Origin of the sequence: Pseudomonas sp. FSL L8-0168, from assembly GCF_037976155.1 — a bacterium.
Classification (GTDB): domain Bacteria; phylum Pseudomonadota; class Gammaproteobacteria; order Pseudomonadales; family Pseudomonadaceae; genus Aquipseudomonas; species Aquipseudomonas paracarnis.
On the sequence record NZ_CP150262.1, the window covers coordinates 1751451 to 1866359 of the forward strand.

Below are 114909 nucleotides of genomic sequence, written 5' to 3' on the forward strand. Positions count from 1 at the left end.
TTTCCCTGCCGCAGCGCAACCACCATGACGTTTGAATTTTCCTCACTGCCGTGTTCGATCCTATTGCTCGCCGGTGGTCGCGGCCAACGCATGGGCGGCCAGGACAAAGGGCTGCTGGAATGGCAAGGCCAGCCCTTGATCGCCCACCTGCACCAGTTGGCCCGGCCGCTCACCGATGACCTGATCATCTCGTGCAACCGCAACCATGAACGCTACGCGCCCTATGCCGACCAGCAGGTGAGTGACGACAACCCGGACTTCCCCGGCCCGCTGGCCGGTATCCGTGCCGGACTCTTCGCCGCACGCCATGCGCATCTGCTGATATTGCCTTGCGATGTGCCGCAGGTCGATGCGCGACTGCTGGCCGACCTGCGTGGGACCGCACGACGCAACCCGCAGATACCGGTGATGGTGCGCCAGGGTGAATGCTGGGAACCCTTGCTGTGCATCATTCCCACAAGCCTGAAAAACCAGGTGGAAGAGGCATGGCAAGCGGGTGAGCGCAGCCCGCGCAAGCTCTGGCTGCAACTGGGCGCGGTGGCCGTGGAATGCCCGGCCGATGACCCACGCCTGGCCAATCTTAATACGCCCGAGCTGTTGCACCCCGGGGCTGGCATGTCAGAATGAACCCTGCACAAGGAACTTTGCCGGCGTCCCGTACGTCACAAGGTCAGCAATTTAAAAGTATTCTCTCGGAGACAAACTCATGACTCAACGGACCATCGCCGCTCTCATGCTTGCACTGGGCCTCGCCACCCTCGCCGGTTGCGCCTCGCCAACAGTGATCACCCTGAATGACGGTCGCGAAATCCAGGCCGTCGACACCCCGAAATACGATGAAGATTCGGGCTTCTACGAATTCGAACAACTGGACGGCAAGCACACCCGTATCAACAAAGATCAGGTTCGCACCGTTAAAGACCTGTAAGCCTTAACGCTTGCACACAAGGCCCGCCTAGCGCGGGCCTTGTTGTTCCTGGGGTTTACCAGTCCAGGGTGATCTGGCTGCGGAAGCTGCGTTGTTCACCGCTCACCGGGTCGATAAAGCGCACGCCCTGGGCCAGCAGCTTAAGTGGCTTGGCGTAATCGTCCTCGGCATCCTTGATTACTTCGGGGTAAAACGGGTCATTACAGATGCTTGCCCCCAGCGCCGTCATATGCACGCGCAGCTGGTGCTTCTTACCGGTCACCGGGAACAGGCCGTAGCGCCATAGATCAGCGTTTTTCTCGCGCACTTCTACCGCCGTCTCGGTGTTGCTGGCCCCCGGCCCTTCCTGCATGCGAAAGAAAGGCTCGCCATCCACCAAACGGCTTTTGTGCACCAACGGGAAGCTGAGGTGCGGCAAGGCCGGTGCGATGGCTTCGTAGAATTTGTCGATACGTCGTGTGGGAAACAATTGCTGATAGGCCGAACGGCTGTGCGGGTTGGCGGAGAACAGCACCAACCCCGCCGTATGCCGGTCGATGCGGTGCAGAGGCACCAGGGCGGGATTGTCCAGGCGCCGGATCAAGCGTCGCAACAAGGTGTGTTCGACGTACTCGCCAGCGGGTGTCACTGGCAGGAAATGCGGTTTGTCCGCCACCACCAGGTGTTCATCGGCGTACAGGATGTTTTCCTGCACCGGAATCACTTTCTCGTTGAGCACTTCGCGAAAGTAATAGATGCACAGGCCTTCCTTGTAGCCCAGGCCCAGGCTGATCGGGTTGCCATTGACATCCAGCACCCGGCCGCGGGCAATGCGGTCCAGCCACTGTTCGCGGCCAATGGCCGGGAAGTGTGCGCACAGGCAATCGAGCACTGTCACCCAGGAGCCCGGCGGCAAGTACAGGGTGCTGGCTTGGTGCTGGGAGGGGGAAAAAACCAAAGTGGACATGCCGACGCTCAAAGCCTGGAAAACAGGCGGGCATTATCGCCCATGGCGCGCGATTGCCTAGGGCCTATCTCAGGCCTTGGCCAGTTGAGCCCGCAGCACCGGCGAGGCGCTCGCCGCCTCGGTGAATTCCTTGAGCCAGCGCAGCACGTCCACCGCTTCCCAACGGCCTGGGTCATACAGCGCGTAGAGCAAGCCCTGATAACCCACCACATCCAGCTGCTTGTGATAACCGGCGCGCTGGAACAGCGCCTCGATTTCCGCGAAGCAGGTGTTGAAATGCACTTTGTTAAACGGCGTCTTGCCTTCCGTGACCAAGCCATCGAGGCGCAGTTCGTTCACCGCGTCACGCACCACATCGGCGGACATGCGATTGACGCTGCTTTTAAGTTGTTCAACATTCACCACGGGCGTTCCCTCTATTCAATCGCTGTACGAATATACAGTAACTGAATATTTGAAAAGCCGCCATCGCATAAAGCTCAGCGCAGGAAGGCAACCACCTGCTCGGTGTCGAACGGCCAGTCCAGTTCCGCCCCGGTGTCCGTGCGGCGAAGCACCGGAATCCGCAGGCCGTAGACGTCTGTCAGGTCCTGCGGATCGGTGATATCCACCAACTCCACCAACAGCCCGTGTTCGACGAGCGGCATGACTTCGGCTTCGGCGATCTCACACAAATGGCAACCCAGGGTGCCGAACAGCTGGCATTCAGGAAGCATGATGAAAGGACTCGGTCACAAAACGAATCTCCATTCTAAGCCCAACAAGCCCCTTGTAGGAGCGAGCTTGCTCGCTCCTACGGTGCAAAAAGCCTGACGCAGATCACCATGGCCTATAACTGATTCAGCGATTCTCGCGGCTTTTTGCCGCTCACCCTGCAACGGAGATGCCTGTGTTCGCCAACCTGCTGATTATCCTGGCTTCATCCCTGGTGGTGATTGCGTTGTTTCGCCGGCTGCAGTTGCCTCCCGTGCTGGGCTACCTGTGCGTGGGCCTGGCAGTGGGGCCCACCGCGCTGGACTGGGTCAATGACAACGAAGACCTGCCGGACCTGGCCGAGATGGGCGTGGTGTTCCTGCTGTTTTCCCTGGGGCTTGAGTTTTCCCTGTCGAAAATGTTGGCGCTGCGCAGCGTGGTATTTGGCCTGGGCAGCCTGCAGGTGCTGGGGTGCGGGGCATTGCTGGGCGTTTTGTTGATGAGCTTAGGCCTCGCGCCTGGCATCGCGTTATTGCTGGGCGCAGGGCTGGCGTTATCGTCCACGGCCATTGTCAGCAAGGAATTGACCAGCCTCGGGGAAATCTTCAGCAGTCATGGCCAGAACGCGATAGGCGTGTTGCTGTTCCAGGATGTCGTGGCGGTGTTGCTGCTGACACTGGTGCCGGTGTTTGCCGGCAGCAGCGACCAAGCCTGGTACTGGGCGCTGCCGTTGACGCTGGCTAAGACCGTGGTGCTGTTCGTGGGCCTGTTGTTCGCCAGCCGCTGGTTGCTGCCGCGCCTGTTCCGTGAAGTCGCCGCGTCTCATTCGGCGGAGCTGTTTGTGTTGCTGGCGCTGGTGATTGTCTTGCTCACCGCCTGGCTCACCCACCTGCTGGGCCTGTCCCCTGCCCTCGGCGCGTTCCTGGCCGGCATGCTGCTGGGCGAGAGCCATTACCGACACCAGATCGAAGCCGATATCCGCCTGTTTCGCGACATCCTGCTGGGGCTGTTTTTTGTCAGCATCGGCATGCTCATCGATCTGCAGTTGTTCGTCAGCCACAGCCTGTTGATCCTCGGCCTGACGCTCACGTTGATGCTGGTCAAAGGCATGGTCGTCGCGGCGCTGGTCAAGTGGCGTGGCAGCGACACCGAAACGGCCTGGCGCAGCGGCCTGGCACTGGCCCAGGGCGGCGAATTCTGTTTTGCGCTGATGGCGCAAATGCAGCAGAGCCGGTTGATTCCCGATGAGTTCAACGGCCTGCTACTGGCTGCCACCTTCTGCTCAATGCTGCTGACACCACTGCTGTTACGTGCGGCACCGGCCATCGCCCTGCGCCTGCATCGCAAGCCCAACCAGCAAGTGCAACTGGAACACATCACCGCGCTCAACGCCCAACTGCATAGGCACGTGGTGATTTGCGGGTATGGCCGGGTAGGCCAGTCCATCGGGCGCTTTATGCGCCGCGAACAACAGGCGTTTATCGCCCTGGATGATGACCCCGAACGGGTGCAGGAAGCCGCCACCGAGGACAGCAGCGTGCATTACGGCGACTGCCGCCGTGGCGCTTTGCTCAGCGCCGTCGGCCTGGAACGGTCGCGGTTGGTGGTGATCGCGGTGGACAACAGCGATGTCGCGCTGGTGGTGCTCAAGGAGGCACGGCAGATCAACCCTGACGTGCCGATTTTGGTGCGCACCCGCGATGACAGCCAGTTGGCTGAGCTCAAGGCCGCGGGCGCCAGCGAAGTGGTGCCCGAGCTGTTGGAGTCGAGCCTGATGCTCGCCTCCCATGCCCTGATCCTGCTGGGTCTGCCGGACCAACAGGTGCAGGCGCGAGTGAACGAAGTACGGCGCAACCACTATCGCCTGCTGCACGGTTTCTACCCACCGGAACACACTGACGAAGACGCGCCGATCAGTCCTGACTGACCGCGCCGATTTTGTGAATCGACAGGTCTGCGCCGTAATACTCCTGCTCCTGGCTCAAGCGCAGCCCTTGCACACGCTTGATCACACCGTACACCAGCAAGCCGCCGCCAAACGCCACGGCCACGCCCAACCCGGTGCCGATCAACTGGCTGATCAGGCTCACGCCGCCCAGCCCACCGAGGGCGGCCTGCCCGAAAATACCGCAGGCAATGCCGCCCCACACACCGCACAAGCCATGCAATGGCCACACGCCCAGCACGTCATCGATCTTCCAGCGCGACTGGGCAGCGATAAAACACCATACGAACAAGCCACCAGCCCCCACGCCCGTGACCAGCGCGCCCACCGGGTGCATCAGGTCGGAACCGGCGCAGATTGCCACCAACCCGGCCAAAGGACCGTTGTGCAGAAACCCAGGATCGTTACGGCCAATTACCAGAGCAGCCACGGTGCCACCGACCATGGCCATCAGCGAATTGACGGCCACCAGGCCACTGACGCCATTGAGGGTTTGGGCGCTCATCACGTTAAAGCCGAACCAGCCCACGATCAAAATCCACGAGCCCAGCGCCAGGAAAGGAATGCTCGACGGCGCAAACGCCACCAGACGCCCTTCACGATAACGCCCATTGCGCGGGCCCAGCAGCAACACCGCCGCCAGCGCCAGCCAGCCGCCCATGGCGTGAACCACCACGGAACCGGCAAAGTCGTGGAAGCTGGCACCAAAGGTTGCGAGCAGCCAGGCTTGCAGGCCAAGGTTGCCGTTCCACACCAGACCTTCGAAGAACGGGTAGATAAACGCCACGATCAACGCGGTGGCACACAGCTGCGGCGCAAACTTGGCACGCTCGGCAATCCCACCGGAAATGATCGCCGGAATCGCCGCGGCAAACGTCAGCAGGAAGAAAAACTTCACCAGGCCGTAGCCATGATCGGCGCTGATCACGGCGGCCGGTTGCAGGAAGCTCACACCGTAGGAGATCCAATAGCCTATAAAGAAATAGGCCAGCGTTGAAATCGCAAAATCACTGAGGATTTTCGACAAGGCGTTGACCTGGTTCTTCTGGCGCACCGTGCCAACCTCAAGGAAGGCAAAGCCGGCGTGCATGGCCAGCACCATGACCGCGCCAATCAGAATGAACAAGGTGTTGGAACTGTGGACGAGGGTGTCCACCGCGCTTTGCAAGTTTTCCATGGAGGTTGGCAGGCCTGCATCAAGGCAAAAAGCACCAAAGCGGTTCAAGCCAGGGTTTCGCGCACTAAATTGGCACCGCCGGCCTCGCCCTTCTTCAGAGGGCGTGAACCGCTTTAGCGCAGCGATCAACACAACAGGCCGTTGCCGACAGGGTTTTTCCGCGAAGTTAAGTGATTTAGGGTAAGGTTTTTCAAGGTTTTCACCTCGACCGCCCGGATTCAGCGCAGGCTCCAGGGCCTGCGCACCAAGGCAAAGCAAAAGCTGTACCACACAATTGCAGTGAACCTTCAGCGAACGCCGCGACTCGAAACCACACGTACAGATCAGCTACCCACGGAGATAACCATGGCCGGTAAAACAGCAAAGACTGCTCAAGAGATACTGATGGAGGATTTTCAAACCCTGGTCAGCGATACCGAAAAGCTGCTGGACGACACTGCCGTGCTGGCCGGTGACCAGGCTGACGAGCTGCGCACCAAGATCCACGAGAGCCTGCTCAAGGCCCGCCAGACCCTGCAACTGACCGAAGACTCATTGCGCGAGCGCGGCCAGGCGGCGATCACTGCCACTGAAGACTACGTGCAAGCCAACCCATGGCAGTCAGTCGGCATTGCTGCCGGCGTAGGTTTTTTGATCGGTCTAATGGCTACAAGGCGCTAACCATGTCTATCGGCGAATCCAGCTCATCCACGAGCGCACATTCCTCAGCAAGCGGTTCAACTTCCCGACGCCTGGGCGCAGCTGTGCTGGGCTTGCTGCACAGTCATGTCGAGTTGTTCGGCATTGAATTACAAGAGCAAAAGGCCCGTACCGTCAGCCTGTTGCTGTTTGCCGGCCTGGCATTGGTGTTTGCCCTGCTGTTGCTGGTGGGCTTGTCGACGCTGGTGATGATCCTGGTGTGGGACACGGGCTATCGCCTGACCGGCATCATCTGCCTCTGCGTGTTCTATAGCCTGGCCGCTGCGTTCTGCGGCGTGCGCTTGAAGGCGGCGGTATTCGATGAGTCCACGCCCTTCCATGCCACGCTCGAAGAACTGGCCAATGACCGGGAGCGCCTGCTGCCATGAGCATGACTGAGATCCCGCAAAATACGTCACGCCGGGAAATGCGCAAAGCCTTGATCCGCCTGCGCATGGAAATGCACCGCCAGGAAATCCGGCATGAGTCCCAACAACTCATGGCCCCCCTGCACAAAATGCGCAATATGCGCCACAACTGGCAGGACAGCCTGGGCATCAAGCACGCGCCGTTGTGGGGCGTGGCGGCGGTCACGCTGATGGGCTTCTTTACCGGCAAGGGCGCCAAGGGCGGCAGTATCAGCAGCATCACGCGCCTGGTGCGGCTGGGTGCCGGGTTGATCCCACTGATCAAGTTGGCCATGCAAGGCGCTTCGCGCAAAAGCTGACCTTCGAAAGCCAATGACCGCAACGACCAGACAACTGCTGGTCATTGCGGTTTTTTGCGCTGCCTGTTAATTGATACTGACGCGGCCGACCGCTGGATTCGCTTGCCCCATAAAGGCCGAACCGGGAAGCTGGCGCTGTCATTCACCCTACGGAGAGCCTCTGCCTTGGATTGGCCCACCCTGTTGACCCGCGAACGTCTTGGAAAACCCCTGCACAGCCCTGAAGAACTGGGCCGCAGTCCCTTTCACAAAGATCACGACCGCATTATTTTCTCTGGCGCGTTCCGGCGCCTGGGGCGCAAGACCCAAGTACACCCGGTGACGAGCAACGACCATATCCACACACGCTTGACCCACTCGCTGGAAGTCAGCTGCGTGGGGCGCTCCCTGGGCATGCGCGTAGGCGAAACCCTGCGCGGCGCCCTGCCCGACTGGTGCGACCCGAGCGACCTGGGCATGGTGGTGCAATCGGCCTGCCTGGCCCATGACATCGGCAACCCACCGTTCGGGCACTCTGGCGAAGACGCCATTCGCCACTGGTTCCAACAGGCCGCCGGGCGCGGCTGGCTGGATGACATGAGCAGCGCCGAACGCAATGACTTCCTTAACTTCGAAGGCAATGCCCAGGGTTTTCGGGTGCTCACCCAACTTGAATACCATCAGTTCGACGGCGGTACGCGGCTGACCTACGCCACCTTGGGCACTTACCTTAAATACCCCTGGACCGCCCGCCACGCCGACTCGCTGGGCTACAAGAAACACAAGTTTGGCTGTTACCAGAGCGAGCTGCCGATTCTTGAGCAAATCGCCCACAAGCTGGGGTTGCCTCAGTTGGAGGAACAACGTTGGGCGCGTCACCCGCTCGTGTATCTGATGGAGGCCGCCGACGACATCTGCTATGCGTTGATCGACCTGGAAGACGGCCTGGAAATGGAGTTGCTGGAGTACGCCGAAGTCGAGTCATTGCTGCTGGACCTGGTCGGCGATGATCTGCCACAAACCTATCGCCAACTGGGGCCAATGGACTCGCGCCGCCGCAAGCTGGCGATCCTGCGCGGCAAAGCCATCGAGCACCTGACCAACGCAGCGGCGCAGGCGTTCGTCGAACAACAGGACGCCCTGTTGGCCGGCACGCTGCCGGGGGATCTGGTGGAGCACATGCACGGCCCGGCAAAGCGCTGCGTGCTGGATGCCAAGGACATGGCGCGCAAGAAAATCTTCCAGGACAAGCGCAAGACGTTGCATGAAATCGGGGCCTACACCACCCTGGAAATCCTGCTGAACGCCTTCTGCGGCGCGGCCCTTGAACAACATGGCGGGCGCACCCCGTCGTTCAAGAACCGGCGCATTCTCGACCTGCTAGGCAATAGCGCGCCAGACCCCGCCTGGTCACTGCACGCCTCGTTCCTGCGGATGATCGACTTCATCGCCGGTATGACCGACAGCTACGCCACCGAAATGGCACGAGAAATGACCGGGCGCTCCGGCCCCCAATAACGACTTCATCAGGCAACCTGTTCCCTGAAGCGAATTGCCCTACGACGGGAACAGAGCGGCCTGATCGAATTCGTACAGACACTCGAAGAATAATCACGCGCGCTCCCAACGGACCAGCCGAGTCATTCCTACTGCCCCCATCGACGCTTGCCTTACTGTGTGCTCTTTATGCCCAGCTATTCTCTCCGTATTCTTTTGGTGGAGGATCACCCCTTTCAACTCCTGGCCACCCAATGCCTGCTCAGAAGTTTCGGCTTCGACCAACTGACCGCGGTGGAAAACGCCGAGCAGGCCATACGCGCGATGAGCCAGTCCGAACACCCTTTCGACCTGATGTTATGCGACCAATGCCTGCCAGACCTGCCTGGGCTTGAACTGGTGGAAATCGCCAGCCGCCGACGCTTCATCAGCAGTGCCATCCTGTTGAGCGGCTTACCTACGCCAGAACTGGTCAACCTGACGACACAAGCCGCGCAACGAAATCTCCCCCTCCTTGGCTATTTGCCAAAACCTTTGAACAAAGATGATCTTGAAATATTAATCGGCTTAACTTTCGACCCCCTCATGTAGGATTTTAAACATTCCTTTCAACGAAAATAGATACGAGGCCCGCCGTAAATTCCCCAGCCTTGCGTCTTGTCATGATCGACCTCGAAACGCTCACATGCCTTGTCACGATTACCTAACAACTTGTAGGTCTATACCTTTTTAAATGTAGGAACTTTCCTGTTCTGCATCTACTCCTTGCGAGCTTCATACTGCGGACTCACCTTCTGAGCTAATGTGCCCGCTTTATCTGCACCTGCATGGAATGTGACTATGAACTCAGTTTTTATTATCGACGACCATCCCGTTATCCGGCTTGCCATTCGAATGTTGCTGGAACATGAAGGTTACAAAGTGGTCGGCGAAACAGATAACGGGTGCGATGCCATACAGATGGTGCGTGAATGCCTTCCAGACTTGGTGATTCTCGACATCAGCATCCCGAAACTTGATGGCCTTGAGGTGCTCTGCCGGTTCAACGCCATGAACACCTCGATGAAAACCCTGGTCCTCACGGCTCAATGTCCGACGTTGTTTGCCACGCGGTGCATGCGCTCGGGGGCAGAGGGCTATGTGTGCAAGGAGGGTGACCTGAGCGAGTTGCTGAGCGCCATCCGCGCGGTGCTATCCGGCTACAACTACTTCCCCAGCCAGGCCTTGAATGGCCCCGGAACGGAAGGCATGGATGCTCAGGAGCTGGAACTGTTCAAGACCGTCAACGACCGGGAGCTGATGGTGCTGCAACTGTTTGCACAAGGTCGCACTAACAAGGAAATCGCCAAAGGTATGTTCCTGAGTAACAAGACCGTCAGTACTTATAAGAAAAGATTAATGCAAAAACTCCAAGCCAAATCCTTGGTCGACCTCATCGAGTTGGCAAAACGAAACGCGCTAGTGTGAGAAAGCGGATGCCCAGGCGTATAAAGGACTATCTGATTATATTAAGTGCCGGTTTGTACTTCAGCACAACTGTGCTGGCAGAGCACCAAACCAGCCCGGAACGCTTCACCCTCTTGAGTCGTGCGGGAGCTGTACAACTGGACACTCATTTTGACAAGGCCCAGCGCCAGTGGCTGCATAACAAACGTGAACTAACGCTGGGTACATCCAGTCCTGACTACCCACCCTTTGACCTCACGTCCAGCGGACATGATTATGAAGGCCTTACCGCCGATTACGCGGGATTGCTGGCCAAGGCACTCTCCCTGCCCATCACTGTGATGCGCTACCCGTCCCGGGCGGCTGCCATTCGCGCCCTGGAAGCCGGGGAAATCGACTTGTTGGGCTCCTCCAACGGCTTTGAGGCTGCAACGCCGAATCTGATCCTCTCCGAACCCTATGCGGTAGACCAGCCAGTCCTGGTCACACGCGAGGGAGAAACCCGCAGCCTCAGTGAAGGCCTCGACGGACTGCGCCTGAGCCTTGTCTATCACTACCTGCCGCTTAATGAGGTGGAAAAGCTGTACCCCAAGGCGATCATCCGCGCCTACCCCTCTTATCAGAATGCCTTGAATGCAGTGGCCTTCGACCAGGCGGATGTGTTTCTCGGTGACACCATTTCCACCCATTACATGATCAACAAGGGCTACCTCAAAAACATTCGCATGGCCAACTTCGGCAAGCATGAAGCTTATGGCTTCAGCTTTGCCACGCGTCAGGACAACCGGATGCTCTTGAGCATTGTCGATTCAGCGCTGGCTTCGGTGCCCATCAATGAACGGGAGAGCATCGCCAAGCGTTGGAGCGCCGGCAGCGATATCCTGCTGACCGACAAGAAACTGCAACTGACCCAGCGCGAAGAGCGTTGGCTCAAAGACCACCCGGTGGTGACGGTCATCGTCAACGAAACCTTCGCGCCACTGACATTTTTCGATGCGGACGGCAACTTTCGCGGGATCACCGCGGACCTGCTGGAATTGATCCGCCTGCGCACCGGCCTGCGTTTTTCGGTACAACGTGGGCGCGACGTCAACGCGATGATCGACCAGGTCGCGACCCAGAAAGTCGATATGATCGGGGCCATCGTTCCCAGCAACGAGCGAGACCCACAACTTAATTTCAGCCGCCCTTACCTCGAAAACTCCTATGTGCTGTTGACGCGCAAAGAGCCAGGAGCGCCGTCGAACATGGAGCAAATGGCCGGAAAGCGCCTGGCGATAACCCAGGGTAACCCCCTGGCCGCAACCTTGACCAAGGACTTTCCTGAGATTCACCTGGTGGAAACCAGTGATACATTCAGAGCATCCGAGCTGCTCGCACAGGGACAAGTAGATGGGGCCGTGAACACCCTGGTGATCGCCAACTACTTCCTGTCTTCCCAGGTTTTCCAGGACCGCCTGCAAATCAGCGCCAGCATCGGCACCACCCCCGCAACATTCACCCTGGCCACCTCGCGCCAAGCCACGGAGTTGAGCTCGATCCTCGACAAGGCCCTGCTCAGCATTGCCCCGGATGAAATGGGCGTGATCAACAGCCGCTGGCGGGGCTACACCGCCGCGTCCGACAGTTACTGGCGAAACTATCATCAGTTGATCGCGCGCATCATCATCGGCACCGGCCTGTTGCTGTTGATTTCCTTGGCCTGGAACGCCTACATGCGGCGCCAGATCAAGCATCGAAAAATGGCCGAACGCGCCCTCAACGATCAGTTCGAGTTCATGCGCGCGCTGGTCAATGAGACGCCGCATCCGATCTACGTGCGCGACCGCAATGGCCTGCTGCAGACCTGCAACGACAGCTACCTGCAGGTGTTCGACGTCAAGCGTGAAGACGTGATCGGCAAAAGCGTGACCCAGATGAGCATGGCCCTGGAGTCGGAGGCGGCCCAGTACCATGCTGACTATCTGCGCGTGGTGGCCGAGGGCAACCCGCTGATCCTCGATCGCAGCCTGCATATCCACGACAGGAAACTGACCATCTACCACTGGATCCTGCCTTACCGCGACTCCACGGGTGAAGTCCAAGGCATCATCGGTGGCTGGATCGATATCAGTGACCGACGCCAGCTATTCGATGAACTGCGCGCCGCCAAGGAGCGTGCCGACGAGGCCAATCGCGCCAAGAGCACGTTCCTGGCCACCATGAGCCACGAGATTCGCACCCCGATGAACGCCGTGATCGGCATGCTCGAACTGACGCTCAAGCGCGCCGATCAAGGGCATCTTGACCGTCCGGCAATCGAAGTGGCGTACAACTCGGCCAGAGACCTGCTGGAACTGATCGGTGACATCCTCGACATCGCGCGTATCGAGTCGGGCCGCCTCAGCCTGGCGCCGGAGCGCGTGAACCTGCGGGAGGTCATTGAATCAGTGGTGCGCGTGTTCGACGGTCTTGCACGGCAAAAAACCCTCAGCCTGCTGCTGGAGTTCAAGCCCGACCTTAACGATATCGAGGTGCTGATAGACCCGCTGCGCTTCAAGCAGGTGCTCTCGAACCTTGTGAGCAACGCGATCAAGTTCACCGAACAGGGACAGGTCAAGATTAAGGTTGAACTGCAGCCTACCCAGGCACCGGAGCAGATCGAGCTGAAACTGGTGGTGGAAGACACCGGCATCGGCATCAGTCGGGAGGACCAACTACGCCTGTTCGAACCCTTTGCGCAAGCAGACAATTCCGGGCAACTGGCCCGTAGTGGTGCGGGCCTGGGGCTGGTGATCTGCCGCAGCCTGTGCGCGATGATGGGCGGCCAACTGAGCCTGAGCAGCGTGCCCATGGTGGGCACCCAGGTGCACGTCAACCTGAGCATGCCCCGCTTGCAAGCGGTCCAGCCGGTAGGTGACCAAACGCCGCAAAAGCCGGCTACCGCACTGATGCTTAATGTACTGGTGGTCGACGATCACCCGGCGAACCGCCTGCTGATGTGCCAGCAGCTGGGCTACCTGGGCCATAAATTCACCGCTGCCGAGCACGGTGCGGCGGGGTTCCAGGCCTGGCGTAAAGAGCATTTCGACTTAGTGATTGCCGACTGCAATATGCCCATCATGAATGGCTATGAACTGAGTCGCTCAATCCGTGAGTATGAGCAGCGCGAGCAATTGGTGCCCTGCGTGGTACTGGGCTTTACCGCCAACGCCCAGCCAGAGGAAAGGCAACGGTGCGTGCAAGCCGGCATGGATGACTGCCTGTTCAAGCCCATCAGCCTTACCGTGCTGGAGCGCCAACTGACACACATTGTCCCTAAAGCCGTGCACCCACGGCTGGACCTCGAATGCCTGGAAGCGCTGACCGGCGGTGATCCCCACTTGAGTCGACGCTTGCTGGAGGAACTGCTGAGCAGCAGCCTTCACGACCGCCAGCTGCTTATCGAACTGCTGGATCGACACGCGCCCCTCTCAGACATCATTGAGCAAGCTCACAAGATCAAAGGCGCGGCCCGTATCGTGCAAGCCCACTCATTGGCGGGGCAATGCGAAGCCTTGGAACAAACCTGCTCTCGCAATGAGGAGTGGGCGGTGATCGAAAGCGGCATCAAGGCACTGGAACAACTCATGCTGGAATTGGAAAAGATGTTGCAGGTTCAGCTGGATGAGCTGCCAGGCCAATAAGTGCAACAGCCGGTAGCCCAAGGAACGAGCAAACGCGCTCCTTGCGCTACCGGCATAAACACCCGCCGCTTCAGCAGTCGGTCAATCGCAGGAAAATCGCCGCCAAGCGCTCGATCCCCACCTGGTCCTGGGGGGTAAACCGGGCCAAGGACGGGCTGTCGAGGTCAAGGACGCCAATCAATTGACCGTCCTTGACCAAGGGCACCACCAATTCACTGTTCGAAGCGCTGTCGCAGGCAATATGGCCTGGGAATGCGTGCACATCTTCCACGCGCTGGGTTTGCCGCGTTGCCGCAGCCGCACCACACACGCCACGACCGAACGGAATGCGCACACAGGCGATTTGCCCCTGAAATGGCCCAAGCACCAGCTCTTCATTGCGATTAAGGTAAAAACCCGCCCAGTTCAAGTCATCCAGCTGGTTGAACAGGAACGCGGAAAACTGCGCACTGTTGGCAATAAAATCGCGTTCATCAGCCAACAGCGACTCCAGTTGCGCGCACAGCATGGCATAGCCATCAAGGCCGCTGCCGGCCTGTTGTAGATCGATCATGGTTGACGTTCCAGCAATTTGAGACCTACCCAGTAACGGGCGAATTGATAGGCACACCGACCATTGCGGTTGCCGCGCCCAGTGGCCCAGCGTACCGCGAGGACATCAAGCTGTTCATCGCGCTGCCACTGCAAGCCGGCCTTGCTGGCCAGCTCACCGATCCAGTGCTCCACCACATCCAGGAAATGCTCCTGGCTAAACGGGTAAAAAGACAACCACAAACCAAAACGATCCGACAAGGCAATCTTGTCTTCAACCGCCTCGCTCGGGTGCAACTCGCCATCCACGCGTTTCCAGTTGTCATTGTCGCTCTGGTTTTCCGGCACCAGATGGCGACGGTTGGACGTGGCATACAGCAGCACGTTTTCCGGCGCCTGCTCCAGGGAGCCATCCAGCACGCTCTTGAGCACCCGATAGTCACCTTCGCCGGCCTCGAACGACAGGTCATCGCAAAACAAAATAAAGCGTTGTGGTAGCTTGATCAGTTGCTCGACCACCCGCGGCAGGTCCGCCAGGTGGTCACGCTCGATCTCGATCAAGCGCAGGCCCGCGTTGGCGTGCTGGGCGAGCAAGGCACGGACCATGGAAGACTTGCCGGTGCCACGCGAACCCCACAACAGCGCATGGTTGGCGGGCAAACCGTCGAGGAACTGTTGGGTGTTGCGCGCCAGTTGTTCACGTTGCTTGTCGACACCTATCAGGTCCGACAAGCGCATGTCCAGGCTGACCTCCAGCGGCAACAGGAAGCCATTGCGGCCTTCGCGCTGCCAACGGGCGGCGAGGCATTGGTTCCAGTCGATCGCTTGGCGCGGTGCGGGTAACAACGGTTCCAGGCGAGCCAGCACCGCATCGGCACGCTCAAGAAAGGCATTCAATCGAGAATCCACAGCTATTCCTCTGGCAAGTTCTTGCAAAAGATGGCGTATTGGCAACCCTGCGGCACACTGCATGGGCTGCATCAAACAAACGATTCATGCCGGGCAAGCCAAAGCTTGTGGATGTTCAGCTATGCTTGCCGGGCGAAGGGAAACGCTAAGTGGTTCAACACTCGATGGATATCAAGTTCGCCCACCGCTTGTCTTATAAACAAGCCAGATTGACTGTGCTGGTCGGTTTCGTGTTGGGAACCTTGCTCAGCCTGATCCAAATCGGCATTGATTATGCCAGCGAAGACGCATCCATCAACCGTGAAATACGCTCACTGATTGAAATCAGCCATAACCCGGCGTCACGCATCGCCTACAACATCGATGCCGAACTCGCCCAGGAACTGACCCTGGGCCTGCTGCACTCCCCTGCCATCATCCGCGCGCAGTTGATCGACAACAATGGCGTGGTGCTGGCCGACGTCAACCGCCCGCGCAAAGAAAGCAACTATCGGCCCGTCAGCGATTTTCTGTTTGGGGCCAATCGCCAGTTTGAAGACCGGCTGTTTCTCAGCCATATGCCCAACGACTCCCTGGGTGTGCTACGCCTGGACGTCGATACCTATGCCTTTGGCAGCCGTTTCCTGCATCGCGCCGAGATCACCCTGCTCAACGGCTTCGCCCGCAGCCTGCTGCTCACCGGGATTTTGCTGGGCCTGTTCTATGTGATGCTCACCCAACCGCTGGTGCGCATTATTCGCGAACTGAGCACACGCAAACAGGCGCGACTGGATTGCCCCGCGGGGCATGAACACGATGAAATCGGCGTGCTGGTCAATGTCGCTAACCAGCAATTTGAAAACATGGAAACCGAGATCCAGCAACGGCGCCACGCCGAAGACCGCCTCACGGAGTACCTGGGGCAGCTGGAAAATATCGTTTCGGCGCGCACCCTTGAACTCAAGGCCAGCAACCTACGCTTGAGCCAGTCCAACGATGAGCTGGAAGCAGCGAAAATGACGGCGTTGGGCATGGCCCAGGCGCGGGCGGCATTCCTGGCCAATATGAGCCATGAAATCCGCACGCCACTCAATGGGCTGCTGGGCATGATTGCCCTGTCACTGGACAGCCCGCTGACTGCCGAACAGCGCCAGCAACTGTCCATTGCCCATGACTCAGGTAAAGTGCTGGTGGAGTTGCTCAACGATATCCTCGATCTGTCCAAATTCGACGCTGGGCAACTGGAGCTGGAGCATATTCCGTTCGACCTGGGCTCCCTGGTGGAGGACACCGCCAACCTGCTGTCGCAAAACGCGGCGCCGAGTGTTGAGTTGACCTGCCTGATCGACCCGCGATTTCCCGCCCAGGTGATCGGCGACCCAACCCGTGTGCGGCAAATCGTCAGCAACTTGCTCTCCAATGCCTTGAAGTTCACCCGCTTTGGCCGCGTCGACGTGCGCCTGCGCGCCTCGGCAGGCAGGGTCAGCATCGAAGTGTGCGATACCGGCATTGGTATCGCTCAGGAAGCCCAAGTGAAAATTTTCCAACCATTCACCCAGGCCGGCGCTGGCATCACCCGCCAGTTTGGTGGAACGGGATTGGGCCTGGCGTTGACCCATAACCTGTGCGAAGCCATGCAAGGTCGTTTGAGTATCAGCTCGGAGGTGGGCTTTGGCAGCCAGTTCTGCGCCGACCTCCCGCTGCCCGCGCATCTGCCTGCCACACGCTATGCACCGCTCACCGGCGAGGTGATCGCCATCACCAACGCCGGCGGCGGGCTGACGGAGCTGCTCACCACCCTGCTACCCTCTTGGGGGCTGACGCCGCGCTGCTACTCCCAGGACGATGATCTGAGCGGGCTGGCGCCCGACCTGTTGATCACCGACTGCCCTGAATGCCTGTTCCGCTTGCGCCCGGGCATCAGCGCGCCGATTCTGCTGGTCACCGCCTACGGCAACTTTTTGCCCAGCGCTGAAGTCGCGGCCCTGGCGCCGCTGCAGCAACAAGCCCGCCCGTTGAGCCGCAATGCGCTGTACCAGATCCTGCAACGCAACCTGCGCAGCGACGCGCAACTGGTCCTCGATCCGGTGCAGATAGAAGCCGCACCGCTTGCGCACCGCGCGCGCATCCTGCTGGTGGAGGACAACGCGGTCAACCAACTGGTGGCCAAGGGCATGCTCAGCAAGCTCGGGTGCGAGGTGATCGTCGCGGCCCACGGTGGCGAAGCCCTCAAGCTGCTGGAGGATCAGCGCTTCGATATGGTGTTGATGGACTGCAACATGCCCGTGATGGATGGCTATGAGGCCAGCCGACAGATTCGTCGCAGCGGGCGGTGGCCGGACTTGCCCATCGTGGCCTTGACCGCCAACGCGATGGCCGAAGAACGCGAGCGTTGCCGGGCCGCGGGAATGAACGATTACCTGGCCAAGCCGTTTCGCCGGGAAGAACTCAACGCCTTGCTGGAGCTGTGGGTACCGAAGACCATCAGCCTCTGAGGGCTACCCGCAATGCTTAGGTCATTTGAGCAGGGCTTCGATCTCCTGGGTCAAGTCCTGGGGCTTGGTGGTTGGCGCAAAGCGCTTGACCTGCTGGCCATCACGGCCGATGAGGAACTTGGTGAAGTTCCACTTGATGTTCTTGGAACCCAGTAGTCCCGGGGCCTGTTTTTTCAACTGCACGAACAGCGGGTGGGCATCGCTGCCATTGACGTCGATTTTCTTGAACAGCGGAAAACTGACGCCGAAATTCAGCTCGCAGAACTCGGATATCGCGCCTTCGTTGCCCGGTTCCTGCTTGCCGAACTGGTTGCAGGGAAAGCCGAGCACCACCAGGCCTTGGTCCTTGTATTGCTGCCAAAGCTGCTCAAGGCCCTTGTACTGCGGGGTGAAGCCGCATTTGCTGGCGGTGTTGACCACCAAAATGGCCTTGCCGGCAAAATCGGCCAAGGTCTTTTGCTCACCCTTTATGGTGGTGCAAGGGATGCTCAGCAGGGAGTCGCTCATGGCAATGCCTCAGTCAGGAAAAAAGAGCCTTATTTTAGGAGCGAGCTTGCTCGCGAAAAACCATCAGGCGCCGCGTTCATTCAGGAAGCCCGCGTTATTGTTGACGTTTTTCGCGAGCACGCTCGCTCCTGCAGGGACCATGCAAGCCTAGCGCGGCACCAGCTCCAGGCATACCGAGTTGATGCAGTAGCGCAGGCCCGTCGGCGGCGGACCATCCGGGAACACATGCCCCAGGTGTGCGTCACACTTGGCGCAGGTGACTTCGGTACGAATCATGCCGTGGCTGACATCGCGGATCTCGACCATCGCGCTGTCGGCAATCGGCTCATAGAAGCTGGGCCAGCCACAGCCGGAATCAAACTTGGCCTTGGAATCGAACAGCGGCTCGTTGCAGCAGATGCAGTGGTAGACGCCGTCGGTCTTGGTGGCGTTGTACTTGCCGCTGAACGGTCGCTCGGTACCCTTGAGACGGCACACGTTGTACTGCTCCGGATCGAGCATCGCCTTCCATTCATCTACAGTTTTCTGCAACTTTTCCATCGGTACACCTCGGCAACTGAAAAACCCTGATCTGTGTCTTTTCCATGGATCAGACGGCACGTATGATTGCGCCTCTTCAAAACGCCAGTCTGGCACCCGCGCCATCGGCATTCAAACGTATTTATGGGTGCGGGCCGTGCAGGCTTCACCCTACGGTAGTGCCTACGCCGTCGGGATCGTTCATTTTCAGGATCACATCGCCATGCAGGTCAGCAAATCGAACAAGCTCGCCAACGTCTGCTATGACATTCGCGGCCCGGTGCTCAAGCACGCCAAACGCCTGGAAGAGGAAGGCCATCGCATCCTCAAGCTGAACATTGGCAACCCGGCGCCGTTTGGTTTCGAAGCGCCGGACGAAATCCTCCAGGATGTGATCCGCAACCTGCCGACCGCCCAGGGCTACAGCGACTCCAAAGGCCTGTTCAGCGCGCGCAAGGCGGTGATGCAGTACTACCAGCAGAAGCAGGTCGAAGGTGTCGGCATCGAGGACATCTACCTGGGCAACGGCGTGTCCGAGCTGATCGTGATGTCCATGCAGGCATTGCTCAACAACGGCGATGAAGTCCTGGTGCCAGCCCCGGATTACCCGCTGTGGACCGCCGCCGTGACCTTGGCGGGCGGGCACCCGGTGCATTACCTGTGTGATGAGGGCGCCGACTGGTTCCCGGACCTGGCCGACATCAAGGCCAAGATCACTCCCAACACCAAGGCTCTGGTGATCATCAACCCGAACAACCCCACCGGCGCCGTGTACTCCAGGGAAGTATTGCTGGGCATGCTGGAACTGGCGCGTCAGCACAACCTGGTGGTGTTCTCCGACGAGATCTACGACAAGATCCTCTATGATGACGCCGTGCATATCTGCACCGCCTCCCTGGCCCCGGACCTGCTGTGCCTGACCTTCAATGGCCTGTCCAAGTCCTACCGCGTGGCGGGTTTCCGCTCCGGCTGGATCGCCATCTCCGGGCCCAAGCACAATGCGCAAAGCTATATAGAAGGCATCGACATGCTGGCCAACATGCGCCTGTGCGCCAACGTACCGAGCCAGCACGCGATCCAGACCGCCCTCGGCGGCTACCAGAGCATCAATGACCTGGTCTTGCCTCAAGGCCGCCTGCTGGAGCAGCGTAACCGCACCTGGGAGTTGCTCAACGCTATCCCCGGCGTGAGCTGTGTGAAGCCCATGGGTGCGCTCTATGCGTTCCCGCGGATCGACCCGAAAGTCTGCCCGATCCTCAACGATGAGAAGTTCGTGCTCGACCTGCTGCTGTCGGAAAAACTGCTGGTCGTGCAAGGTACCGCCTTCAACTGGCCGTGGCCGGATCACTTCCGCGTAGTGACCTTGCCACGCGTGGATGATCTGGAAATGGCCATTGGTCGCATCGGCAACTTCCTGAAGTCCTATCGCCAGTAAGGCCATTGACGCTGTACGACTCACTTGGGGTCGTACAGCGATTATCTGGCAACACTTCTGCGTCACTTACTTGCGGTTGTACTTCATTTGGCCCCTGCCGAGGACGTACCCCTTATAATCACGGGGCGGCGAGGTAGTATCGGGTTGATAAGGGCTGACGATACAGGTCGGAAAATCCCTTCAAGGCCCTACGCCCGAGGCGTAGGACACAGTTTGAAATAGTCCCCCGGTTGAATCACCCCATGCCGCACCTTATATACCCCGCAGTGAGCGACATATTAAGCATGAGGAGAATTCTACAACCATGATGCGCATCCTGCTGTTCTTGGCCACTAACCTGGCGGTCGTACTGATTGCCAGCGTCACCCTGAGCCTTTTTGGCTTCAACGGGTTCATGGCGGCCAATGGGGTTGATCTGAACCTCAATCAGCTGCTGATTTTCTGTGCGGTCTTTGGTTTTGCCGGTTCGCTGTTTTCGCTGTTCATCTCCAAGTGGATGGCGAAGATGAGCACCAGCACCCAGATCATCACTCAACCCCGCACTCGCCATGAACAATGGCTGATGCAAACCGTGGAACAGTTGTCTCAAGAAGCCGGCATCAAAATGCCCGAAGTGGGGATCTTTCCGGCTTATGAGGCCAACGCCTTTGCGACCGGCTGGAACAAGAACGACGCGCTGGTGGCCGTGAGCCAGGGCCTGCTGGAGCGGTTTTCGCCCGATGAAGTCAAGGCGGTGCTGGCCCACGAGATCGGTCACGTGGCCAACGGCGACATGGTCACCCTGGCGCTGGTACAGGGCGTGGTGAACACCTTCGTGATGTTCTTCGCGCGGATCATCGGCAACTTCGTCGACAAGGTCATCTTCAAGAACGAAGAAGGCCGCGGCATTGCCTACTTCGTGGCGACCATTTTCGCCGAGTTGGTCCTGGGCTTCCTGGCCAGCGCCATCGTGATGTGGTTCTCGCGCAAACGCGAGTTCCGCGCCGACGAAGCCGGCGCACGCCTGGCGGGCACCAGCGCAATGATCGGCGCGCTGCAACGCTTGCGCTCTGAACAGGGCCTGCCGGTGCATATGCCCGACAGCCTGACCGCCTTCGGCATTAACGGCGGCATCAAGCAGGGCCTGGCTCGCCTGTTCATGAGCCACCCGCCGCTGGAAGAGCGGATTGACGCATTGCGTCGCCGCGGCTGATAGCCGGATGACTCGACAAGGGGCGATCTAATCGCCCCTTTTTTGTGCCTGCTGATTTCCCCGCTCGCGCCTACAAAAGGAAAAGGCCTTTTAGAGCCTGGTCAGCCGATAAGCACGCTCTTCAAGGCGAGTCACTCCGTCCTGCACGAACTTCCAGCTCTCCCCCAGGATGTCTCGCTCCTCCAGCCGCTCCAACGCCCAATGCGGTGCTAGCAGCACCTGCACTTCCTCGTCCGAGACAGCAAAGGGTGGGCCGGCTTTCTGCGCCTGGTCGTAATCGAGGGTAACCAGCAACCCCTGGCAGCCTGACGGCAGCAAGGCATTCAGGTGTTCGGCGTATTGCGCACGCATCAGCGGAGGCAATGCAATCAACGCGGCGCGATCATATACGCCGCGGCAACCGACCAGCGCCTGCGCATCCAGGCTGAAGAAATCGCCACACCACAGTTCGATCTGGCCCGCCTGGTAGACCTTGAAGACGCCCTTATGACTGACGTGCGGCACCAGCCCCTGCTCGCTGAAGAACGCCTCAACCGCCTGCTCCGACAGCTCCACGCCCATTACCGGGTACCCCTGGCTCTCGAGCCATACCAAGTCCAGGCTTTTGCCACACAACGGCACCAGCACCTTTGCCCCCTCGGGCAACCCCAACACGGGCCAGTGCCGTTGCAAGTAGGGATTGACCTCGCGCTGATGGAAACCGATCTGATTGCTCGCCCAGCGGTCCTGCCAAAATTCAGGCTGCATGAATCACTCCGAAAATTCGATCAAAAGGCGCTAAAGCTTATATTAGATTTAGATCAATGATCTGATTGAAGATGGCGTTATCTTAACCCTCAGGACCCGCTCATGCTCCCCAGCCTGTTTATCTCCCACGGTTCGCCCATGCTGGCCTTGCAACCCGGCGCCAGTGGCCCCGCGCTACAGCGCCTGGCTGCCGAGCTACCCCGCCCCAAAGCCATTGTGGTGGTGTCGGCGCATTGGGAAAGCCCGGAACTGCTGGTCAGCGGCGGTGCTGCACCCGAAACCTGGCACGACTTTGGCGGCTTTGCGCGCGAGTTGTTTGCGGTGCAATACCCCGCGCCGGGTGACCCACAGCTGGCCAGTGAGATCGTCGAGCTGCTGCACGCCGACGGTCTGGCTGCACGTATTGACGAGCAACGTCCCTTCGACCACGGCACCTGGGTCCCGCTGTCGCTGATGTATCCGGCAGCAGACCTTCCAGTGGTGCAAGTTTCCTTGCCCAGCCGCCTGGGCCCCGCCCTGCAAACCCAGGTCGGGCATGCGCTCGCCAGCCTGCGCGAACAGGGCGTGCTGTTGATCGGCTCCGGCAGCATCACTCATAACCTGGGCGAACTGGATTGGCGCGCCGGGCCGGAAACGATCACCCCGTGGGCGCGGGAGTTTCGCGACTGGGTGGTCGACAAACTGGCGACCAATGACGACGCCGCCTTGCATGACTATCGGCGCCAGGCGCCACATGCCGTGCGCAACCATCCCAGCGATGAGCATTTGCTGCCGCTGTACTTTGCGCGGGGTGCCGGGGGTGATTTCAGTGTGGCGCATCAGGGCTTCACTCTGGGCGCCCTTGGCATGGATATCTATCGTTTTGGCTGACACCGCCACATCTGTGGGAGCTGGCTTGCCTGCGATAGCGGTGTATCAGTCACACACTGGCTTGCTGACTCACCGTTATCGCAGGCAAGCCAGCTCCCACAGTTGATCGCCTCGGAGACTAAAACATGAGGCAAAAAAAATCCCCGAACCAGTCGGGGATTTTTTATGTGCGATCAATCAGCCCAAGGGCAGATCAATCTTCGCGGTAGCGACGCAGCTTGAGCTGCTTACCGGCAACGCGAGTGTCTTTGAGCTTGGCCAGCAGTTTTTCCAGGCCGTCTTCCGGCAGCTCCACCAGGGAGAAGCTGTCACGCACCTGGATGCGACCGATGGCTTCACGTGCCAGGCCACCCTCGTTGAGGATAGCACCCAGCAGGTTCTTGGCCGCGATACCATCACGCGCACCCAGCGCGGTACGGCAACGAGCACGGCCTTCAGCCAAAGGCACTGGAGCGCGACGCTCGCGATCACCACGGTCTGGACGGTCGCCGGAACGCTCTGGACGATCACCGCGTGGCGCGCTGTTCGGAACCAGTGGACGTTCTTTTTCGATGGCTGCCAGGGTCAGGGCCTGACCATTGGTAGCTTTGCGCAGCAGAGCTGCAGCCAGGGCACGCGGGGTGCAACCGATATCGGCAGTCAGGCGGTCCAGCAGGTCGCCGTGGGTCGATTCAGCGTCTGCCACCAGTGGCGCCAGGCTGTTGGTCAGTTTCTTGATGCGCGCATCGAGAACGGCCTGGGCATCCGGCAGGCGGACTTCGGCAACTTTCTGGCCGGTAACACGCTCGATCACTTGCAGCATGCGGCGCTCACGTGGAGTCACCAGCAGCAATGCACGGCCTTCGCGACCGGCACGGCCGGTACGGCCGATACGGTGAACGTAGGACTCTGGATCGTAAGGCATGTCAACGTTGAACACGTGGGTGATACGTGGAACGTCGAGGCCACGGGCAGCAACGTCGGTCGCTACAACGATGTCCAGACGGCCATCCTTGAGGGAGTCGATCACGCGCTCACGCTGGTTCTGGGCAATGTCACCGTTCAGCGCAGCGGCTTTGTAGCCTTTGGCTTCCAGGGCGCTGGCCAGGTCCAGGGTCGCTTGCTTGGTGCGCACGAACATGATCAGCGCGTCGAAGTCTTCGACTTCCAGCAGGCTCAATACAGCCGAGGTCTTCTGGTCAGCGTGAACCAACAGGTGAGCCTGTTCGATCGCGGTAACGGTCTGGGTCTTGGTCTGGATCTTCACGTGCTCCGGATCGCGCAGGTGGCGTTCGGCAATGGCACGGATGGACTGCGGCAGGGTAGCCGAGAACAGTACGGTCTGACGGGTCGCTGGCAGCGCCTTGAAGATGACTTCCAGGTCATCCATGAAGCCCAGCTTCAACATTTCGTCAGCTTCGTCCAGAACCAGGTGGTTCACGGTCGACAGGACTTTTTCGTCACGACGCAGGTGGTCGCACAGACGGCCCGGAGTGGCGACAACGATCTGTGCGCCATTACGGATTGCCTTGAGTTGTGGGCCCATAGGCGCGCCGCCGTAAACGGCCACAACAGTTACACCCGGCATTTGCTTGGCGTAGGTTTCAAAGGCGGTTGCTACTTGCAGCGCCAACTCACGGGTTGGCGCCAGGATCAGGGCTTGCGGCTCGCGCTTGGCAGGATCGATGCAGTGCAGAATAGGCAGGGCGAACGCGGCAGTTTTGCCGGTACCGGTTTGCGCCTGGCCAATCATGTCCTTACCGGCCATGATGATCGGGATCGATTGCTGCTGAATCGCCGAAGGTTCTTCGTAGCCGGTCGCTGCGACGGCTGCAAGAATATTCGGGTTAAGATTAAAAGCGGCGAAGCCGCCGGTTTCCTGGGTCATGGGTCTGCCTCTAAGTGCATCCGCAAAGACCCATGCTCCAAAGCTGCGCATGCCGTGTTGAGACTCAAGAGTCGCCCTGGCTGCTTTGTCGGCGGGGATTTGCGAAAACGAATGAATGAAAAAGATTCGTCAAGGAAGAGTCCGCTGTGCGGACGTGCAGCCGAAGCTGACTTCGGGGAATTGCGCTACCTAAACGCGGCCCGGTTAAAGGCCGGCGCGCACTATACCGGAAATAGCTGAAAAAGGGAGCTTTTTTTATCGCCAGGCACCGATAAACCGCACTGCATCACGCGCTTTGCAGATCCGTGCGCCAGGGTCTATTTTTCAAAGGCCCGGCCCTGTTGGTCATCGAGCTTAAACGGTTCACCCACCCGCTGAGACCCTTTGGTCTGAAACCTTACCCGCGCCCCGAGGGCACACCCCATGAATCAAGCCAGCAGTAGCCGTGTCAGCCGCGCACTTGAGGGTCATGTTCTATTGCTGGGCCTGGACCGTGTGGCCAAGCGCAACGCCTTCGACCTGGATTTGCTCAATGCGCTGAGCCTGGCCTATGGCGAATTTGATCGAAACGATGACGCACGGGTGGCCGTGGTGTTTGCCCATGGCGACCACTTCACGGCCGGGCTGGACCTGGCCAATGTCAGCAGCGTGATGGCGGGTGGCTGGCAACCGCCGCTGGGAGGGTGCGACCCGTGGGGGGTATTTGCAGGCCCGCGCGTGAGCAAGCCGGTGATCGTCGCCGCCCAGGGTTATTGCCTGACGATCGGTATCGAATTGATGCTGGCGGCGGATATCAACCTCTGCGCCAGCAATACCCGCTTTGCCCAGATGGAGGTGCAACGCGGGATCTTCCCGTTTGGCGGCGCGACATTGCGCTTTCATCAGATTGCCGGCTGGGGCAATGCGATGCGCTGGCTGCTCACCGGCGACGAGTTCGACGCCCATGAAGCCCTGCGCCTGGGGTTGGTGCAGGAAGTGATGGCCAGTGAAGACCTGTTGCCCCGCGCCATCGAGTTGGCCAACCGCATTGCGCGCCAGGCACCGCTGGGTGTACAGGCCACGTTGATGTCGGCACGGCTGGCGCGTATGGAGGGTGAGGCTGTGGCAGCCGCCGCGCTGCCGCCCATGGTGGATAAACTGCTCAACAGTGAAGATGCCAAGGAGGGTGTTCGGGCGATGGTCGAGAAGCGGCCGGGGGTGTTCAAGGGGATTTGAACGAACTGAATTAGCGGTCGGCAGTGAGGGCCTCTTCGCGGGCAAGCCCGCTCCCACAGTTGAATTGCATGCTCTGTTGAAATGCAATCCCCTGTGGGAGCGGGCCTGCCCGCGAAAGCGTCCGAACTGGCAACTAAGTTGCCGGCCGAATCGCCTTGATCAACGGCTGCAACGAGTACCCCAAGCGCGGCGCCAAAGCTTCGGCGCGGGCTGACAGCGCCTCCAGGTCCAGCACCTGATCCAGCTCCGAAGGCACCAACAGAATCACATTGCCCTCCTTCACCGGCAGCTCCCAGTAATGCCGGTGGTACAACCCACGCAACAACGCCGCCCCCAACGGCTTGCCATCATCGGTGGCCCATTGGTTGATCACCAGCCAGCCGCCGGGGTTGAGTTTCTTCTGACAGTTTTCCAGGAAGGTCCAGGCCAGATGCCCCACGCCCGGGCCGACATCGGTGTAGAGGTCGACGAAAATCAGATCGGCCGATTCGGCACTGTCGAGCAATTGCAACGCGTCGCCAATGCGGATGTACAAGCGCGGGTCGTCATCCAGCCCCAGATATTCGATGGCCAGCCGCGGCACATCAGGGCGCAGCTCAATGGCTTCGACATCTTCCAGCGCCAGGAACTTGAGGCACGCCTGCGTCAATGTGCCCGCGCCCAGGCCGAGAAACAATGCACTCTCCGGCTGTTCATGGCACAACGCGCCGATCAGCATGGCGCGGGTGTAGTCGTACTCCAGCCAGCTCGGGTCAGCAGTGAACACACAGCTTTGCTCGATGGCGTCGCCAAATTCGAGAAAGCGGTAATCAGCCACTTCAAGCACACGGATCATGCCGAATTCATCATGGACTTCGGCCAGCAGGTGCTCGACACGCTCCTCGCTCATCACTACTCCTAAAAGGGTCTGCTGCACGGCAAAGGCGCGATTGTCGGCCAAGCGGCAGCAACAGGTCACGCACTAATTGCTGCTAACATTGACGCCCGAACATCCACCCGCAAACGAGTTCATGATGAGCCAACCCTGGAGCCCCGATAGCTGGCGAGCCCTGCCGATCCAGCAGCAACCCCAATACCCGGACGCTGCACACTTGCTGCAAGTGGAGCAGAGCCTGGCGAGCTACCCGCCCCTGGTGTTTGCCGGGGAAGCTCGCGAATTGCGCCGTCAGTTTGCCGAAGTGACCCAAGGTCGTGCGTTCCTGCTGCAAGGCGGTGATTGCGCCGAGAGCTTTGCCGAGTTTTCCGCCGCGAAGATTCGCGACACCTTCAAGGTGCTGCTGCAGATGGCCATTGTCATGACCTTCGCTGCCGGTTGCCCGGTGGTGAAAGTCGGGCGCATGGCCGGCCAGTTCGCCAAGCCACGCTCGGCCAACGATGAAACCATCGACGGCATCACCCTCCCCGCCTACCGGGGCGATATCGTCAACGGCATCGGCTTCGACGAAAAAAGCCGCGTGCCAGATCCGGACCGCCTGTTGCAGTCCTACCACCAGTCCACCGCCACCCTCAACCTGCTGCGCGCCTTTGCCCAGGGCGGTTTCGCTGACCTGCACCAGGTGCACAAGTGGAACCTGGATTTCATCGCCAACTCCGCGCTCGCCGAGAAGTACAGCCAACTGGCCGACCGCATCGACGAAACCCTGGCCTTCATGCGCGCTTGTGGCATGGACAGCTCGCCGCAATTGCGCGAAACCAGCTTCTTCACCGCCCACGAAGCATTGCTGCTCAACTATGAACAGGCCTTCGTGCGCCGCGATAGCCTGACCAACGACTACTACGACTGCTCGGCGCATATGTTGTGGATCGGCGACCGCACCCGTCAGTTGGACGGCGCCCATGTCGAGTTCCTGCGCGGAGTGAACAACCCGATCGGCGTGAAAGTCGGACCTAGCATGAACCCGGACGACCTGACCCGCCTGATCGACATCCTCAACCCAGATAACGACCCTGGCCGCCTCAACCTCATCGCCCGTATGGGGGCAGGCAAGGTCGGCGACCATTTGCCCAACCTGATCCGCGCCGTGCAGCGCGAGGGCAAGCAAGTGCTGTGGAGCTGCGACCCGATGCACGGCAATACCATCAAGGCCAGCAGCGGCTACAAGACCCGCGACTTTGCGCAGATCCTTGGCGAAGTGAAGGATTTCTTCCAAGTGCACCAGGCAGAAGGCACCTATGCTGGTGGGATCCATATCGAGATGACCGGGCAGAACGTCACCGAATGCATCGGCGGCGCACGGCCGATCACCGAAGATGGCTTGTCGGACCGTTATCACACCCATTGCGACCCACGGATGAATGCCGATCAATCGCTGGAGTTGGCGTTTCTGATTGCAGAGACCTTGAAACAGGTAAAGCGCTGACGTTTTAGCGACGGGGATGACGCCATCGCGGGCAAGCCCGGCTCCCACATTTGAACGCGTTTCTCTGTGGGAGCCGGGCTTGCCCGCGATAGTTTAAAGGTTGGTATCCCGGTTCAGCATCGCTGCCCTTAACCGAGCAGCACTGGGCCGCTGGCAATTGAGCTGGACCTGTTCCAGCCCTAGCCAGTCGGCCATTTTGCGCAGGTTCAGCGCCAGCGCCAGCATGCCTTCCTCATCCAGCCCCGGCTCTTCCTCATGCACGGCATGCACGGCCAGGCGCCCATGAGCACGCTCGGCTCGCAGGTCGACGCGCGCGGCAATGCGTTCGTTGTGGAGAAACGGCAACACGTAGTAGCCATACACGCGCTTTTCTTGCGGGGTGTAGATCTCCAGCCGATAGCGAAAGTCGAACAGGCGCTCGGTGCGGCTGCGCTCCCATATCAGCGAATCGAACGGCGACAACAATGCACTGGCCGGCACTGTGCGAGGCAGTTTGGGCGCCGCCAGGCAATACGCTGGTTGTTTCCAGCCCCGCACCTGGCACGCCAGCAGTTGCCCATCCTCAACCAGCTCGGCCAAGCGGTTGCGGCTGTCGGCGGGGTCGAGGCGGAAATAATCGCGCAGGTCTTTTTCGGTGGCGACACCCAATGCAGTCGCACTGTGCAACAGCAAGCCACGCTGCGCTTCACCTTCACTCATGGAGACCCTGAGCACCTCTGCGGGAATAACACGCTCGGGCAGATCATAAAGCCGCTCAAACCCTCGACGACCGGCAACCGTGACCAGGCCAGCGGCGAACAGCCATTCCAGCGCGTGCTTTTCATCACTCCAATCCCACCAGGGTCCGGCACGCTCCTCGCGGGTCGACAAGCTACCCGCCCCCAAGGCGCCCTGCTGTTCGACGGTGCGCAACACGCGTTGGATCGTCGCCTGCTGTTCACGGCCAAAACGTGCCATTTGCGCATAAATCCCCCGCCCTTGCCGGGCGCGCTCCATGCGCCAACCCATCATCGGATACAGCGCCATGGGCAGCAGCGATGCCTCATGCCCCCAGTATTCGAACAGTGAGCGTCGCCGCCCCTGGCTCCAGGCGGCCTGCTCAAGGATCGACGGGGAATAAGAACCAAGGCGGGAAAACACCGGCAGATAGTGAGAACGCACCAGCGCATTGACCGAGTCGATCTGTAAAACGCCCAGGCGTTCGATCAAGCGGTTGAGGTGCGCAGCCTTTATCTGTGCAGGCGCCTGGCGCCCGGAAAATCCCTGGGCAGCCAGCGCCATGCGTCGAGCTTGCTTGAGTGAAAAACACAGGTCGGCGGGCATGGCAATCTCCATAGAAGCTCGCCCCCTACCCTACTGCATCCGCGCTTATTTTCGCAGCGGGTCTTCCCAGAAATGCCGATGGCTTTCCTGCGCGACGTCGGCGCGATTGAGCCCGATGTCCTTGAGGGCGTCATCGCTCAGGGTCGCCAGCATCTGACGCTCCTGATGCAACAGCTGCCAACGCGCGAATGTGTGAAACAGCCCGGCAAACGGCCATTTATCCGTCGATATGAAACCTTTTTGACCTTTCATCTTCTCGCCCTCCAGTGGGGATGACGACAGTGTGTGCCCGGCATTATGATCAATCCAACGAATGTTTCTTATGCATTACATCTCGGAGATTGATCAATTGTCCGCCTATCCCAGCATCGACACTGATGTGCTGCGCACCTTCGTCGCCATTGCCGACCAGGGCGGTTTCACCCGCGCCGGCGAGCAGGTCAACCGCACTCAATCGGCGGTGAGCATGCAGATGAAGCGCCTGGAAGAAGACGTGTTGCAGCGCAAACTGTTCGAGCGCGATGGCCGCCAGGTACGGCTCACGCCCGAAGGCCAGGTGCTGTTGGGTTATGCGCGGCGCATCCTGAAATTGCACAGCGAAGTGTTCAATACCCTGCGCGAGCCGCATATGGTGGGGTTGGTGCGTATCGGCACGCCGGATGACTACGTGATGCGCTTTCTGCCAGGCATCCTCAAGCAATTTTCCAAAGCCTACCCACTGATCCAGATCGAAATGCACTGCGAAGCATCGACCGTATTGATGCAACGGCGGGACCTGGCGTTGACCGTAATCAGCCGCGAGCCCGGCAATGATCTGGGTGAGTTATTGCGTACCGAGCGCATGGTGTGGGCAGCATCACCGTGCTTTTGTGTGGAGGAGCACGATGCCCTGCCCCTGGCGGTGTCCGGCGACGAGTGCCTGTACACCCATTGGGCACGGGCCGCACTGGAGGCGGCCGGGCGAGATTATCGCCTGGCCTATCACAGCTCTAACGGAGCAGCGATCCTGGCAGTGGTCAGTGCAGGCCTGGCGGCGATGGTCAGCATGGAAAGCCTGGTCACCGACGACCTGCGAGTGCTCGGCAGCGACGAAGGCTTCCCGCCTTTACCGTCGATGAACCTGCGCTTGCTGCGTAACCCGCAGATGACCTCGCCGATCACCGAATGCCTGGCGGACTACATCGTCGAAGGCTTCAAACTTTAAAGGTCAGCATCAGCGCGCACACCACCAAGAAGCCACAGAAGAGGCCGCGCAACAGACGTTCTGGCAAGGCATGCGCCACTTTCACGCCCCAACTGATACTCAGCAGGCCCCCCACCGCCAGTGGCAGGCCGATCATCCAGTCCACCTCGTGGTGCCAGGCATAGGTGACCAGGGTCACACCGGTGCTGGGCAACGCCAAGGCCAACGACAAGCCTTGGGCGACCACTTGAGTAGTGCCGAAGACACTGGTGAGTACCGGCGTGGCGACCACCGCGCCGCCGACCCCGAACAGCCCGCCCATGGAACCGGATGCCGCGCCCAAGACGCCAAGCCAGGGCCAGGAATAACGCATTTGTGCGGTGGGCGGCGCATTGCGAGTGAACATGCGCAGCAGGTTGTAGGCAGACAACGCCACCAAGAACGCAATAAAACCGATGCGCATGGCGCCCGCATCCAGGCCCACCGCCCAGATCGATCCCAGCCAGGCAAAGCAAAAGCCGGTCACACCCAGGGGTAAAGCGTGACGCAACTCGATGCGGTTACGCTGATGATAGCGCCACAGCGCGAGCATCACATTCGGCACGACCATCACCAAGGCGGTACCTTGGGCAATCTGCTGATCCAGGCCGAACAACACGCCCAGCACCGGGATGGCAATCAGCCCACCACCAATGCCAAACAGCCCACCTACAGTGCCCAACGCCGCACCCAATGCCAGGTACATCACTAAATCCCACACCGCTCGGTACTCCGCAATTTCATGCTTGGCATGCTACGCAGTCGACCCTGGCGCGGAAACGCACAGCAACGCACAATGGCTGTGCCAATCTCGCATAAGCGTTGAGCTATGAACCCCAACACCCTGACCGACCAACTGAGCCTGTTTCTCGACGTAATGGAAGCCGGCAGTTTTTCCGCCGCCGCGCGCCTCCATCCGCTGACACCTTCAGCCGTGGCCCGGCGCATCGACAGCCTGGAAAGCTCCGTGGGTAGCCGCCTGTTCCAACGCAGCACCCATGCGGTGGTGCCCACCTCCGCAGGCCTGGCCTTTGCCGAGCGGGCGCGACGGATTGTCAGCGAGTTGCAGCTGGCACGGGCAGAGGCGGTCTCGCTGAGCCATGCGCCGGAGGGGTTGATCCGGGTCGATGCGCCCGCAGCATTCGGCCGCCGGCACCTGGCGCCGGTCATTGCGGACTTTTTGAGCCTGTATCCAGGCCTGGACGTGCACCTGCACTTGATCGACAGCTTTGTCGATATGCAGGGCGCGCATCTGGGCAAGGTCGACCTGGTTCTGCGCGCAGGGCATATTGTCGACACCCGACTGGTCGCTACGCCGCTGGCGAGTATCGTGCGTATCGCCTGTGCCAGCCCCGCGTACCTGAAAAGCCGTGGCACGCCGGCCCATCCTCGAGAGCTGAGCGAACATGACGGCCTGGACTGGGACGGGCTGGCGCCAATGTTCGCCTGGCGCTTCGAACTGGACGGGCGCCGCACAACCTATCGCCCGCGACGCATCCGCATGAGTGCCAACAACGCCGAAGCCCTGCTCTCGGGCGCACTGGCCGGGCTGGGCATCGCTCACTTGCCGACCTGGTTGGCCAGTGAATACCTGGTGCGCGGCGAACTGTTGCCGCTGTTTTGTGAAGACGGTTTGCCCAGCCCAGAAACCGCCGGCATTTATGCGCTGCGCCTGGAGCAACAGCCCAATGCACGCAGCCGATTGTTGCTTGAATACCTCAAATCCCGTTTCAGCCCGGTGCCGCCCTGGGATCTGGCATTGCAAAGTGGCTTGGTCTGACGCCTACGGCAAGAATTACCTGGCGCATTAAAGATTTGCCCGCTAGATTCCAGCCCAGACATGCTTTTTCGAGACGCCACCATGAGCAAAAACCCTGATCCTTGCGAATCGCTGTTGCTGGACAACCAGCTGTGCTTCGCCCTGCACTCCACCTCACTGCTAATGACCAAGGTCTATAAGCCCCTGCTCCAGGCCATCGGCCTGACCTACCCGCAGTACCTGGCCATGATGGTGCTGTGGGAAGAGGATGAGTTGACCGTCAGTGAAATCAGCAGCCGCCTGCTGACGGACCCAGGCTCCATGACGCCACTGCTCAAGCGCCTGGAAGCCGAGGGCCTGCTCAGCCGCACGCGCAGCCGCGAAGACGAGCGGGTGGTGGTGGTGAAACTGACCGACGCCGGGCGCGCCTTGCAGGAGAAGGCCAAGGATGTTCCGCAATGCATCCTGGGCGCCAGCGGGATGGCGCTGGAGCAATTGCGCAATCTGCAAGGCGACCTGATCGCGTTGCGCGCCAATCTGCAAACCAGCATCTGACACGCTAGGCCCCAGCACTAAACATACTCAAAAGTGGGAGCTGGCTTGCCTGCGATTGCGATTCATCAGTCAACCATGCAGTGACTGATACACCGTCATCGCAGGCAAGCCAGCTCCCACTTTTTGTTCTGCGACACCCTTAAATTCTTCAACGCTGAAAAATTAACTTGCGCACTAAACATTAGCGCTATACATTCACCTCACCAACTACTTAGCGCACAAATGTTTAGCGCTAACCACACAGAGGAACGCCCCATGCAAACGCTCTATACCGCAGTAGCCACCGCCACTGGCGGCCGTGATGGTCGCGCCGTTTCCAGCGACAATATCCTCGACGTCAAACTGTCGACTCCAAAGGAGTTGGGCGGCGCCGGTGGCCAGGCCACTAACCCAGAGCAATTGTTTGCTGCCGGCTACTCCGCTTGCTTTATCGGCGCACTGAAGTTCGTGGCCAGCCAGACCAAACGCAAAATCCCGGATGACGCCTCGATCACCGCCCACGTGGGCATCGGCCAGATCCCGGGCGGCTTCGGCCTGGATATCGACCTGCATATCAGCCTGCCGGGCCTGGCCCAAGATGAGGCGCAAAGCCTGGTCGACGCTGCGCACCAAGTGTGCCCGTACTCCAATGCCACCCGTGGCAACGTTGAGGTGCGCTTGCATGTAACGGTCTGAAAAACAGACGCCCATGAAAAAGCCCGACTCAAGGTCGGGCTTTTTTCGTATAGCCGGGGCCAGAATTACTTCTTGGCGCGGCCTTTGTACGAACCACCTTCACGGGTGTCGATCTCGATCAGGTCGTCGATTTCGATGAAATCGGCCACTTGCAGTTCGGTACCGTTGCTCAGTTTGGCAGGCTTCATCACCTTGCCGGAAGTGTCGCCGCGAGCGGAGCCTTCGGTGTAAGCAACCTTACGCACGATGGTCGTCGGCAGCTCTACGGAAACCAGGCGCTCTTCGAAGAAGATAGCTTCGCAGACGTCTTCCATGCCTTCTTCAATGAACGGCAGAACGGCTTCGATATCTTCAGCGTTCAGCTCGTACATGGTGTAGTCAGTGGTGTCCATGAACGTGTAGGTGTCGCCGCTGATGAAGGACAGGGTCGCTTCTTTGCGGTCGAGGATCACGTCGTCCAGTTTGTCATCGGCGCTGTAGACGATTTCGGTCTTGTAACCGGTCAGCAGGTTCTTCAGCTTGGTCTTCATGATTGCGCTGTTACGACCAGACTTGGTGAACTCAGCTTTCTGAACCAGCCAAGGGTCGTTTTCGAGACGGATCACTGTACCGGGTTTCAGTTCTTTACCAGTTTTCATTGCGTATATCCGAAATTTGGATGGGATTGACAAAAATCAAGGTGGCGTATCATATCCAACTTTCATAAAACTGTACCAGCGCCGTCGCAAGATCGGCCTGCAAGCCTTGTTCCAGACACCAGTTCTCAGCGTGCTGGCTGACCTCGGGCCAATGTTCCAGCAGCATTTTCCAGGACTGTGCCATATCGCCATCAGCGTTCCAGGCTTGCCAGAGCGTGACGACGGCAGCTTTGGCGGCCGGTGAAAGTGCGGCTGTGTACAGTTCCAGGAAGGCATCGAGCTTGTCCAGGTGGATGTCTTCGTCCTGGCGGTAGATGTGCCACAGCAATGGCCTCCCCGCCCACTGGGCACGCACGAACGAGTCTTCGCCACGTACGGCGTTAAATTCGCAGCACCATAGCAATCGGTCATATTGCTCCTGACGTACGAATGCAATGACCTGTACGGTCAGCGCACCACGTACTTGGATGTCTCCCGCCGACAAGCTGTTCACCCCCAGCCAGCGTTGCACGTCCCCCAGAATGCGCCCTTCCGGTACCAGCAAGTGCGTCCCCCGTCCATCGGCCGCCAATACGTCCAGCCAGCCGGCCAACCCGTCATTCTCATAGGCAAACAGCGACATCAAACGCGCGCCGGCCGTCGGAGCAACGCCCAGGCTTTGCAGGAACCGTTGTTGCGCGGCCGCGTCCTGCTGAAACGCCCGGCGTCGCTCCAACAAGCCGGCTTCGCGCAACAGGCCGCCAGTACCAGGGCGAAACCCGGGGAAGAAAAAGTACTTCTGCACGCCCTTGTACTTCACCGAAGGCAAGCGATGGCAGCCCACCACCCAGTCTTCAGCGCTGAGGTAATCCAGGTTCATCCACAACGGCGCACGTTCACACTCGGCCATGCGGTCCATGTACTCGGGCGGTAGCTGGCACGCGAACGCAGCAATCACCACATCCGCCGGGTGTGCGCCTGGCCATTCGGCCGGCCAGTGGCGCACTTGGACGCCCTCTTGCCATTGCTGGCCCACCTGCACATCAATGTCCGGGCACATGCGTTCGAAGGCGCGCAGGTCATCGACCCACAAGCGCACGTCACAGCCATGCTCCACCACCAACTGCCGGGCCAGGCGCCAGGTCACGCCGATGTCGCCGTAGTTGTCGACGACACTGCAAAAAATATCCCAGCGGGCTTTCATTCCGGGCTCCATCGATCAAAGGTTCGATTGTCCGCATAAATGCGTGGATGCAGAAGGCTTGATCGCGATTATTCTGCACGGAGGCTGTGCGACAATCACCGTCATGCCGTCAATGCCTGCCAGGAGGCCCTTATGTCTGACCGTCCGTTATCGCTGTTCAAGCTCTGCATCGCGATTGCCGCCGGCGTGTGGCTAGGGTTTATCGCCATTGCGCTGACCGCCTGGCTGGCGTCTCGCTACCTGTTCCCCCAGAGCCTGGCGCCGGTGGCACAGGCGGTTCAGCAATTGGGCAAACCGGCCATGGTTGAGCCGCAGCCACCGAACCGTCTGTTCGAACAGTACCAACAGAACCTGCAAAAACAGGAACAACGACAGGCCCTGGACCAGGCCCGAAGCAACGCGCGTAACCTGTCCAACCCCAAATGCCAGTTCTGGCTGCAACAAGACCAGAACGCCCCCAATGAAAAGACGCGGGCCAATGTCCTGCAATTCTGCGATTGATGCCAGATACCGCCATGAATAAACACGCCGTGCTCCAGCTGATCCTGGAAAAGCTCACCGTCGACATCGACGTCGTCCAACGCGCCGCGCAGACCGCCTACGAAACCGCGACCCACGAAGAAAACATTGCCGAAAACAAATACGACACCCTCGGCCTGGAGGCTTCGTACCTGGCCACCGGGCAGGCCCGACGAGTGGAGGAGATCAAGCAATCGCTGGTGCTGTGCCAGCAACTGCAGCTACGTGCGTACGATGATCAACGCGGGATAGAGATAGGCACGCTGGTGGGCCTGGAAGACGAGGACGGTCGCCAGCAATGGCTGTTCCTGGCGCCGGATGCGGCGGGTTTGAAAGTGGATGTGGTGGGGCAACCGGTGACGGTCATCACGCCACGCTCGCCCCTGGGCAAAGGCCTGCTGGGCAAGCGTATCGATGAAGAGGTAGAGATTCTGGTGGCCGGCGCTCGGCAGCACTTTACGGTGACCGAGGCCCGATAACCTACCCCCCTGTAGGAGCGAGCTTGCTCGCTTCTACAGGGTAATCGCGGTCAGTGGACGGGCAATTCAACGCCGTCAAACAACTCTTCCAGCTCTTGCTTGTTGTGGCACTGGATCGCCTTGGCCATCACTTCACGGGTCAGGTGCGGTGCGAACTTCTCGATGAAGTCGCACATGAAGCCGCGCAGGAAGGTACCGCGACGGAAACCGATCTTGGTCACGCTGGACTCGAACAATTCGCTGGCATCCAGCACCACCAGGTCTTTGTCGAGGTTGGTGTCGACCGCCATCTTGGCGACGATCCCGACGCCCAGGCCCAGGCGCACATAGGTCTTGATCACGTCGGCATCGGCAGCAGTGAACACCACCTTGGGCGTGAGGCCGCGATGGCTGAACGCTTCGTCGAGCTTGGAACGGCCGGTAAAGCCGAACACGTAGGTCACGATCGGGTATTCAGCCAAGGCTTCCAGGGTGAGCTTCGGCAGCTTGGCCAAAGGGTGCCCCTGAGGCACAACCACGCAGCGGTTCCAACGGTAGCAGGGCATCATTACCAGGTCGCCGAACAATTCCAGGGCCTCGGTGGCGATGGCAAAATCGACGGTGCCGTCAGCGGCCATCTCGGCAATCTGCATCGGCGAACCCTGGTGCATGTGCAGGGCTACGTCCGGGTATTGCTTGATGAAATCACGGATCACCGGCGGCAATGCATAGCGCGCCTGGGTGTGAGTGGTGGCGATCGACAAGGTGCCTTTCTTCTCGTTGGAGAATTCCTGGGCGATCTGCTTGATGCTTTCGACTTTACGCAGGATCTCGCCGGCGGTGGTGATGATGCGCTCGCCAGCTGGAGTGACGCGGGTCAGGTGTTTGCCACTGCGTGCGAAGACTTCGACGCCCAACTCGTCTTCGAGCAGGCGGATCTGCTTGCTGATACCAGGTTGCGAGGTATAGAGGCTTTGAGCGGTAGCGGAAACGTTGAGGTCGTGGTGCGCCACTTCCCAGATGTAGCGCAGTTGTTGAAGCTTCATATGAATCCCTCAAAGCAGATAGACGCCACGGGTATCAGCGACGGTATATAACTATATTAAAGGTTTGACGGATAAATCTAGAACTTTTTATCGTTTTTGCCGATCAACTATCGTCACTGCGCCGACGCTGCAGCGACGGCACCAGGTAAACCGGCACGGGGGACAACTGCAACACCCGTGCGGCGGTACGTCCAAGGGGGACGGCCACACCGGTTGCCTGGCTATGACTGCCGACGATCAGCAAGTCGACAGACAGTTTTCGCAACTGGTCGAGAATCACCTCGCAAGGATCCCCCTGGATCACCTTGACCGAGCGAATCCATTGCAGGTCCTGCTCCCCTTCCCCCCACTCCTCGCGGAAGCTGTCCAGCACGCGTTGTTCAATCGTCGCCATCACCGTGCTCAACCCCTTGCTTTGCCATTCGCTCAGGGCGGTTTCATCAAGGTAGCTCTGCAACACCGATTCGGCGAACAAGCCAATGGGCTCGACCACGTGGATCACATACAGGTCAGCCTTGAACGTTCGCGCCAGCGCCAGCGCATGTTGCATCACGTAGGGCGCATACAGACCGAGGTCCGTGGCAAACAGCATGGAACGAATCATAAAACCTCCTGGGCTGCCAGGATGGCGGGAATTGAATGAGCTTAGCAGCTAGCGCTCGGTCTGGATTCTCAACTCATTGCTGATGCCATGGGGCACGTGCCCGGTGGCCACTACCTCCCTGGCTTTCTCGCAATGGCCGGCCTGGTCATCGAAAAACACATCGGCGGCAAAGGCTTCCAGAAACGCGGATTTTTCCAGGCCACCGAGGAACAGCGATTCGTCCAGGCGGATATCCCACTCGCGCAACGTGCGGATCACGCGCTCATGGGACGGTGCCGAACGTGCGGTGACCAACGCGGTACGAATCGGGCAGGCCTCATCGGCAAACTCGCGTTGCAACAGGTTCAGTGCCGCCAGGAAGCCCTTGAACGGACCGCCGTGCAAAGGCTGGCGCGCCGACTCTCGCTCGCTGGCCTGGAAGGCTGCCAGCCCACCGGCCTGGTAGACGCGCTCGGACTCATCGGAGAACAGCACGGCATCGCCGTCGAATGCGATGCGCAGCTCTTCGCTGGAAGCGCGGCGCGGGCCGCCCGACAGAATCGTCGCGGCCGCAAACCCGGCATCGAGGGCGCTGCGCACATCTTCAGCATGGGTGGAGAGAAACAGATGACAACCGAAGGCGGCCAAATAGGGATAGGGACTACGCCCGCCTACGAACGCGGCGCGGGAAATATCCAGGCCGTAATGCTGGATCGAGTTGAACACCCGCAGCCCGGTATCGGCACTGTTGCGCGACACCAACACCACCTCGACCCGCGCACGCCCCAGGCTGGCATTCAGGCTCAGCAGCTTCTTGACCAGCGGGAAGGCATCGCCAGGCTCGAGGGTTTCTTCCTCGTGCTCGATCTGGTATTTGCGGTAAGCCTCGACCCCTTCAGCCAGATAAACCTTGTGGCTGTCACTCAGGTCGAACAGCGCTCGTGAGGAAATCGCCAGCACCAGTTTGTCAGCCAATCCCTTCACCATGGTGGTTCCCCCCAATCAGCGGTTGTGCCGATCAATAAAACTCAAGGCCTGATAGAGCGCCTGCATGCGTGGCAGTTCGCAACCGGCCGCTTTGGCAGCGGCCAAGGGACGGGCATAGATGGCCGCCAGTTCCAACGGTCGCTTGTGCAGGTGGTCGTGGTACATGCTGGGCAGGTAGTCGTCCATGGTTTCTGTCATGGCGAACATCTGCCCAGCGTAACTGGCAGGAATTTCATGCCCGCAGGCATGAGCGCCCTGCACCACCTCGGCCATCAGCGCCTGGATCAACTCGCGGCTGGACTCATCGGCCATCATGGCCGTGGTGCCCGTGCCCAGCAACACAGAGAGGCCATTGAACGGCACGTTCCAGACCAGCTTGTGCCAACGCGCCAGATGCACATTAGCCATGGCCTGGGACTCGATGCCAGCTTGATGAAACAGCCCGGCACCGGCTTCGACAATCGCCTGTTGCTGCACCTCATCGTTGGCCGCCGTGCCACTGTGATAGCCCAGGTTGACCCGGCCCAGCGCCTGATGCTCGACCACGCCGGGGGCCGAGCGGTGCACACCGATGTAGCACAGGCCGCCCAACAGATGCAGCGACGGCGGCAGGTGTTCACGCAGGCTGTCTTCGACATCGAGGCCGTTTTGCAGGAGCACCACTTTGGCATCCGGCGCCGCCACCTGGGCGATGGTGGGCGCCAGGTCCACATTACCGGTGGACTTGGTGCCCACCAATAGCCAGTCGCACGGCGGCATGTCGGCGGCGCTGGCATAGGCCTGCACCGGATGCAGGTGCAGTTGCCCATGCACCGTACTGTTGACGTGCAGGCCATGCCTGCTCACCGCGGCATATTCGCTGCGCAACAGGAAATGCACATCGAAGCCGGCACGCGCCAGCATCAGTCCGTAGTAACCGCCGATGGCACCGGTGCCAATAATGCCAATGCGTGGCGACCGGGCTGCAACTGCTGTCATGGCAAATCCTCTGGTGTTCGGTTGAGCGCCTGGTTTAGGCATTCGGCGAGGTCGGATGCTGTAAGACGTGTCTGTAATTGCCCAAAGAATTGACCCTCGCACACCAGGAACAACGCCGGCAAATGAAAGATCCGGTAGCGTTCCACCGCACCGCCGTTGTGCCCGGCATCCACCCAGCACACGCGGTCCACCGGCAAGTGCCAGCCGGGCAACTGCTGGCGTGCCCAGCGGCAACTGGCACAACCGACACTGGTGAACACTACCAGCGAAATACCTGGCAATCCCAGCAATTGCTGGTCAATATCCAGGTCGGTCAATTCCAGTTCCTTCACTATACTGCTGCCATTGCCGTCAACTGGACGGCGCTCGGAGTCCGTGTACATGGGTCGTTTTTTACCTCACCCTGATGATGTCGCTGTCGAGTTGATCCAACGTCCCTCTCCCGCCCTTCCCCGCCAACGCCTGCACACTATCGGCCGCGGCGGCGTCGCCTGCAATTGGCCACGTGCCTGGCGCGCCGGCACGGCGGTAGACCTGCATATCCCTTCCCTAGGGCCCAGCGCCCGTTATCCAGGCTATGTCGCCTGGTGCCGCAAAGTCGAACAGGGCTATCGCATTGGTATTTGCTTTACCGACGAACACGCCTTGTTCGGTGCACGGATGGGCGAGCAAGTGTGCCAGATCGAGCGTTACTGCCGCCTGCACGAAGACGCCGAGCCAACGCCTGCACAACTTGAAACCATGGCCCGTGAGTGGGTGTCGCGTCATGCCGGCGAGTTCTCCCATGAGGCGGTTGTGCAGCCAGCGCTGGATTAAACCGGGCTTTGCCCATTGTCGCGGGCCCGTGTTACGCGCTAAGGTTCCTCCCCCCTGCATTCAAATCATGCTGTGCCCGCCGCACGGGGATAGCTGGCGGCCGGCACCCGTGACCCTGGCGAGTAACACGATGGCTGATTTACCGATCAATGACCTTAACGTTGAATCCAACGAGACCCTGATCACCCCCGATCAGCTCAAGCGCGAAATCCCCCTGAGCGACGCTGCCCTGCAGACCGTCACCAAGGGCCGCGAAGTCATCCGTGACATTCTCGACGGCACCGACCACCGTCTCTTCGTGGTGATCGGGCCCTGCTCTATCCACGACCTCAAGGCCGCCCACGAATATGCCGAGCGCCTCAAAGTGCTGGCGGCTGAAGTGTCCGACACCTTGTACCTGGTCATGCGCGTGTATTTCGAGAAACCGCGTACCACCGTCGGCTGGAAAGGCTTGATCAACGACCCGTACCTGGACGACTCCTTCAAGATCCAGGATGGCTTGCACATCGGTCGCAAACTGCTGCTGGACCTGGCTGAAATGGGCCTGCCCACCGCCACCGAAGCCCTCGACCCGATCTCCCCGCAATACCTGCAGGACCTGATCAGCTGGTCGGCTATCGGCGCACGCACCACCGAATCCCAGACCCACCGCGAAATGGCGTCCGGCCTGTCGTCGGCCGTAGGCTTCAAGAACGGCACTGACGGCGGCCTGACCGTGGCGATCAATGCGCTGCAATCGGTCTCCAGCCCTCATCGCTTCCTGGGTATCAACCAGGAAGGCGGCGTGTCCATCGTGACGACCAAGGGCAACGCCTACGGTCACGTGGTGCTGCGTGGCGGCAATGGCAAGCCCAACTATGATTCGGTCAGCGTCGCGCTGTGCGAACAGGCGCTGAACAAGGCCAAGATCAAGCCAAACATCATGGTCGACTGCAGCCACGCCAACTCCAACAAAGACCCGGCCTTGCAGCCATTGGTGATGGAGAACGTTGCCAACCAGATTCTGGAAGGTAACCAGTCGATCATCGGTTTGATGGTCGAGAGCCATTTGAACTGGGGTTGCCAGGCGATTCCAAAAGACTTGGCCGACTTGCAGTACGGCGTGTCGATCACCGATGCCTGTATCGATTGGTCCGCCACCGAAACTACCCTGCGCAGCATGCACGCCAAGCTCAAGGACGTGTTGCCCCAGCGCAAGCGCACCTGAGTCTGTACCGGTTTCGCGCACCCAAAAACGCCGGGCTAAGCCCGGCGTTTTTTATTGGCAACTGGTCAGTTACAGCTTCGCAGCATGGCGCTGGTGGCGCTCCATATAGCGTTCGACATAGGAGCACGACGGGATCACCGTGTAGCCAGCCTCTTCGGCAAACTTCAAGGCTTCCTCGGTCAACGCAGCCGCAATGCCTCGCCCCCGCAGTGCGTTGGGCACGAAGGTGCGATAGATATCCAGGGTCTGCTTCCCGAGGTCCATGTAGGTCAGGTAGGCACGATGACCGTCCACATTGGTCTCGAACTGATGACCAGCCTGGTCATGGTGGATGGACAACGCCTCGCTCATCACTACTCCTCGCGGGTCTGAATTAACGACCCTACCTTACCGATGTTTTTCCGGCGAAGGAACATCTACGCCACCCCGTGCCGGTTTCGACAGCGAGAAAACCGTGAGCGCTCACAACCAGCACATAGGGAATAGTAGGCACCAATCCTGAAATTGCTCAAGGCGCACTCGTCATTCCCCGCCGCTGGTGGATATAGAAAGGGCCTCGATCAACCGGTGACCGATAGCCTGAACATTGCCGGCAGTTGAACCTTGAGACGAACTGGCGCTCTTAAAGTCACCTCTAGATGCGCAAAAGATGCCCGCCGCAGTAAAGCCAAGCGTAACCAAAGTGCCCCGCTTCGTTATATAAAATTTCATCTATTTACAAGGCTTAACACATGCGGGCCGGCCCTTTCAGCCTGGATCCAATGTGCGTCCAGGTGCAAAAAATTGGACAGTTTTCATACAAACCGCCAAAAGATTAGCCAAAATAGATTCGGCACAAGAAATTTTTTTGCTTCTTGCGCAACGTCAGTTTACTTACTACAAGTAATGGGTAGTATGTACGCCGGCTATTAGCTCACTCTGAGAAAGTAGCCATTAAATTGAAAGTCCTTGAAGGGGAACACGATGAACAACGTTCTGAAATTCTCTGCTCTGGCTCTGGCCGCAGTTCTGGCTACCGGTTGCAGCAGCGTCTCCAAAGAAACCGAAGCTCGTCTGACTGCAACTGAAGACGCAGCAGCTCGCTCCCAGGCCCGTGCAGACGAAGCCTACCGTAAAGCTGATGAAGCTCTGGCTGCTGCTCAAAAAGCACAACAGACTGCTGACGAAGCTAACGAGCGCGCTCTGCGCATGCTTGAAAAAGCAAGCCGCAAGTAATAATCCTTCGGGGTTGTTATCAAGCCGATCCATTTATGGGTCGGCTTTTTTTTGCCTATGATTTGGCATGTGGGAGCGGGCTTGCTCGCGAAAGCGGTGGATCAGTCAACATCAATGTTTGCCGGGCCGACGTCTTCGCGAGCAAGCCCGCTCCCACAGGGATGTTCGCTCAGGCTTATTATTGAAGATCGAGCGGGGTGCTGGACGCCACAGGTGCGCCGCCTGGCACACCAATTTCGGTCGGCAAGCCATCCTCGGCGGCGACCACATCACGCACCTGGTCCCAGTTGACGCGTAGGTTATTGGACAGGTCTTCGCGCTTGAGCAACGCATTGATGACCGCGGTGTGCTTGTCGACCACCGATGGCGTACCGTCATCATTCAACGGCGTGTGGGCCTCAAGGTAGACCTTGCCACCACTGCTGCCGAACTTGTACGCGTCATTGATGATGCGTACTGACGTGCCTACCGGCACCATGCCTGCCATTTCCAACACGTTGTTATTGAACATGCGGAAGCACCCGTGGCTGGTACGCGTGCCGATACCAAACTTCATGTTGGAGCCGTGAATCAGGTAACCCGGCGTGCCCAGGGTGAACTTGAACGGCCCCAGTGGGTTGTCGGGGCCGGCAGGCACCACGTTGGGGAGCGGGTCACCGTTGGCGGCGTGCTCGGCCTTGATCGAGGCCGGTGGCGTCCAGGTCGGGTTCGGCGTCTTGGCGATGATACTGGTATGGGCGATCGGCGAACCCCAGCCTTCCCGGCCAATGCCCAGAGGGAAGGTATAGACGACGTTTTGGCCTTTTGGATAGTAGTAGAGCCGGTATTCCGCCAGATTGATCACAATGCCTTCCCGCGGCCCGGGCGGCAGGATAAAGCGTGTCGGCAGCACAATCTCAGTGCCCGCACCCGGCAACCAGGCATCGACACCCGGGTTGGCCGCGACCATTTCCGAATAGCCCAGGTCGTAGGTGGTGCCAAGGTCAGCAAAAGTGTCTTCGTACTTGGCCTTGATCACTTGGACCTGGCCAACAATGTCCTCACCGGGCGGTGGCAAGGGCAACTGCAAGGCCGCCGCCGAACCCGCCGCACAAAGCGCAGCAAGAGACAGGCAGCAGGTGACGACGGAAAGGCGCGACAACATCCGGAAAATCCTTCGCAAGACGACGGGTAGGGAAAAATTGATTGTATACGGCTTCGCAGCGCCAAGCTTCAAGCTGTTTTACAGCTCGAAGCGCAGCTCCGGCCAGATCGGCGGCGTGCCGCGCTTTTGCGATTCTAGAATCGCCCGGCATAACGGGCAGAGTCGCTGGTCTTGAAAAATCGAGCGGTTGACCGATGACCAGCGTGGCTGTGCGGGCAATAAAGTGCCGCAGAGCGTGCGGTCGATGGAGCCGCCCAGTTCCAATTGACGCGCCACCAAATGCACTCGCACTTCCTGGCAGGCGAACAGGTCCAGCTGCTCGTCCGGCTCGATCAGTTGGTAGTTAAACAGGGACCAGGCAGGGCGCGACATCGAGGGCTCCAAATCAGGGGGGCGCCACCTTAGCCGAAAGCCTGCCGGTAGAAAAGCGTCATAGCAGCGGTTTTAGCGCCGGCCAGACATTTTCCAGCAACTTGTCTTGCGCCGCGACCGCCGGGTGCAGCCCGTCAGCTTGCATCAACTCCGGATGGCCACCCACGCCCTCGAGGAAAAACGGCACAAACGGCACCTTTTCTTTCTGTGCCACATCACCGAATACCTTGGCAAAAGCTTCGACATAGCGCTTGCCGTAATTGGGCGGAATCTGCATACCCAACAGCAGCACCTTGGCGCCGCTGTCCCGGGACTGCTGAATCATCGAAGCAAGATTTTGTTGCAATTGCGCAGGCGGCTGGCCGCGCAAGCCATCGTTGCCACCCAACTCGATCACCACCACGTCCGGTTTGTGCGTTGCAAGCGCCGCGGGCAGCCGCGCGAGGCCTCCTGCACTGGTGTCGCCACTGATGGAAGCATTGACCACTTTGTCGTCAAAACCCTCCTGCTTGAGCCGTTGCTCCAGCAACGCGACCCACCCTTTGCGTGTATCCAGGCCGAAACCGGCACTGATACTATCGCCAACGATCAGGACTGTACCCGCCGCTGCGTTCTGGGCCATGCACATCAAGGCCAGGCCAGCACTCAAAAACCACACTCGCATCGGATTCTCCATGGGCGCAAGCATTCTCAACGCGCGAAACCTTAGCAAAGTGGTTCCCAGCGCGGAAGGTGAACTGACTATCCTGCACGAACTGAGCCTGGAACTGAACAAGGGCGATAGCCTGGCTATCGTCGGCAGCTCCGGTTCCGGTAAATCCACACTACTGGGCCTGCTGGCCGGCCTCGACCTGCCCAGCAGCGGCGAAGTGACCCTGGCCGGGCAAGCCCTGAGCACCCTCGACGAAGATCAGCGCGCGCGCATCCGTGCCGAGCATGTGGGTTTCGTATTCCAATCCTTCCAATTGCTCGACAGCTTGAATGCTCTGGAAAACGTGATGCTGCCGCTGGAGCTGGACGGTCGCCAGGACGCCCGCGAGCGAGCCAAACACCTGCTGGAGCGCGTAGGCCTGGGCCAGCGCCTGACCCACTCGCCCCGCCAACTGTCCGGTGGCGAACAACAACGCGTGGCGATTGCCCGCGCGTTTGCCGCCGAACCGGACGTGCTGTTTGCCGACGAGCCCACCGGCAACCTCGACAGCCATACTGGCGAGCGCATCAGCGACCTGTTGTTCGAGTTGAATAAAGAGAGCGGTACGACCCTGGTACTGGTCACCCACGACGAGCGCCTGGCCCACCGTTGCCGGCGCCTGATCCGCCTTGAAGCCGGCCTGATGGTCGCGCCCCTGGAGCCTTGATGGCACGTTTGCCGCTGTTGCGCCTGTTCAGTCTTGCCATGCGTCAGTTACTGCGCGATGCCCGCGCCGGCGAATTGCGCGTGCTGTTCTTTGCCCTGCTGGTGGCCGTGGCCGCCAGCACCGCTATCGGCTACTTTGGTGCGCGCCTCAACGGCGCCATGCTGCTGCGCGCCACCGAATTCCTCGGCGCCGACCTGGTGCTCGAAGGCAGCTCGCCGGCCCGTGCCGAGCAAATCAAATCTGGGACCGAATTGGGCCTGGATCACGCTCGCATCGTGGAGTTCTCCAGCGTTATCGCCACCGATAACGGCATCCAGCTCTCCAGCATCAAGGCGGTCAACGAGCAGTACCCCTTGCGCGGCGAGCTTAAAAGCAGCACCGAGCCCTTCGGTACGCAAATCCCGGGCGGTGGCCCCAAACCTGGTGAAGCCTGGGTAGAAGCACGGTTGCTGACGGCGCTGGACCTGAAAGTCGGCGACAGCATCGATGTCGGCATGAAGACCCTGCGCCTGGCGCGCATCCTGAACTATGAGCCCGACCGCGCCGGCAACTTTTACAGCCTCACGCCCAGGGTCATGATCAACCTGGCGGACCTGGACGCCACCGGTGTCGTCCAGCCAGGCAGCCGTGTCAGCTACCGCGAACTATGGCGTGCGCCACAAAGCAGCACAGCGCTGCAAACTTATCGCGACCTGGTCAAACCGGGCCTGGCTGCCAACCAGCGCCTGCAGGACTCCCGCGATGGCAACCAGCAAATCGGCGGCGCACTGGGCAAGGCCGAACGTTACCTGAACATGGCCAGCCTAGTGGCTGTGCTGCTGGCTGGCGTGGCCGTGGCGCTGTCAGCCAACCGCTTCGCCAGTCGACGTTTCGATGCCAGCGCGTTGTTGCGCTGCCTGGGCTTGTCGCGCCGTGAAGCCATGCTGCTGTTCAGCCTGCAACTGAGCGTACTGGGCTTGCTGGCGAGCCTGGCCGGCGCCCTGCTCGGCTGGCTGGCGCAATTTGGCCTGTTCTACTTCCTGCACGACCTGCTACCCGCCGACGTACCGCCAGGCGGGCTGCTACCGGCCGTCGCGGGGATTGGCACCGGGCTGGTCGCCCTCGCCGGCTTCGCCCTCCCGCCGCTGGCCGCACTGGGCCGGGTACCGCCGCTGCGGGTATTGCGCCGCGATTTGCTGCCTATTCCTTCAAGCACTTGGATGGTCTACGGCGCGGCACTGTTTGCCTTGGGCCTGATCATGTGGCGCCTGAGCCTGGACCTGGTATTGACCTTCGCGTTACTCGGCGGCGGTGTAGTCGCTGCGCTGCTCCTGGGTGGCTTGCTGCTGTTGTTGCTACAGAGCCTGCGGCGGTTACTGGCTCGCGCCTCCCTGCCGTGGCGCCTGGGCCTGGGCCAATTGTTGCGTCACCCGTTGGCGGCGGCAGGCCAATCCCTGGCCTTTGGCTTGATCCTGTTGTCCATGGGGTTGATCGCGCTGTTGCGAGGCGAATTGCTCGACACCTGGCAAAACCAGTTGCCCAAGGATGCGCCCAACTACTTCGCCCTGAATATCCTGCCGGCCGACAAGGACGCCTTTGGCGCCCGTCTGCTGGACGTCCAGGCACAAGCGGCGCCGCTCTACCCGGTGGTGCCGGGGCGCTTGATCAGCATCAATGGCGAACCCGTGCAGGAGATTGTCAGCAAGGACTCCAGTGGCGACCGGGCCACTCAACGCGATCTGAGCCTGACCTGGGCAGCCGACTTGCCAGCGGGTAACGTCCTGACGGCAGGTACGTGGTGGTCGGCGCAACCCACTGACGGGGTTCCTGGCGTGTCGGTGGAAGCCAAGGTGGCCGAGAGCTTGAAGCTCAAGCTCAACGACCATTTATTGTTCACCATCGGTGGGGAAAACCGTGAAGCACGGGTCACCAGCCTGCGCACCATCAACTGGGATAACTTCCAGCCCAACTTCTTCATGATTTTCCAACCGGGCACCTTGAAGGATCTGCCCGCGACCTACCTCACCAGCTTCTATCTGGCTCCCGGCCATGACCAACAGATCGTCGACCTGTCACGGGCCTTCCCGGCGGTCACTATCCTGCAGGTCGAGGCCCTGCTGGAGCAGTTGCGCAGCATCCTCGCCCAAGTGACGTTGGCGGTCGAATACGTGCTGTTGTTTGTACTCGCGGCGGGCATGGCAGTGTTGTTCTCTGGCCTGCAGGCCACCCTGGATGAACGAATCCGCCAAGGTGCATTGCTGCGAGCCTTGGGCGCCGAGCGCAAGTTGCTGGTCAAGGCCCGACGCATCGAATTCGGTCTGTTGGGGGCGGTCAGTGGCTTGCTGGCGGCACTGGGCACCGAACTGGTGACCTGGGTGCTGTACCGCTATGCCTTTGACCTGGCGTGGCATCCCCACCCGTGGTTGTTACTGCTGCCCGTGATCGGTGCCGTGCTGATTGGCGCTGCCGGGGTATTCGGCACACGCCGTGCACTGAATGCCAGCCCGCTGACCGTATTGCGCGAAGGCTGAGACCTGGATGGCACGCCCCCAGCCAAGGGTACGTGCCATCAGGCGGTCTTCACATATTCGATCTTGGTGATCCACCAGCACACCTCTCCGCCGGGGGTCTGTACGATTGCCTCGTCGTCCACCTCCTTGCGCAGCAGGGCCCGTGCCATGGGTGAGTCGATGGAGATGTAATCCATGCGATCGTAGATCTCGTCATAACCGACGATGCGAAAACGCTTGGTCTCGCCCTGTTCGTTTTCGATTTCGACCCATGCACCGAAAAATACCTTTCCTTCCTGCTCGGGCATGTACTCCACCACCCGCATGTCTTCCAGGCGTTTGCGCAGGTAACGCACCCGTCGGTCGATCTCGCGCAACAGCTTCTTGTTGTACTGGTAATCCGCATTTTCACTGCGATCTCCCAGGGAGGCGGCCCAGGTCACTTTGCGTGTGGTATCCGGGCGTTTCTCTCGCCACAGGTAATCCAGCTCTTTTTTCAGCGCTTCATGACCTTCTTTGGTAATCAGCTTGGTACTCAAACGCTTGCATCCCCAGGCAATGTCCAATGGTGCCGTTATGCCAGGGCATCATGCCCAGGCAGCGGCCGGCTGGGACTGATGATAAATGAACCCTGGAAAGTATCCAGGCCGGCGCCCCATTACCTCACCCATGCCCCTCCAGCACTTGGTCCAATTCAAGCAACGTGCCTTGCATACGCTGGCGCATACCCGACAACTGCAACATCATCATCGCCAGCTTTTCGGCCTTCTGGCTGACCTCCAGTCCCTGCTCCTGCAAATAGGTATGGCGCTGCTCAAGTTCACGGCCTTTTTCTTCCAACTGGCTCTGCTGCTGTTGCAATCGCGCCTGCCACTGTTCAAGCATTTGCTCCTTCTCTAGGACCGCGCATTTTTTTTGCGTCAGTTCCTGGGCGACTTTGGCCAGATTGCTCAGCGCGCTGTCCATTTCGAGCAAAGAGGTATGGTCCAACTGGGCAGGCGGGTCCAAGGGTTCGGGCTCAGGCTCAGGCTCGGGTGGCGCCAACCGCAGGTTGTCTGACTCAAAGTGACTGTCATCTTGTTCACCAGGAACAGGCGACGCACTGGGCTCAACCTGCTCCTGCGGTATCGCGACCAGCGACCGCGCCGGTTCTTCAAGGGTGCCTTCATCCATAGGTTGCGGCGCAGTCGTGGCTGAGCGCGGATTTCGCGGCGGCGCAACCATTTGCGACGAGAAGCGAATGGACGGCACGATCACTGCGCTGCTTTCGATCGCAGGCAACGCCGGGGCCGACATGCCCAAGGTGATGACCTTCATGACCAAAGCTTTCTTGATGATCACCGAGTGATGATCCTCTGGCCTGGCAGGCGGCAACCGGCAGCCTTTCAAATCAACGAAATGAAAGGGCACCTGGGGTTCGGCAATCGGCGTTGTCTTCGAGCCGGCTGCCGCTGCCATCGTCAGGATCTGTTTGAAGACCTGCATGGCTAATTGCAGGTCCTCTTTGGAGTCAACGCCTCCCAGGAAATACCGGTCAATCTTTTTACGCAGTGCCGCGATATAGACCCTGGAGTGGCCGGGTTCTGCCTCCTCATCCAGGCTATACACCAGAAAGTTGGACGCCGTTTGCGTCACAGCAAACCCGCACAACAAGGCGCCGTTAACGGGCGTCCCTTCATCGTTGCGCTCAAGAACAAGAGTACGTAGAAGCATCATGGCAATCTGGCCTCGTTACAAAGGAGAAAACTTTATATAAACATCAGATAAACATCTGGACATTAATAAGTATTCAAAACAAAACAATTGTTTCAGCGGATTATCGGGCCGAACGTAGGATTCTTCTTATTAATCACACTTCGCGTTCCCAAGTCTTCATATTGAACGTACCCTTTTTAAAGCACTTTTCCATACCGCCGGCCTCTCTCACACGCCCTGCAAAACTTATTCGGTAAAACCATGATCGAGATAAGCAACCTCACAAAACACCTGGGCAAAACACGCGTAATCAGCAACTTGTCCTTCTGTGCCCAGCGCCAGGAGTGTGTGGGCTTGCTGGGAGAGAGTGGGGCGGGAAAAACAACACTGTTGAGCCTGATCGCCGGGACGATCAAGCCGACGGCCGGGCACATCAGTATTCAAGGCTTCAATACCCATACCCACTCAATTCAAGCCAAAAAGGTCATTGGCTATCAGCTCCAAAACGGCCTCGACCATCACACGATGCCCGTCAAAAACATGCTCAATTTCATTGCCGCCATTCGCGGCTTGAGCGGGATGGAAAAACGCAGCCAGGTGGCGCAGGTAGCCGCACGACTGGAACTGCTGCCCGTGCTCGACTGCCCCATCAACGTCCTTTCCCTTGGTTTGAAGCGCAGAGTGGCAATGGCCCAGGCGCTCCTGCATTCCCCAAGCCTGCTGCTGCTGGACGAACCCACAGAAGGGCTCTGCCCTGATCAACGCCTCAAGTTCCGGGCACTCATCCAGTCCCTGAGCGAGGAAATGACCATCATCATCGCCTCCCGCCATTACCAGGATCTGGCGGACATCTGCACCCGTGCCTTGGTTATCGCCGGTGGTCGCCTGGTGGGCGATGCCTCGCTGTCCGACTTACAGCGCAGCTCCCGGCACTTCCAGGCCGTCACCCTCGCGGCAGACGCCCCGCTGGATTTGCTCGCGTTGGCCGTATTGCCCGGCGTCGCAGGCATCGAAGAAGACCGGCATGCGCCCGGCAAGGTTACGGTACTGGCCATGCCCGGGCATTCCATCTTTCCCTCGATCAACGCGCTTATCACCCATCGCGGCTGGAACATCACCTCAATGAATCTGGAGCCGGGTCGCCTGAACGATGTCGTTCACCATCTGAGCCAAGAGGTAACACCTTGAGACTGCTACCTGTCATTTTCAAACGACAACTCGTCAGCTATGCCTGCGCCCCCAGCGCTTACCTGAGCGTGGCGGTTTTTCTCGCACTGTGCGCAGCGCTGGGACTGCATTCCAACCAATGGATGGAGCGAAACAGCAGTGATTTGCAGGCTTTTTTTGAACTGCACCCCTGGCTTTATCTCCTGCTGGTCCCCCTTTTATCGACGCAGTTGTGGTCGGATGAATCCAACGCCAGCTTTTACAACACCCTGAATGCCTTGCCTGTCACCTCGATGGAACGGGTGATCGGAAAATTCATCGCGGCATGGACTGTCTGTGGCATTGCGCTGATGCTTAACTTCCCGCTGGTGATTGCCGTGAATTATCTGGGCACACCTGACAATAGCGTTATCGCCTCACAATTCCTGGCCAGTTGGTTACTGGCGGGAAGTTATCTTTCGGTAGGTTGTTTCGTCTGTGTACTTGCGAACCAACGCCTGCTGATTTTCTTTTTCACGCTCGGCTTGTTGCTGACCGCCAGTGGGCTTTCGTCAGTACTGGATGCACTTGAACAACAAGCACCGATATGGATTATCGACAGTTTGATGTCCCTGGATCCCGTTGCCCGCTTCAGCGCGATGGATAACGGCAAGCTCACACTGCAGGACAGCCTGTACTTTATCAGCATGATCGTTGCTTTTCTGTTTGCGACCACCCTCACACTCAATTATAAAAACAGCTGAGAAAAGGAAGACCACTGATGGGATCCGCTTTTCGTGCGGGTATGACACTTCTCGTCATATCACTGCTGTTTCTGGCATTCAATCTAGTCTGGGCACCCAAACTGCCCACTGTTCGCTGGGACTTTTCCGAAGAAAAAATCCACACCTTATCGCCCGCGGCGCAGCAACTGCTACTGTCACTTGAAAGCCCACTGGATCTGTATTACTTCAATACCCTCAATGCGCCGCAAAAAAGCCAGGCATTAGAACGTTATGGTCGGCGCGTGGAAGACGTGCTCAAGGCGTTCGAAAAAGCGGCAAACGGCCTGATCAACTTACATATCATTAACCCCGCTCCCTTTTCTGAAGATGCCTACAAAGCCCGCTTGTTTGGGCTTGATGACACACAAGGATTCCTTGGCCTTATCGGCACCCGTACTGGCCAGGGCGCCCAACGCATCGAAGCGTTCCGGCCTGAGCACGAGTCATTACTTGAATATGAGATCAGCCACCTGATCTATAAGTTGGGGCAGCCTGAGCGTGCCACTATCGGCCTGCTGTCGGGACTGGCGTTAGACAAATCGGCCAGCGAGTTGCTGGGGTTGATCCGCGAGCAATTCAACGTGGTGGAACTGGCTGCGAACATCGCCCAGGTTCCGTCATCCATCGCGACATTGATAGTCGTACAGCCGCACGCTTTACCTGAACGAGCCCTATATGCCATTGAGCAATCGGTATTGAAAGGCACCCAGTTGATGATGTTCCTCGACCCCGTGAGCGAGATGGGCGCTGACGCCGTGCCAGCGAACGCCAGAATGGAGGGGCTGCTGAACGCGTGGGGCATCCAAATGCCCGCGGATAAGCTGTTGGTGGATAATCTCTATGCCTCATCAGCCACGCCCGGCCCGGGAATGCCCCGGGTACTGCACCCGGCCAGGCTACACCTTCCATCACAGGCGATGACTCCAACGGATGTCAGCGCCTGGGGGCTGGACGCCGTGATGGTCTCAAGCAGCGGCGCGCTTTCCCTGGCCCCCAAGAGCCGTTCACTGTTGACCCCGATTCTGTTGAGCTCACGGCAATCGGCCCTGCTGGACGCGAAACGCTTTGGCTCGGCGACGACATTTGACTCACTGATCGATGAAACGGCGACTTCAGGGCAGCGCCATGTGATCGCTGCGCGCGTTGAGGGGCCCGCTTACTCAGCGTTTCCCGACGGCCTCAAGGGCCAGCCGCCCGGGCTGCAAAAAGCAGAACTGATCCAGATGGTGGTCGTGGCCGACACCGACTTGCTCGCGGACACAGTCAGCCATGCACGCAACGGCAACGCGCAGTTTGTATTGAACACATTGGATAACCTGGCGGCGCCCGAAGCGCTCCAGCGCATTCGATCCCGTGTCATGCGCCAACCGTTGCACAGGCTGGAACACATGCGCGACGAAGCCGCACAGGCTTATCGGAAAAATTCGCTTGAGCTCCAGCGACGACTTGAGCAGACAGAGCAAGCATGGCGCGAGTTGAACCCAGCGCACACGCGGCTTATCACCCAGGCGGTGGATACCAATACGCAGTTGCAGGTACTCAACAAGGAGCGCCTGCAGTTGCCCATCGAGTTGCATACACTCAAGGCGCAGGCCTATGCCCCGGTGCAGCGTTTCGAGCGACAGCTCAAAGGGCTGATGGTCGTGCCTCTACCGCTACTGCTGTGCCTGATTGCCGGGTTACTGTTCCTGTACCAGCGCAAGCGTCGACTCCTCGCACTGGCAACCTTTCACTAGTCGCTCAGCGACGGGCAATCAGCCCTTGCCGGGCAATGCGCGTCAGTTGGTGGATCACCTCATGGGCGTTGCTGGCACTCGGTGCCTGAATCACTGCAAGGTCGAAACTGTCGCTGGCAAAACGGGCCAGGGAATCGCCGTCTTCCACAAACTGGATCAGGAACGCCGAAGGCCGACCGGAACGGCGTGGCCAGCCGTCCAGATAACGCAGCAGTGTCGGCTGGTGCTTACCGCCCAGGAGGATTTTCGGATTGCGTTGAGTCAGGTCCGCGGTGATCGGGGCCAGGCGTATGAGGGGGCGTAGTGCATTCATCGTGTCGTGTCTCTGCCTCAAAAGTCTGCGGGCAGGTGAGAGGCAACACCGAACCAGCGCTTTAGCGGTATTTCGAGGAACGCCCTGCGTGAGCAAGCGTACTTCTGTCGGGCTGCATTGAGACCCAGTGGCGCCCCGCAATTAGCTGTTTAAATCGGCGCATGAGCAGCATCCTAGAGAAGCCTGTGGGGCAGTGTCAAGAATCCCGGGCAACGAAAAGGCCCGCATCAGCGGGCCTTTTTGTGCAGCTTGCTAAACGATCAGTGAGTGATCGCGCGGTCGACAGACAATTTGCCCGCACCTTCCAACAACACCGCCAACGCGCCGCCGAGCAACGCCAGTGCGAACTCATAACCGTTGTTGGCCATGAACAGCCCGTTGTGGATGTGTACAGAGAAAATCGCCACCAGTGTCAGGAAGGTCAGGCCCAATGCGGCAGGGCGAACCAGCAAACCGATGATCAGGGCCAGGCCGGCGAAGAACTCGGTACCGCCCGACAGCAGCGCCATCAGCGTGCCCGGCGCCAGGCCGATGCTTTCCATCCATTGTGCGGTGCCCGCCAGGCCACCACCGCCAAACCAGCCGAAGAGCTTTTGCGAACCGTGGGCAGCGAAGATGATGCCGACGAAGATACGCAGAATAGTCAGGCCATAACCGGCGCGAGTGGACAGTACACGGGTAATCATTGGGCTCATGGGGGTAAATCCTTTTCCAGGTAGGGGTTGGTTGGCCGCTATATTAATCAGTTTAAATAATGATAAAAGCCGAAATATTGTCTAATTTACATCTAAAAAATCGATTATTCACGCAATGCAACTTTAGCCGCAGGCGGCTCCAGAGACTCGCGCTCCCGATCGAACGCCAAATAATACTTGTTGACGCTATTAACATAGCTGACGCCGCCCATCCCTACCTGCTCCATGGCAATGCGTTCAACCTGGAAGAACCACTGATTGGGGTTAAGCCCACGGCGCTTGGCCTCGGTGCGCATACCTTGCACCCGCTCCGGCCCCATGTTGTACGCCGCCAGCATAAAGGCCATGCGCTCGCGCTCATTGAGCTTGGGGCTGGAGAAAAACTTGCGCCGGATCATCGCCAGGTAACGCGCCCCCGCCTGCACATTACTGTCGAGCGACTCGATATTGTTGACCCCCACCCGCTGCGCCGCCGACGGCGTGATCTGCATCAGGCCGGTAGGGCCTCCACTATTGCGTGCGCCTGGGTCCAGGGAAGACTCCTTGAACGCCAACGCCGCCAGATTCAGCCAGTCCATACCTTGCTCACGCGCATGTTTTTGCAAAACCGGGCGCAGTTTTTCCAGGCGCTGGCGGTCAGCCCGCGCCAATGGGTTACGGACCTGGTAGAGGCGCCGATAGATGCGCTGGAAGGCCACATCCTGATCGGAAGGCGTGTGATAGGTCTTGAGAAACCGATCGATGCTGGCACGCAGCATCGACGCGTCCTGACGCACAAACCAGAACTCGTCGCCTGGCTCGCTGATGACGACCTGCTTGTCAAAGCGCAACTTGGGCAGGATTTTCGACCAGCGTTGGGCAATCGGTTTTTCCACGATCGTCAGGTGAAAAATCCCGGCCTGCACCATCTCCAGGACATCTTCCACCGCCAGGCTCGGGTCAACCCATTCCACTTTCACTGGTGGGCGCTTGTGCAGGGCCAGCTTTTGATTGACCTGACTGATAGCGTCCACCGCCGCACTACCGGTGGTCAGCGTCACCGTGCGACCCGACAGTTGCTCCAGTTTGGTATACCGTCGTTCACCCTTGACGCCCACCAGCCACAACGGCACATCGCTGACAATCGGGGCGCTGGCGCTGACCTTGTGCACGCCTTTCACGTCTAGCAACTCACCGGGCGCCACCAGGTCACCTTCACCACGGGCCAGCGCACCGAGTAACTGGTCCTTGGCCTTGGGGATGATCTTGAGGTTGATGGCCTGCCCATCACGGGCATGGCCGTTGAGGTACTGCTCGAAGGCGCGCAACCGATGGTATTCGACACCGATGGCCTGGCCCTGCACTTCACCGGAACTGTTGCGGCTCTGGTTGACCAAGACGCGCAGGGTGCGGCTGGAGCGAATTTGCGCCAGGTCGCGGACCTTGCCGGGCTTGGCCACTTGCAGCGGCCCATCCAGACGTGCGACCGCCGCCATGGGCAGCAATAACGCCAGGCACAACATAAGCAACGCCGAGGGTCGGATCATCCGCTCTCCGGAAAGAAAACTGGCCAGCGCCTGTGCGAATTACGCAGTGCTGGGGGTCAGAAACAGAGCGCTTTATGCGCTGGCAAGGCGTGCAACGGCGCCAAGGTGGCAGGCAATCGGCCCACCACAATGTCGCTTGCGACGTTCAAAGACAGCGTTAACGCATTGTAGTTCTTGGTTTTTCTTATCAATCTACAGCTCTGATATGCTTTCCGGCCGCAGGCGGAGATAGCACCATGCAACTCATTGATATTGGCGTCAACCTGACCAACCCCAGTTTCGACGAGAGGCACACGGCCGTTCTCGAACGCGCCTACGCCGCTGGCGTGCAGCAATTGGTACTCACCGGCACCAGCGTCGAGGGCAGCGAACAGGCCCTGCAACTGTGTGTAAAACTCGACGAAAGCAGCCAGCGCCTGTTCAGCACCGCCGGCATTCACCCCCACTCTGCCAGCGACTGGAACAGCGACAGCGTCCAACGTCTGCGTGGCTTGCTGGGCGACAGCCGAGTGCGCGCCGTGGGTGAATGCGGGCTGGATTTCAACCGGGACTTCTCCCCTCGCCCCCAGCAGGAAAAAGTCCTCGAAGAACACCTCGCCCTGGCCGTCGAACTGCAACTGCCGGTGTTTCTCCATGAGCGCGATGCCAACCAGCGTCTGCTGGAGATCCTCAAGGACTACCGCGACCACCTGCCAGCCGCCGTGGTGCACTGCTTCACTGGCGAACAGGCAGCGCTGTTCAGCTACCTGGACCTGGATTTACACATTGGCATCACGGGTTGGATCTGCGACGAACGCCGTGGCACCCACCTGCATTCACTGGTCAGGGACATTCCCCGAGGCCGTCTGATGCTGGAAAGCGATGCGCCCTACCTGCTACCACGCACCCTGCGCCCCAAGCCGAAAAATGGTCGCAATGAGCCGGCGTACCTGCCCGAAGTACTGCGCGAAGTGGCCTTGCACCGTAACGAAACGATGGAAGATCTGGCGTTGCACAGCACCGCCTGCGCCCGCCGCTTTTTCGGCTTGCCTGCCATCGATTGATGCGGCGCATTGACCCATGTCAAAAGCGCTTTTCTGAATAGCGGCACAATAATGGCACCTTGCCAATACTGTTTCCGCTATCAGAGAAAACCTTCCATGGGTGCCTGGCTTAGCAATATCTCGCTCAAATACAAATTCTGGGCCGTCAACGCGGTCGCCTTCATCACCACCCTGCTGCTGGTGCTGTACGCGGTACAGCTTGAACAACAGGCGCGCAGCCAGGCGTCGCAAGCATCGGCCCAGGCCCAAGGACGCTTGCTCAGCGCCTGGCCAGCCGACAGAACCTTGCCCACGGGTGAGCACTGGCTCGCATTTTCCAAAGGCCAGCCCCCCCAGGATCTACCCACCCTGAGCACTGCCAACGGCTGGACCGAACTCAACCCCATGCCGTTGTTCGGTGAAAACCCGCTGATCGGCGCCGAGGTGATCAGCCGGGCCGACGGCCAGCAGGTCGCAGTCCTGGCCTACGCGCCGAGCCTGAGCCAAGTGTTCAGTGAACGCTTCACCCACTACGCCGTCGCCGTGGCAGTGCTGATGCTGGCCATGCTCGGTGCCTCGCAGTTGTTGATCCGCTTCCTGCTCAGCCAACTCAACACCCTCAAGGATGTGATGCTGCACGTCGAAAAAACCGGCGACCTGTCGGCGCGGGTGCCGTTGGCCTGCAAGGATGAAGTCGGCCAGATGGCCAGCGCCTTCAACGCCATGCAAGCCGGCTACCAGCGCGTGGTCAATACCGTGGCACGCACCGCCCGGCAACTGGACGACGGCGCCGCTCGCCTGGCCAGCAGCATGAACGAGGTGCAACACGGCATGCTGGGCCAGCAAAGCGAAACCGACCAGGCTGCCACCGCCATCAACGAAATGACCGCCACCGTCTACCACATCGCCCAGCACGCGGGCGCCACCCGTGACTTGTCTCAGGCCGCCGATACCCTCGCCGGCAGCGGCCAGGCAGTGGTCAGCCGGGTACAGCGCTCGATCGCCGGGCTGTCCAGCGGCGTACAGCAGACCGCCGAAATGATCCAGAAACTGGCCGAAGACAGCCAGAAAATCAACGGTGTGGTCAGTGTGATCCACAGCATCGCCGAACAGACCAACCTGCTCGCCCTCAACGCCGCCATCGAAGCCGCCCGCGCCGGGGAAATGGGCCGCGGTTTCGCGGTGGTCGCCGACGAAGTGCGCAACCTGGCCAAGCGCGTGCAAAGCTCCACCGACGAAATCACCCGCATGGTCTCGGCGCTGCAAGCCGGCACCCGCGACGCGGTGGACTTCATGCAGGAAAGCTCATTCAAGGCAGATGACTGCGTACAGCAGGCCCAGGAAGCCGGCATCGCGCTGGCTGAAATTACCGGCGCTGTGGCACAGATGCGCGAAAGCAACACCCAGATCGCCGTGGCCGCCGAGCAACAAAGCCATGTCGCCGAAGAAATGAACCGCGCCGTGGTGAGCATTCGCGATGTGACCGAAAACACCGTGCATCAGACCGTGGCGTCGGCCACTACCAGCAATGAACTGGCGACGTTAGCCGGGGAGTTGAGCAAGGCGATTGGGCAGTTGAAGTTGTAAGACTGTTCCAGCTGTAATCCAACTCCTACGACCAAGCCTCGGTTTACCTGAAGTTAAGACGAAACTTCCTCGCCGTCCCCGCGAATAACGCCGACTTCTTTTACCTGACAACCGCTGCAAAGTCCCTCGCCTGATCAAACAGTGCGAGGGATTGCAGATGGTGGTGTTCGTTAGAGCCCTGATGAATGGGGCTGTCTCTTGATCTCGGTGCTGGCCAACCTGATGCTAGTGCCCATGGATCCCGAAGCGCCGAAGGTTGAGCGCGTATTCGCGGATTTGCGTACCTGCCTGAATACCTTTGATAAGTGGGCCGACAGCTTTTTAAGTGGTTCGGCACTTAGCGTGGAGCAGGTATTCAAGGTTGGGGAAGACGTCGCACTGGTCGCGCCGATCTCTTCCGACAAGCCCAGCCGCACGGTCGCTCAATGCAAAGCCCAGGGCGGGCTGACGCTGGTGCATCTGTTCGAAAGCACGCAGTTCGTGCCTATCGGCAACACGCCCGTGAGGCTGCAAGCCGTTGCACAGGACGGCAGCCCGCTAGGCGCGCCACTGCATCGGACCATTGGCCCCAGCGGCATTCTTGAAGTCAGCGACTGTAGCCGCGACCAACAGTACGAAATCACCTTTTACCCCACTGTTTCCAAGGCTCACGTCCAGGCGCTGTATGCGTCCTATGAGTCTGTGATCGCCGGGCTGGAAGCGGATTTGCGCACGGCATGGGCCGAGCACTTCAAGCCTCGATGGGCAGACTTTGCCAAAGCGCCAGCCTACAAGCGTAGCGGCATTCAGGGCATTGCCTTTGCGACCGGGCTGGGCAAGGCGCTTTACAACCTGTGGGACAACATCACCGAGCTGTACGACCTGCTCGCCAACCTCAAGTCCAACAGCGAAACGTTGCTGAAATACCTGTCCCAGGCCGAGCTGGATGCACTGCTCAAGCTGGGCAAAGACACGCTGGCCAAGGGGTTGCTGGTACTCAGTGATGAGCCGCTGTTGTTTATCTACCTGTCGGCGCTGGTGGCCTGGGTACGCATGCTGCCGCCACCCGACATGTACGAACTGCTGGGTGAAATCACCGGCGAAGTGTTGATCAATCTGCTGCTGATCTGGGCCACGCGGGGTATTGGGGTACAGCTGCGCCTGGGTGCTCAGGTGCTTAGTGGCGTCAAGTCCGGGCGGGCGCGGGCGTTGTTGGAGTTGCTGGCCAAGCAGGTGGCGGGGCCTCGGTTGGAAACCCATGTCGAGGCCGCCAAGCCGGTGTTGCTGAGCAGTGCGGCGACGCCGATTAAGACGGTGCCGGCTGTGCCGTTGAAGGCGGGCGATACGCTGGTTTCGAACCCGGTGCCGATGGTGCGCGGCAAGGCCCAGCGCACCACGTTGGTTCGTCAGGAGCCTGTCGATGATGTGCCGGCCATGGCGTCGAATCCGAAGGGCGATGCGGCGGCGCCTGCGGATAAAACGGTCACCCATGGTTGCCCGGTGTCGATGGTCACCGGCGAGGAGTTGCTGACCCTTACCGACGGCGCGCTGGATGGGATCTTGCCGTTTGAGTGGACGCGGCTGTATCGCACTAGCGCGGTGGAGGTCGATTGTGGGTTGGGGTTTGGTTGGAGCCATGCGCTGGCCCATCGGCTGGTGGTGTCGGGCGATTCGGTGGTGTGGACCGATCATGAGAACCGCCATACGCAGTTTCCATTGCCCAGCGACTCTCGACCCGCAATCACCAATAGCCTGGCGGAAGCGGCGATCTATTTGGGTTCGGCGCCTGACGAGTTGGTGCTGGCCCAAGCGTCACGGTTCTATCACTTTCGCGACGGTGTACTGACTGCGATCAGCGATGCGTATGACAACCGTCTACGCATTTGCCGTGATCGTTCCGGGCGGATTGAGCGGCTGGATAACGGCGCGGGTCGCTCGTTGCTGTTGCGTTATGAGCTGGATCGCATCGTTGCGGTGGACTACCAAGTACATCGTGCCAAAGGGCGAGAGCCCTACGTGTGGGAGACCGAGCAGAACCTTGTTTCCTACGCCTATGACGAAGACGGACGACTGGTTTGCGCGACCAATGCTGTCGGGGAAAGCGAGCGTTATCGGTACGACGATCAGCACGTCATTCTTGAGCGGCAGTTGGCCGGTGGGGCGAGTTTCTTCTGGGCGTGGGAACGGTCTGGCAAGGCGGCGCGTTGCGTCCGGCATTGGGCGAGCTTCTCGCAGATGGACACGCGTTATGCCTGGGGCGATGACGACCACGTCACCGTGCATAACGCCGATGGTAGCCAGGAAGTCTATGTCCATGACGACCGGGCGCGCTTGGTGCAGCGCATCGATCCGGATGGCGCTCAGCATTACAAATCCTACGATGCCAAGGGCCGGCTGACCGTCGAGCAAGACCCGATGGGCGCGGTGACGGCCTATCAATATGACGACGCCGGACGCTTGGTGGCGCTGTTTCCGGGGGAGGATGAGCCGACATCCTACGAGCATGACAATGGGTTCGTAAGAGTTGTGCGCCGTGGTGAGGCGGTCTGGAAATATGAGCGTAATGAGCAAGGCGATGTAACGCGTAGGGCCGATCCCGATGGCAACTCGACTGACTACAGCTACAACAAACATGGGCAACTGACGGGGATTTGGTACCCGGACAGCAGTTGTCATCGGCTGGTGTGGAATGAACGTGGGCAGTTGCTTGAAGAGCAATTGCCCAATGGTGGGATCAAGCGTTATCGCTATGACGATCTAGGCCGGCAGATTGCGCGTGAGGATGAACACGGCGCGCAGACAGTCTATGAATGGGACAGCGTCGGCAGGTTGATTCGTCTTGTATTGCCAGGCGGTGGTTGTAGGGAATTCAGCTACAACCCCTACGGCAAAATCATCGCCGAACGCGACGAACTCGGCCACGTCACCCGCTATGAATACGCCGACGGCCTGCACCTGATCAGCCGCCGCCTCAACGCCGACGGCACCCAGATCAAGTACCGCTACGACAACACTCGGCTGCTGCTCACCGAGATCGAAAACGAAGCCGGCGAAACCTACCAACTCGACTACCACCTCAATGGCCTGATCCGCCAGGAAACCGGCTTCGACGGCCAGCGCACCGCCTATGCCTACGACCTCAACGGCCACCTGCTGGAGAAGACCGAATACGGCGACGATAACAGTCAGCTAATCACCCGTTACGAGCGCGACCACGCCGGACGCCTCGTCCGAAAAATCCTGCCCGATGCCAGCATTGTCGACTATGCCTACGACCGCCAAGGCAACCTCCTCAGCGTCGAGGACGGCCACTGGGCGTTGGCCTACGAATACGACCGCCAAAACCGCCTCACCGCCGAACACCAGGGATGGGGCACCCTGCGCTACGGCTACGACGCTTGCGGCCAGCTGAAAAACCTGTGCCTGCCAGACAACAACCGCGTCACCTTCAACCACGACAAAGGCGGCCACCTCGCCACGGTCGAACTCAACGGTGAAGTACTCACCTCACATCTGTTCAAGAGCGGCCGCGAACACCAGCGCCAGCAAGGCCAACTGCTCAGCCACTACCACTACGATGACCAGAGCCGCCTACACGCCCATGCGGTAACCCAACAGCAAAACCATTTTTACCAACGCCAGTACGACTACGACAAATCCGGCAACCTCACCCGCCTGCTCGACACCCGCAAAGGCGAACACCGCTACCACTACGACCCCCTCGCCCGCCTGACCCGCGCCGACCACTCCCAAGACGTACAGGAACGCTTCGGCCACAACCCCGCCGGCAACCTGCTGATGCAAGACCGCCCCGGCCCGGACATCGTTGCGGCCAACCGCCTGATGATCCAGGGCGACCGTCATTACGACTACGACGCCTTCGGCAACCTCATCCGCGAACGACGCGGCAAGGGCCAGCAACTTGTCACTGAGTACCGCTACGACTGCCAGCATCGGTTAGTCGGGGTTACAACGCCCAACGGCCAAACCGCCAGCTATCGCTATGACCCATTTGGACGTCGCATCAGCAAAACTGTGGACGGCAAGACCACCGAATTTTTCTGGCAAGGCGACAAGCTGGTTGCCGAGCATCATGCAGAGCGTCATCGCAGCTACCTCTACGAACCCGACAGCTTCCGCCCATTGGCACTGTTGGACGGTTTCGGCCCAAAAGAAACCAAGCCCTACCACTACCAACTCGACCACCTCGGCACCCCGCAAGAACTGACCAGCCCCGAAGGCGAAATCGTCTGGTCCGCCCACTACCGCGCCTACGGCCAGATCGCCCGGCTCGACGTGGGCAACATCGACAACCCACTGCGGTTTCAAGGGCAGTATTTCGATGCGGAAAGCGGACTGCACTACAACCGCCATCGCTACTACAATCCGGATATTGGTCGCTATCTGACGCCGGACCCGGTGAAGTTGGCGGGTGGGATCAATGGCTACCAGTACGTGCACAATCCGACAGGGTGGGTAGACCCGCTAGGCTTGAATTCATGCCCAGGCGATGATGGGTGTAAAAAGCAAACGAGTGCTGACGATCCATCCTACAAATCGAGCGTGGATGATGGACAGCCTTCAGCTCCTCTTGTTCACGGAGTAGACGCAACCTTCTTAAATAGAACACACAGCATTGAAGGGAAGCGGTCAACCAAGCGTGTGGAAGAAATTGCTCGCAGTATGCGAAACGACGGATACGATAAAAATACGCCAATAGACGTTTTTGAGTATAACGAGCAACGCTATATTGTTGATGGGCACCACCGAGCTGCCGCTGCAAGACAAACAAAGACGCCAGTCACCATAAAACTAATCCAGAATATAGGTGACCATAACAGCTCGTTCAACAGCACCCAGGACGTAATAGACGCTTCAAATGCAGTAGGACTGGATAGACTGGAAAGGCCTAGACGATGAGAGCTCAGACGCTAGAACATTTGATCACAGAATACTTGGAGCAAGTAAAAAAGGCTACCGACTTACTTGAGCAAGTGTTTGGAACCAAAAATATCATTGGTCTGTGGCGATCCAAAAAAATCCCGCAGCGTGGGACGGTCGTTGCAAATGTCACCTACGAGCTGCACGGTATTGGTTGCAGTGTTTACTTATCTGAAATATGTGTCGACTTTGATTACGGCCCGGACGATAGGGTCGACGGTTTCGACTCGTGGAGGCTGTATATGTACGCATGCGAAACACCCTGCAAGTACAAAAAATATACAGATAAACAAGCCTTGGAACGTGAGTTCAATGCGTACCTAAAAAAGGGCAAAGCCAAGAAAATCGAAGGGTCCACATCTAATTTGTACTTCATACAGTCTTGATGCCGTTCAGGTAAATCTCCTTACCCTAGACACTCTGAATATCGAATATGGGATGGGACTTGACCTCGATAACTGTGAACCAGCCAATGCATGTGCAAACTGACCCAACAACATCGGAGGTAAGCCTTGGTGCCGATCAGTCAAGCGAACGCAATACTCAAAGCAACGAAGATCAAGAGTGGGAGCTGGCTTGCCTGCGAAAGCGGTAGTGCAGTAACAGAGGCAGTGACTGACACACCGCCTTCGCGGGCAAGCCCGCTCCCACAGGGGATCTGCGCTTAACAGACTGGAATCCTTCCCACATTCACACCCACGGCGCTACTCTTTCCCACCGATGGTTTGGATGAGGCTTTTCGCAGAACGGGTATACCCAGGTCCGAATACAGCGTATCGAAATGGGGCAAAGACCAATATGGCAAATCATTTCCAACAGAATGGCGAGTACAAACCGGTCCCAATAGAGGAGCGGAAGTGAATATTGACGATCCTATGCTCGTGCCAAGTAAAGAAGGCCCGAAATCACCTCATATTGGCTATCAAACACCTGGAAAGAGAGGCGACGGAGGAGCCAAAAGAGGCCATATACTGCTCCAACTGGTTCCTGTCAGCCGGTCCAGAATAGGTGTCCCCTGATGAGTTACCTGGAAGACGAAATAGACGAAGCCTGTAATGCGCTGAACCTCGACGCTGGAAAGCTTGATTCGAGCGAACTCAACTTGTTGATAAGCTCTCTGACGAGAAAATTCTTCAAAGCGCAGAGCAATGTGCTTGATCCCATCGAACTGAACGAGAAAAGCACCGAACACAACCCTGACTTTTGGAAGGAGATGCCGCATCGCATTAGCGGGAATGGCCTGGTTCTGCTGGTATTTGACTCAGCGTATAGCGCCTGGAGAATGGAAAACGCTCGAGTGCTAGCCTCTGTGTTAGCCGAAACCACCGGATATCCGTTTTGGATAACCGATAAAGAGCTGACGTTCTTGGTACATATGGATGATCATGACTGTGTCATTTGGGCATGAGGGTCACTCCGCCTAAATTGCAGCCTATGACCCCCATAGCCAGCCCCAATTCGCCACCCTGCCCACCTCGACCTAAACTCTGTTCAAGTTGTTTCAACGGACAGAGGATTCACCACCATGGGCAAACGTCACCCCAACCTCCCCGCCTGGCAATGGCGTCAGTACCCACAGAACCATCAGCACCCAACCAACCTGGCGTTGCACCTGATTGCCGTGCCGCTGTTTATCGTCGGTTTCCTACTGATCGTGTCGGGCGTGTTCAGCCTGAGCCTGGCCAGCTTCGCGGTCGGTGTGATTGGCATTGTCGCGGGCCTGGCGTTGCAGCGTCACGGCCATAGCCTGGAAGCCCAGGCCAGTGAGCCGTTCAGTGATCGCAAAGATGCGGTGCAGCGCCTGGTGGTCGAGCAGTTCGTGACCTTCCCGCGCTTTGTGCTCAGCGGTGGCTGGTGGCGCGCCTGGCGGCAGCGGCACCACCACTGACCGGCGGGTTCAGGCGAACACCACCACGGTCTGGCGGCTGAGGGCGATCAACTCGCCGGTCGGGCTCCACAAGGCAGCGGCAGCGTGGCCATAGCCGTCGCGGGCGTGTTCGATGTTGACGTGGTACTGGCACCAGTCGAGCGTAGTCAGGTCTTGCAACGGCTGGATGAACTCGATGGTCCAGGTCAGAGTGCTGCCCGGCGCGGGCTTTTTCAGGTGTGGCAGCAACGCCGGTGGCCAGGCGTCGACCAAGGCGAGGATATGCGCCTCGGTCAGTGGCTCCTCTTTCACATCCCCCCGCAACCGTACCCAGCCGCCCATGTCGCGGGATTTATTGCCGGTAAACGGCAGGCCACCGACACTCCAACGCATTGCCAAATGACGCATGAATTCGGGGGTAACGCCCTTGATATAGGGCAGTTCCTGGCACTCATCCCAGTGTTTGAATAGCGGTGGTGGCTCACTCGCCACATCAATCTCGGAGAGGCGAGAGGCGCCAAAACTGGCCTGGACCAGGGTCGCCACTTCACCGTTCTGCACCACGCGCCCCAGCAACTGGCTGACCGCCTTGCCTTCGCGCAGCACTTCGACCTGATAACTGGCGGGTACATCCGGCGCTACCGGGCCGACAAAAGTGATGGCCAGCGAGCGCAGCGGTCGGTCCGCCGGCACCTGGGCGCGCAACGCCTCGTATTGCAAGGCAGCGACTAGGCCGCCAAAGGTGGCCCGGCCCTGGGCCCATTCGGCAGGGATGGTGACATCCAGCGGATTGCTACGGGCAGCGTCGAGCAAATCACTAAAGCGCATGGCGACCTCACATCAAGAAAATCCTAGAGGAATCTTAACCATCGAATTGCACAGGCACAGCGCCCATTCCGGCCAAAAGCCGGACCGGTTTAAAAACACTCGGCGCTGAGCGTGTCCAGCACACGGTCGGCCTTGCCTTGCGCCTTGAGCATGGTGCGCTGCCACACTGCTACGCAGGGTTGCAGGTCTGGCTCATGGCCGGCCTGGGCCAGCCACTGCCAACAGTCATGCCAGTTACCCAGCGCACTCTGGGCCTTCTTCAAGTGCGACAGGGCGTTGGTGGGTAATTTGTCCAGCTCGGGATACGCCTCGGCGGCATAGCGCACACGTTTGATCAGCAACCGTAGCCGGTGGCGGTCATGATCGGGGTCCTTCAAGGCGCCATCGAGTGCCTGCCATTGCTTGGCCAGGCGTTTCTGGATACGCGGGCGCAAGCCCTTGAGCAGTTTCTGGTGCTGGGATGCGCGGATAAACCGTGGGAACGCATCCAGGATCAGCAGCAAGTGCGCCAGCTCCGGGCTTTGCGCCACCTGGCGATAAGCCTCGGGCTGCAGACGCAGGCGTCGATCAGCCGCGTCGTGATAACCGTGCTGATGCAAATACGCCGCCAGCACCTCTCGGTCGCGTAGCGGCGTAGTCAGTTGGCCAACCGTGCTGGCGGCCAATTCAAGCTGTTCGACACCGGGCAGCCCGCGCAAAGGGCGCAACAGGCTGCGCAGGCGCCGCACAGTGGTGCGCAAATCATGCAAGGCTTCATCGTCAGTGACGGCGGCGAGGCGAGCCTGGCAGCTCAGTAACCCTACTTCCAGGTCAATGACCTGAGCGACTAACTGATTGACCAACGCTGACATCCTGCCCTCACTTTCCGATGAAAAATCCTGGCCGCCGCTGGGTCATCGCCCGGCGCGAGACTCACGAATGTAGAACCGCGCCTTTTCGGCTTTGTTGGAGCACCCCTCGAACGCTTCAAACTGCTGCTGAGTCTTGGCGCCAGTCAACAGCGACAACGCCTTGGAGTAGCTGACAGTGCCGGCAAAACCTTCGGCCTTGGCCAGGTCCAGTTCTTTCCAGGCGGCGTCCAATTGCGAGCCACAGCTGTCGCGATACGCGGTTTTCCCGGCACAACCAGCCAAGGCCAGCACGATCACAGGCACACAGATCCAGGCTTTCATTGATGACACCTCAAATATACAAATTCAGTCGTAGCCTGTAGACGTTGCCTACAGGGAAAAGTGCCTTGTCCTTAGCCTGAAATCGGTAGTACCTATTGCCAGAGCATACCCGAGCCTGATCGCCAGCCTGGAAAAATCTTGCGCGCTGTCAGCAAGGATTGAAGCAGGCCCCTTGATGGGTGCATTGTGGGCCCCTGTTTTGCGAAGGATCTGGCCATGAAGAAACGTGTTGCCTTAGTGCTGGGCTCCGGTGGTGCCAGGGGCTACGCCCATATCGGGGTGATCGAGGAAATCGAACGACGCGGCTATGACATCGCCTGTATCGCCGGCTGTTCCATGGGCGCCGTGGTGGGTGGGATCTACGCTGCCGGCAAGCTCGACGAGTACCGCAACTGGATCGAAAGCCTGGACTACCTCGACGTATTGCGCCTGGTAGATGTGAGCTTTCGCCTGGGAGCGATTCGCGGTGAGAAGGTGTTCGGGCAAATCCGCAAGATTGTCGGCGATATCAATATCGAGGAGCTGCGCATCCCCTACACCGCCGTCGCCACCGACCTCACCAACCAACAGGAGATCTGGTTCCAGGAAGGCTGCCTGCACCAGGCCATGCGCGCCTCGGCGGCCATCCCCAGCCTATTCACCCCGGTGATGCAGGGCAATCGCATGCTGGTGGACGGCGGCCTGCTCAACCCGCTGCCCATCGTGCCGGTGGTGTCGAGCCACTGTGACTTGATCATTGCGGTCAACCTCAACGCCACCAACCAGAAGCACTATCAATTGCCGGTGATCCAGCGCCCGCCAGCGTTCAAGAGCCGCTTCAACAGCCTGGCCAAGTCACTGGGTTCGCACCTGCCGTTTCGCCGCAAACAGGCCGAGCAGTTGATGAAACTGGAACAAGAAGCCTTGCAGGCCCAGGCCGCCGAAATCAACCCGTGGCTGGAGTCTGCCGAACCCGAAGCCCAGCAACCCGCCGCGGCGCCGGAGAAAGCTGGCGCACCGAAGTCGGCGACCGGCTCGTTCATCATCGACAACGTCGGGCCTGCATCGCTGTTGGACCTGATCAACCAGAGTTTCGAGGTGATGCAAACCTCCTTGGCGCAATACAAGATCGCTGGGTATCCGCCCGATGTGCTGATCAACGTGCCGAAGCGGGTGTGCCGTTTTTTCGAGTTCTATAAAGCGCCGGAGTTGATCGCTTTGGGGCGGGAGATTGCCAGTGATACGTTGGATCGGTATGAAAGTGAACAGAGTTGAGCGTGTGGGTGTTGCGGATGGCCTCATCGCGGGCAAGCCCGGCTCCCACAGGGGCATGCATTTCAACTGTGGGAGCTGGCTTGCCTGCGATGGCGCCAGCGCAGGCACCACAGATTCAGGCACCTAGCAACCGATACCCCACCCCCGCCTCAGTCACGATAAACCGTGGCCGGGTCGGGTCATCCGCCAGCTTCTGGCGCAGGTGCCCCACCACGATACGCAGGTAGTGGCTGTCCTCAGTATGAGTTGGCCCCCAGATGTCCTTGAGCAATTGCTGTTGGGTAATCACCCGCCCCGGATGGCGTGCCAACTGCGCCAGCACTGCGTATTCCTTGCGGGTCAGCGCCACTTCGGCACCGTCCAGCAAAACGCGGCGATAGGCCAGGTCGACCGTCAGCGGGCCAAAACTCAAGGCGGCTTCCTGGGCCTCTCCGGCCGGTGCCTGGCGCAACAGCGCACGCACACGGGCAAGAAACTCCTGGATGCCGAACGGTTTGGTCACGTAGTCATTGGCGCCACCGTCGAGGGCCTCGACCTTCTGACCTTCGCTGGCCCGCACCGACAGCACCAGCACCGGCACCGTGGACCATTCGCGAAACTCGCGCAGCACCTGTTGGCCGTCCATGTCGGGCAGGCCCAGGTCGAGTACCAGCAGATCCGGTTTGCTCAAGGCCGCTTGGGCCAGGCCTTCGTTGCCGGTGCCGGCTTCGATTACCTTATAGCCTTGGGAAGCCAGGCTGATGCGCAGGAATTTGCGGATCTGCGGTTCGTCATCAATGACAAGAATCGTCGCGGTCTGGCTCATGGTGTCTCATTAAAACCCATTAAAAAAATCACCCTCTGTAGGAGCGAGCTTGCTCGCGAAAAACCTCTAGGCACCGCGTGCATTCAGGACGTCATCATTATCGTTAACGACCTTCGCGAGCAAGAACCAGGCGTCCCCCTCGCTCCTACGAGTTTTATTCCAGGGCAGGCTGTGTCGGCAATGGCAGAAACAAGGTGATGCAGGTGCCTCGCCCGTCAATACCATCGGCCACGCTGATATGCCCGCCGTGCGCGCCGACCATGCCCTGGCAGATCGCCAAGCCGAGGCCGGTGCCCTGCCCGCCTCGATCCCCGCGGGCAGCGGTGTAGAACATGTCGAAAATCTTCGCCCGCTCCTCCTCGGGAATCCCCGGCCCTTCATCCGCCACGGCAAAAAACAACTGCTCATTCTGCACGCCCGCGCGCAACTGCAAGCGGCCCTGGGGCGGCGAAAACCGTGCGGCGTTTTCCAGCACATTGACCAGGGCCTGCTCAATCAACGCCGCATGCACATACAACAAAGGCAGCTCCGGCGGCACATCGGTGCTCACCTGCAACGGCGCCAGCACGGCGCGCAATCGCCCAAGGGCACTGCCGACAATATCGCCGGGCGACACCCAATCGCGTGCCAGTTTCAGCGCACCGTGGCCCAGACGTGTCATGTCCAGCAGGTTCTGGATATAACGGTCGAGGCGCTCGGCTTCATCACGGGTGCCTTCGAGCAATTCGCGGCGATCCTCCAGCGGGATGGCTTCACCCAGGGCCAGCAGGCTGTCAATGCTGCCGCGCATGGACGTCAATGGCGTGCGCAAGTCGTGGGACACCGACGCGAGCAAAGCGCTGCGCAGTTGTTCGGTTTCGCCGTGCAGGCGCGCCGATTCCAGCTCCTGCCCCAGTTGTGCCCGCGCCAGCGCCTGGGCCAGCGGTTGGCTCAACGCGGTGAGTAAGCGACGACGTTGCCCGCTCAATTCCAGGCCAGGCTTGGCACTGACACCCAGCAACCCCAAGGGCCCCTCTTCACCCGATAGCGGCCACCACCACCAACGCCCAAACGGCAAGGTGCCGGTGCCCATGCCGGCCGGCTGATCATGCTGCCAGGCCCAGTCGGCGGCGGCGCGTTCTGCTTCGGTGAGGGTCAACGGGCCACCGGTCTCGACCTTCCAGCCGCCCTGCCCGTCGCGATTGACCAGGCACAGGTCGAGGTCGTTCCAACCTTGCAGATGGTGGGCGGCGGCACTGATGACAGCTTGGCGATCGGTGGCAGCGGTGAGCTTGCGCGACAGGTCGAGCAGCTCGCTGGTTTCTTCCTGGGTATCGCGCAACGCCTGCAACTGGCGGCGCTGGCGTGCGGCGAGGTTGCCGGTCAACGCTGCCATCAACAGGAAGAACAACAGGGTCAGCACGTCTTCTTCGCGCTGGATGGCGAAGGAAAAATTCGGCGGAATAAACAGAAAATCGTAAGTCAAAAACGACAGTGCCGCACACACCAGGGACGGCCCCAGGCTGCTGCGCACCGCCACCAACAGCACGGCGGCAAGAAACACCAGCGAGATGTTCGGCAGCGCCAACGCACTGGATACGGCCCAAGCCACTGCGGCAGCGACAAAGGTGGCCACCACCGCCAGGGTGTAATCGAACCACACCAACCCGCGTACCTCCGGCAGGCGTGGCGGTGCAGGCATGTCATCGCTGTCGAGGACGTTGATTTCCAAGCCGCGGGCATTGCGCAACAGGCGTGCCGCCAAGCCGCCACCGAACAGGCGCCGCCGCCAGCGCATCCGTGACTGCCCTACCAGCACTAAACTGGCACGGCGTTCGGCGGCGTGCTGGATCAGGGTCTTGGCCACTTCCCCGGCGCGCAGCAACACCACTTCCCCGCCCAGCCGCTCTGCCAGTTGCTGGGCGTTTTGCAGGCGCAGGCGCGATTGCTCATCCCGCGCACGGCCGTTGTCGATGTGCACCAGGCTCCAGGGCAAATGCCGACGCTGGGCCACGCGGCTGGCATGGCGCACCAGGCGTTCGGCTTGGGCATCGCCATCCACACCGACCAACAGGCGCCCACGCACTGCCGGCGCGGCCTGACCGAGTTGGCGATAGCCCTGGGCCAGGTCATCGTCGACGTGGGCGGCGGCAGTTTGCATAGCCAGCTCGCGCAGGGCCATGAGGTTGGTCTGGGTGAAAAACGCATCGATGGCCGCACGCGCCTGTTCGGGCACATATACCTTGCCGTCACGCAAGCGCTCGAGCAGCTCGCGAGACGGCAGGTCGATCAGCAACAGTTCGTCGGCCTCTTGCAGCACCCAGTCCGGCAGGGTTTCGCGCACGTGCACGCCGGTGATGCCGCGCACTTGGTCGTTGAGGCTTTCCAGGTGCTGGACGTTGACCGTGGTGAACACGTTGATGCCAGCGGCGAGCAGTTCCTGAATGTCTTGCCAGCGCTTTTCATGACGGCTGCCGGGGGCGTTGCTGTGGGCCAGTTCGTCCACCAGCACCAGCTTGGGCTTGGCGGCGAGCAGGCCGTCGAGGTCCATTTCTTCGAGCATCACGCCACGGTATTCGCTGCGCAACAGCGGTTGTTGCGGCAGGCCGCTGAGCAAGGCTTCGGTCTCGGCGCGGCCATGGGTTTCGACCACCCCGGCGATCAGGCGCACGCCCTGGCGCAGTTGGGTGTGAGCCGCCTGGAGCATGGCGTAGGTCTTGCCCACGCCGGGCGCGGCGCCGAGGAAGACTTTGAGCCGGCCACGGCCGTCCCGGGGTAGATCGGCTAACAGGGCATCGGCGCGGCCGGCGTCGCTCATGCTCGGGGGTTCCTTCAGGTATTGATGGAGAGTCTTCAAGGCCGCCATCGCGGGCAAGCCCGGCTCACACAGTGGAATGCATTCCAAATGTGGGAGCCGGGCTTGCCCGCGATGGCGGTCGCAAGGCTTACAACGTTTCCAAAGCCATGTTCAGGGCCAGGACATTTACGACGGGCGGGCCAACCAACGGGCTTTCGATGTGCTCATCCAGCAACCGCTGCAAGGTCGACACCGGCACATTTCGCGCCGCCGCCACTCGCGCCAGTTGATAGGCAATCGCCTGCGGTGGCAAGTGTGGATCAAGGCCGCTGCCGGAGGTTGTCAGCGAGGCCAGTGGCACCGGGCCCTGGCCAGGCACTGACTGCTTGCTGGCGTCCTCGAATATGCGAGTCGCCAAGGCCGGATTGCTGGGGCCCAGGTTACTGGCACTGCTGGACACTGTGGCAAAAGCACCGGCTGACGGGCGTGGGTGAAACCAGCTGTCGCCGGTAAAGTCCTGGGCGATCAGGCTGGAGCCACGCACCTTGCCGCTGGCGTCGCGCACCAGGCTGCCATTGGCTTGATCGGGGAAGGCCACTTGGGCCACGCCAGTGACTACCAGCGGGTAGGCCACGCCGGTGATCAGGGTCATGAGTACCAGCAAGCTCAGGGCTGGGCGGATGATGTTGGACATTTGAGACTCCTCAATTCAGTGGTGCGGTGGGACGCGGAGCGTCCGGGGCGGCGGCGTTCCCACGCGGAGCGTGGGAACGATCAGCGGCCAGGTCAAACCAGGTGCAGCGCGGTCAGTAGCATGTCGATGGCCTTGATGCCCACGAACGGTACCAACAGCCCGCCCAGCCCGTAGATCAGCAGATTGCGCCGCAACAACGCCGCCGCACTCGCCGCCTGCACGCGCACACCGCGCAGGGCCAATGGGATCAGCACCACGATAATCAGCGCGTTGAACACGATGGCCGAGAGGATCGCGCTCTGTGGGCTCTGCAAGTGCATGATGTTGAGCACGCCCAGTTGCGGGTAGATCGAGGCGAACAGCGCCGGCAGGATCGCGAAGTACTTGGCCACGTCGTTGGCGATGGAAAAGGTCGTCAGCGCGCCACGGGTCACCAGCAGTTCCTTGCCGATCTGCACCACGTCCAGCAGCTTGGTCGGGTCGCTGTCGAGGTCGACCATGTTGGCGGCTTCGCGCGCGGCCTGGGTGCCGTCGTTCATCGCCATGCCGACGTCAGCCTGGGCCAGCGCCGGGGCATCGTTGGCGCCATCGCCACACATGGCAACCAGGCGTCCATCGTTCTGCTCATGGCGAATACGCGCGAGTTTCTTCTCTGGCGTGGCTTCGGCCAGCACATCGTCCACCCCCGCTTCAGCGGCAATCGCGGCGGCGGTCAGCGGGTTGTCGCCTGTGACCATCACGGTACGAATCCCCAGCTTGCGCAACTCGGCAAACCGTTCGCGGATACCGGGCTTGACCACGTCCTTGAGATGGATCGCCCCCAGCAACTTGCCATCGGCGCACACCAGCAAGGGCGTGCCGCCGCTCTGGGCGATCTTGTCGATTTCCCGCGACAGCGCAGGCAGCAGGTCGCTGCGTTGCTGGCCGATAAACGCCAGCAGCGAGTCCACCGCGCCTTTACGGAACACATGGCCCTGATAGTCGACACCGGACAAACGGGTCTCGGCGCTGAAGGGCACGGCGGTCAACGCCTCCAGGCTCGGCTCGGCCTGGGGGTGCAAGGCGCGCAGGTATTCAACGATGGACTTGCCTTCCGCCGTGTCATCCGCCAGGGACGCCAGCAGCGCGCCTTCGGCCAATTCGCGGCCACTGACGCCAGGCGCGGACACCACGGCCGAGCAACGACGGTTACCAAAGGTGATGGTGCCGGTCTTGTCTAGCAGCAACACATGCACATCCCCCGCCGCTTCCACCGCGCGGCCAGACTTGGCGATCACGTTGAGACGCACCAGGCGGTCCATGCCGGCAATGCCAATGGCCGACAACAAGCCGCCAATGGTGGTAGGAATCAGCGTCACCAGCAGTGCGACCAGGAACACCAAAGGCAAGCTGCCATTGGCAAAGTGGGCGAACGGCTGCAGGGTCACCACCACCAGCAGAAAGATCAGGGTCAGTCCGATCAGCAGAATATCCAGCGCGACTTCGTTGGGGGTTTTCTGGCGTTTGGCGCCTTCCACCAGCGCGATCATGCGGTCCAGGGTGGACTCGCCCGGGTTGGCGGTGATGCGGATGAGCAGCCAGTCCGACACCAGCCGCGTGTTGCCGGTGACGGCCGAACGGTCGCCGCCAGACTCGCGGATCACCGGGGCGGATTCGCCGGTAATCGCCGCTTCGTTGACCGCCGCAATCCCTTCGACGACCTCGCCGTCACCGGGGATCATTTCCCCGGCGGCAACACGTACCACATCGCCCTTGCGCAGGCTGGTGGCCGGCACCACCTTGAAGCTGCCATCGGCTTCCTGGCGTCGGGCGCTCAAGCCTTCGCTGCCAGCCTTGAGGCTGTCGGCGCGGGCCTTGCCGCGGCCTTCGGCCAGGGCTTCGGCGAAGTTGGCGAACAGCACGGTGAACCACAGCCACACCGCGATTTGCACCGCAACAAAGGTGGGCACGGTGGTATCGGGCACGAAGCACAACACGGTGGTGAGGATGGCGGTCAGTTCGACCACCAGCATCACTGGCGAGCGTTGCAGTTGGCGTGGGTCGAGCTTGACGAACGCCTGGACCAGCGCCGGACGCCAGAGAGCCGAGATGGCGGTTTTGGCAGGCTCCTGGGGTTTGACCGGGGCCGCGTTTTTTGCAGGCATATTCATTTTCATATCCCTTAACTAGAAGCCCATGCTCAAGTGTTCAGCGATGGGGCCCAACGCCAGCGTCGGCAGGAAAGTCAGGCCGCCCACCAACAAAATGGTCACGGTCAACAAGGTCACGAACAGCGCGCCATGGGTGGGGAAGCTGTTCTGGCCAATCGGCGCGGTCTTCTTCATCGCCAGGCTGCCGGCCAGGGCCAGTACCGGGAGGATGTAGCCAAAGCGGCCGATCAACATGCCCAGGCCCAGCATCAGGTTATGGAACGGGGTGTTGGCGCCGAGGCCGGCAAACGCCGAACCGTTGTTGGCACTGGCCGAGGTGTAGGCGTACAGCAATTGGCTGAAGCCGTGGGGGCCTGGGTTACTGATGGCGCCTGCCGGGCCGGGCAAGCTGGCGGCGATGGCACTCAACACCAATACGCCGACCGGCATCACCAGCAGGGTCACCACCAGCAATTGCACTTCCTTGGCCTGGAGTTTCTTGCCCAGGTATTCCGGGGTGCGGCCGATCATCAGGCCGGCGAGGAACACCGCGATCAACACGTTAAGCAACATGCCGTACATCCCGGCACCGACACCGCCGAAGATCACTTCGCCGACCATCATGTTGACCAATGCCACCATCCCGCTCAGCGGGCTGAGGCTGTCCTGCATACCGTTGACCGAACCGTTGGAGGCCGCGGTAGTGGTCACCGACCACAGCACGGTACCGGTGGTGCCGAAGCGTATTTCCTTGCCTTCCAACGGTGCGGTTTGCTCCACCGCCGGGTTGTTCAGGGTTGGATTGGGCTGGTACTCGGACCACAGCGACGTCGCGCCGCCGATCAAGAACAACGCCAGCATGCACGCGAGGATCGCCCGGCTCTGGCGCAGGTCCTTGACGTAATGGCCGAAGGTAAACACCAGTGCCACCGGGATCAGAATGATCGAGGCCACTTCAAACAGGTTGGCCCAGGCTGTCGGGTCTTCAAACGGATGCGCCGAGTTCACGCCGAAGAAGCCACCGCCGTTGGTGCCCAGTTGCTTGATCGCAATCTGGCTGGCGGCCGGCCCCAGGGGAATCACCTGATCCACGCCTTGCAGCGTGACCGCATCAACATAGTGGGCGAAGGTTTGCGGTACGCCCTGCCACACCAGAAACAGCGCGAGCACCAGGCACAACGGCAGCAGGCCGTAGAGGGTGGCGCGGGTCATGTCGACCCAGAAGTTGCCCAGGGTCTGGGCAGATTTGCGCCCGATCCCACGGCACAAGGCGACCAGGACGGCGAGACCGGTCGCCGCACTGACGAAGTTCTGCACGGTCAGGCCGGCCATCTGGCTCAGGTAGCTGAGAGACGCCTCACCGCTGTAGTTCTGCCAGTTGGTATTGGTCATGAAACTGACGGCGGTATTAAACGCCAAGGTCCATTCCTGGCCCGGCAGGTTTTGCGGGTTCAGCGGGAGGGAGCCTTGAAACAACAGAATAGAGAACAGCAGCAGGAAGCCTGCGAGGTTGAATGCGAGCAAGGCCAGCATGTACTTCTGCCAGCTTTGTTCCTGCTGTGCGTCCACACCCGACAGGCGATAACAGGCGTTTTCCACCGGCCCCAGCACCGGGCTGAGCCAGGTGCGCTGGCCCTCCATCACCTTGTAGTAGAACCGCCCCAGGAACGGAGCCGGCACCAGTACCACGGCAAAGAAGGCGATGATCAGCCAATAGTCATAACTGTGCATAGCCGCTCCTAGTTCCGATCCGCGCGTAACAGCGCAACCAGCAGATAAATGAACAGCGCCACGGCCAATAGCAGTGACACTCCGTCCAGAACGCTCATGGAAATTTCCCCGTCTTGCGGCGATTGCCGCGTGTGGGGGCATTGTCCGCAGGAGCGGTGTAAAGGAACGAGAGCGAGGCGCAGGGTGGGGCGTAAAGATGGCGTAAAGAGTGGGTTTACGCGGGGTTTACAGCGGGATTTGCAGTGGCTGGGAGGGCCTCTTCGCGGGCAAGCCAGGCTCCCACATTCGACTGCGTTCTTTCAGTTAACACTCGGTCAAGTGTGGGAGCGGGCTTGCCCGCGAAAGCGCCCGCCAAGTCACCACCGCACTTATGTGGTGCAACTCATGCCACATTCAAACGCCAAACCGTCCCCCCGGCGACATAGGCACTGCTTTACGACATAGTTCTGAGGCTTGGCATAACCACTGCAACACCTTGAATCATTCCAAACGGTTCAGGGAGCACCCACAATGAACACACAACTCAAACCCACCTTGGGCACCCTGCACCTATGGGGCATCGCCGTCGGGCTGGTGATCTCCGGCGAATATTTCGGCTGGAGCTATGGCTGGGGCGTCGCCGGGACCTTAGGGTTTCTGGTGACATCATTAATGGTCGCCGCGATGTACACCTGCTTTATCTTCAGCTTCACCGAACTGACCACTGCGATTCCCCACGCCGGAGGCCCCTTTGCCTACAGCCGTCGCGCCTTCGGTGAGAAAGGCGGCTTGATTGCCGGCCTGGCCACTTTGATCGAATTCGTCTTCGCCCCGCCCGCGATTGCCCTGGCCATTGGCGCGTACCTGAACGTGCAATTCCCGGCACTCGACCCCAAGCACGCCGCCGTCGGTGCATATATCGTGTTCATGGGCCTGAATATCCTCGGGGTGAAACTTGCCGCCACCTTTGAGTTGGTGGTCTGCGTGCTGGCCGTCGCCGAACTGCTGGTATTCATGGGCGTAGTCGCCCCGGCGTTCAGCTTCAGCAATTTTGCCCTCAATGGCTGGGCCGGTTCCGACACCTTCAGTGCCCCGGCGATTGCCGGTATGTTTGCCGCCATCCCCTTCGCGATCTGGTTCTTCCTCGCCATCGAAGGCGCGGCCATGGCCGCCGAAGAAGCCAAGGACCCCAAGCGCACCATTCCGAAGGCCTACATCAGCGGCATCCTCACCCTGGTGATCCTGGCCATGGGCGTGATGTTCTTCGCTGGCGGGGTGGGTGACTGGCGCACCCTCTCGAACATCAACGACCCACTGCCCCAGGCGATGAAAACCGTGGTGGGTGACAGCTCCGGCTGGTTGCACATGCTGGTATGGATTGGCCTGTTCGGCCTGGTGGCAAGCTTCCACGGCATCATCCTCGGCTACTCGCGCCAGTTCTTCGCCCTGGCCCGTGCCGGTTACCTGCCGTCTTTCCTGGCCAAACTCTCACGTTTCCAGACACCGCACCGGGCCATCCTCGCCGGCGGCGTGGTGGGCATCGCCGCCATCTACAGCGACGGCCTGATCAACCTGGGCGGCATGACCCTGACCGCCGCGATGATCACCATGGCGGTGTTCGGTGCCATCGTCATGTACATCATGAGCATGCTCAGCCTGTTCAAACTGCGTATGACCGAGCCACTACTGGAACGCACCTTCCGCGCGCCGGGCTACCCCATCGTGCCGGGCATTGCGCTGGCGCTAGCGGTGGTATGCCTGGTGGCGATGGCCTGGTTCAATGCCTTGATCGGGCTGATCTTCCTGGGCTTTATGGCGGTGGGCTTTATCTACTTCCAGATGACCGCACAAGACCGCATCGATGCGCCGGCGGATGCAATGTTGACCGGACAGTAGCGCCTATGAGGCAGAACGGGCCTACACTGAACTACTCAGAAAGCCCGTCACTCAAAGCAGTGATTACCGTGGGAAAATTCTCCCACGAACCTCTGCCTCAAGGAGCGTCTTATGCCGTGGTATGCATGGTTGATTATGGTAGTAGCGATCGGGTCGATCGTCGGTGGCCTGATGATGCTGCGTGACAGCGCCAACAAGGTGGAACTCACCGACGAACAACGTAAACGCGTAGCCGAGCGCAATGCGCAGGCAGATGCCAAGGATGCGCAGGATCGCTAAATCTTGCGTTACTCCCAATCCGCCTTGGCAATATGCAAGCCGTGCTGCCCCTTGTAGGCAGCACGTTCCGGTTGGCTCCAGCCATTGAGCAACTCATCCTCCAACCGGTAGATCTCCACCCCCAACGGACGGCACACCGTCAGCGGATCCTGCGCATCCGGCCCCCACATCGGCAGCGACAAATCCCCGCCAGGGCACGTCGACAACGCACAGAGCAGATCAATCTCGGCAAAAAACTCCAGGTAATCGCCCTTCTTCGCCGGACAGGCTTTCATAAAGTACATGTCATCCTGATTGAGCCCGGTGCACTGGAAAATATTCAACACGTCATGCACATCGAACTCCGTCAGCCCATGGGGCAATACCGCACGGGTCAGGTTCGAGTGGCAATGGTGATGAAAGTCCTCCCCGGTCAACATACGGTTCACATAGGGGTCGCATCGCGTGCCCAACAAATCGTGCAAACGCCCACCGTGCTCATCAATGCCGTAGCTGGCCAGGCTGTCATCGGTGATCGTGACCAAGGGCCGTAGAAAAGGCAGGTTCGACCACAACCGATCATGAGTGCTGACATGGGCGCCTTGAAGCTGCCGGGTGCGCGCGGCCCACAAACGTTCGCGTGGGTCGTTAGCGTTCCAGACATTGAAATCCCCCACCTGCGGCCCCACCGGCGTGGTCACACGAAACACATGCCCCGCCGGCACCTTCCACGCCCTCCCCGTGCGGATCGGCACCTCGAACTGTTCGATCAACGTGCGCTGGGTTTTCTGATCACGAATGCGCTCATAGAACGCCGTATCCACCTGCAACGCCGAACCTTTGCTGACCTGGTACGCGGCGGGATAGTCTTTGTACATGGGGCACTCCTCCATCAAGGTTGATCAAACAAAGCAAGAGAAAGGTGTTCCGAGTCATCCAGGTACAGACTCATCGCCTCGCTGGCGGCCTGGGTTTGGTTGCGGGTTAGCAGTGTGTATATCTCATGGTCACGCTCCAGCCAGGGTGATTGGAAACGTTGCTCGTCAGGCGCGGCGCAGAACGCCAGGCGCAACTGGGCAATCACCTGGGCGAAGAACTCGTCGAACAACGGGCTGCCCATCAACGCGACGATCTGCTGGTGGAACATAAGACTGTGAGTGGCCACGGCTCGCCAATCTTCGCGCTCCCGGGCTAGGGTGGTGGCGTCGATGGCGTTTTGCATATGTGTCGATTGAGCGTCCGTCAGCGGGCCGCTTTGGGCTATGGCCTGCAATTCCAGGGTGCGGCGGACGACGAAGAGGTCGCGTACTTCTGCTCGCTCCAAGCGCCGAACCATGACGCCCTTGTTGCGGACATAGCGAGTCAGGCCCTCCTGGCCGAGACGATGCAGCGTCTCGCGAATTGTATTGCGTGATGCGTTGTAGGCCTTGACCAGATCGACCTCAATCAACGGCATGCCTGGTAACAGCCGGCCGCCGATGATGTCGGCGCGCAGTTCCAGAGCGATCTGGTCGGCTAAAGATAAAGTGAGTGGCATTGTTACCTCGAGATTGTTGAACAATCACTGAGGAAGAGGTAACCACGTTTCGTGCCAATGCTGCGTCAGTGAGGAAATCGCAAGGTCGGTTAGTTAAAGGAAAGGCCGGTGTATGACCGGCCCTCCGCGCTGTTTTCAGATCCTCAATTAATAACCAGCCTGTCGCGATTCTTTTCCAGCAATGCCTTGCCGATGCCTTTCACTTCCAGTAACTCATCCACCGCCGTGAACGGGCCGTTGCTCTCGCGATAGGCGATGATTGCCTTCGCCTTGGAAGCACCAATGCCGAACAGATCGCGGCGCAGGGTTTCGGCGTCGGCAGCGTTGAGGTTGACCTTGGTGGATTGCTCGGTTTTGGTCATTTGGGTGGAGATCGGGGTTGGGGGTTCTGGCTTGATAGACGGCGCGGCGGTGGTGGCGATGGAGAGGCTGGTGAGGAAGGCGAAAATTAGGGAGGAAATGTAGAGGTTTTGCATTGGTGACGCTCCATGACATCGGTAAGAGAAAAGCAGCTTTTCCGAAGCTGCTTTTCTAACTTAGGTGATGTTTGGGAGGTGTCAAAGATGGGTGAGTAACAGGGTGTTAACTCACGGCTCCAGGCGACGTTGCTGGTAGATCCAGTCGACGATTTCGCCGTCAGGGGAATAGCCGCTGACGGTGTCGCGCAAGAGTTGGCGCACGCGGGTGTAATCGTCCTCATCCACAGCCGTAAGCAGCTCCGTCAGCTTTTCTTTGAGAGTTTCCCATGACAAATGATCTTCGTTGGCACTCATGATCATTGGGTGCTGGGTAGCGACAACGTTGTCACCAATCAGCAACTCTTCGTAAAGTTTTTCACCGGGACGCAGGCCAGAGAACTCGATTGCGATATCACCATGAGGATTCTTTTCGGAACGAACACTCAGGCCGGAAAGATGAATCATTTTTTCGGCCAGCTCGACAATCTTCACCGGCTCGCCCATGTCCAGCACAAATACATCCCCTCCCAAGCCCATAGAGCCTGCCTGGATTACCAACTGGGCCGCTTCAGGTATCGTCATGAAGTAGCGGGTGATCTTTGGATGAGTGACCGTCAGCGGGCCACCAGACTTGATCTGCTTGTGAAAGAGCGGAATCACTGAGCCGGAGGAACCCAGTACATTGCCAAAACGAACCATCGTAAAACGGGTTTTGTTGACGCGAGAGATGTTCGACTTGTCACCGAACAGTACGGGAGCCGGTTCACGACTGAGCGCTTGTAGGGTCAATTCAGCCAAACGCTTGGTACTGCCCATGACATTTGTTGGGCGTACCGCTTTGTCGGTGGAGATCAAAACAAAGTTGGACACCCCCACCTGAAGCGCGGCCTGGGCAGTATTAAGCGTGCCGATCACATTGTTCAACACGCCTTCGGCGATGTTGTGCTCAACCATTGGCACATGCTTATAAGCTGCGGCATGGTAAACAGTGTCTACGCGCCAGGTTTTCATGACATCTACCAGTTTTGCTTGGTTACGCACCGACCCGAGGATCGGCAATAGCTTAACTGGCAGTGACTCACGAACAACGCGTTGCTCAAGCTCTGAAAGGATGCTGTACAGATTGAATTCGCTGTGTTCGAACAACAGCAGCGTCGTTGGACGCAAGGCGAGAATCTGACGGCAAAGCTCTGAGCCGATCGATCCCCCCGCACCGGTCACTAGGACATTTTGCCCCTTGATACAGTGCTCCAGAAGATCGGCCTGGGCAGGTACTGCATCGCGGCCCAGCAGGTCTGCGATATCGACTTCCTGGATATCGTCTACTTTGACACGACCACTGGCCAAGTCCATAAAACCTGGAACGCTTCGCACATGGAGCGGAAAGCCTTCAAGAAAACCGAGAATTTCACGGCGGCGGCCACGGTTGGAGGATGGGATCGCAAGCAGGATTTCTTGGGCTCCGGTAGCGTCGATCATGCGTTGTATATGCTTGGGTTTGTAGACTTGCAAGCCTGAAATAACACGATCAGTGATGCTGACATCATCGTCAATAAAAGCTACCGGCCGCATCACTCTGCCCATGCGCAATGCTGCGACCAACTGGTTGCCCGCAGCACCTGCGCCGTAGATTGCAACCCGTGGCAGACCATCATCGCGACTCGTAAACGGCACATGCTGCGATGCTGCGAACCAGTCGCCCAGGAAATACTGACGCATCGCCAAGCGCAAACCACCGACCATGATCAGGCTGAGCCACCAGTAATTGAAGATGATGGAGCGTGGGACGACGTTCTGGTGGTTGCTGTACCAATAAACAACGACGCCCAAGATCAGCGCAGACAAGCTGACGGCTTTGATTATCGCGATCAAGGCATCGTTGCCGAAATACCGCATGACCGCTCGATACATTCCAAAACGGATAAACAGCGGTATCGAAACCACCGGAGCGGTCAGGAATAACCAAAAATGCTCACGAATCGGATTTGTCATTTCGTCCACCCCGAGACGAACGACAAAGGCGAGCCATAACGCGCCCCAAACCAAAATGAAGTCAGTGACCACCTGCATCAACCGTTTTTGACGACGAGGTAATCCCAACAAGAATATCCGCAACTTATCCATAACCTTTTCGCTCACCTCGTGCCGATCCTCAGGATGGCAAAACACATGTCCATAGCAACGGCTATAAAACGAACTTATGAAGCACTTTCTTCAAGTTGTCCCGCACGGAATCTAATCGCTAATACAATCAAGGGGACGTACGCCACCATGGTAGCCGTGAAGCCGTCCAGCTTGAATATTACAACAGCGAGCGCCACGGGCAGCAACCACAGCAAGTTGATAGCCGCAACCGCAAGCGTAACCGGTAAGTGTTTGCGGTAATGCCGAGACGCGAACTGATAAGCATGGCTGCGGTGGGCTTCGTAAACCTTGTCACCGCGAGCCAGTCTACGGATCAGTGTGAATGTAGCGTCGACAATGAAGACGCCCAATAGGATAAGCCAACCCCACAATAACTGCGCATCAACCCAGGCGGCTTGCAGCGAGATGCAACCGAGGGTAATCCCTAAAAAACCGCTTCCAGCGTCCCCCATGAAAATACGCGCGGGAGGGAAATTCCAATACAGAAAGCCAGCCACTGCCATGAAAAGCAGCATAGGCAACCAGAGCAGATCGACATAGCCACAGACGAAGTAGAGCAGGCACGCGCCAAAGCAAGAACACAATGCCTCTATACTCGCAACGCCATCGATACCGTCCATGAAATTGTAAAGATTGAGCATCCACACCAAGTAAAATGCAGCGATCAGGTGACCAATCCAGCCCAGATCGACGCCAAAACCAAACACTTGGACTTCAGGCAAGCCGCCCAGCCAATATAACGCCCATAGGGCAGCGCTAAAATGCCCAAGCAAGCGCCATCTCGCTGCAATGTGCCCATGGTCATCCATGAACCCCACGACAGCAACCAAGACGCCCGCTCCACCCACGCCAAGCAGCGTAGGCGTGGGTACCAGGTCAAACCAATTCAAAAAGGGCAGTGCCACAAGAAACGCTACGACCACCGCAACGCCACCACCTCGCGGGGTCGGAATTGAATGCGAACTGCGAGCATTAGGCACGTCCACCAGGCTTCGGGCCAGTGCGTATTTGCGCAAGGCAGCGGTCAAAAACAACGAAAGGACGGCTATCGTCGGCAGAAAAAACCAATACTTCATTATTTACGGTGCTCCTGGAATGCAGAAGCAGTATCTCGCAGCGCCTGATCAATACTCACAGGTGGTGTCCAACCCAATAGCTTCGTCGTTTTAGTGATATCCACTTGCAGCGAACCGCACAATCTTTGTGACAGAGACTTTTTACCCACTAATGATGCCCCCCATTCCAAGAGAGCACTGGGGACAGCTAACAAATAAGATGCTTTATTTAGCGCCGTCGCTATTTTACGCAACAATTGAGTGGTAGAGACATCTTTGCCGTCACTCACAAGGAAAGTCTGGTTTGCAGCAGCAGGATGCACAATACACACGCGGATAAGATCAACAAGGTTATCGATAAAAACCAAACTTCGGCTATTATGAATTGCACCAAACGGCAAAGGAATTCCTTTCTCTATCCACCGCATCATGTTTAAAAAGTTGGCTTTTACTCCAGGCCCATATACAAGCACTGGGCGAATGATCACTACTTCCATGTTCGTCGCCAACGCCAATTTCTGCAACGCCTGCTCAGCTTCAAGCTTCGATACGCCGTACGCATCCATCGGCGCTGGCGTACTATCGGCCTTGTAAGGAACTCCTTTCGGCGTACCTTCTCCATTAACCTTGATAGAGCTGATAAAGATGAACCGCTTGACGCCTGCCGCAGCAGCGGCACGTGCCAAGTTAAGCGTGCCCTCCACATTGACTTTGCGAAAGGCCTCCAGGGGGTCAGCCGACTTGTCGTTCATAACGTGCACGCGAGCGGCAGCATGAACGATTATGTCCATACCTTCTACCAATGGCGTAAATTTAGCCTCAGAACTAAAATCTTCTACAGTGCGAACTGTCGCCGGGCAGTGTGGAATATCTCGGCGGGCCGCTGCGTACAATTCGAACGAGGTCTTGCTAGCCAATACACTGACGAGCCTACCGCCAACAAAACCCGAAGCACCGGTGATCAGAACGCGCATGTAAGCCTCTTAAGTCTTTGACCAGACAGTACGATTAATGTAGTCGGTGTAGCTATGAACTATACGCACCACCTGCTTGGAAACCGGACCACCTAGATAGTCGTCGACCACAGGAATAGTTCGGGATGTACGGTCGTGTTGACTCGTTACCACTCGAACCGCATCCAAAATGCGCTCCGCGCGAAGTCCGCACATGATCAACGTACCCTCATCCATGCCTTCCGGCCGCTCATGAGCATTACGGATAGTTACCGCAGGGAAGTTCAGCAGTGACGCTTCCTCTGTGATAGTACCGCTGTCGGAGAGAACGCAGAATGAACTCAACTGAAGCTTAATGTAATCCAGCAAACCAAAAGGTTTGACAAATCGAATCAGCGGATGATCAAGCGACTCACCTAGCGATTCAAGTCGTTTTCGTGTACGGGGATGGGTCGAAACGATAATGGGGTAGTGATACGTGTCGGCCAGTGCCCGTAGAGAAGCGAGCAAGTCTCTCAGGTTTTCCGGAGTATCAACGTTCTCCTCCCGATGCGCACTGACAACGAAATACTTGCTGTCCTCCAGCCCCTCACGGGCCAGGATGTCAGATTCAAGAATACGTGGCATGTAATAGTCGAGCACTTCCTGCATGTGAGAACCAGTCTTGATGATGGTCTCCGGGCGAATTCCTTCCGCCAGCAGGTAACGACGGGCATGTTCCGTCAGCACCAGATTAATGTCGCTCAGATGATCCAGCACCTTCCGATTCAACTCCTCAGGTACGCGCTGGTCGAAGCAACGATTTCCCGCTTCCATATGGAACACCGGAATTTTTCTACGCTTGGCAGAAATGACAGCCAAGCAGGTATTAGTATCTCCGTACAACAACAAGGCGTCGGGCTTTTCTTTCTCGAACAGTTCGTCCGCCTTGTAAATGACTTCTGAAATAGTCTTGGCCGCGGAGTCGCCTGCCGCGCCGAGAAAATAATCAGGCTTACGAATTTCCAGATCATCGAAGAAAACTTGGTTCAACTCATAGTCATAGTTCTGACCGGAGTGAACAAGAATATGCTGAGTCTGTTTATCAAACTCGGCGATGACTCGGCTCATCTTGATCAATTCTGGACGAGTACCAACCAGCGTCATGACCTTAAGCATTGAGCTGCTCCTGAATGAAGTCCAGCTTCAACAGCAAGGACTTGATGCCCGAGACATCCAAGCGATGGGTATTATGTGAGGTGTAATCATCCAGAGCAGAGATTTCCGTCTCGCCCTCGACAAAATATTTCTTGTAGTTTAAATCCCGATTATCAGCAGGAATCCGGTAATAGCGCCCCATGTCCTCTGCCTTGGCCATTTCCTCCCGGGAAATAAGCGACTCATAGAGCTTCTCCCCATGACGAGTACCTATAACCTTGGTAGAAGCGTTGCTGGTGAACAGTTCCTTCAACGCCTGGGCCAAATCAGCGACGGTTGACGAAGGTGCCTTCTGAACGAAGATGTCACCTTGCAGTGCATGTTCGAATGCATGCAGAACCAAATCGACCGAATCCTCAAGAGACATAAGGAAACGCGTCATATTAGGATCAGTGACCGTCAGGTCATGTCCATCTTTCAATTGCTGAATAAACAATGGGATCACCGAGCCACGTGAAGCCATCACATTCCCGTAGCGGGTTGAACAGATCACCGGGCCGGACTGAGGTATGATCCTGGACTTGGCAACAACCAGTTTCTCAGCCATGGCTTTAGAAATACCCATGGCGTTGATTGGATAAACGGCCTTATCCGTGCTGAGAACCACCACACGGCTTACATTATTTGCTATAGCTGCGTTCAGTACGTTTTCGGTGCCCAGGACGTTGGTCTTAACAGCTTCCATCGGATAAAACTCGCATGACGGCACCTGTTTCAGAGCTGCCGCATGAAAGATGTAATCTACGCCGACCATAGCCTGGGAGACACTCGCATAGTCGCGAACGTCACCGATGTAGAATTTAACCTTGTCATTATTCAACAAGATGCGCATATCTTCTTGTTTTTTCTCGTCGCGACTAAATACGCGAATCTCTTTAACCTCAGTATCGAGAAAGCGTTTCAATACGGTATTACCGAACGAACCAGTGCCGCCAGTAATCATTAAAACTTTATTATCAAACATATAATCACCAAAATATTAATACTGAGAATGCATTTTTTCGATCAGAGCGGGCCAGGAAGGCGGGATATAACCCGTAGCACTCCTGAATCGATCAGAGTTCAACGACCTGTCGATTACCAGCTCATCATTCGGCTCAATCTCGATAGCCTTCTGGTAAACGCCCGACACCAGCTTCAGCAGCGAATATTTATCGATAGGTTCTGCTGAAACATGATAAAGCCCGTACAGCTCAGGGTTGGGAATGACATACTCAAGAATAATACGCGTGAGCTCAACCGTTGGAACCCCGGAAAAAATCGCACGAGAATAACCTTTGACAGGCGCAGTTTGCGAAAGAAACCAATCAATTAGCGACGATTGAGAATTCAATTCGTGCCCGATAATCGAGGTTCGCAACGTCACCGCGTGGTTCTGGTCAATAACTTCGCCAATAAACTTCGACTTGCCATAGAGGTCTTCGGCATCGGAAATATCACTTTCCAGGTACATACCTTTGCGGCCGGAGAATACGCAATCCGTGCTGATATGTATAAGGCGCGCCTTGGCCAATGCACAGATTTTCGACAGCCTGTGCGGCAGCATGGCATTGACCGGAAGAGTGGATAGCGGGTCTTTAGCGGAGCTCAATTGCTTAACCAAACCAACGCAATTGACGACAATATCCGGATTGAGCTGTCGGAACAGCTCAATCAGAGAGTCAGAGTCCAGTACATCTATACCAGAGACCAAGCGATCCTTCATGGTTTTATCAAAGCTATCCAGCCCTCTGATACTTCGAACAGTACCAAAAACAGACAGTGAATCAGACGCACTGAGCCCCCTGAAAACCGCGCTGCCGAGCATTCCACTTGCACCTAGTACTATTACACGCATTACAACACCTATTAGCTTGCGATACGGGTGGTCAAGATCTCAATCAAACGAGTTGCTTGAACATCCATATCGTAATTTTCATCGAAATAGTCTCTGCCTGCTTTTCCCATCTCTTCAAGCTGACCAGGAGACGAGGACTTCAGCAGGAGGATGGAATCCGCCAGAGCTTGGCCATCATCAGGTAGGCAGGTCACGCCGGCACCTGATTCCCGAATAACCCGAGCGCCTTCTCCCCGCAATGAGGCAATAATGGGTCGACCGGCTGCGAGATAGGCTTGCACTTTACTGGGCACCGTATAAGAAAAAATCTCCTCGTCCTTCAGCGAGACCAGCAGCACTGAAGCGCGAGAAAATACCTCCGGCATTGCATTCATTGGAAAGCGACCCGCCAAAATCAAGTTATCCAAATGATACAATATTTTTTGCTCCGCGACCCATTTTGCCATGCTGCCGCTGCCCACCAGAATAATCTTCAAGTCGGATTCGTTCTTCAATAGCTTGGCAGCTTCAACAATACTTCCCAGCGACTGGGCTGTACCTAAATTTCCCGCGAATACGACACTGAAAGCGCCCTCAAGCTCTTGCTGCAGCTCAACGGGAATCGAACCGGATGCGCCGTCACCCGAGGTATCGATACTATTAGGAAAGTAAACGAGCTTATCAGCGGTGGAATATTTTCGTGTAGGATCAAAAAAAGCGTGCGATTGCAACAAAAGCGTATCGCAAAATTTATAAATGCCCTTCACCATCAATCCAACCACACTGAGCGCGGTCTTATTCTTGACGAAACCGGTGGCAGACAAGCTTTCTGGCCACAAATCCTGCACCCAAACCGCGAGATGAGCTCGTTTGATCCACTTGAGAAGAATTGCGGGAATGACCTGAGTGATGGGCGAAGGCGCAAACACGACGATGACGTCCACGCGCTTACCCTTGAGCAACCTGGGAAAGTGCCATAAGCCTAAAAGCACAAAAGACAGATAATTCAGGATAAGGTTTTTCGCTCCACCATTACCCCTTGGATGAATAGGAATCCGCAATACTTCAATGTCATTTGAATACATTTCAGATTGGGTGCCACGTGCGGTGTAGCCACTATAAATTTCACCCTCGGGATAATTAGGCTTACCCGTAGCCACGGTTACTTGGTGGCCTTGACTGACAAGCTTTTTTGCCAAATCATTAACAATAAATGTTTCAGGCCAGAAATATTGAGAAATAAGTAAAATACGCATCGTTCGCGACACCTTTATAAAAAATTGACTACTTGACCTTATCTCTCAAAACGCGCTCTAATTTTTTTCCTACGTCCGCCCAGGTATAATTTTCTACTACAAATCTGGAAAGCTGTTCACCTAGAACCTTTAAGTCGTGCTGCTGAGTAATCTCAAGCAACCCGGTTTTCAAACTTTCCACGTCTGCCTCGACGACAACGCCTCCGCCCACATCAGCGACCTCGTTAAAGCCGCACTCTCTTGTGAGAAGCACTGCTGTTTTGCAAATGCCTGCCTCAAGTACAACTATCGACATCGCTTCCTGGCGCGAGGGAATGGCCAAGAACTCGGCAGCATGATAAATATCCGATTTTTCCGTCCCGCCCAAATAGCCGATAAAGTGTATCTTTCCTTCAACTTCTTTTTGCCTTGAAGCCTCAACAAGGTGCTGCTTCATACCGCCGTCGGGGCCCACGAAAACCAAGTCGTAACCACTAATTTGGTCACCGAGCTGCAGGTATGCTTCAAGCAGCAAGTCGGGTCCTTTGATCGGATTTAATCGGCCTACAAATAGTATGAACGGTCTATTCTCCAGACCATAACGCGCACGAATAGCTGAGACGTTATGGCTAGTAAAATCTTTAGGGTTTATGCCATTGTTTACGATCTGTATCTGATCAGGCGCCACACCGTAGGAGGAGAATTGACTTTTTTCGTCGGTCGTAATCGCGATAAAAGCGCTGGCATTCCTAATAATATTCCGACCGATTATGAAGTTATATAATCTCTTGAATTTCTGACTACGCCCAAAAAGTGGCAATGCGCCCGCTGGGCAAACGACATAAGGTTTGCCACATAAGCGCGCGACAAGATATACGATTGCGTTGAGAACAGTCCAATGCCCCATCAAGTGTACGATGTCGGCACTTCTTACTGCTCGAAAAACCTTAAGGAGATTAAGGCTAGGCACGTAGAAACGCTTGGACCAGCACGCAAGTTTTATTAAGCCAACGTTGCTAGCTAGCAGATCATCACTGACACCCGACAAATCACCTATATTCAATGTTAAAATTGAGCAAGTGTTACCTGCTTTTGCCAATGCCTTGGACATTTGCAACGTACGCTCTCCGGTACCGCCGCTGCTCACTGGATCTACGGACATATTCACATTCAGTATCTTCAGGACTTTATCCATTTTTCACAACCAACTCTAGGGCCATGGCGTCAACACCATAAAGAAACTCGAACCCAAATGCTTTTAACTTCTCGGCGGAGTAAATTACTTTTCCTGAGTTGCTATTACGGCCAAAAATTTTCCGTAAGTATCTCGGTAGCCAATGGGGCAGATATAAAACATCTTTTTCTCGATGATCATCCTCGACCCTACGGTAGGTACGGTAGGTATTCCAAACGCCCGCAACGGTGTTCAAAGGATCATCATCCCTAGACACGAAAAAGCACTCAGGCTTTTCAAACTCGTGGGAAATAAAAAATACGGCAGCAGCAGCCACATCGTGCGCATGCACCAAGTGAGCACATTCTCCGCCTTTGATGAAGACCTTGAGCCGGTTAGCTAACCCTCCCTCCTTCGCCATAACAAACACGCCCGGCTTATCACTATCAACCACGTTTGTAGGTCTCAACATCACCGTAGTAGTGCCTGGTTTGTGTTGTGCAACAAGCAGTTCTGCGGCTGCTTTAGTGACCTCATATTCGTTCTGAGGATTACATGGCGTGCTTTCATCCACAACGAGCGTATTGGTCAAACCTACAACCCCTGCACTACTGATGAAACAAAAGTATCTAATAGGCTGAGACTGACAGGCTGTAATAAGCGCCTCGGTGGCTTCGACATTGCTGGACTGCATCATGGAGACATCATGCAACTCAGCCGCACAATGGAATACTATATCAGCCCCAGAAACAAACCGATTCAATACCTCTTGATCACGAAGATCACCCGTAATATAAGAAAGCCTCGGCTGATCGATCAGTGCCTTACGAGTCAAGACGCGCACGCCATAACCTTCAGCAAGAAGATGGTCGACGATCTTCTTTCCCACCATGCCGGTACCACCCGTCACGCACGCTAGCCCTTTTTGAACGCTCATGCCTATACCACCCCGCCATTTATTCTGCTGAAGGTAACTATCATTACCCTACTGACCCGAGAAGATAGTTTGATAATCCCCTAGCACCGAGACCCCACCAGCGAGTGTATAAAATAAGTAACCATTGAACAAACCTGTCGAGGCGCCTACCAGCACGTATGACATCACGCGTTGTTTTGCATGATAATAAATATAATAAGGCACCAGTAAAACCATGGAAAATTGAAGTGCCAGTCCCAGACGATATAGCACATCGACTTGCCAACCTATAGACCATACAAGGGTCGATAAGCAATAAATAAAGAACACAATATAAAAACTGGATGGATCTGGTTTGCGCAATACTGCCTCAGAAAACGCAGCACCATACGCGCCTTTGAACCCCAACAAAAACAAAAATAAAAACAAGATACGTAGCGCCGCTGACACTATCGACCCCGTGCCGGCTGACACATAGAACTCATATCGCCCCCCGACGTAACTCAAAATACCACCTATGATTGCCGAGAAATCTACAACCAGCAAAAAACTGGAAATCATTAAAACAACCACGCCGAAATGAATTATCTTCACATTTTTCATGAGCCGATAACCGATAATAGTGGGAATAAATATAATCGCGGCAATATGCATAAAAGGCGTTGCGAGCAACAGTGCCCAAGAAAGTAACTTACGACGGTATACCAGCAAACGCATCAGCGCATAGAACCCCACCACCAGCGCCAAAGAGAAGCGTATATGGGTAAAAAATGTCGGCAAAAATAAACAATAGTAAATAAAGAGCGAATAAAAATAATTTATACTGTACCTGGTAATTACCCAGTATAAAAATAGAAAATTAATCAGTGCAAAAACAAATATTCCCACCTCTGGCGAGGCGCCTATGCTTGCTAACACTGATGCTACTAACGAGAAGCCTTTTTCAACACCCGACGTCTGCTCTTCGTAGTCCTGAAGATCAGACGCAAAATTGGACAGCGTCGGGGCCAGCTCAAAGTACTTTATGTAACTGTAATAGTCGTCATCAACGTCGCCCCCCCTAAGCCCTACGAATAAAACCAACGGTACGATACCTAGAATAAAAAACGCGCACTTCCTCAGACTTACATTACTTATCGCTAACTCTGCGAACGACAAAACTGATAAATACAACGCGACGAGCGAGTATGTATTAATCATCTCAGTTATACTTCTCAGTGTAGCTTGTTTTAACTAGCTTCGAGAGAATGCTTGTCATCACATAGCTCAACCTGTAACCCAGCCAAGAGTAATTGTGCACTTCTAAAGCCAGAGGGTCTGTAGCTTCGAACAGGCTCGAGAAGTTTGACACACAATGCTCCATTGAAAACAGTTCAGCCTTAAGCATGTGGCGACGCCCAAGAAGCTGCTTCTGCTCCGTAGAGAGGGAGGCAAACCCTTCAATCAAGTTAGCCACATCAAGCAACGGCAAGTCCAAACCTAGCTCATTATATGTAAACCCGGAAATATCCGAAAAATATCCGTACGTTTTTGAATCTGGAATTGATTCAATACCAATAATTGCAGGCACTCCAAGGGCAGAGGCTTCGATAATTGCAGTGCCACTACCGACAAATAAATCATAGTTGGTGACGACACGCGAGAATTCAGAGTATTTCAAGGTTCCCTTTAAAAATACCGGAGCACCAGAAGCACGAACTTTTTCGGTAACCTCGGCCTCAATATCTCCCCTGCCATAAACATCATAAGTGACCTCATAGCCTTTAGCGACGAGGTCAGCAACAACATCTATCATCCACAAATTATAAGTTTTAAAGTTGGTTAAACGACCAATTGAAATAATTTTTATACGCTTACCTTCAGAAAACTCATTCTTATTTTTCGACTGAACTACATCGACACCCAGTGGGAAGACGTTAGTTTCAGCGATATTTCGGGCCGTTTCTCCACATACTGTTTCTGCAACGCCCTCATTGAAGAAAGCAAGACTTCGGCTGCTCAATCCACTTAAAGCAGCACGGTTAATTCTTTCAAAGTAAGGAAGTGCGCGACCTTTTCCCCAACTGAATTCTTTCTGATGATAAAATCCTAAATTGACCCTGGCCTTCTTGTTGGAGGATTTAAAAATTTGTTGAGCAAGCAGGATGCCCAGACCTTCAGTAGCGTGTACAAGATCCACTTCCAGCGCTAACTTTTCCATTGCGGCCGAACTAAGCTTAACTAACATTTTCAATGGCACAGGCAGCTTCTTGGCGAGCGACCTAAAATTATAAGCTACATACCCAGAATAAAAATCTACCTTGGCACTGCGTTCCAAACGAGCAAGAAGCTCTACATCACAGTGATGGCGCTCACATAAGAAAAGAAATCGAAAATTATATTTGGATTGATCATAATTTTCGGCCAACCGGCAGTAAAAGGTTTCAATCCCACCCACCTGAAGCCCACGATAAATAAAAAGCACGGTTTTCATGTCAACCTCAAATCAGGATTAAATTCATTTTACTGTGTGAAATCTGGACATGGCATATTGGCCAAGGATTCTAACGCTACTCCTAAAGGAAAATAACATCATTACACCCATACCTACCCATGCGCCACCGATTGCAAATCGAAACGAGTCGCCCTGCGTTGCTTGCAAGGAGGACAACGCCACGCACAATAAAGTCCAACAGTATAATTTGGCTCTCGGAAATACTCTCCAGGTATGGATTGAAATCTCAGTTCGTACTACCAAGAAGATAAACATCGCCATACTGGTTGATATAGCCGCTCCCGCCGCGCCATAAATTGGAATTAAAAAATATGCTAAAGCTATATTCGACGGCAGTGCAAGAATGGGCGCCAATACCGCCAAGCCGGTTCTTTTTTTGAGATGCACACCCACAACCGTCGTTTCAGATAACGTATACAGCAGCGGCAACCCCATACATGCGCCGATAATATATTGCACGATGTAATACTCTCGCGGTAGAAAATACCCAACCACGAAAGAGAATAGACCGATCATTACGAACGAAAAAACCACAAAGGCAGTGGCATGCTCGACGACGGCATCGACTTTACTTAAATCTTCTCCAGCCGAAGCCCACTTATATACAATGGGTGACCAGACCACGGAAAAAATAGATTGAAACAAAATTCCCACTGCTGCAAAGCTGATCCCTACGGAATACACTCCCACTTCAGCTAAGCTAGACCACCAGCTTAACGCGATCCTGTCAAACATCGTCAGGGCCCAATATGCAATACTGCCGAATACCAGTGGAAAACCAAAACCTAGTAATCCCTTGAATACCTGGCTGGAAAACTTACTGCCATAAGCATTAACGATCAAACCTCTTGTGAAGTAAACCAACAGAATCAAGGCAGACAGCAGAGCTAAGCATTGCGCAAATAATAAAAACCCGAACCCAGCGGATAACTCAGTAAAAATACCGAATAAAATAACGCCTAAAAACGTTGCCTTGGGCAATATTAAAGTCAGTGAATAAGCCAATGCCTTGCCATTCATTCTTAAGGCGTGAGACAGAAAACTATTAATAAAATTTATCAATAGGCATGCTGCCACCATGTAAGTGAGAGATAAACTGCTCAAGGAGAAATAAGAGACCGCATACTCCTTGAAGAAAACCAAGCTCAGCGCTGAACAACCCAAAAGAAACGTAAAGCCTGGCAGAAATGCCGCCTTAAATAACTCACCCTCATTTTCAAAATCATAATATTCGCGGACAAAAGCCTGGTCCAAGCCGAAGCTTGACACGACAAATGAAAAAGTAATTAGAACCTGCAACATTGCCGCGCGACCGACATCTTCTACCGGGACAAACCAGGTGAGTATCGGCAATGTCAGAAAGCTGAGTAGCGCTGCACCCAACGGGCCCAGCGCAAAGGTCAGAATTTTTTTGGGTGTCACTTGTAGAAGCTCACGACGCTGCTCACTACTTTTTCAATTTCTTCAGAGGTAATACCAAAATACAAGGGCAGTCTGATCAAGCGCTCGCTTTCCACAGTAGTGAACTTATCAGTGCCATGAAAACGGCTATAGTCATTGCCGGCCGAAGAATTATGTAGAGGTACGTAGTGGAAAACAGCCATTACTCCATTCGCCTTCATATGATCCAGCAATAAGGTTCTTTCAGCAAGGTCGGCCACCTTCAGGTAGAACATATGACCGTTATGAGTCACAGCGTCTGGAATAGTAGGTAACGCGATACGGCCACTGTCAGCTAGTTGCCGCAAACTATGATAATATTTGGTCCAGACAGCTTTTCTAAACTCATTGATATCGTTTACATGATTTATCTGCCCCCAAAGATATGCCGCCTGAAGTTCGGAAGGCAGGTAACTGCTGCCAATATCCACCCAGGTATATTTATCGATCATGCCCCTGAAAAATTGACTGCGATTTGTACCTTTTTCTCTGATGATTTCAGCTCTTGCTATGAATTGCTCGTCATTGATGATCAGCAGGCCGCCCTCACCACCGCTCGTATAATTCTTGGTCTCATGAAAGCTGAACGCCGCCATGTGACCTATCGAACCAAGCGCACGGCCTTTATACGTAGACATCATGCCTTGCGCGGCATCTTCAATAACGTACAAGTTGTACTTCTGCGCGATGCTCATGATCAAATCCATTTCACAGGCCACGCCGGCGTAATGAACAGGGATGATAGCCTTAGTTTTGGAGGAGACTGCGGCCTCAATCAGCGTTTCATCAATATTCATGGTATCTTGGCGAATATCAACAAACACAATTTTAGCGCCGCGCAAAACAAAGGCGTTGGCCGTACTAACGAATGTATAGCTAGGCATGATAACTTCATCACCTGGCTTGATATCAATCAACAACGCAGCCATCTCCAGCGCCTGAGTGCAGGACGGAGTAAGCAAGGTCTTTTTACAATCCAGATTTTTTTCAAACCACGCTTGACATAACTGCGAATAAGCACCATCGCCGGCCATTTTCGCACTTTTCATCGAAGCAAGGACGTGCTCATCTTCACTGCCGGTATAGGGTGGTTTGTTAAATGGAATCATGGCTAAGCTCGCTGAGAAATTGAGTTTCTAATTTGAGGAGATCTTTTTTTCTATCTTTCACACGTTTAGCCGGAACACCTGCGTAAACGCCCCAGCTGTCCGTACTCTTAGTCACAAGGGCCATAGCCCCAATCGCACAGCCCTCGGCCAGATCAACGCCGGGAAAAACGATTGCCCCAGCGCCTACGATGACATGTCGCCCAAGAGACACTGCAGCGAAATATTCGTTCTTGAATCTTTTCGGAATAAGCGAGTTGGCTAGCGTTTCGCCACTGTAGTCGTCAGACTGCGAAAATATTTTTACACCATAAGCAAGCGTACAAAAGTCGCCAAAATAAATTCCCGGAACGCCACCCGCCACTAGGCACATGGGCGTTATGTGATTATATTTGCCAATCACTAATCTACCTGACACCACACAAAAATCGTCAATGCGAGAATAATCGCCGACTTCGATTAGATCCGCATTATATATACAGGCCTTATCGCTGATCTTTACACCAACACCGAGTTTCTTAAAACCCAATTCCTGCAATTGCTGCTCTGTCAAATAGGCCATTTACCCACCTAAATCTTCCACCGCAGGATTGTCGTAAATTTAGCCGCCGAGCGCGCATAAAACGAACAATCGTTGAACAACATGGCACCAATATCAAATCGACATCATTAGGCCACCTTTCTAGTCGGGTATTCAACCCGCTGAGCGAAACCGCCAATTGGGACAGGATATCTTGATCCTTCAAGAGAATCCTCTCTTACCTCAACTGCGCCTTAAATTTCCGAAGGCGGAGCTTTTCTTGATAGTGGTACACATCGCCACCGGGCACTAGGATGGCTGGGCCACGCACCGACGACCACTATCTCGCTAACTCTTCGGACCTGTTTGAAAGCCTGCTATGGCTTTTCCTATTCGCTTGCTCAGGAATCGCCAGAACGCTTGATGGGCTCCGACCATTGAGCCTGATGAAATGGAGAATCATTGCCGCCAAGACGCCCAGCATGACACCTATGACCAATCCGCCGATCAAGATCATCGCCTTTCGCGGCTTGACTGGCCTTAACGGCTCAAGCGCCTGCCTGTCGATGGATACGAGCTTCAATCGGCTCATATCAATGTTGAGATTGCCTAGGCGAGCTATTTCAGCGCGTATTGGCTCTACGCCATTTAGAAATAGATCCTCTTTCTCACGAAGATTCAGGACCTCAATCTGCCGGTTATTTTGCAACAACTGTAATTCTTTTGAGATCTGGGCAATCCGCCCCTCGGTAAAATCATCTGATTTACGCTGGCTCAGTGCGGAACGCTCAGCCTCAAGGGCATCAACCCCCATAAAATATAAAGGTACTTGCTGATTATTAATTTCAGTCTTCATTACGCTATTGGCACCCGATCGATCGGCGTCCCCTAGCGAAGAGGGAGTAGATGGCTTTTTGATACCCAGTGATCTTGCAATATTGATCGCTTCATTGAGCTGCGCAATACGATCCTGACGCAGCGTCTTCAATTGAGCACGAAGCGCTTTCAATTCATCCTGCAGCTGATTCCGCTTGAGCGTATCGCCTTCCCGCAAGGAAGCGATTTTAGCCTCCTTATCGATAACATAGTTAGAGCGAGCCGCCGCCCACTTACCGGATAACTCGTTCAATCTATTTTTTACAATTACATCTAAATCCGCAGCGATTTGCTGGCGTTCGGAATCTATAGCGTAGGTAACGAAGCTATTCAGAATACCTACGCCGTCAACCCCTTTAGGATAATTCATTTCAAGCTTGATATAAGCACTGAGAGAGTCAGCTTTCTTAGGGTCAGGCAAAATTAGATTAATCGAGTTTCGATTAAACTCTTCAAAACTTTGCTCCAACGTTCTTCCAGGCCGTTCAAAGTTCTTAAATAGCTGTTGGTTAGCACGGAAAAAGCTTAGCCGAGTATCGTAAGACTCCAGTGCAGCGCCCACCTTGATGAGCGCTTCACCTGGAGGGAGCTTATAAACTTCGGACCGGTTCAATGCGTCCAGTTCATTGATCGCGGCGGGCCGAAGCACACTGCTTACCTGGTACTCCGGAGTAGCCATGAATGCGTATGCCGCAGCAACAAAAGCCGCGACAGCAGTGATACATATGATGAGCTTTTTCTGCTGACAGACGCTTTGGAGAAGCGCTACAAGATCTACTTCGCCGGACGGATGGAGCGGGGGCGTGCGGAAGCTACTACTCACAACAAAAACCTGCCTTCAAAGAGAAACTGCGGGCTCGTTATGCAGACAAAATTGCGTTTTTTATTCTAATTAGGTGACCGCCAAAACCCAGCGTCTCTGCCAAATTCTGAGCGCACAAAATGCCTGTTATCGAGAACAGATTCCATTCTGCCATCTCTTTGGTATATTACAAGCCTTGACATGTATGTCAGACGATTCTGAGTTCCCCCAGAGAACTGTCGTAACCAGCGGGAATAGGTAGCTAGGCAGCTCAATGCGCTCGACATGATGAGATTTCTGACAAACGGTCGTCAACACCGCGCGCTTCCATCACAACTGCAAGCTAAGACCAAACCCTAAACCACCGCCTTACCCCGACGCCTACGCACAACCACCCCCAACACCGGCCCAATCACCATCCCCACAATCAAAGCCACCACCACAAACACCGCCACCGGCATCTGCGCAGTACTCCACCCCAGGAATGACAGCGCCACGCCCTGCTGGTTCTCCAGCACAAACGCCAGAACCACCAAAGCCGCAAGCACTGCAATCAACACCGCAACAACGCGCTTAACCCCACGCATACCCTTCTCCTTCCCCAAAGACACTCAGACGCCTTCTTCCTCTTCTTCGTTCACCCGATCGCGCAATTCCTTGCCCGGTTTGAAGTGGGGAACGAATTTGCCGTCGAGGCTGACGGATTGGCCGGTTTTTGGGTTGCGGCCTACGCGCGGTGCGCGGTAGTGCAGGGAGAAGCTGCCGAAGCCGCGGATTTCGATGCGATCTCCGGTGGCCAGGCATTGGGACATTTGCTCAAGCATGGTCTTGATAGCCAGCTCTACATCCTTGGATGAGAGCAGCCCTTGATGGGTGACAATTCGTTCGATCAACTCCGACTTCGTCATATTTTTCCCTTCTTTTTCAAGCAGCTAGGAAAAGCGCTCCGAAGGTTTTAGCATGAGTTGATGAATTTGAACAGCCCATGTGTCAACTTATCTGGGGCTGAATAAACACGCTCAGCAAGCAGCCAACCCCTTACTTACAGATCACCAACATGGTCCGCGTCACCGCGCCAGCAGGGTTCCAGCCGAACAGGTAGTCGCCCTCTTCGTCCTCTGCGTCGCTGGAGCGGGTTATGACCTTGTAGCCCTGCATCTTGCACTCACGGGCAGCGCGCTTTTCGCACCTTTCCCACTTGTTGCCCAGGCCAGAGCAGTCGACCTCGATGCCGCTGACGCCGCGCTTCGCGTGGGTCTTGGCACTGGTGGAGGAGCAGCCTGCAAGCACGAGCAAGGCGAGTATTACGATAATTCTGTTCATTCAAACCCTTATTGAGTCAGCAACGCGAAATAGCCGTTTTCAAGACTATAGTCAGTTCTGACATTGGGCTGAATGCCTTGGTTCGGTGCAGTTGCTTCATCAAATTTCAGGCACAAAAAAGGGCGACCGAAGTCGCCCTTTTTCTACAGCTTTACAGAACTTAGTTCTGCTTAGCCATTGCCTGGCGCAGCAGTGCCGCCATGGTGGTATCAGCAGCAGCTTCCGGAGCAGCTTCTTTCAAGCTCTGGATAGCTTCTTTCTCTTCCACTTCGTCTTTCGACTTGATGGAGAGCTGAATCACGCGGCTCTTGCGGTCAACGCTGATGATCTTGGCTTCTACTTCCTGGCCTTCTTTCAGAACGTTGCGCGCGTCTTCAACGCGGTCACGGCTGATTTCGGAGGCTTTCAGAGTCGCTTCGATATCGTCGGCCAGAACGATGATGGCGCCTTTGGCGTCAACTTCTTTCACAGTGCCTTTAACGATGGCGCCTTTATCGTTCTCTTGAACGTACTCGGAGAACGGATCGCTTTCCAGTTGCTTGATGCCCAGGGAGATGCGCTCGCGCTCTGGGTCAACCGACAGGATAACGGTGTCCAGCTCGTCGCCCTTCTTGAAACGACGAACAGCTTCTTCGCCAACTTCGTTCCAGGAGATGTCGGACAGGTGAACCAGGCCGTCGATGCCGCCGTCCAGACCAATGAAGATACCGAAATCGGTGATCGACTTGATGGTGCCGGAGATTTTATCGCCCTTGTTGAACTGGCCAGAGAAATCTTCCCATGGGTTAGATTTGCACTGCTTGATGCCCAGGGAGATACGACGACGCTCTTCGTCGATGTCCAGAACCATAACTTCCACTTCGTCGCCGACTTGTACGACTTTCGAAGGGTGGATGTTCTTGTTGGTCCAGTCCATTTCGGAAACGTGTACCAGGCCTTCCACGCCTTCTTCCAGCTCTGCGAAGCAGCCGTAGTCGGTCAGGTTGGTAACACGCGCGGTTACGCGGGTGCTTTCTGGGTAACGAGCTTTGATAGCAACCCATGGATCTTCGCCCAGCTGCTTCAAGCCCAGGGAAACGCGGTTACGCTCACGATCGTACTTCAGAACCTTGACATCGATCTCGTCGCCAACGTTGACGATTTCGGAAGGATGCTTGATACGCTTCCAAGCCATGTCGGTAATGTGCAGCAGGCCATCGACGCCACCCAGATCGACGAATGCGCCGTAATCGGTGAGGTTCTTGACGATACCTTTGACTTGTTGGCCTTCCTGCAGGGATTCCAGCAGAGCTTCACGCTCGGCGGAGTTCTCTGCTTCCAGCACGCTGCGACGGGAAACGACAACGTTGTTGCGCTTCTGGTCGAGCTTGATGACTTTGAATTCCAGTTCTTTGCCTTCCAGGTGCGTGGTGTCGCGCACTGGACGAACGTCGACCAAAGAACCTGGCAGGAACGCACGGATGCCGTTAACGTCGACAGTGAAGCCGCCTTTAACCTTACCGTTGATAACGCCCTTGACCACTTCTTCAGCTGCGAAGGCTGCTTCGAGAACAATCCAGCATTCAGCGCGCTTGGCTTTTTCACGGGACAGCTTGGTTTCACCGAAACCGTCTTCAACCGAGTCCAGAGCAACGTGAACTTCGTCACCGACATTGATAGTCAGGTCACCAGCATCGTTGTAGAACTGTTCCAGCGGGATCAGAGCTTCAGACTTCAGACCAGCGTGAACGGTTACCCAGCGAGCTTGGTAATCGATATCAACGATAACACCGGTGATGATGGAGCCTGCCTGAAGGTTCAGGGTTTTTAGGCTTTCTTCAAAGAGTTCCGCAAAGCTTTCGCTCATTTTAATTCCTGTTGATAAGGGCGAAGAATACGCCCATCTCCACACCCCAGACGGTGTGGGTCAGTTTCAGTTAAAAGAAGCCACCGCAGGACTATGACTGGTCCCCTGCGGCCTTCTTGATCACCCGGCGATATCGCGAATGGCGATTTCACTCATGATGCGTTCCAGCACCTGCTCGATGGACAACTCCGTGGAATCCAGCTGTATGGCGTCAGCCGCCGGCTTGAGCGGGGCTACCGCACGCTGGGTATCACGCTCATCGCGTGCACGGATCTCATCTAGCAGACTCGACAGACTAACACCATCGACTTTGCCCTTCAACTGCAAGTATCGGCGGCGTGCCCGTTCCTCGGCGCTGGCGGTCAGGAAAATCTTCAGCGGCGCCTCGGGAAACACCACCGTGCCCATGTCGCGGCCATCGGCCACCAGGCCCGGCGCCTCCTGGAATGCGCGCTGGCGCTGCAGCAGCGCCTCGCGCACGGCGGGCAGCGCAGCCACTTGGGAGGCGCCCGCGCCGATACTCTCGGTGCGAATCACATCGCTGACTTCATCACCTTCCAGAATGATGCGCTGCAACTGACCCTCGGTCGCCGCAATGAACTGCACATCCAGATGGGCGGCAAGTTTCGTCAGCAGCTCTTCGTTGGTCAGGTCCACACCATGGTTGTGCGCAGCGAACGCCAGCAGGCGGTACAGCGCGCCAGAATCCAGCAGGCACCAACCCAGGCGCTTGGCCAGAATGCCAGCGATTGTGCCTTTGCCCGAGCCGCTAGGCCCGTCGATGGTAATCACCGGTGCTTTGATATTCACAATTGAGCCTCTTGGGCAACACGGATGCCGACTTGGGCACACAGTGTCAGAAAGTTCGGAAAAGACGTAGCAACATTGGCGCAGTCAAGGATACGAATAGGCGCCGTCGCCCGCAGGGAAGCCACACTGAACGCCATGGCAATCCGATGATCGCCATGGGCATGCACTTCACCGCCGCCCATCGGGCCACCGTCAATGATAAGCCCATCAGGCGTGGGTTCACACTTCACGCCCAGAGCCAACAGACCGTCGGCCATCACCTGGATGCGATCGGACTCCTTGAGGCGCAGCTCTTCGGCCCCGCGTAAAACAGTGCGCCCCTGAGCACAGGCTGCGGCAATAAACAGCACGGGAAACTCATCAATCGCCAACGGCACCAGGGCCTCTGGAATCTCGATGCCCTTGAGCGCAGCAGCACGCACACGTAAATCCGCAACCGGCTCGCCGCCCACCTCACGCTGATTTTCGAGGGTGATATCAGCCCCCATCAGCCGCAGGATGTCGATCACACCGGTGCGGGTCGGGTTGATACCGACATGCTCCAGCAACAGCTCGGAGCCTTCGGCAATCGAGGCCGCCACCAGGAAAAACGCCGAAGACGAGATATCCCCTGGCACTTCAATACGCGTAGCGGTCAACCCATGCCCCGACGCCAGCGACGCCGTCGCGCCCTGCACCGCCACCGGGTAGCCAAAGCCGCGCAGCATGCGCTCGGTGTGGTCGCGGGTCGGTGCGGGCTCGGTCACCGAGGTTTTACCCTCAGCATATAACCCCGCCAACAACAGGCAGGATTTCACCTGGGCACTGGCCATAGGCAGTACATAGTTCAAGCCTTTGAGCGATTGCCCGCCACGAATGCTCAGTGGCGGACGCCCGTCCGGCCCGGTCTCGATGATCGCGCCCATTTCACGCAGCGGCTTGGCCACGCGGCTCATCGGGCGCTTGGACAGCGAGGCATCGCCGGTCAACACGCTGTCGAAGCGCTGCGCCGCCAATACACCGGCCAACAGGCGCATCGACGTGCCGGAATTGCCCACGTAGATCGGCCCCGGCGCTGCCTTCAGGCCCTGCAGGCCGACACCGTGAATGGTCACGCGCCCATGGTGCGGGCCCTCGATCACCACGCCCATGTCGCGAAAGGCCTGCAAGGTCGCCAGGGCGTCCTCACCCTCAAGGAAGCCTTCCACCTCGGTCACACCCTCGGCCAACGACCCCAGCATGATCGAGCGATGAGAGATCGACTTGTCACCCGGCACGCGGATGCGCCCGCTCAAGCGGCCACCCGGACTGGCGATGAAGGTCAGGTCATCGGTGCTCACTGCGGTTTCCATGTAGGCCCGGCGCGCGAGGATCTTGCTGAAATGTTCGCGCGCCACCCGCGCACGGGTGAACACGCCCAGCAGTTGATGGCCGTCTCCCGCATCCACGGCGTCGCGCAAGGCGTCGAGGTCACTGCGGAAGGTGTCCAGAGTGCGCAACACCGCTTCGCGATTGGCGAGGAAGATGTCGTGCCACATCACCGGGTCGCTGCCGGCAATCCGCGTGAAATCGCGGAAGCCGCCGGCGGCGTAGCGGAAAATCTCGAGGTTCTCGTTGCGCTTGGCCAAAGAATCCACCAAGCCAAATGCCAGCAGATGCGGCAAGTGACTGGTCGCTGCCAACACTTCGTCGTGACGCTCGACCTGCATATGCTCTACATCCGCGCCCAGCTCGCGCCAGAGACGATCCACCACTGCCAACGCCGTGGGATCGGTTTGCGCAAGCGGCGTCAGGATCACCTTATGCCGACGGAACAACTGCGCATTGGATGCCTCCACCCCGCTCTGCTCGGAACCCGCGATGGGATGGCCCGGCACAAAGCGCGGCGGCATGCCACCAAACGCCAATCGTGCCGCGCGCACCACGTTGCCTTTGGCGCTGCCCACATCGGTAAGGATCGCTTGCCCGAGGTCCATGCCTGCCAGTACCGCCAGCAATTTCTCCATGGCCAGGATCGGCACGGCGAGCTGGATCACATCCGCGCCCTGGCACGCAACGGCCAGATCCGCCTCACAGCGGTCCACCACGCCCAACTCCACCGCCAACGTGCGCGACTGCGGGTCGAGGTCCACGCCCACCACTTCGCCACACAGCCCGCTTTCACGCAGGCCCTTGGCGAAGGAGCCACCGATCAACCCCAGGCCGACCACCACCAGGCGACCGATCATAGGCACAGCAGGTTGCAATGCAGTGACATCAACCACGGGCCAGAACCTTGGCCAGCGCCTCAAGGAAGCGGCTGTTCTCAGCCGGCAAACCGATGGTGATACGCAGGTGGTTCGGCATCCCGTAGTTGGCTACCGGGCGTACGATCACACCCTCGCGCAGCAAGCCCTGGAACACCGGCGCGGCCACTTGGCCGAGGTCGACGCAGATGAAGTTGCCCTTGGACGGAATCCAGCCCAGGCCCAGCTCACGAAAGCCTTCCTGCAATTGCAGCATGCCGCTTTCGTTGAGGCGACGGCCTTCTTCCAGGTATTCGGCATCCTTCACCGCCGCACAGGCGGCCGCCAGGGCCAGGCTGTTGACGTTGAACGGTTGGCGCACGCGATTCAGCACATCGGCGACCACGGGGGTGGACAAGCCATAGCCGACCCGCAACGACGCCAGACCATAAGCCTTGGAGAACGTACGCGACACCAGCAGGTTCGGGTAGGCCGCGAGGAAATCCAGGCCGTCGGGCAGGTCGCTGCCTTCGGCGTACTCGATGTAGGCTTCGTCCAGCACGACCAGCACATGCGCCGGCACGTCCTGCAGGAATTCGTTCAGTGCCTGCTCGCCAAACCAGGTGCCGGTCGGGTTGTTCGGGTTGGCGATAAACACCACGCGAGTCTGGGCATCGATGGCCGCCAGCATCGCCGGCAAGTCATGGCCCCAGTCCTTGGCAGGAATCACGCGAGCATCCGCCCCCACCGCCTGAGTCACAATCGGGTAGACCGCAAACGCGTGTTCGCTGAACACCGCATTCAAACCTGGCGCCAGGTAGGCACGGCCGACCAGTTCAAGGATGTCGTTGGAGCCGTTGCCCAAGGTCACTTGATTCAACTCGACCCGGCACTTGTCCGCCAGTAGCGACTTGAGGGCAAAACCGTTGCCATCGGGATAACGGGTCAGCTCGGCCAGCTCTTCACGAATCGCCGCCAACACTTTGGGGCTCGGGCCCAGCGGGTTTTCGTTACTCGCCAGTTTGACGATCTTGGACGGGTCCAGATTCAACTCACGGGCCAACTCGTCCACAGGCTTGCCTGGAACGTAAGGCGAGAGTTGTTGCACGCCCGGCTGCGCCAGGGCGAGGAAGTTGCCACTCATGTCAAAGCCTCACAAAACCGCTTTCGGGTAAGAGCCCAGCACCTTGAGTGCCACGGCTTCCTGACTGATTTTCTCCAGCACGCCCTTGACCAGAGGGTCGCGGTGATGGCCCATGAAGTCGATAAAGAATACGTAGGTCCACTTACCGCTGCGCGAAGGACGAGTCTCGATGCGCGTCAGGTCAATCCCGTTGTCGTGGAACGGCACCAGCAGCTCATGCAGCGCGCCGGGCTTGTTGCTCATGGAGACGATGATCGAGGTCTTGTCGTCGCCGGTCGGCGGCACTTCCTGGCTGCCGATCATCAAAAAGCGCGTGGAGTTATCCGGGCGATCTTCGATCTTTTCGGCCAGGCGCGTCAGGCCGTACAGGCCGGCAGCCATATCGCCGGCAATCGCCGCCGAGTTCCACTCACCCTTGACCCGCTTGGCCGCCTCGGCGTTGCTGGACACCGCCACGCGCTCTACATTCGGGTAATGGGCGTCCAACCACTTGCGGCACTGGGCCAAGGACTGGGCGTGGGAATAGATACGGCTGATGCTGTCGGTCTTGGTGTTTTCACCCACCAGCAGGTGGTGATGGATACGCAACTCCACCTCACCGCAGATGACCATGTCGTGTTCGAGGAAGCTGTCCAGCGTGTGGTTGACCGCGCCTTCGGTGGAGTTTTCCACTGGCACCACGCCAAAATTCACCGCACCGGCCGCGACTTCACGGAAGACTTCGTCGATGGCCGCCATCGGCTTGCTGATTACCGCATGGCCGAAGTGCTTCATGGCTGCCGCCTGGGTGAAGGTGCCTTCAGGGCCGAGGTAAGCCACTTTCAGCGGCTGCTCCAGCGCCAGGCACGAGGACATGATTTCACGGAACAACCGCGCCATCTCTTCGTTGCCCAACGGGCCCTTGTTGCGTTCCATCACACGCTTGAGCACCTGGGCTTCACGCTCGGGGCGGTAGAACACCGGCACTTCGCCTTCCGCCAGGGACGCCATTTTCACCCGGGCCACTTCCTGGGCGCAGCGCGCGCGCTCACTGATCAGTTCCAGGACCTTCTCATCCAGGCTGTCAATACGTACGCGCAGGGCCTTGAGTTCTTGCTCAGACATTAGCCGTGTTCCTTCTCGAACTCTGCCATGTAGGCAACCAGCGCATTGATGGCGTGGATGTCGACGGCGTTATAAATGGAGGCGCGCATGCCACCCACCGAGCGGTGGCCCTTGAGGTTCAGCAGGCCGCGTTCGTCGGCGCCAGCCAGGAACGGCTTGTCCAGGCGGTCGTCGGCCAGGCGGAACGGCACGTTCATCCACGAGCGGTCGCTGAGGTTGATCGGGTTGCTGTACAGGCCGCTGGCGTCGATGAAGTCGTACAGGACGCGCTTCTTCTCTTCGTTGAGCTTGCCCATGGCCGCCACGCCGCCCTGCTCCTTGAGCCATTCGAACACCAGGCCGGAGAGGTACCAGGCAAACGCCGGCGGGGTGTTGTACATCGAGCCGTTATCGGCCGCGACCTTGTAGTTGAGCATGGTCGGGCACAGCGAACGGGCACGGCCCAGCAGGTCTTCGCGGATGATATTGACCAGGATGCCGCTCGGGCCGATGTTCTTCTGCGCGCCGGCGTAGATCATGCCGTATTTGGACACGTCGATCGGGCGCGAGAGGATGTCCGAAGACATGTCGCACACCAGCGGAACGTCACCGACTTGCGGCACCCAATCAAATTCCAGGCCACCGATGGTTTCGTTCGCGACGTAGTGAACGTAGGCCGCGTCCTTGGTCAGCTTCCACTCGTTCTGACCGGGAATGGCGAAGTAGTCGTAGGGCTTGGCGGTGCCCGCCACGTTGACATGGCCGTAGCGCGAGGCCTCCTCAATGGCCTTCTGCCCCCAGATACCGGTGTCGATATAGTCGGCAGTGCCGCCTTCGGGCAGCAGGTTCAGCGGTAACTGGGCGAACTGCTGGCTCGCACCACCCTGCAAGAACAGCACTTTGTAATTGGATGGGATGTCCAGCAGGTCGCGCAGGTCCTGCTCGGCCTTGTTGGCGATAGACACGAACTCATCGCTGCGATGGCTCATTTCCATCACGGAGAGGCCTTTTCCATGCCAGTCGAGGAGTTCACCCTGCGCACGCTGCAGGACTGCTTCAGGAAGCGCCGCGGGACCGGCACAGAAGTTATAGGCTCTCTTGCTCACATCCAATCTCACTCTGATCTGGTGGGGCTGCAATCATGTCAGCAACGCCCTCATTCTGGAGCGGACATCTGTGGGAGCTGGCTTTCCTGCGATAGCAGCGCCGCGGTATCACTGAATGACCGAGGCGCCTGCATCGCAGGCAAGCCAGCTCCCACATGGACCGCGTCCAGGCAAAGGGCGCTGTGTTTCATAGGGGACAAACAACAAGGGGGCGAATCTTCATCCGCCCCCTGTGTGTCCGCTTATTCCTGCGGTTCTTCTTCGTCTGCGGCAGCGTCGAGGGTTGGCTCGTCAACGTTGTCATCGCCAGCTGCGATAACCTCGCCTTCGAATTCCTCACCTTCGAGCTCTTCGCCTTCGACTTCCGAAGGCTCCTGCACACGCTCCAGGCCGACCAGTTTTTCGTCCTTGGCCAGCTTGATCAGGGTCACGCCCTGGGTGTTACGGCCCAGGCTCGACACTTCCGCCACACGGGTACGCACCAGGGTGCCCTGGTCGGAAATCAGCATGATCTCCTCGCCGTCGAGCACCTGCACCGCGCCGACGAGACGGCCGTTGCGGTCGTTGCTGACCATGGCGATCACGCCCTGGCCGCCACGCTTGTACTCCGGGAACTCACTGATGGCGGTGCGCTTGCCATAACCACGCTCGGAAGCGGTGAGGATCTGGCTGCCTTCTTCCGGGATCAGCATGGAAATCAGCTTCTGCCCTTCCGGCAGGCGCATGCCGCGTACACCGCGGGCGGTACGGCCCATGGCTCGTACGTCGGATTCCTTGAAGCGTGTGACCTTGCCGCCATCGGAGAACAGCATGACTTCGCGCTCGCCATCGGTAATGGCTGCGGAAATCAGCACGTCACCTTCGTCCAGCTCCAGGGCGATCAGGCCCACGCTGCGTTGACGGCTGAAGGATTCCAGCGGGGTCTTCTTCACGGTGCCCTTGGCGGTGGCCATGAAGATGAAATGACCTTCGGTGTATTCCTCGACCGGCAGCATGGTGGTGATGTATTCATCACTGTCCAGCGGCAGCAGGTTGACCAACGGACGACCACGGGCAGCGCGGGAGGCCTCCGGGATTTCGTAGGTCTTGAGCCAGTACACCTTGCCTTTGCTGGAGAACAGAAGCAGCGTGGTGTGGCTGTTGGCGACCAGCAGGTGAGCGATGTAGTCCTCATCCTTCACGCCGGTAGCCGATTTACCTTTACCGCCACGACGCTGGGCCTGGTAGGCCGCCAACGGTTGGGTCTTGGCATAGCCACCGTGGGAGATGGTCACCACGCGCTCTTCTTCCGGGATCATGTCACCCAGGGTCAGGTCCAGGCGCGCATCGAGGATTTCGGTGCGGCGCACGTCGCCGTATTCGGCGCGGATCACTTCCAGTTCTTCGCGGATCACTTCCATCAGGCGCACAGCGCTGCTGAGGATGCGGATCAACTCGCCGATCTGGTTGAGGATCTCCTGGTACTCGGCCAGCAGCTTCTCGTGCTCAAGGCCGGTGAGGCGGTGCAGGCGCAGTTCCAGGATAGCCTGGGCCTGTTCTGGCGACAGGAAGTACTTGCCTTCACGCAGACCGTATTGCGGGTCCAGGGTCTCGGGGCGGCACGAGTCGGCGCCAGCGCGCTCAACCATCGCGACCACGGCACTGGATTCCCAAGGTGTGCTGATCAGCGCTTCCTTGGCTTCCGACGGGGTTGGCGAGGCCTTGATGAGGGCGATCACCGGGTCGATGTTCGACAACGCAACCGCCTGGCCTTCCAGGATATGGCCGCGCTCGCGGGCCTTGCGCAGTTCGAACACGGTACGGCGGGTGACCACTTCGCGACGGTGACGCACGAAGGCTTCCAGCAGGTCCTTGAGGTTCAGGATGCGCGGGCGGCCGTCGATCAGGGCAACCACGTTGATACCAAACACGCTTTGCAGCTGGGTCTGGGCGTAGAGGTTGTTGAGGATCACCTCCGGCACTTCGCCGCGGCGCAGCTCGATGACCACGCGCATGCCGTCTTTGTCGGACTCGTCGCGCAGCTCGGTGATGCCTTCCAGCTTCTTCTCTTTAACCAGCTCGGCGATCTTCTCGATCAGGCGTGCCTTGTTCAACTGGTAAGGGAGTTCGGTGATGACGATCTGCTGGCGGCCACCGACCTTGTCGATGTCTTCGATGATCGAGCGGGCGCGCATGTAAATGCGCCCACGGCCGGTGCGGTAGGCTTCGATGATGCCGGCGCGACCGTTGATGATCGCGGCGGTCGGGAAGTCCGGGCCGGGAATGTATTGCATCAGCTCATCGACGGTCAGCTCAGGGTTGTCGATAAGGGCCAGGCAACCGTCGATGACTTCACCGAGGTTGTGCGGCGGGATGTTGGTGGCCATGCCCACGGCGATACCGCTGGAACCGTTGACCAGCAGGTTGGGAATCCTGGTGGGCATGACAGCCGGGATCATTTCGGTGCCGTCGTAGTTCGGCACCCAGTCCACGGTTTCTTTATGCAGGTCGGCCAGTAGCTCGTGCGCCAGCTTGGTCATGCGCACTTCGGTGTATCGCATGGCCGCGGCGTTGTCGCCGTCCACCGAACCGAAGTTACCCTGGCCGTCTACCAGCAGGTAGCGCAGGGAAAACGGCTGCGCCATCCGAACGATGGTGTCGTACACCGCAGTGTCGCCGTGAGGGTGATACTTACCGATCACGTCACCGACAACACGGGCAGATTTCTTGTACGGCTTGTTCCAGTCGTTACCCAGCTCGCTCATCGCGAACAGCACACGCCGGTGCACGGGCTTCAAGCCATCGCGCGCATCAGGCAGTGCCCGACCGACAATCACGCTCATCGCGTAGTCGAGGTAGGACTGTTTCAGCTCGTCTTCGATATTGACCGGGAGGATTTCTTTGGCCAGTTCGCCCATGAGAAGCCTGATTCCTTTTTCGGGTGAAACCTCGTCACATCCATTCGGGACGAACGAAGCTCGCCGCTGCCGGCACGGTGCCTGACAACGACTTACGACAAATCAACGAGTTATGACACGGATCTGCACGTTATAGGCCACCCCTCGGGGCAGCCCTGGAAACCGCCGGATGTTATCACAATCGCCGCCACGCACCTATCCCCCTGATGCGCATGGAGGCTAGTAATTTGACGGATGACAGGCTTGAAGGGGACGAGAGGGGCTCAGAGGCGCGATGGTGCTTTTTTGCGAGGGTGGAATGCAGACGTTTTATTGACTTCAAGGGCCAATCGCAGGCAAGCCAGCTCCCACCTTTGATGTGTGAACACGGTTGAAGGTGGGAGCTGGCTTGCCTGCGATAGAGCCCCCACAGCCACCGACACCCTCAATGCAGGCGCTTACGACACATCAACTTGGCCAGTTTGGCAGTGTCTGGCCGCTCGACAATGCCTTTTTCGGTGACGATCACGTCGATCAGGTCCGCAGGGGTCACATCAAACACAGGGTTAAACGCCGCGATATCCAACCGCTGCCCATCCACCTCAAGCAACTCACCCATATCGCGCTGCTCCAGCGCAACATCCTCCCCCGTAGCCATCATCAAATCCAGGGTCGAACTCGACGCCACCACCATAAAGCGCACGCCATGGTGCATGGCACACACGGCCAACTGATAAGTGCCGATCTTACTGATCACATCGCCATTGGCCGCAATACAGTCAGCCCCCACCACCACCCAGGTCACGCCTTTGGTCTTGAGGATATGTGCCCCGGCGGAGTCGGCATTCACCGCCACCGGGATGCCCTGGCCCGCCAACTCCCACGCTGTAAGACGGGAGCCTTGCAGCCAGGGGCGGGTTTCATTGACATAGACCTGCTCGACCAGCCCCTCCAGATACGCGGCATGAATCACCCCGAGGGCTGTACCAACGCCGCCGGAGGCCAACGCGCCGGCGTTGCCATGGGTGAGGATCGCCTGGGCATTGCCCTGGTGCTTGCGAATCCGCTCCATACCCAACTGGGCCATGACCACGTTGGCCTCCCGGTCGCTCTCATGGATCGCGACGGCTTCGGCTTCCAGCGCCACCAGCGGGTCGGCGTGCTGCTTGAGGCGGTCGAGGCGGTCGCGCATGCGCTGCAAGGCCCAGAACAGGTTCGATGCGGTCGGTCGGGTATGGGCCAGCAAGGCGTAGTCTTCTTCCCATGCAGCCTGCCAGTCACCACCCTCGGCGATACGCTCGCGGGCGGCCAGGACCAAGCCATAGGCGGCGCAGATGCCGATAGCCGGCGCGCCCCGCACCACCATGATGCGAATGGCGTCGGCCACCGACTCAACGGTACTGCAGGCCACCCAGTGCGTCCGGGACGGCAAAACGCGCTGATCGAGCAGGTGCAGCGCGCCATCACGCCATTCGATGGCCTTCACTTTGTCTGCAGCCAACAGTCGGTCGCGCATCCCTTACCCCGCACTCATGAACAAAAGCCGCCGATTATAGCGATCCGCCAGCCAGGACGCTCGGGTATACTTCGCCCTTCTTTTATAGCTGCCTGGGAAGAAGCCTGCGATGACCTCCACTGCCGCCCCGCTCGACTTGTTGCTGCTGCCGACCTGGCTGGTACCCGTCGAGCCCGCTGGCGTGGTGCTCAAGGAGCATGGCGTGGGTATCCGCGACGGCTGCATTGCCTTTATCGGGCCACGGGACGCGGCGTTGAAGCTGGCGGCGCAAGAGGTGCGTGAACTGCCCGGCATGCTGCTCAGCCCCGGCCTGGTCAATGCCCACGGTCATGCCGCCATGACCCTGTTCCGCGGCTTGGCCGACGATTTGCCACTGATGACCTGGCTGGAAAAGCACATCTGGCCCGCCGAAGCCAAGTGGGTCGATGAAGCGTTCGTGCGCGACGGCACCAACCTGGCCATTGCCGAGCAGATCAAGGGCGGCATCAGCTGCTTCTCGGACATGTATTTCTACCCCAAGGTCGCCAGTGACTGCGTGCACAACAGCGGTATGCGTGCGCAGATCGCGCTGCCGATCCTCGACTTCCCGATCCCCGGCGCCAGCAGTGCCGACGAGGCGATTCGCCAGGGTATCGAGTTGTTCGGCGACCTCAAGCACCACCCGCGCATCAAAATCACCTTCGGCCCACACGCCCCGTACACCGTGTGCGATGCCAACCTGGAAAAAATCCGGGTGATCGCCGAAGAGCTGGACGCCGCGATCCATATGCACGTTCACGAAACCGCCTTTGAAGTGCAGCAAGCCATCGAGCAGACCGGCGAGCGGCCATTGGCGCGCCTGGCTCGCCTTGGCTTGCTGGGCCCGCGCTTTCAGGCCGTGCACATGACCCAAATCAGCGAAGACGACCTGGCTTTACTGGTAGAAAGCAACACCAGCGTCATTCACTGCCCGGAATCGAACCTGAAACTGGCCAGCGGCTTTTGCCCGGTGGAGCGCTTGTGGCAGGCTGGCGTCAACGTGGCCATCGGCACCGACGGCGCCGCCAGCAACAATGACCTGGATCTGCTTGGCGAAACCCGCACGGCGGCGATGCTGGCCAAGGCCGTGGCCGGTTCGGCCACTGCGCTGGATGCCCACCGCGCCTTGCGCATGGCCACACTCAACGGCGCCAGGGCGATGGGCCTGGACAGCCAGATTGGCTCCCTGGAAGTCGGCAAGGCGGCAGACATCGTCGCTTTTGATCTTTCCGGGCTGGCGCAACAACCGATCTACGATCCGGTCTCACAGCTTATATATGCCACCGGGCGCGATTGCGTGAAACACCTTTGGGTTGCCGGCAAGCCATTGCTCGACGACCGGCAATTGACCCGCATGGATGAACAACAGTTGACCGCCACGGCCATTGCCTGGGGCCAACGCATCAGCGGGCACAGCGAATAACGACGCGGCTGAAGCCTTGGGTTCAGCCGCGACACACCGACTTATCAGATTCAGAGGATTCACCATGAGCAACGTCGACCACGCCGAAATCGCCAAGTTTGAAGCCCTTGCCCATCGCTGGTGGGACCGCGAGAGCGAATTCAAGCCCTTGCACGACATCAATCCACTGCGGGTCAATTGGATTGACG

At 58.0% G+C, this 114909-nt stretch carries 108 protein-coding genes (1 of these 108 cut by a window edge); 40 read left to right on the plus strand and 68 right to left on the minus strand.

The annotated features are described in order from the left end of the window. Positions 1-24: 24 nt before the first annotated feature. Both mobA and MHH62_RS07420 read left to right on the plus strand, forming a co-directional pair. Positions 25-627 (plus strand): molybdenum cofactor guanylyltransferase MobA, encoded by a 603-nt coding sequence (gene mobA, locus MHH62_RS07415; protein ID WP_197865207.1) that lies wholly within the window; start codon positions 25-27, stop codon positions 625-627. A 79-nt stretch (positions 628-706) separates the two neighbouring features. Beyond that, entirely contained in the window at positions 707-928 is a 222-nt protein-coding gene (locus MHH62_RS07420; RefSeq protein WP_003189935.1) for a YgdI/YgdR family lipoprotein, read from the plus strand. A gap of 55 nt (positions 929-983) precedes the next feature. Here MHH62_RS07420 and MHH62_RS07425 read toward each other — a convergent pair whose 3' ends face one another. The 3 genes from MHH62_RS07425 to MHH62_RS07435 all read right to left on the minus strand — a co-directional run bounded on the left by MHH62_RS07425 (position 984) and on the right by MHH62_RS07435 (position 2590). Further along, complete coding sequence (locus MHH62_RS07425; protein WP_014717693.1) at positions 984-1874, minus strand: pseudouridine synthase; 891 nt, start codon at positions 1872-1874, stop codon at positions 984-986. A 69-nt stretch (positions 1875-1943) separates the two neighbouring features. Continuing rightward, positions 1944-2279 (minus strand): hypothetical protein, encoded by a 336-nt coding sequence (locus MHH62_RS07430; RefSeq protein WP_003189932.1) that lies wholly within the window; start codon positions 2277-2279, stop codon positions 1944-1946. 74 nt (positions 2280-2353) lie between these two features. Further along, positions 2354-2590, minus strand: a complete 237-nt coding sequence (locus tag MHH62_RS07435; protein WP_014717692.1) for a glutaredoxin family protein — start codon at positions 2588-2590, stop codon at positions 2354-2356. 173 nt (positions 2591-2763) lie between these two features. Between MHH62_RS07435 and MHH62_RS07440 the strand changes: the two genes are divergently transcribed. Continuing rightward, positions 2764-4494 (plus strand): monovalent cation:proton antiporter-2 (CPA2) family protein, encoded by a 1731-nt coding sequence (locus MHH62_RS07440; protein WP_339232758.1) that lies wholly within the window; start codon positions 2764-2766, stop codon positions 4492-4494. Here MHH62_RS07440 and MHH62_RS07445 read toward each other — a convergent pair. After that, complete coding sequence (locus tag MHH62_RS07445) at positions 4481-5689, minus strand: ammonium transporter (RefSeq protein ID WP_198833248.1); 1209 nt, start codon at positions 5687-5689, stop codon at positions 4481-4483. The two genes, MHH62_RS07440 and MHH62_RS07445, sit on opposite strands and share 14 nt — an antisense overlap. Before the next feature lie 345 nt (positions 5690-6034). Here MHH62_RS07445 and MHH62_RS07450 point away from each other — a divergent pair, with 345 nt between their 5' ends. From MHH62_RS07450 to MHH62_RS07480, 7 genes are all read left to right on the plus strand, one after another. Next, positions 6035-6349 carry a YqjD family protein gene (locus MHH62_RS07450; protein WP_339232759.1) on the plus strand — a complete coding sequence of 105 codons (315 nt, stop codon included), beginning with the start codon at positions 6035-6037 and terminating at the stop codon, positions 6347-6349. A gap of 2 nt (positions 6350-6351) precedes the next feature. Further along, the gene (locus MHH62_RS07455) at positions 6352-6756 is read left to right on the plus strand and encodes a phage holin family protein (protein ID WP_005786473.1); all 405 of its coding nucleotides are present in this window, start codon (positions 6352-6354) and stop codon (positions 6754-6756) included. Then, positions 6753-7094, plus strand: a complete 342-nt coding sequence (locus MHH62_RS07460) for a hypothetical protein (RefSeq protein WP_014717689.1) — start codon at positions 6753-6755, stop codon at positions 7092-7094. Before MHH62_RS07455 ends, MHH62_RS07460 begins: the two co-directional genes overlap by 4 nt. 165 nt (positions 7095-7259) lie before the next feature. Next, positions 7260-8591, plus strand: coding sequence for a deoxyguanosinetriphosphate triphosphohydrolase (locus MHH62_RS07465; RefSeq protein WP_014717688.1), 1332 nt, complete (start codon positions 7260-7262; stop codon positions 8589-8591). A gap of 168 nt (positions 8592-8759) precedes the next feature. Then, positions 8760-9161, plus strand: a complete 402-nt coding sequence (locus MHH62_RS07470) for a response regulator (RefSeq protein WP_014717687.1) — start codon at positions 8760-8762, stop codon at positions 9159-9161. A gap of 249 nt (positions 9162-9410) precedes the next feature. Further along, complete coding sequence (locus tag MHH62_RS07475; RefSeq protein ID WP_014717686.1) at positions 9411-10037, plus strand: response regulator transcription factor; 627 nt, start codon at positions 9411-9413, stop codon at positions 10035-10037. 8 nt (positions 10038-10045) lie between these two features. Then, positions 10046-13681: a transporter substrate-binding domain-containing protein gene (locus tag MHH62_RS07480; RefSeq protein WP_032874100.1), complete on the plus strand. Its 3636-nt coding sequence runs from the start codon at positions 10046-10048 to the stop codon at positions 13679-13681. A 70-nt stretch (positions 13682-13751) separates the two neighbouring features. Here the strand turns inward: MHH62_RS07480 and MHH62_RS07485 are convergent, their stop codons facing one another. Both MHH62_RS07485 and MHH62_RS07490 read right to left on the minus strand, forming a co-directional pair. Continuing rightward, on the minus strand, positions 13752-14234 hold the full coding sequence (locus MHH62_RS07485) for a GAF domain-containing protein (RefSeq protein ID WP_014717684.1): 483 nt from the start codon (positions 14232-14234) through the stop codon (positions 13752-13754). Beyond that, positions 14231-15121, minus strand: a complete 891-nt coding sequence (locus tag MHH62_RS07490) for an ATP-binding protein (protein WP_019820351.1) — start codon at positions 15119-15121, stop codon at positions 14231-14233. Before MHH62_RS07490 ends, MHH62_RS07485 begins: the two co-directional genes overlap by 4 nt. Positions 15122-15285: 164 nt before the next feature. On the opposite strand from MHH62_RS07490, the gene MHH62_RS07495 reads away from it, so the two are divergent. Further along, positions 15286-17595 carry a response regulator gene (locus MHH62_RS07495; RefSeq protein ID WP_032902969.1) on the plus strand — a complete coding sequence of 770 codons (2310 nt, stop codon included), beginning with the start codon at positions 15286-15288 and terminating at the stop codon, positions 17593-17595. A gap of 21 nt (positions 17596-17616) precedes the next feature. On the opposite strand, the gene MHH62_RS07500 is transcribed toward MHH62_RS07495, so the two are convergent. Both MHH62_RS07500 and msrB read right to left on the minus strand, forming a co-directional pair. After that, entirely contained in the window at positions 17617-18102 is a 486-nt protein-coding gene (locus MHH62_RS07500; RefSeq protein ID WP_014717681.1) for a glutathione peroxidase, read from the minus strand. Between the two features lie 147 nt (positions 18103-18249). After that, positions 18250-18642, minus strand: coding sequence for a peptide-methionine (R)-S-oxide reductase MsrB (gene msrB, locus MHH62_RS07505; RefSeq protein ID WP_014717680.1), 393 nt, complete (start codon positions 18640-18642; stop codon positions 18250-18252). A 202-nt stretch (positions 18643-18844) separates the two neighbouring features. On the opposite strand from msrB, the gene MHH62_RS07510 reads away from it, so the two are divergent. Both MHH62_RS07510 and htpX read left to right on the plus strand, forming a co-directional pair. Further along, a complete protein-coding gene (locus tag MHH62_RS07510; RefSeq protein WP_003209058.1) occupies positions 18845-20056 on the plus strand; it encodes a pyridoxal phosphate-dependent aminotransferase in 1212 nt (403 codons plus the stop codon). A 304-nt stretch (positions 20057-20360) separates the two neighbouring features. Then, positions 20361-21248 (plus strand): protease HtpX, encoded by an 888-nt coding sequence (htpX, locus tag MHH62_RS07515; RefSeq protein WP_003189904.1) that lies wholly within the window; start codon positions 20361-20363, stop codon positions 21246-21248. Positions 21249-21338: 90 nt separating this feature from the next. Here htpX and MHH62_RS07520 read toward each other — a convergent pair whose 3' ends face one another. Further along, a complete protein-coding gene (locus MHH62_RS07520) occupies positions 21339-21995 on the minus strand; it encodes a thiopurine S-methyltransferase (RefSeq protein ID WP_014717679.1) in 657 nt (218 codons plus the stop codon). 102 nt (positions 21996-22097) lie between these two features. Here MHH62_RS07520 and MHH62_RS07525 point away from each other — a divergent pair, with 102 nt between their 5' ends. Continuing rightward, complete coding sequence (locus MHH62_RS07525) at positions 22098-22865, plus strand: class III extradiol ring-cleavage dioxygenase (protein ID WP_014717678.1); 768 nt, start codon at positions 22098-22100, stop codon at positions 22863-22865. A gap of 193 nt (positions 22866-23058) precedes the next feature. Here MHH62_RS07525 and MHH62_RS07530 read toward each other — a convergent pair whose 3' ends face one another. Further along, entirely contained in the window at positions 23059-24732 is a 1674-nt protein-coding gene (locus MHH62_RS07530) for a DEAD/DEAH box helicase (RefSeq protein WP_014717677.1), read from the minus strand. A 423-nt stretch (positions 24733-25155) separates the two neighbouring features. On the opposite strand from MHH62_RS07530, the gene MHH62_RS07535 reads away from it, so the two are divergent. Continuing rightward, a complete protein-coding gene (locus MHH62_RS07535; protein WP_014717676.1) occupies positions 25156-25947 on the plus strand; it encodes a crotonase/enoyl-CoA hydratase family protein in 792 nt (263 codons plus the stop codon). A gap of 133 nt (positions 25948-26080) precedes the next feature. On the opposite strand, the gene MHH62_RS07540 is transcribed toward MHH62_RS07535, so the two are convergent. Further along, the gene (locus MHH62_RS07540; RefSeq protein ID WP_014717675.1) at positions 26081-26836 is read right to left on the minus strand and encodes a spermidine synthase; all 756 of its coding nucleotides are present in this window, start codon (positions 26834-26836) and stop codon (positions 26081-26083) included. A 124-nt stretch (positions 26837-26960) separates the two neighbouring features. Between MHH62_RS07540 and MHH62_RS07545 the strand changes: the two genes are divergently transcribed. Further along, positions 26961-28307: a 3-deoxy-7-phosphoheptulonate synthase class II gene (locus MHH62_RS07545; RefSeq protein WP_019820346.1), complete on the plus strand. Its 1347-nt coding sequence runs from the start codon at positions 26961-26963 to the stop codon at positions 28305-28307. 93 nt (positions 28308-28400) lie between these two features. On the opposite strand, the gene MHH62_RS07550 is transcribed toward MHH62_RS07545, so the two are convergent. Next, positions 28401-29630, minus strand: a complete 1230-nt coding sequence (locus MHH62_RS07550; RefSeq protein WP_339232761.1) for a crosslink repair DNA glycosylase YcaQ family protein — start codon at positions 29628-29630, stop codon at positions 28401-28403. Between the two features lie 45 nt (positions 29631-29675). Then, the gene (locus tag MHH62_RS07555) at positions 29676-29882 is read right to left on the minus strand and encodes a DUF1127 domain-containing protein (RefSeq protein ID WP_014717673.1); all 207 of its coding nucleotides are present in this window, start codon (positions 29880-29882) and stop codon (positions 29676-29678) included. Between the two features lie 70 nt (positions 29883-29952). Between MHH62_RS07555 and MHH62_RS07560 the strand changes: the two genes are divergently transcribed. Beyond that, complete coding sequence (locus tag MHH62_RS07560) at positions 29953-30834, plus strand: LysR family transcriptional regulator (protein ID WP_014717672.1); 882 nt, start codon at positions 29953-29955, stop codon at positions 30832-30834. On the opposite strand, the gene MHH62_RS07565 is transcribed toward MHH62_RS07560, so the two are convergent. Continuing rightward, on the minus strand, positions 30824-31573 hold the full coding sequence (locus MHH62_RS07565) for a sulfite exporter TauE/SafE family protein (protein ID WP_032902966.1): 750 nt from the start codon (positions 31571-31573) through the stop codon (positions 30824-30826). The genes MHH62_RS07560 and MHH62_RS07565 overlap by 11 nt on opposite strands. Before the next feature lie 108 nt (positions 31574-31681). Between MHH62_RS07565 and MHH62_RS07570 the strand changes: the two genes are divergently transcribed. The 3 genes from MHH62_RS07570 (at position 31682) to MHH62_RS07580 (ending at position 33841) form a co-directional block, all read left to right on the plus strand. Beyond that, a complete protein-coding gene (locus tag MHH62_RS07570; RefSeq protein ID WP_014717670.1) occupies positions 31682-32632 on the plus strand; it encodes a LysR family transcriptional regulator in 951 nt (316 codons plus the stop codon). A gap of 81 nt (positions 32633-32713) precedes the next feature. Further along, complete coding sequence (locus tag MHH62_RS07575) at positions 32714-33166, plus strand: MarR family transcriptional regulator (RefSeq protein ID WP_032902963.1); 453 nt, start codon at positions 32714-32716, stop codon at positions 33164-33166. Positions 33167-33421: 255 nt separating this feature from the next. Further along, positions 33422-33841 (plus strand): organic hydroperoxide resistance protein, encoded by a 420-nt coding sequence (locus tag MHH62_RS07580; protein ID WP_014717668.1) that lies wholly within the window; start codon positions 33422-33424, stop codon positions 33839-33841. 65 nt (positions 33842-33906) lie between these two features. On the opposite strand, the gene MHH62_RS07585 is transcribed toward MHH62_RS07580, so the two are convergent. Next, a complete protein-coding gene (locus tag MHH62_RS07585) occupies positions 33907-34479 on the minus strand; it encodes an elongation factor P (RefSeq protein ID WP_003172723.1) in 573 nt (190 codons plus the stop codon). 49 nt (positions 34480-34528) lie between these two features. Continuing rightward, a complete protein-coding gene (gene earP, locus MHH62_RS07590) occupies positions 34529-35662 on the minus strand; it encodes an elongation factor P maturation arginine rhamnosyltransferase EarP (protein WP_032902962.1) in 1134 nt (377 codons plus the stop codon). A 132-nt stretch (positions 35663-35794) separates the two neighbouring features. Here earP and MHH62_RS07595 point away from each other — a divergent pair, with 132 nt between their 5' ends. Then, positions 35795-36163, plus strand: coding sequence for a hypothetical protein (locus tag MHH62_RS07595; RefSeq protein WP_032902961.1), 369 nt, complete (start codon positions 35795-35797; stop codon positions 36161-36163). 14 nt (positions 36164-36177) lie between these two features. Beyond that, entirely contained in the window at positions 36178-36660 is a 483-nt protein-coding gene (locus MHH62_RS07600; RefSeq protein WP_014717665.1) for a GreA/GreB family elongation factor, read from the plus strand. Between the two features lie 50 nt (positions 36661-36710). Here the strand turns inward: MHH62_RS07600 and cysB are convergent, their stop codons facing one another. The 5 genes from cysB to MHH62_RS07625 all read right to left on the minus strand — a co-directional run bounded on the left by cysB (position 36711) and on the right by MHH62_RS07625 (position 40616). Beyond that, positions 36711-37685: an HTH-type transcriptional regulator CysB gene (cysB, locus tag MHH62_RS07605; RefSeq protein WP_003189876.1), complete on the minus strand. Its 975-nt coding sequence runs from the start codon at positions 37683-37685 to the stop codon at positions 36711-36713. A gap of 103 nt (positions 37686-37788) precedes the next feature. Beyond that, positions 37789-38289, minus strand: coding sequence for a universal stress protein (locus MHH62_RS07610; RefSeq protein WP_014717664.1), 501 nt, complete (start codon positions 38287-38289; stop codon positions 37789-37791). A gap of 48 nt (positions 38290-38337) precedes the next feature. Then, positions 38338-39255 (minus strand): 5'-nucleotidase, encoded by a 918-nt coding sequence (locus MHH62_RS07615; RefSeq protein ID WP_019820334.1) that lies wholly within the window; start codon positions 39253-39255, stop codon positions 38338-38340. Positions 39256-39270: 15 nt separating this feature from the next. Continuing rightward, a complete protein-coding gene (locus tag MHH62_RS07620) occupies positions 39271-40233 on the minus strand; it encodes a putative 2-dehydropantoate 2-reductase (RefSeq protein WP_339232762.1) in 963 nt (320 codons plus the stop codon). After that, complete coding sequence (locus tag MHH62_RS07625) at positions 40230-40616, minus strand: thioredoxin (RefSeq protein ID WP_072435595.1); 387 nt, start codon at positions 40614-40616, stop codon at positions 40230-40232. The genes MHH62_RS07620 and MHH62_RS07625 overlap by 4 nt, the downstream gene beginning before the upstream one ends. Between MHH62_RS07625 and MHH62_RS07630 the strand changes: the two genes are divergently transcribed. Next, a complete protein-coding gene (locus tag MHH62_RS07630) occupies positions 40615-41049 on the plus strand; it encodes a pilus assembly protein PilZ (protein ID WP_014717660.1) in 435 nt (144 codons plus the stop codon). The genes MHH62_RS07625 and MHH62_RS07630 overlap by 2 nt on opposite strands. A 130-nt stretch (positions 41050-41179) precedes the next feature. Further along, positions 41180-42256 (plus strand): 3-deoxy-7-phosphoheptulonate synthase, encoded by a 1077-nt coding sequence (locus MHH62_RS07635; RefSeq protein WP_003189871.1) that lies wholly within the window; start codon positions 41180-41182, stop codon positions 42254-42256. Positions 42257-42325: 69 nt separating this feature from the next. Here the strand turns inward: MHH62_RS07635 and MHH62_RS07640 are convergent, their stop codons facing one another. Next, positions 42326-42607, minus strand: a complete 282-nt coding sequence (locus MHH62_RS07640; RefSeq protein ID WP_003189869.1) for a GNAT family N-acetyltransferase — start codon at positions 42605-42607, stop codon at positions 42326-42328. A gap of 612 nt (positions 42608-43219) precedes the next feature. On the opposite strand from MHH62_RS07640, the gene oprI reads away from it, so the two are divergent. Beyond that, positions 43220-43471: an outer membrane lipoprotei OprI gene (gene oprI, locus MHH62_RS07645; RefSeq protein ID WP_003172710.1), complete on the plus strand. Its 252-nt coding sequence runs from the start codon at positions 43220-43222 to the stop codon at positions 43469-43471. A gap of 178 nt (positions 43472-43649) precedes the next feature. On the opposite strand, the gene MHH62_RS07650 is transcribed toward oprI, so the two are convergent. From MHH62_RS07650 to MHH62_RS07660, 3 genes are all read right to left on the minus strand, one after another. Continuing rightward, positions 43650-44615 (minus strand): L,D-transpeptidase family protein, encoded by a 966-nt coding sequence (locus MHH62_RS07650; RefSeq protein ID WP_019820319.1) that lies wholly within the window; start codon positions 44613-44615, stop codon positions 43650-43652. A 78-nt stretch (positions 44616-44693) separates the two neighbouring features. Beyond that, positions 44694-44987 carry a hypothetical protein gene (locus MHH62_RS07655; RefSeq protein ID WP_003189866.1) on the minus strand — a complete coding sequence of 98 codons (294 nt, stop codon included), beginning with the start codon at positions 44985-44987 and terminating at the stop codon, positions 44694-44696. 58 nt (positions 44988-45045) lie between these two features. After that, positions 45046-45651 (minus strand): arylesterase, encoded by a 606-nt coding sequence (locus tag MHH62_RS07660; RefSeq protein ID WP_014717658.1) that lies wholly within the window; start codon positions 45649-45651, stop codon positions 45046-45048. Positions 45652-45661: 10 nt separating this feature from the next. On the opposite strand from MHH62_RS07660, the gene MHH62_RS07665 reads away from it, so the two are divergent. Beyond that, the gene (locus tag MHH62_RS07665) at positions 45662-46345 is read left to right on the plus strand and encodes an ABC transporter ATP-binding protein (protein ID WP_339232764.1); all 684 of its coding nucleotides are present in this window, start codon (positions 45662-45664) and stop codon (positions 46343-46345) included. Continuing rightward, complete coding sequence (locus MHH62_RS07670) at positions 46345-48855, plus strand: ABC transporter permease (RefSeq protein WP_339232765.1); 2511 nt, start codon at positions 46345-46347, stop codon at positions 48853-48855. The genes MHH62_RS07665 and MHH62_RS07670 overlap by 1 nt, the downstream gene beginning before the upstream one ends. Before the next feature lie 38 nt (positions 48856-48893). Here MHH62_RS07670 and greB read toward each other — a convergent pair whose 3' ends face one another. Next, positions 48894-49373, minus strand: a complete 480-nt coding sequence (greB, locus tag MHH62_RS07675) for a transcription elongation factor GreB (protein ID WP_014717656.1) — start codon at positions 49371-49373, stop codon at positions 48894-48896. A gap of 124 nt (positions 49374-49497) precedes the next feature. Continuing rightward, positions 49498-50550 (minus strand): hypothetical protein, encoded by a 1053-nt coding sequence (locus tag MHH62_RS07680; protein ID WP_069868349.1) that lies wholly within the window; start codon positions 50548-50550, stop codon positions 49498-49500. A 240-nt stretch (positions 50551-50790) separates the two neighbouring features. Between MHH62_RS07680 and MHH62_RS07685 the strand changes: the two genes are divergently transcribed. Genes MHH62_RS07685 through MHH62_RS07695 form a run of 3 tightly spaced genes read left to right on the plus strand, consistent with a single transcriptional unit; the run spans position 50791 to position 54196 of the window. Further along, the gene (locus MHH62_RS07685; RefSeq protein WP_032874084.1) at positions 50791-51717 is read left to right on the plus strand and encodes an ABC transporter ATP-binding protein; all 927 of its coding nucleotides are present in this window, start codon (positions 50791-50793) and stop codon (positions 51715-51717) included. Continuing rightward, positions 51714-52439 carry an ABC transporter permease gene (locus MHH62_RS07690; protein WP_323556728.1) on the plus strand — a complete coding sequence of 242 codons (726 nt, stop codon included), beginning with the start codon at positions 51714-51716 and terminating at the stop codon, positions 52437-52439. Before MHH62_RS07685 ends, MHH62_RS07690 begins: the two co-directional genes overlap by 4 nt. Positions 52440-52456: 17 nt before the next feature. Further along, complete coding sequence (locus tag MHH62_RS07695; protein ID WP_032903915.1) at positions 52457-54196, plus strand: Gldg family protein; 1740 nt, start codon at positions 52457-52459, stop codon at positions 54194-54196. Positions 54197-54200: 4 nt separating this feature from the next. Here MHH62_RS07695 and MHH62_RS07700 read toward each other — a convergent pair whose 3' ends face one another. The 3 genes from MHH62_RS07700 to MHH62_RS07710 all read right to left on the minus strand — a co-directional run bounded on the left by MHH62_RS07700 (position 54201) and on the right by MHH62_RS07710 (position 56730). Continuing rightward, positions 54201-54509, minus strand: coding sequence for a hypothetical protein (locus tag MHH62_RS07700; protein WP_003189853.1), 309 nt, complete (start codon positions 54507-54509; stop codon positions 54201-54203). Positions 54510-54769: 260 nt separating this feature from the next. After that, positions 54770-55204, minus strand: a complete 435-nt coding sequence (locus MHH62_RS07705; RefSeq protein ID WP_003189852.1) for a DoxX family protein — start codon at positions 55202-55204, stop codon at positions 54770-54772. Between the two features lie 104 nt (positions 55205-55308). Beyond that, positions 55309-56730 (minus strand): transglycosylase SLT domain-containing protein, encoded by a 1422-nt coding sequence (locus tag MHH62_RS07710; protein ID WP_197865213.1) that lies wholly within the window; start codon positions 56728-56730, stop codon positions 55309-55311. Positions 56731-56966: 236 nt separating this feature from the next. On the opposite strand from MHH62_RS07710, the gene MHH62_RS07715 reads away from it, so the two are divergent. The 5 genes from MHH62_RS07715 (at position 56967) to MHH62_RS07735 (ending at position 66147) form a co-directional block, all read left to right on the plus strand. Next, positions 56967-57773: a TatD family hydrolase gene (locus tag MHH62_RS07715; protein WP_032903916.1), complete on the plus strand. Its 807-nt coding sequence runs from the start codon at positions 56967-56969 to the stop codon at positions 57771-57773. Positions 57774-57869: 96 nt separating this feature from the next. Next, on the plus strand, positions 57870-59339 hold the full coding sequence (locus tag MHH62_RS07720; RefSeq protein WP_102667032.1) for a methyl-accepting chemotaxis protein: 1470 nt from the start codon (positions 57870-57872) through the stop codon (positions 59337-59339). 234 nt (positions 59340-59573) lie between these two features. Further along, on the plus strand, positions 59574-64238 hold the full coding sequence (locus tag MHH62_RS07725; RefSeq protein WP_339233029.1) for an RHS repeat-associated core domain-containing protein: 4665 nt from the start codon (positions 59574-59576) through the stop codon (positions 64236-64238). A 1039-nt stretch (positions 64239-65277) separates the two neighbouring features. Then, positions 65278-65667 carry a hypothetical protein gene (locus tag MHH62_RS07730; RefSeq protein WP_019821403.1) on the plus strand — a complete coding sequence of 130 codons (390 nt, stop codon included), beginning with the start codon at positions 65278-65280 and terminating at the stop codon, positions 65665-65667. 117 nt (positions 65668-65784) lie between these two features. Further along, on the plus strand, positions 65785-66147 hold the full coding sequence (locus MHH62_RS07735) for an Mpo1-like protein (RefSeq protein WP_003189844.1): 363 nt from the start codon (positions 65785-65787) through the stop codon (positions 66145-66147). 9 nt (positions 66148-66156) lie between these two features. Here MHH62_RS07735 and MHH62_RS07740 read toward each other — a convergent pair whose 3' ends face one another. The 3 genes from MHH62_RS07740 to MHH62_RS07750 form a co-directional block, all read right to left on the minus strand. Beyond that, positions 66157-66954 carry a thioesterase family protein gene (locus MHH62_RS07740; RefSeq protein WP_339232770.1) on the minus strand — a complete coding sequence of 266 codons (798 nt, stop codon included), beginning with the start codon at positions 66952-66954 and terminating at the stop codon, positions 66157-66159. A gap of 89 nt (positions 66955-67043) precedes the next feature. Next, complete coding sequence (locus tag MHH62_RS07745; RefSeq protein ID WP_339232771.1) at positions 67044-67805, minus strand: CHAD domain-containing protein; 762 nt, start codon at positions 67803-67805, stop codon at positions 67044-67046. Positions 67806-67847: 42 nt separating this feature from the next. Next, positions 67848-68126 (minus strand): hypothetical protein, encoded by a 279-nt coding sequence (locus MHH62_RS07750; protein ID WP_003189839.1) that lies wholly within the window; start codon positions 68124-68126, stop codon positions 67848-67850. A 216-nt stretch (positions 68127-68342) separates the two neighbouring features. Between MHH62_RS07750 and MHH62_RS07755 the strand changes: the two genes are divergently transcribed. Then, the gene (locus MHH62_RS07755; RefSeq protein ID WP_003189836.1) at positions 68343-69380 is read left to right on the plus strand and encodes a patatin-like phospholipase family protein; all 1038 of its coding nucleotides are present in this window, start codon (positions 68343-68345) and stop codon (positions 69378-69380) included. A 115-nt stretch (positions 69381-69495) separates the two neighbouring features. On the opposite strand, the gene MHH62_RS07760 is transcribed toward MHH62_RS07755, so the two are convergent. From MHH62_RS07760 to kdpF, 6 genes are all read right to left on the minus strand, one after another. Further along, positions 69496-70185, minus strand: a complete 690-nt coding sequence (locus MHH62_RS07760; RefSeq protein WP_014717644.1) for a response regulator — start codon at positions 70183-70185, stop codon at positions 69496-69498. Positions 70186-70339: 154 nt separating this feature from the next. Further along, positions 70340-72982: a sensor histidine kinase KdpD gene (locus tag MHH62_RS07765; protein WP_339232772.1), complete on the minus strand. Its 2643-nt coding sequence runs from the start codon at positions 72980-72982 to the stop codon at positions 70340-70342. Positions 72983-73109: 127 nt separating this feature from the next. Next, on the minus strand, positions 73110-73655 hold the full coding sequence (kdpC, locus tag MHH62_RS07770) for a potassium-transporting ATPase subunit KdpC (protein ID WP_019821394.1): 546 nt from the start codon (positions 73653-73655) through the stop codon (positions 73110-73112). 92 nt (positions 73656-73747) lie between these two features. Further along, on the minus strand, positions 73748-75805 hold the full coding sequence (kdpB, locus tag MHH62_RS07775) for a potassium-transporting ATPase subunit KdpB (protein ID WP_339232773.1): 2058 nt from the start codon (positions 75803-75805) through the stop codon (positions 73748-73750). A gap of 15 nt (positions 75806-75820) precedes the next feature. After that, entirely contained in the window at positions 75821-77515 is a 1695-nt protein-coding gene (gene kdpA / locus MHH62_RS07780; protein WP_197882922.1) for a potassium-transporting ATPase subunit KdpA, read from the minus strand. 8 nt (positions 77516-77523) lie between these two features. Beyond that, entirely contained in the window at positions 77524-77613 is a 90-nt protein-coding gene (kdpF, locus tag MHH62_RS07785) for a K(+)-transporting ATPase subunit F (RefSeq protein WP_003218754.1), read from the minus strand. A gap of 412 nt (positions 77614-78025) precedes the next feature. On the opposite strand from kdpF, the gene eat reads away from it, so the two are divergent. Continuing rightward, on the plus strand, positions 78026-79390 hold the full coding sequence (eat, locus tag MHH62_RS07790; protein ID WP_060767576.1) for an ethanolamine permease: 1365 nt from the start codon (positions 78026-78028) through the stop codon (positions 79388-79390). Between the two features lie 111 nt (positions 79391-79501). After that, entirely contained in the window at positions 79502-79669 is a 168-nt protein-coding gene (locus tag MHH62_RS07795; protein ID WP_003172675.1) for a DUF2897 family protein, read from the plus strand. Between the two features lie 8 nt (positions 79670-79677). Here the strand turns inward: MHH62_RS07795 and MHH62_RS07800 are convergent, their stop codons facing one another. The 29 genes from MHH62_RS07800 to mtnA form a co-directional block, all read right to left on the minus strand. After that, complete coding sequence (locus MHH62_RS07800; RefSeq protein WP_014717638.1) at positions 79678-80526, minus strand: DUF1989 domain-containing protein; 849 nt, start codon at positions 80524-80526, stop codon at positions 79678-79680. Between the two features lie 14 nt (positions 80527-80540). Beyond that, the gene (locus MHH62_RS07805) at positions 80541-81185 is read right to left on the minus strand and encodes a GntR family transcriptional regulator (RefSeq protein WP_339232774.1); all 645 of its coding nucleotides are present in this window, start codon (positions 81183-81185) and stop codon (positions 80541-80543) included. 143 nt (positions 81186-81328) lie between these two features. Further along, a complete protein-coding gene (locus tag MHH62_RS07810) occupies positions 81329-81661 on the minus strand; it encodes a ComEA family DNA-binding protein (RefSeq protein WP_072434417.1) in 333 nt (110 codons plus the stop codon). Between the two features lie 111 nt (positions 81662-81772). Further along, entirely contained in the window at positions 81773-83767 is a 1995-nt protein-coding gene (locus tag MHH62_RS07815; protein ID WP_339233030.1) for a nucleoside-diphosphate sugar epimerase/dehydratase, read from the minus strand. A gap of 74 nt (positions 83768-83841) precedes the next feature. Then, positions 83842-84864: a glycosyltransferase family 4 protein gene (locus MHH62_RS07820; RefSeq protein WP_339232775.1), complete on the minus strand. Its 1023-nt coding sequence runs from the start codon at positions 84862-84864 to the stop codon at positions 83842-83844. Then, the gene (locus MHH62_RS07825) at positions 84864-85817 is read right to left on the minus strand and encodes an SDR family oxidoreductase (RefSeq protein WP_339232776.1); all 954 of its coding nucleotides are present in this window, start codon (positions 85815-85817) and stop codon (positions 84864-84866) included. Before MHH62_RS07825 ends, MHH62_RS07820 begins: the two co-directional genes overlap by 1 nt. A gap of 9 nt (positions 85818-85826) precedes the next feature. Beyond that, positions 85827-86954 carry a UDP-N-acetylglucosamine 2-epimerase (non-hydrolyzing) gene (gene wecB / locus MHH62_RS07830; protein WP_339232777.1) on the minus strand — a complete coding sequence of 376 codons (1128 nt, stop codon included), beginning with the start codon at positions 86952-86954 and terminating at the stop codon, positions 85827-85829. Further along, positions 86947-87957, minus strand: a complete 1011-nt coding sequence (locus tag MHH62_RS07835) for a polysaccharide biosynthesis protein (protein ID WP_339232779.1) — start codon at positions 87955-87957, stop codon at positions 86947-86949. The genes wecB and MHH62_RS07835 overlap by 8 nt, the downstream gene beginning before the upstream one ends. Before the next feature lie 15 nt (positions 87958-87972). After that, entirely contained in the window at positions 87973-88830 is an 858-nt protein-coding gene (locus tag MHH62_RS07840; RefSeq protein ID WP_339232780.1) for an SDR family oxidoreductase, read from the minus strand. A gap of 11 nt (positions 88831-88841) precedes the next feature. Further along, complete coding sequence (locus MHH62_RS07845; RefSeq protein WP_339232782.1) at positions 88842-90065, minus strand: glycosyltransferase family 4 protein; 1224 nt, start codon at positions 90063-90065, stop codon at positions 88842-88844. A gap of 28 nt (positions 90066-90093) precedes the next feature. Then, complete coding sequence (locus MHH62_RS07850) at positions 90094-91239, minus strand: glycosyltransferase (protein WP_339232783.1); 1146 nt, start codon at positions 91237-91239, stop codon at positions 90094-90096. Then, on the minus strand, positions 91232-92155 hold the full coding sequence (locus MHH62_RS07855) for an NAD-dependent epimerase/dehydratase family protein (protein WP_339232784.1): 924 nt from the start codon (positions 92153-92155) through the stop codon (positions 91232-91234). The genes MHH62_RS07850 and MHH62_RS07855 overlap by 8 nt, the downstream gene beginning before the upstream one ends. 48 nt (positions 92156-92203) lie before the next feature. Then, on the minus strand, positions 92204-93334 hold the full coding sequence (locus MHH62_RS07860) for an EpsG family protein (protein WP_339232785.1): 1131 nt from the start codon (positions 93332-93334) through the stop codon (positions 92204-92206). A gap of 1 nt (position 93335) precedes the next feature. Beyond that, the gene (locus MHH62_RS07865; protein ID WP_339232786.1) at positions 93336-94607 is read right to left on the minus strand and encodes a hypothetical protein; all 1272 of its coding nucleotides are present in this window, start codon (positions 94605-94607) and stop codon (positions 93336-93338) included. Positions 94608-94631: 24 nt separating this feature from the next. Then, complete coding sequence (locus tag MHH62_RS07870) at positions 94632-96050, minus strand: oligosaccharide flippase family protein (RefSeq protein ID WP_339232787.1); 1419 nt, start codon at positions 96048-96050, stop codon at positions 94632-94634. Then, complete coding sequence (gene rffA / locus MHH62_RS07875; protein ID WP_339232788.1) at positions 96047-97177, minus strand: dTDP-4-amino-4,6-dideoxygalactose transaminase; 1131 nt, start codon at positions 97175-97177, stop codon at positions 96047-96049. Before rffA ends, MHH62_RS07870 begins: the two co-directional genes overlap by 4 nt. Continuing rightward, positions 97164-97736, minus strand: a complete 573-nt coding sequence (locus MHH62_RS07880) for an acyltransferase (protein ID WP_339232790.1) — start codon at positions 97734-97736, stop codon at positions 97164-97166. The genes rffA and MHH62_RS07880 overlap by 14 nt, the downstream gene beginning before the upstream one ends. A 298-nt stretch (positions 97737-98034) precedes the next feature. Next, positions 98035-99393 (minus strand): Wzz/FepE/Etk N-terminal domain-containing protein, encoded by a 1359-nt coding sequence (locus MHH62_RS07885; RefSeq protein ID WP_339232792.1) that lies wholly within the window; start codon positions 99391-99393, stop codon positions 98035-98037. A 335-nt stretch (positions 99394-99728) separates the two neighbouring features. Further along, on the minus strand, positions 99729-99959 hold the full coding sequence (locus tag MHH62_RS07890) for a lipopolysaccharide assembly protein LapA domain-containing protein (RefSeq protein ID WP_003189781.1): 231 nt from the start codon (positions 99957-99959) through the stop codon (positions 99729-99731). A 24-nt stretch (positions 99960-99983) separates the two neighbouring features. Beyond that, a complete protein-coding gene (ihfB, locus tag MHH62_RS07895) occupies positions 99984-100280 on the minus strand; it encodes an integration host factor subunit beta (RefSeq protein ID WP_003189779.1) in 297 nt (98 codons plus the stop codon). A gap of 130 nt (positions 100281-100410) precedes the next feature. Beyond that, positions 100411-100695, minus strand: coding sequence for a hypothetical protein (locus MHH62_RS07900; RefSeq protein ID WP_323558708.1), 285 nt, complete (start codon positions 100693-100695; stop codon positions 100411-100413). A gap of 160 nt (positions 100696-100855) precedes the next feature. After that, positions 100856-102541, minus strand: coding sequence for a 30S ribosomal protein S1 (gene rpsA, locus MHH62_RS07905; protein WP_003189774.1), 1686 nt, complete (start codon positions 102539-102541; stop codon positions 100856-100858). A gap of 120 nt (positions 102542-102661) precedes the next feature. Beyond that, a complete protein-coding gene (gene cmk, locus MHH62_RS07910) occupies positions 102662-103351 on the minus strand; it encodes a (d)CMP kinase (RefSeq protein ID WP_003189772.1) in 690 nt (229 codons plus the stop codon). Continuing rightward, on the minus strand, positions 103348-105558 hold the full coding sequence (locus tag MHH62_RS07915) for a bifunctional prephenate dehydrogenase/3-phosphoshikimate 1-carboxyvinyltransferase (protein ID WP_339233031.1): 2211 nt from the start codon (positions 105556-105558) through the stop codon (positions 103348-103350). Before MHH62_RS07915 ends, cmk begins: the two co-directional genes overlap by 4 nt. Positions 105559-105586: 28 nt before the next feature. Continuing rightward, a complete protein-coding gene (gene hisC, locus MHH62_RS07920) occupies positions 105587-106699 on the minus strand; it encodes a histidinol-phosphate transaminase (RefSeq protein ID WP_032902670.1) in 1113 nt (370 codons plus the stop codon). 9 nt (positions 106700-106708) lie between these two features. Further along, the gene (gene pheA, locus MHH62_RS07925) at positions 106709-107803 is read right to left on the minus strand and encodes a prephenate dehydratase (RefSeq protein WP_032902668.1); all 1095 of its coding nucleotides are present in this window, start codon (positions 107801-107803) and stop codon (positions 106709-106711) included. After that, positions 107803-108888, minus strand: coding sequence for a 3-phosphoserine/phosphohydroxythreonine transaminase (gene serC / locus MHH62_RS07930; RefSeq protein ID WP_339232796.1), 1086 nt, complete (start codon positions 108886-108888; stop codon positions 107803-107805). Before serC ends, pheA begins: the two co-directional genes overlap by 1 nt. A 242-nt stretch (positions 108889-109130) precedes the next feature. Further along, positions 109131-111785, minus strand: coding sequence for a DNA gyrase subunit A (gyrA, locus tag MHH62_RS07935; RefSeq protein WP_014717617.1), 2655 nt, complete (start codon positions 111783-111785; stop codon positions 109131-109133). 424 nt (positions 111786-112209) lie between these two features. Further along, positions 112210-113280 (minus strand): S-methyl-5-thioribose-1-phosphate isomerase, encoded by a 1071-nt coding sequence (gene mtnA, locus MHH62_RS07940; RefSeq protein WP_339232797.1) that lies wholly within the window; start codon positions 113278-113280, stop codon positions 112210-112212. Between the two features lie 109 nt (positions 113281-113389). Between mtnA and MHH62_RS07945 the strand changes: the two genes are divergently transcribed. Both MHH62_RS07945 and ubiG read left to right on the plus strand, forming a co-directional pair. Next, entirely contained in the window at positions 113390-114721 is a 1332-nt protein-coding gene (locus MHH62_RS07945) for a TRZ/ATZ family hydrolase (RefSeq protein ID WP_339232798.1), read from the plus strand. Between the two features lie 64 nt (positions 114722-114785). Further along, positions 114786-114909, plus strand: the 5' portion of a protein-coding gene (gene ubiG / locus MHH62_RS07950) for a bifunctional 2-polyprenyl-6-hydroxyphenol methylase/3-demethylubiquinol 3-O-methyltransferase UbiG (protein ID WP_003189760.1). 575 nt of this gene lie beyond the right edge of the window; only the first 124 of its 699 coding nucleotides appear in the window; it begins with the start codon at positions 114786-114788; the stop codon falls past the right edge of the window.

What these genes read in the sequence shown, in the direction of transcription:
- mobA (WP_197865207.1), top strand. Translation starts at nt 25, where the DNA reads ATGACGTTTGAATTTTCCTCACTGCCGTGTTCGATCCTATTGCTCGCC.
- MHH62_RS07420 (WP_003189935.1), top strand. Translation starts at nt 707, where the DNA reads ATGACTCAACGGACCATCGCCGCTCTCATGCTTGCACTGGGCCTCGCC.
- MHH62_RS07425 (WP_014717693.1), bottom strand. Translation starts at nt 1,874, where the DNA reads ATGTCCACTTTGGTTTTTTCCCCCTCCCAGCACCAAGCCAGCACCCTG.
- MHH62_RS07435 (WP_014717692.1), bottom strand. Translation starts at nt 2,590, where the DNA reads ATGCTTCCTGAATGCCAGCTGTTCGGCACCCTGGGTTGCCATTTGTGT.
- MHH62_RS07445 (WP_198833248.1), bottom strand. Translation starts at nt 5,689, where the DNA reads ATGGAAAACTTGCAAAGCGCGGTGGACACCCTCGTCCACAGTTCCAAC.
- MHH62_RS07450 (WP_339232759.1), top strand. Translation starts at nt 6,035, where the DNA reads ATGGCCGGTAAAACAGCAAAGACTGCTCAAGAGATACTGATGGAGGAT.
- MHH62_RS07455 (WP_005786473.1), top strand. Translation starts at nt 6,352, where the DNA reads ATGTCTATCGGCGAATCCAGCTCATCCACGAGCGCACATTCCTCAGCA.
- MHH62_RS07460 (WP_014717689.1), top strand. Translation starts at nt 6,753, where the DNA reads ATGAGCATGACTGAGATCCCGCAAAATACGTCACGCCGGGAAATGCGC.
- MHH62_RS07470 (WP_014717687.1), top strand. Translation starts at nt 8,760, where the DNA reads ATGCCCAGCTATTCTCTCCGTATTCTTTTGGTGGAGGATCACCCCTTT.
- MHH62_RS07475 (WP_014717686.1), top strand. Translation starts at nt 9,411, where the DNA reads ATGAACTCAGTTTTTATTATCGACGACCATCCCGTTATCCGGCTTGCC.
- MHH62_RS07480 (WP_032874100.1), top strand. Translation starts at nt 10,046, where the DNA reads ATGCCCAGGCGTATAAAGGACTATCTGATTATATTAAGTGCCGGTTTG.
- MHH62_RS07485 (WP_014717684.1), bottom strand. Translation starts at nt 14,234, where the DNA reads ATGATCGATCTACAACAGGCCGGCAGCGGCCTTGATGGCTATGCCATG.
- MHH62_RS07495 (WP_032902969.1), top strand. Translation starts at nt 15,286, where the DNA reads ATGGATATCAAGTTCGCCCACCGCTTGTCTTATAAACAAGCCAGATTG.
- MHH62_RS07500 (WP_014717681.1), bottom strand. Translation starts at nt 18,102, where the DNA reads ATGAGCGACTCCCTGCTGAGCATCCCTTGCACCACCATAAAGGGTGAG.
- msrB (WP_014717680.1), bottom strand. Translation starts at nt 18,642, where the DNA reads ATGGAAAAGTTGCAGAAAACTGTAGATGAATGGAAGGCGATGCTCGAT.
- MHH62_RS07510 (WP_003209058.1), top strand. Translation starts at nt 18,845, where the DNA reads ATGCAGGTCAGCAAATCGAACAAGCTCGCCAACGTCTGCTATGACATT.
- htpX (WP_003189904.1), top strand. Translation starts at nt 20,361, where the DNA reads ATGATGCGCATCCTGCTGTTCTTGGCCACTAACCTGGCGGTCGTACTG.
- MHH62_RS07520 (WP_014717679.1), bottom strand. Translation starts at nt 21,995, where the DNA reads ATGCAGCCTGAATTTTGGCAGGACCGCTGGGCGAGCAATCAGATCGGT.
- MHH62_RS07525 (WP_014717678.1), top strand. Translation starts at nt 22,098, where the DNA reads ATGCTCCCCAGCCTGTTTATCTCCCACGGTTCGCCCATGCTGGCCTTG.
- MHH62_RS07530 (WP_014717677.1), bottom strand. Translation starts at nt 24,732, where the DNA reads ATGACCCAGGAAACCGGCGGCTTCGCCGCTTTTAATCTTAACCCGAAT.
- MHH62_RS07535 (WP_014717676.1), top strand. Translation starts at nt 25,156, where the DNA reads ATGAATCAAGCCAGCAGTAGCCGTGTCAGCCGCGCACTTGAGGGTCAT.
- MHH62_RS07540 (WP_014717675.1), bottom strand. Translation starts at nt 26,836, where the DNA reads ATGAGCGAGGAGCGTGTCGAGCACCTGCTGGCCGAAGTCCATGATGAA.
- MHH62_RS07545 (WP_019820346.1), top strand. Translation starts at nt 26,961, where the DNA reads ATGAGCCAACCCTGGAGCCCCGATAGCTGGCGAGCCCTGCCGATCCAG.
- MHH62_RS07550 (WP_339232761.1), bottom strand. Translation starts at nt 29,630, where the DNA reads ATGCCCGCCGACCTGTGTTTTTCACTCAAGCAAGCTCGACGCATGGCG.
- MHH62_RS07555 (WP_014717673.1), bottom strand. Translation starts at nt 29,882, where the DNA reads ATGAAAGGTCAAAAAGGTTTCATATCGACGGATAAATGGCCGTTTGCC.
- MHH62_RS07560 (WP_014717672.1), top strand. Translation starts at nt 29,953, where the DNA reads ATGCATTACATCTCGGAGATTGATCAATTGTCCGCCTATCCCAGCATC.
- MHH62_RS07570 (WP_014717670.1), top strand. Translation starts at nt 31,682, where the DNA reads ATGAACCCCAACACCCTGACCGACCAACTGAGCCTGTTTCTCGACGTA.
- MHH62_RS07575 (WP_032902963.1), top strand. Translation starts at nt 32,714, where the DNA reads ATGAGCAAAAACCCTGATCCTTGCGAATCGCTGTTGCTGGACAACCAG.
- MHH62_RS07580 (WP_014717668.1), top strand. Translation starts at nt 33,422, where the DNA reads ATGCAAACGCTCTATACCGCAGTAGCCACCGCCACTGGCGGCCGTGAT.
- MHH62_RS07585 (WP_003172723.1), bottom strand. Translation starts at nt 34,479, where the DNA reads ATGAAAACTGGTAAAGAACTGAAACCCGGTACAGTGATCCGTCTCGAA.
- earP (WP_032902962.1), bottom strand. Translation starts at nt 35,662, where the DNA reads ATGAAAGCCCGCTGGGATATTTTTTGCAGTGTCGTCGACAACTACGGC.
- MHH62_RS07595 (WP_032902961.1), top strand. Translation starts at nt 35,795, where the DNA reads ATGTCTGACCGTCCGTTATCGCTGTTCAAGCTCTGCATCGCGATTGCC.
- MHH62_RS07600 (WP_014717665.1), top strand. Translation starts at nt 36,178, where the DNA reads ATGAATAAACACGCCGTGCTCCAGCTGATCCTGGAAAAGCTCACCGTC.
- cysB (WP_003189876.1), bottom strand. Translation starts at nt 37,685, where the DNA reads ATGAAGCTTCAACAACTGCGCTACATCTGGGAAGTGGCGCACCACGAC.
- MHH62_RS07610 (WP_014717664.1), bottom strand. Translation starts at nt 38,289, where the DNA reads ATGATTCGTTCCATGCTGTTTGCCACGGACCTCGGTCTGTATGCGCCC.
- MHH62_RS07615 (WP_019820334.1), bottom strand. Translation starts at nt 39,255, where the DNA reads ATGGTGAAGGGATTGGCTGACAAACTGGTGCTGGCGATTTCCTCACGA.
- MHH62_RS07620 (WP_339232762.1), bottom strand. Translation starts at nt 40,233, where the DNA reads ATGACAGCAGTTGCAGCCCGGTCGCCACGCATTGGCATTATTGGCACC.
- MHH62_RS07630 (WP_014717660.1), top strand. Translation starts at nt 40,615, where the DNA reads ATGGGTCGTTTTTTACCTCACCCTGATGATGTCGCTGTCGAGTTGATC.
- MHH62_RS07625 (WP_072435595.1), bottom strand. Translation starts at nt 40,616, where the DNA reads ATGTACACGGACTCCGAGCGCCGTCCAGTTGACGGCAATGGCAGCAGT.
- MHH62_RS07635 (WP_003189871.1), top strand. Translation starts at nt 41,180, where the DNA reads ATGGCTGATTTACCGATCAATGACCTTAACGTTGAATCCAACGAGACC.
- MHH62_RS07640 (WP_003189869.1), bottom strand. Translation starts at nt 42,607, where the DNA reads ATGAGCGAGGCGTTGTCCATCCACCATGACCAGGCTGGTCATCAGTTC.
- oprI (WP_003172710.1), top strand. Translation starts at nt 43,220, where the DNA reads ATGAACAACGTTCTGAAATTCTCTGCTCTGGCTCTGGCCGCAGTTCTG.
- MHH62_RS07650 (WP_019820319.1), bottom strand. Translation starts at nt 44,615, where the DNA reads ATGTTGTCGCGCCTTTCCGTCGTCACCTGCTGCCTGTCTCTTGCTGCG.
- MHH62_RS07655 (WP_003189866.1), bottom strand. Translation starts at nt 44,987, where the DNA reads ATGTCGCGCCCTGCCTGGTCCCTGTTTAACTACCAACTGATCGAGCCG.
- MHH62_RS07660 (WP_014717658.1), bottom strand. Translation starts at nt 45,651, where the DNA reads ATGCGAGTGTGGTTTTTGAGTGCTGGCCTGGCCTTGATGTGCATGGCC.
- MHH62_RS07665 (WP_339232764.1), top strand. Translation starts at nt 45,662, where the DNA reads ATGGGCGCAAGCATTCTCAACGCGCGAAACCTTAGCAAAGTGGTTCCC.
- MHH62_RS07670 (WP_339232765.1), top strand. Translation starts at nt 46,345, where the DNA reads ATGGCACGTTTGCCGCTGTTGCGCCTGTTCAGTCTTGCCATGCGTCAG.
- MHH62_RS07680 (WP_069868349.1), bottom strand. Translation starts at nt 50,550, where the DNA reads ATGATGCTTCTACGTACTCTTGTTCTTGAGCGCAACGATGAAGGGACG.
- MHH62_RS07685 (WP_032874084.1), top strand. Translation starts at nt 50,791, where the DNA reads ATGATCGAGATAAGCAACCTCACAAAACACCTGGGCAAAACACGCGTA.
- MHH62_RS07695 (WP_032903915.1), top strand. Translation starts at nt 52,457, where the DNA reads ATGGGATCCGCTTTTCGTGCGGGTATGACACTTCTCGTCATATCACTG.
- MHH62_RS07700 (WP_003189853.1), bottom strand. Translation starts at nt 54,509, where the DNA reads ATGAATGCACTACGCCCCCTCATACGCCTGGCCCCGATCACCGCGGAC.
- MHH62_RS07705 (WP_003189852.1), bottom strand. Translation starts at nt 55,204, where the DNA reads ATGAGCCCAATGATTACCCGTGTACTGTCCACTCGCGCCGGTTATGGC.
- MHH62_RS07710 (WP_197865213.1), bottom strand. Translation starts at nt 56,730, where the DNA reads ATGATCCGACCCTCGGCGTTGCTTATGTTGTGCCTGGCGTTATTGCTG.
- MHH62_RS07715 (WP_032903916.1), top strand. Translation starts at nt 56,967, where the DNA reads ATGCAACTCATTGATATTGGCGTCAACCTGACCAACCCCAGTTTCGAC.
- MHH62_RS07720 (WP_102667032.1), top strand. Translation starts at nt 57,870, where the DNA reads ATGGGTGCCTGGCTTAGCAATATCTCGCTCAAATACAAATTCTGGGCC.
- MHH62_RS07725 (WP_339233029.1), top strand. Translation starts at nt 59,574, where the DNA reads ATGGATCCCGAAGCGCCGAAGGTTGAGCGCGTATTCGCGGATTTGCGT.
- MHH62_RS07730 (WP_019821403.1), top strand. Translation starts at nt 65,278, where the DNA reads ATGAGTTACCTGGAAGACGAAATAGACGAAGCCTGTAATGCGCTGAAC.
- MHH62_RS07735 (WP_003189844.1), top strand. Translation starts at nt 65,785, where the DNA reads ATGGGCAAACGTCACCCCAACCTCCCCGCCTGGCAATGGCGTCAGTAC.
- MHH62_RS07740 (WP_339232770.1), bottom strand. Translation starts at nt 66,954, where the DNA reads ATGCGCTTTAGTGATTTGCTCGACGCTGCCCGTAGCAATCCGCTGGAT.
- MHH62_RS07745 (WP_339232771.1), bottom strand. Translation starts at nt 67,805, where the DNA reads ATGTCAGCGTTGGTCAATCAGTTAGTCGCTCAGGTCATTGACCTGGAA.
- MHH62_RS07750 (WP_003189839.1), bottom strand. Translation starts at nt 68,126, where the DNA reads ATGAAAGCCTGGATCTGTGTGCCTGTGATCGTGCTGGCCTTGGCTGGT.
- MHH62_RS07755 (WP_003189836.1), top strand. Translation starts at nt 68,343, where the DNA reads ATGAAGAAACGTGTTGCCTTAGTGCTGGGCTCCGGTGGTGCCAGGGGC.
- MHH62_RS07760 (WP_014717644.1), bottom strand. Translation starts at nt 70,185, where the DNA reads ATGAGCCAGACCGCGACGATTCTTGTCATTGATGACGAACCGCAGATC.
- MHH62_RS07765 (WP_339232772.1), bottom strand. Translation starts at nt 72,982, where the DNA reads ATGAGCGACGCCGGCCGCGCCGATGCCCTGTTAGCCGATCTACCCCGG.
- kdpC (WP_019821394.1), bottom strand. Translation starts at nt 73,655, where the DNA reads ATGTCCAACATCATCCGCCCAGCCCTGAGCTTGCTGGTACTCATGACC.
- kdpB (WP_339232773.1), bottom strand. Translation starts at nt 75,805, where the DNA reads ATGAATATGCCTGCAAAAAACGCGGCCCCGGTCAAACCCCAGGAGCCT.
- kdpA (WP_197882922.1), bottom strand. Translation starts at nt 77,515, where the DNA reads ATGCACAGTTATGACTATTGGCTGATCATCGCCTTCTTTGCCGTGGTA.
- kdpF (WP_003218754.1), bottom strand. Translation starts at nt 77,613, where the DNA reads ATGAGCGTTCTGGACGGAGTGTCACTGCTATTGGCCGTGGCGCTGTTC.
- eat (WP_060767576.1), top strand. Translation starts at nt 78,026, where the DNA reads ATGAACACACAACTCAAACCCACCTTGGGCACCCTGCACCTATGGGGC.
- MHH62_RS07795 (WP_003172675.1), top strand. Translation starts at nt 79,502, where the DNA reads ATGCCGTGGTATGCATGGTTGATTATGGTAGTAGCGATCGGGTCGATC.
- MHH62_RS07800 (WP_014717638.1), bottom strand. Translation starts at nt 80,526, where the DNA reads ATGTACAAAGACTATCCCGCCGCGTACCAGGTCAGCAAAGGTTCGGCG.
- MHH62_RS07805 (WP_339232774.1), bottom strand. Translation starts at nt 81,185, where the DNA reads ATGCCACTCACTTTATCTTTAGCCGACCAGATCGCTCTGGAACTGCGC.
- MHH62_RS07810 (WP_072434417.1), bottom strand. Translation starts at nt 81,661, where the DNA reads ATGCAAAACCTCTACATTTCCTCCCTAATTTTCGCCTTCCTCACCAGC.
- MHH62_RS07815 (WP_339233030.1), bottom strand. Translation starts at nt 83,767, where the DNA reads ATGGATAAGTTGCGGATATTCTTGTTGGGATTACCTCGTCGTCAAAAA.
- MHH62_RS07820 (WP_339232775.1), bottom strand. Translation starts at nt 84,864, where the DNA reads ATGAAGTATTGGTTTTTTCTGCCGACGATAGCCGTCCTTTCGTTGTTT.
- MHH62_RS07825 (WP_339232776.1), bottom strand. Translation starts at nt 85,817, where the DNA reads ATGCGCGTTCTGATCACCGGTGCTTCGGGTTTTGTTGGCGGTAGGCTC.
- wecB (WP_339232777.1), bottom strand. Translation starts at nt 86,954, where the DNA reads ATGCTTAAGGTCATGACGCTGGTTGGTACTCGTCCAGAATTGATCAAG.
- MHH62_RS07835 (WP_339232779.1), bottom strand. Translation starts at nt 87,957, where the DNA reads ATGTTTGATAATAAAGTTTTAATGATTACTGGCGGCACTGGTTCGTTC.
- MHH62_RS07840 (WP_339232780.1), bottom strand. Translation starts at nt 88,830, where the DNA reads ATGCGTGTAATAGTACTAGGTGCAAGTGGAATGCTCGGCAGCGCGGTT.
- MHH62_RS07845 (WP_339232782.1), bottom strand. Translation starts at nt 90,065, where the DNA reads ATGCGTATTTTACTTATTTCTCAATATTTCTGGCCTGAAACATTTATT.
- MHH62_RS07850 (WP_339232783.1), bottom strand. Translation starts at nt 91,239, where the DNA reads ATGGATAAAGTCCTGAAGATACTGAATGTGAATATGTCCGTAGATCCA.
- MHH62_RS07855 (WP_339232784.1), bottom strand. Translation starts at nt 92,155, where the DNA reads ATGAGCGTTCAAAAAGGGCTAGCGTGCGTGACGGGTGGTACCGGCATG.
- MHH62_RS07860 (WP_339232785.1), bottom strand. Translation starts at nt 93,334, where the DNA reads ATGATTAATACATACTCGCTCGTCGCGTTGTATTTATCAGTTTTGTCG.
- MHH62_RS07865 (WP_339232786.1), bottom strand. Translation starts at nt 94,607, where the DNA reads ATGAAAACCGTGCTTTTTATTTATCGTGGGCTTCAGGTGGGTGGGATT.
- rffA (WP_339232788.1), bottom strand. Translation starts at nt 97,177, where the DNA reads ATGATTCCATTTAACAAACCACCCTATACCGGCAGTGAAGATGAGCAC.
- MHH62_RS07880 (WP_339232790.1), bottom strand. Translation starts at nt 97,736, where the DNA reads ATGGCCTATTTGACAGAGCAGCAATTGCAGGAATTGGGTTTTAAGAAA.
- MHH62_RS07890 (WP_003189781.1), bottom strand. Translation starts at nt 99,959, where the DNA reads ATGCGTGGGGTTAAGCGCGTTGTTGCGGTGTTGATTGCAGTGCTTGCG.
- ihfB (WP_003189779.1), bottom strand. Translation starts at nt 100,280, where the DNA reads ATGACGAAGTCGGAGTTGATCGAACGAATTGTCACCCATCAAGGGCTG.
- MHH62_RS07900 (WP_323558708.1), bottom strand. Translation starts at nt 100,695, where the DNA reads ATGAACAGAATTATCGTAATACTCGCCTTGCTCGTGCTTGCAGGCTGC.
- rpsA (WP_003189774.1), bottom strand. Translation starts at nt 102,541, where the DNA reads ATGAGCGAAAGCTTTGCGGAACTCTTTGAAGAAAGCCTAAAAACCCTG.
- MHH62_RS07915 (WP_339233031.1), bottom strand. Translation starts at nt 105,558, where the DNA reads ATGATCGGTCGCCTGGTGGTGGTCGGCCTGGGGTTGATCGGTGGCTCC.
- hisC (WP_032902670.1), bottom strand. Translation starts at nt 106,699, where the DNA reads ATGAGTGGCAACTTCCTCGCCCTGGCGCAGCCGGGCGTGCAACAACTC.
- pheA (WP_032902668.1), bottom strand. Translation starts at nt 107,803, where the DNA reads ATGTCTGAGCAAGAACTCAAGGCCCTGCGCGTACGTATTGACAGCCTG.
- gyrA (WP_014717617.1), bottom strand. Translation starts at nt 111,785, where the DNA reads ATGGGCGAACTGGCCAAAGAAATCCTCCCGGTCAATATCGAAGACGAG.
- mtnA (WP_339232797.1), bottom strand. Translation starts at nt 113,280, where the DNA reads ATGCGCGACCGACTGTTGGCTGCAGACAAAGTGAAGGCCATCGAATGG.
- MHH62_RS07945 (WP_339232798.1), top strand. Translation starts at nt 113,390, where the DNA reads ATGACCTCCACTGCCGCCCCGCTCGACTTGTTGCTGCTGCCGACCTGG.